General features: G+C 54.5%; 98 protein-coding genes and 1 pseudogene (1 of these 99 cut by a window edge). 45 read left to right on the top strand and 54 right to left on the bottom strand.

Going from position 1 to position 115,343, the window contains the following annotated elements:
- The 4 genes from hemF to MKJ04_RS02000 all read left to right on the top strand — a co-directional run.
- A protein-coding gene (gene hemF / locus MKJ04_RS01985; protein ID WP_241638777.1) for an oxygen-dependent coproporphyrinogen oxidase crosses the window boundary here: on the top strand, positions 1–91 show its 3' end. 809 nt of this gene lie to the left of the window's left edge; the window shows 91 of its 900 coding nt (coding positions 810–900); its start codon lies off the left edge, out of view; it ends in the stop codon at positions 89–91.
- 5 nt (positions 92–96) lie between these two features.
- Positions 97–669 carry a phosphatase PAP2 family protein gene (locus MKJ04_RS01990; RefSeq protein WP_241638779.1) on the top strand — a complete coding sequence of 191 codons (573 nt, stop codon included), beginning with the start codon at positions 97–99 and terminating at the stop codon, positions 667–669.
- Between the two features lie 114 nt (positions 670–783).
- Positions 784–3,096, top strand: a complete 2,313-nt coding sequence (locus tag MKJ04_RS01995; RefSeq protein ID WP_241638781.1) for a TonB-dependent receptor — start codon at positions 784–786, stop codon at positions 3,094–3,096.
- A gap of 2 nt (positions 3,097–3,098) precedes the next feature.
- Positions 3,099–4,028, top strand: coding sequence for a DUF4249 family protein (locus MKJ04_RS02000; RefSeq protein WP_241638784.1), 930 nt, complete (start codon positions 3,099–3,101; stop codon positions 4,026–4,028).
- A 78-nt stretch (positions 4,029–4,106) separates the two neighbouring features.
- On the opposite strand, the gene MKJ04_RS02005 is transcribed toward MKJ04_RS02000, so the two are convergent.
- Positions 4,107–4,694 carry a riboflavin synthase gene (locus MKJ04_RS02005; RefSeq protein WP_241638787.1) on the bottom strand — a complete coding sequence of 196 codons (588 nt, stop codon included), beginning with the start codon at positions 4,692–4,694 and terminating at the stop codon, positions 4,107–4,109.
- 225 nt (positions 4,695–4,919) lie between these two features.
- Here MKJ04_RS02005 and MKJ04_RS02010 point away from each other — a divergent pair, with 225 nt between their 5' ends.
- From MKJ04_RS02010 to MKJ04_RS02020, 3 genes are all read left to right on the top strand, one after another.
- The gene (locus tag MKJ04_RS02010; protein ID WP_241638790.1) at positions 4,920–5,579 is read left to right on the top strand and encodes a protein-L-isoaspartate(D-aspartate) O-methyltransferase; all 660 of its coding nucleotides are present in this window, start codon (positions 4,920–4,922) and stop codon (positions 5,577–5,579) included.
- A gap of 122 nt (positions 5,580–5,701) precedes the next feature.
- Positions 5,702–6,241 (top strand): acyl-CoA thioesterase, encoded by a 540-nt coding sequence (locus tag MKJ04_RS02015; protein ID WP_241638793.1) that lies wholly within the window; start codon positions 5,702–5,704, stop codon positions 6,239–6,241.
- Between the two features lie 2 nt (positions 6,242–6,243).
- Positions 6,244–6,879 (top strand): hypothetical protein, encoded by a 636-nt coding sequence (locus tag MKJ04_RS02020; RefSeq protein ID WP_241638796.1) that lies wholly within the window; start codon positions 6,244–6,246, stop codon positions 6,877–6,879.
- 136 nt (positions 6,880–7,015) lie between these two features.
- Here the strand turns inward: MKJ04_RS02020 and MKJ04_RS02025 are convergent, their stop codons facing one another.
- Genes MKJ04_RS02025 through alaS form a run of 3 tightly spaced genes read right to left on the bottom strand, consistent with a single transcriptional unit; the run spans position 7,016 to position 12,253 of the window.
- The gene (locus MKJ04_RS02025) at positions 7,016–8,134 is read right to left on the bottom strand and encodes a TlpA disulfide reductase family protein (protein ID WP_241638797.1); all 1,119 of its coding nucleotides are present in this window, start codon (positions 8,132–8,134) and stop codon (positions 7,016–7,018) included.
- A 10-nt stretch (positions 8,135–8,144) separates the two neighbouring features.
- Positions 8,145–9,602: an Asp-tRNA(Asn)/Glu-tRNA(Gln) amidotransferase subunit GatB gene (gene gatB, locus MKJ04_RS02030; protein WP_241638799.1), complete on the bottom strand. Its 1,458-nt coding sequence runs from the start codon at positions 9,600–9,602 to the stop codon at positions 8,145–8,147.
- A 14-nt stretch (positions 9,603–9,616) separates the two neighbouring features.
- Positions 9,617–12,253: an alanine--tRNA ligase gene (gene alaS / locus MKJ04_RS02035; protein WP_241638801.1), complete on the bottom strand. Its 2,637-nt coding sequence runs from the start codon at positions 12,251–12,253 to the stop codon at positions 9,617–9,619.
- 202 nt (positions 12,254–12,455) lie between these two features.
- On the opposite strand from alaS, the gene MKJ04_RS02040 reads away from it, so the two are divergent.
- Together MKJ04_RS02040 and dprA are read left to right on the top strand one after the other, a co-directional pair.
- On the top strand, positions 12,456–12,803 hold the full coding sequence (locus tag MKJ04_RS02040) for a MerR family transcriptional regulator (RefSeq protein ID WP_241638803.1): 348 nt from the start codon (positions 12,456–12,458) through the stop codon (positions 12,801–12,803).
- Between the two features lie 20 nt (positions 12,804–12,823).
- Positions 12,824–13,948 (top strand): DNA-processing protein DprA, encoded by a 1,125-nt coding sequence (dprA, locus tag MKJ04_RS02045; RefSeq protein WP_241638805.1) that lies wholly within the window; start codon positions 12,824–12,826, stop codon positions 13,946–13,948.
- A 57-nt stretch (positions 13,949–14,005) separates the two neighbouring features.
- Here the strand turns inward: dprA and MKJ04_RS02050 are convergent, their stop codons facing one another.
- From MKJ04_RS02050 to MKJ04_RS02065, 4 genes are all read right to left on the bottom strand, one after another.
- A complete protein-coding gene (locus MKJ04_RS02050; protein ID WP_241638807.1) occupies positions 14,006–15,004 on the bottom strand; it encodes a cation diffusion facilitator family transporter in 999 nt (332 codons plus the stop codon).
- 227 nt (positions 15,005–15,231) lie between these two features.
- Positions 15,232–15,534 (bottom strand): excinuclease ABC subunit C, encoded by a 303-nt coding sequence (locus MKJ04_RS02055; RefSeq protein WP_241638809.1) that lies wholly within the window; start codon positions 15,532–15,534, stop codon positions 15,232–15,234.
- Positions 15,535–15,771: 237 nt separating this feature from the next.
- Positions 15,772–15,972, bottom strand: coding sequence for a hypothetical protein (locus MKJ04_RS02060; protein WP_241638811.1), 201 nt, complete (start codon positions 15,970–15,972; stop codon positions 15,772–15,774).
- Positions 15,973–16,103: 131 nt separating this feature from the next.
- On the bottom strand, positions 16,104–18,812 hold the full coding sequence (locus MKJ04_RS02065) for a hypothetical protein (protein WP_241638813.1): 2,709 nt from the start codon (positions 18,810–18,812) through the stop codon (positions 16,104–16,106).
- A 669-nt stretch (positions 18,813–19,481) separates the two neighbouring features.
- Here MKJ04_RS02065 and MKJ04_RS02070 point away from each other — a divergent pair.
- Positions 19,482–20,234 carry a pseudouridine synthase gene (locus MKJ04_RS02070; RefSeq protein ID WP_241638816.1) on the top strand — a complete coding sequence of 251 codons (753 nt, stop codon included), beginning with the start codon at positions 19,482–19,484 and terminating at the stop codon, positions 20,232–20,234.
- Here MKJ04_RS02070 and MKJ04_RS02075 read toward each other — a convergent pair.
- Both MKJ04_RS02075 and MKJ04_RS02080 read right to left on the bottom strand, forming a co-directional pair.
- Positions 20,223–20,576, bottom strand: coding sequence for a hypothetical protein (locus tag MKJ04_RS02075; RefSeq protein ID WP_241638819.1), 354 nt, complete (start codon positions 20,574–20,576; stop codon positions 20,223–20,225). The genes MKJ04_RS02070 and MKJ04_RS02075 overlap by 12 nt on opposite strands.
- 40 nt (positions 20,577–20,616) lie before the next feature.
- Complete coding sequence (locus tag MKJ04_RS02080) at positions 20,617–21,552, bottom strand: DnaJ C-terminal domain-containing protein (protein ID WP_241638823.1); 936 nt, start codon at positions 21,550–21,552, stop codon at positions 20,617–20,619.
- A 348-nt stretch (positions 21,553–21,900) separates the two neighbouring features.
- On the opposite strand from MKJ04_RS02080, the gene MKJ04_RS02085 reads away from it, so the two are divergent.
- From MKJ04_RS02085 to MKJ04_RS02160, 16 genes are all read left to right on the top strand, one after another.
- Positions 21,901–23,841, top strand: a complete 1,941-nt coding sequence (locus MKJ04_RS02085) for a PAS domain-containing hybrid sensor histidine kinase/response regulator (RefSeq protein WP_241638826.1) — start codon at positions 21,901–21,903, stop codon at positions 23,839–23,841.
- Between the two features lie 387 nt (positions 23,842–24,228).
- Entirely contained in the window at positions 24,229–25,965 is a 1,737-nt protein-coding gene (locus tag MKJ04_RS02090) for a response regulator (RefSeq protein ID WP_241638829.1), read from the top strand.
- Positions 25,966–26,513: 548 nt separating this feature from the next.
- Positions 26,514–26,891 (top strand): response regulator transcription factor, encoded by a 378-nt coding sequence (locus tag MKJ04_RS02095; protein WP_241638832.1) that lies wholly within the window; start codon positions 26,514–26,516, stop codon positions 26,889–26,891.
- 11 nt (positions 26,892–26,902) lie between these two features.
- Entirely contained in the window at positions 26,903–28,075 is a 1,173-nt protein-coding gene (locus tag MKJ04_RS22850; RefSeq protein ID WP_317246694.1) for a sugar transferase, read from the top strand.
- Positions 28,075–28,842, top strand: coding sequence for a TolC family protein (locus MKJ04_RS02105; RefSeq protein ID WP_241638834.1), 768 nt, complete (start codon positions 28,075–28,077; stop codon positions 28,840–28,842). Before MKJ04_RS22850 ends, MKJ04_RS02105 begins: the two co-directional genes overlap by 1 nt.
- Positions 28,839–31,130 (top strand): GumC family protein, encoded by a 2,292-nt coding sequence (locus tag MKJ04_RS02110; protein WP_241638836.1) that lies wholly within the window; start codon positions 28,839–28,841, stop codon positions 31,128–31,130. Before MKJ04_RS02105 ends, MKJ04_RS02110 begins: the two co-directional genes overlap by 4 nt.
- 26 nt (positions 31,131–31,156) lie before the next feature.
- The gene (locus MKJ04_RS02115; RefSeq protein ID WP_241638838.1) at positions 31,157–32,608 is read left to right on the top strand and encodes an O-antigen ligase family protein; all 1,452 of its coding nucleotides are present in this window, start codon (positions 31,157–31,159) and stop codon (positions 32,606–32,608) included.
- Positions 32,601–33,497 (top strand): glycosyltransferase family 2 protein, encoded by an 897-nt coding sequence (locus MKJ04_RS02120; protein WP_241638839.1) that lies wholly within the window; start codon positions 32,601–32,603, stop codon positions 33,495–33,497. Before MKJ04_RS02115 ends, MKJ04_RS02120 begins: the two co-directional genes overlap by 8 nt.
- A 43-nt stretch (positions 33,498–33,540) precedes the next feature.
- Complete coding sequence (locus tag MKJ04_RS02125) at positions 33,541–34,725, top strand: glycosyltransferase (protein ID WP_241638840.1); 1,185 nt, start codon at positions 33,541–33,543, stop codon at positions 34,723–34,725.
- A gap of 235 nt (positions 34,726–34,960) precedes the next feature.
- Complete coding sequence (locus MKJ04_RS02130; protein ID WP_241638841.1) at positions 34,961–36,166, top strand: glycosyltransferase family 2 protein; 1,206 nt, start codon at positions 34,961–34,963, stop codon at positions 36,164–36,166.
- Positions 36,141–37,457 carry a glycosyltransferase gene (locus tag MKJ04_RS02135; RefSeq protein WP_241638842.1) on the top strand — a complete coding sequence of 439 codons (1,317 nt, stop codon included), beginning with the start codon at positions 36,141–36,143 and terminating at the stop codon, positions 37,455–37,457. Before MKJ04_RS02130 ends, MKJ04_RS02135 begins: the two co-directional genes overlap by 26 nt.
- A gap of 93 nt (positions 37,458–37,550) precedes the next feature.
- A complete protein-coding gene (locus tag MKJ04_RS02140; RefSeq protein ID WP_241638843.1) occupies positions 37,551–38,876 on the top strand; it encodes a lipopolysaccharide biosynthesis protein in 1,326 nt (441 codons plus the stop codon).
- A 4-nt stretch (positions 38,877–38,880) separates the two neighbouring features.
- Positions 38,881–40,005, top strand: coding sequence for a glycosyltransferase family 4 protein (locus tag MKJ04_RS02145; RefSeq protein ID WP_241638844.1), 1,125 nt, complete (start codon positions 38,881–38,883; stop codon positions 40,003–40,005).
- 113 nt (positions 40,006–40,118) lie between these two features.
- Complete coding sequence (locus MKJ04_RS02150; protein ID WP_241638846.1) at positions 40,119–41,219, top strand: acyltransferase family protein; 1,101 nt, start codon at positions 40,119–40,121, stop codon at positions 41,217–41,219.
- A gap of 409 nt (positions 41,220–41,628) precedes the next feature.
- On the top strand, positions 41,629–42,282 hold the full coding sequence (locus tag MKJ04_RS02155; RefSeq protein ID WP_241638848.1) for a T9SS type A sorting domain-containing protein: 654 nt from the start codon (positions 41,629–41,631) through the stop codon (positions 42,280–42,282).
- Positions 42,283–42,294: 12 nt separating this feature from the next.
- Entirely contained in the window at positions 42,295–44,760 is a 2,466-nt protein-coding gene (locus MKJ04_RS02160; RefSeq protein ID WP_241638850.1) for a fibronectin type III domain-containing protein, read from the top strand.
- A gap of 133 nt (positions 44,761–44,893) precedes the next feature.
- Here the strand turns inward: MKJ04_RS02160 and MKJ04_RS02165 are convergent, their stop codons facing one another.
- The 5 genes from MKJ04_RS02165 to MKJ04_RS02185 all read right to left on the bottom strand — a co-directional run bounded on the left by MKJ04_RS02165 (position 44,894) and on the right by MKJ04_RS02185 (position 49,829).
- On the bottom strand, positions 44,894–45,505 hold the full coding sequence (locus MKJ04_RS02165; RefSeq protein WP_241638852.1) for a YqaE/Pmp3 family membrane protein: 612 nt from the start codon (positions 45,503–45,505) through the stop codon (positions 44,894–44,896).
- A gap of 155 nt (positions 45,506–45,660) precedes the next feature.
- Positions 45,661–46,386 carry an N-formylglutamate amidohydrolase gene (locus MKJ04_RS02170; protein ID WP_241638854.1) on the bottom strand — a complete coding sequence of 242 codons (726 nt, stop codon included), beginning with the start codon at positions 46,384–46,386 and terminating at the stop codon, positions 45,661–45,663.
- Between the two features lie 7 nt (positions 46,387–46,393).
- A complete protein-coding gene (locus tag MKJ04_RS02175; RefSeq protein WP_241638855.1) occupies positions 46,394–47,635 on the bottom strand; it encodes a glutamate-cysteine ligase family protein in 1,242 nt (413 codons plus the stop codon).
- Complete coding sequence (locus MKJ04_RS02180; RefSeq protein ID WP_241638861.1) at positions 47,628–49,100, bottom strand: RimK family protein; 1,473 nt, start codon at positions 49,098–49,100, stop codon at positions 47,628–47,630. Before MKJ04_RS02180 ends, MKJ04_RS02175 begins: the two co-directional genes overlap by 8 nt.
- A gap of 9 nt (positions 49,101–49,109) precedes the next feature.
- Entirely contained in the window at positions 49,110–49,829 is a 720-nt protein-coding gene (locus MKJ04_RS02185) for a peptidase-C39 like family protein (protein WP_241638863.1), read from the bottom strand.
- Between the two features lie 184 nt (positions 49,830–50,013).
- Between MKJ04_RS02185 and MKJ04_RS02190 the strand changes: the two genes are divergently transcribed.
- Complete coding sequence (locus MKJ04_RS02190) at positions 50,014–50,700, top strand: MCP four helix bundle domain-containing protein (protein ID WP_241638865.1); 687 nt, start codon at positions 50,014–50,016, stop codon at positions 50,698–50,700.
- Between the two features lie 65 nt (positions 50,701–50,765).
- Here MKJ04_RS02190 and argH read toward each other — a convergent pair whose 3' ends face one another.
- From argH to MKJ04_RS02235, 9 genes are all read right to left on the bottom strand, one after another.
- Positions 50,766–52,097: an argininosuccinate lyase gene (gene argH, locus MKJ04_RS02195; protein ID WP_241638868.1), complete on the bottom strand. Its 1,332-nt coding sequence runs from the start codon at positions 52,095–52,097 to the stop codon at positions 50,766–50,768.
- A gap of 317 nt (positions 52,098–52,414) precedes the next feature.
- Positions 52,415–53,476: a M20 family metallo-hydrolase gene (locus tag MKJ04_RS02200; protein WP_241638870.1), complete on the bottom strand. Its 1,062-nt coding sequence runs from the start codon at positions 53,474–53,476 to the stop codon at positions 52,415–52,417.
- Positions 53,477–53,486: 10 nt separating this feature from the next.
- Entirely contained in the window at positions 53,487–54,308 is an 822-nt protein-coding gene (gene proC / locus MKJ04_RS02205) for a pyrroline-5-carboxylate reductase (RefSeq protein WP_241638873.1), read from the bottom strand.
- 82 nt (positions 54,309–54,390) lie between these two features.
- The gene (gene argB, locus MKJ04_RS02210) at positions 54,391–55,185 is read right to left on the bottom strand and encodes an acetylglutamate kinase (RefSeq protein ID WP_241638876.1); all 795 of its coding nucleotides are present in this window, start codon (positions 55,183–55,185) and stop codon (positions 54,391–54,393) included.
- 81 nt (positions 55,186–55,266) lie between these two features.
- Positions 55,267–56,223, bottom strand: a complete 957-nt coding sequence (locus MKJ04_RS02215) for an acetylornithine carbamoyltransferase (protein ID WP_241638879.1) — start codon at positions 56,221–56,223, stop codon at positions 55,267–55,269.
- An 8-nt stretch (positions 56,224–56,231) separates the two neighbouring features.
- Positions 56,232–57,377: an aspartate aminotransferase family protein gene (locus MKJ04_RS02220; protein WP_241638881.1), complete on the bottom strand. Its 1,146-nt coding sequence runs from the start codon at positions 57,375–57,377 to the stop codon at positions 56,232–56,234.
- 101 nt (positions 57,378–57,478) lie between these two features.
- Entirely contained in the window at positions 57,479–58,486 is a 1,008-nt protein-coding gene (gene argC / locus MKJ04_RS02225; protein ID WP_241638882.1) for an N-acetyl-gamma-glutamyl-phosphate reductase, read from the bottom strand.
- The gene (gene argG, locus MKJ04_RS02230; protein ID WP_241638884.1) at positions 58,471–59,676 is read right to left on the bottom strand and encodes an argininosuccinate synthase; all 1,206 of its coding nucleotides are present in this window, start codon (positions 59,674–59,676) and stop codon (positions 58,471–58,473) included. The genes argC and argG overlap by 16 nt, the downstream gene beginning before the upstream one ends.
- Before the next feature lie 31 nt (positions 59,677–59,707).
- A complete protein-coding gene (locus tag MKJ04_RS02235; RefSeq protein WP_241638885.1) occupies positions 59,708–60,391 on the bottom strand; it encodes a GNAT family N-acetyltransferase in 684 nt (227 codons plus the stop codon).
- Positions 60,392–60,918: 527 nt separating this feature from the next.
- Here MKJ04_RS02235 and MKJ04_RS02240 point away from each other — a divergent pair.
- Positions 60,919–61,227 (top strand): hypothetical protein, encoded by a 309-nt coding sequence (locus MKJ04_RS02240; RefSeq protein ID WP_241638887.1) that lies wholly within the window; start codon positions 60,919–60,921, stop codon positions 61,225–61,227.
- 28 nt (positions 61,228–61,255) lie between these two features.
- Here the strand turns inward: MKJ04_RS02240 and MKJ04_RS02245 are convergent, their stop codons facing one another.
- Entirely contained in the window at positions 61,256–62,512 is a 1,257-nt protein-coding gene (locus tag MKJ04_RS02245; protein ID WP_241638889.1) for an aspartyl protease family protein, read from the bottom strand.
- Positions 62,513–62,667: 155 nt separating this feature from the next.
- On the bottom strand, positions 62,668–64,005 hold the full coding sequence (locus MKJ04_RS02250) for a voltage-gated chloride channel family protein (protein WP_410896805.1): 1,338 nt from the start codon (positions 64,003–64,005) through the stop codon (positions 62,668–62,670).
- A 36-nt stretch (positions 64,006–64,041) separates the two neighbouring features.
- On the opposite strand from MKJ04_RS02250, the gene MKJ04_RS02255 reads away from it, so the two are divergent.
- The 5 genes from MKJ04_RS02255 to nhaA all read left to right on the top strand — a co-directional run bounded on the left by MKJ04_RS02255 (position 64,042) and on the right by nhaA (position 69,142).
- Positions 64,042–64,296, top strand: a complete 255-nt coding sequence (locus tag MKJ04_RS02255) for a hypothetical protein (RefSeq protein WP_241638891.1) — start codon at positions 64,042–64,044, stop codon at positions 64,294–64,296.
- Positions 64,297–64,409: 113 nt separating this feature from the next.
- Positions 64,410–66,152 (top strand): sodium:solute symporter, encoded by a 1,743-nt coding sequence (locus tag MKJ04_RS02260; RefSeq protein WP_241638894.1) that lies wholly within the window; start codon positions 64,410–64,412, stop codon positions 66,150–66,152.
- Positions 66,092–66,544: a GNAT family N-acetyltransferase gene (locus MKJ04_RS02265; protein WP_241638896.1), complete on the top strand. Its 453-nt coding sequence runs from the start codon at positions 66,092–66,094 to the stop codon at positions 66,542–66,544. Before MKJ04_RS02260 ends, MKJ04_RS02265 begins: the two co-directional genes overlap by 61 nt.
- A gap of 3 nt (positions 66,545–66,547) precedes the next feature.
- Positions 66,548–67,621: an alanine racemase gene (locus tag MKJ04_RS02270; protein WP_241638897.1), complete on the top strand. Its 1,074-nt coding sequence runs from the start codon at positions 66,548–66,550 to the stop codon at positions 67,619–67,621.
- 174 nt (positions 67,622–67,795) lie between these two features.
- Positions 67,796–69,142: a Na+/H+ antiporter NhaA gene (nhaA, locus tag MKJ04_RS02275; RefSeq protein ID WP_241638898.1), complete on the top strand. Its 1,347-nt coding sequence runs from the start codon at positions 67,796–67,798 to the stop codon at positions 69,140–69,142.
- Positions 69,143–69,197: 55 nt separating this feature from the next.
- On the opposite strand, the gene MKJ04_RS02280 is transcribed toward nhaA, so the two are convergent.
- Positions 69,198–70,118, bottom strand: coding sequence for a universal stress protein (locus MKJ04_RS02280; RefSeq protein WP_241638899.1), 921 nt, complete (start codon positions 70,116–70,118; stop codon positions 69,198–69,200).
- Positions 70,119–70,255: 137 nt separating this feature from the next.
- Between MKJ04_RS02280 and mbhE the strand changes: the two genes are divergently transcribed.
- From mbhE to mnhG, 7 genes are read left to right on the top strand one after another with little or no spacing between them, the layout of a single operon-like run.
- Complete coding sequence (gene mbhE, locus MKJ04_RS02285) at positions 70,256–72,559, top strand: hydrogen gas-evolving membrane-bound hydrogenase subunit E (RefSeq protein WP_241638900.1); 2,304 nt, start codon at positions 70,256–70,258, stop codon at positions 72,557–72,559.
- The gene (locus tag MKJ04_RS02290) at positions 72,556–73,098 is read left to right on the top strand and encodes an MnhB domain-containing protein (protein WP_241638901.1); all 543 of its coding nucleotides are present in this window, start codon (positions 72,556–72,558) and stop codon (positions 73,096–73,098) included. Before mbhE ends, MKJ04_RS02290 begins: the two co-directional genes overlap by 4 nt.
- Positions 73,099–73,102: 4 nt before the next feature.
- A complete protein-coding gene (locus MKJ04_RS02295; protein WP_241638904.1) occupies positions 73,103–73,447 on the top strand; it encodes an NADH-quinone oxidoreductase subunit K in 345 nt (114 codons plus the stop codon).
- A gap of 59 nt (positions 73,448–73,506) precedes the next feature.
- A complete protein-coding gene (locus MKJ04_RS02300; RefSeq protein ID WP_241638906.1) occupies positions 73,507–75,024 on the top strand; it encodes a proton-conducting transporter membrane subunit in 1,518 nt (505 codons plus the stop codon).
- A gap of 37 nt (positions 75,025–75,061) precedes the next feature.
- Positions 75,062–75,547, top strand: a complete 486-nt coding sequence (locus tag MKJ04_RS02305; RefSeq protein ID WP_241638909.1) for a Na+/H+ antiporter subunit E — start codon at positions 75,062–75,064, stop codon at positions 75,545–75,547.
- Entirely contained in the window at positions 75,544–75,819 is a 276-nt protein-coding gene (locus MKJ04_RS02310) for a monovalent cation/H+ antiporter complex subunit F (RefSeq protein WP_241638912.1), read from the top strand. The genes MKJ04_RS02305 and MKJ04_RS02310 overlap by 4 nt, the downstream gene beginning before the upstream one ends.
- Positions 75,816–76,274, top strand: a complete 459-nt coding sequence (gene mnhG / locus MKJ04_RS02315) for a monovalent cation/H(+) antiporter subunit G (protein ID WP_241638914.1) — start codon at positions 75,816–75,818, stop codon at positions 76,272–76,274. Before MKJ04_RS02310 ends, mnhG begins: the two co-directional genes overlap by 4 nt.
- Here mnhG and MKJ04_RS02320 read toward each other — a convergent pair.
- Positions 76,237–77,055: a metallophosphoesterase gene (locus MKJ04_RS02320; protein ID WP_241638917.1), complete on the bottom strand. Its 819-nt coding sequence runs from the start codon at positions 77,053–77,055 to the stop codon at positions 76,237–76,239. The two genes, mnhG and MKJ04_RS02320, sit on opposite strands and share 38 nt — an antisense overlap.
- Before the next feature lie 206 nt (positions 77,056–77,261).
- Here MKJ04_RS02320 and MKJ04_RS02325 point away from each other — a divergent pair, with 206 nt between their 5' ends.
- Complete coding sequence (locus tag MKJ04_RS02325) at positions 77,262–79,040, top strand: chloride channel protein (protein WP_241638920.1); 1,779 nt, start codon at positions 77,262–77,264, stop codon at positions 79,038–79,040.
- Positions 79,041–79,067: 27 nt separating this feature from the next.
- On the opposite strand, the gene MKJ04_RS02330 is transcribed toward MKJ04_RS02325, so the two are convergent.
- Positions 79,068–80,747 carry a hypothetical protein gene (locus tag MKJ04_RS02330; RefSeq protein ID WP_241638923.1) on the bottom strand — a complete coding sequence of 560 codons (1,680 nt, stop codon included), beginning with the start codon at positions 80,745–80,747 and terminating at the stop codon, positions 79,068–79,070.
- A 285-nt stretch (positions 80,748–81,032) separates the two neighbouring features.
- On the opposite strand from MKJ04_RS02330, the gene MKJ04_RS02335 reads away from it, so the two are divergent.
- Entirely contained in the window at positions 81,033–81,893 is an 861-nt protein-coding gene (locus tag MKJ04_RS02335) for an alpha/beta fold hydrolase (protein WP_241638925.1), read from the top strand.
- Positions 81,894–81,989: 96 nt separating this feature from the next.
- Here MKJ04_RS02335 and hisIE read toward each other — a convergent pair whose 3' ends face one another.
- The 14 genes from hisIE to MKJ04_RS02405 form a co-directional block, all read right to left on the bottom strand.
- Positions 81,990–82,598, bottom strand: coding sequence for a bifunctional phosphoribosyl-AMP cyclohydrolase/phosphoribosyl-ATP diphosphatase HisIE (gene hisIE / locus MKJ04_RS02340; RefSeq protein WP_241638927.1), 609 nt, complete (start codon positions 82,596–82,598; stop codon positions 81,990–81,992).
- 92 nt (positions 82,599–82,690) lie between these two features.
- A complete protein-coding gene (gene hisF / locus MKJ04_RS02345; protein WP_241638929.1) occupies positions 82,691–83,449 on the bottom strand; it encodes an imidazole glycerol phosphate synthase subunit HisF in 759 nt (252 codons plus the stop codon).
- Entirely contained in the window at positions 83,439–84,167 is a 729-nt protein-coding gene (gene hisA / locus MKJ04_RS02350) for a 1-(5-phosphoribosyl)-5-[(5-phosphoribosylamino)methylideneamino]imidazole-4-carboxamide isomerase (RefSeq protein WP_241638931.1), read from the bottom strand. Before hisA ends, hisF begins: the two co-directional genes overlap by 11 nt.
- Complete coding sequence (gene hisH, locus MKJ04_RS02355) at positions 84,164–84,745, bottom strand: imidazole glycerol phosphate synthase subunit HisH (RefSeq protein ID WP_241638933.1); 582 nt, start codon at positions 84,743–84,745, stop codon at positions 84,164–84,166. The genes hisA and hisH overlap by 4 nt, the downstream gene beginning before the upstream one ends.
- A 305-nt stretch (positions 84,746–85,050) precedes the next feature.
- Positions 85,051–86,406, bottom strand: coding sequence for a magnesium transporter (gene mgtE, locus MKJ04_RS02360; RefSeq protein ID WP_241638935.1), 1,356 nt, complete (start codon positions 86,404–86,406; stop codon positions 85,051–85,053).
- A 139-nt stretch (positions 86,407–86,545) separates the two neighbouring features.
- The gene (locus MKJ04_RS02365; RefSeq protein WP_241638937.1) at positions 86,546–87,556 is read right to left on the bottom strand and encodes a bifunctional 3-deoxy-7-phosphoheptulonate synthase/chorismate mutase; all 1,011 of its coding nucleotides are present in this window, start codon (positions 87,554–87,556) and stop codon (positions 86,546–86,548) included.
- A gap of 1 nt (position 87,557) precedes the next feature.
- Positions 87,558–88,334 (bottom strand): tryptophan synthase subunit alpha, encoded by a 777-nt coding sequence (gene trpA, locus MKJ04_RS02370; RefSeq protein WP_241638939.1) that lies wholly within the window; start codon positions 88,332–88,334, stop codon positions 87,558–87,560.
- Entirely contained in the window at positions 88,327–89,514 is a 1,188-nt protein-coding gene (gene trpB, locus MKJ04_RS02375) for a tryptophan synthase subunit beta (RefSeq protein ID WP_241638942.1), read from the bottom strand. Before trpB ends, trpA begins: the two co-directional genes overlap by 8 nt.
- Positions 89,515–89,627: 113 nt before the next feature.
- Positions 89,628–90,254 carry a phosphoribosylanthranilate isomerase gene (locus MKJ04_RS02380; protein WP_241638944.1) on the bottom strand — a complete coding sequence of 209 codons (627 nt, stop codon included), beginning with the start codon at positions 90,252–90,254 and terminating at the stop codon, positions 89,628–89,630.
- Positions 90,251–91,069: an indole-3-glycerol phosphate synthase TrpC gene (trpC, locus tag MKJ04_RS02385; protein ID WP_241638946.1), complete on the bottom strand. Its 819-nt coding sequence runs from the start codon at positions 91,067–91,069 to the stop codon at positions 90,251–90,253. The genes MKJ04_RS02380 and trpC overlap by 4 nt, the downstream gene beginning before the upstream one ends.
- Positions 91,070–91,098: 29 nt before the next feature.
- Positions 91,099–92,109, bottom strand: coding sequence for an anthranilate phosphoribosyltransferase (gene trpD / locus MKJ04_RS02390; RefSeq protein WP_241638949.1), 1,011 nt, complete (start codon positions 92,107–92,109; stop codon positions 91,099–91,101).
- Between the two features lie 88 nt (positions 92,110–92,197).
- Positions 92,198–92,761: an anthranilate synthase component II gene (locus MKJ04_RS02395; RefSeq protein WP_241638951.1), complete on the bottom strand. Its 564-nt coding sequence runs from the start codon at positions 92,759–92,761 to the stop codon at positions 92,198–92,200.
- 1 nt (position 92,762) lies between these two features.
- Entirely contained in the window at positions 92,763–94,175 is a 1,413-nt protein-coding gene (locus MKJ04_RS02400; protein ID WP_241638954.1) for an anthranilate synthase component I family protein, read from the bottom strand.
- Positions 94,176–94,439: 264 nt separating this feature from the next.
- Entirely contained in the window at positions 94,440–95,942 is a 1,503-nt protein-coding gene (locus tag MKJ04_RS02405) for a M20/M25/M40 family metallo-hydrolase (protein ID WP_241638956.1), read from the bottom strand.
- Between the two features lie 398 nt (positions 95,943–96,340).
- Between MKJ04_RS02405 and MKJ04_RS02410 the strand changes: the two genes are divergently transcribed.
- The gene (locus MKJ04_RS02410; protein WP_241638959.1) at positions 96,341–96,748 is read left to right on the top strand and encodes a hypothetical protein; all 408 of its coding nucleotides are present in this window, start codon (positions 96,341–96,343) and stop codon (positions 96,746–96,748) included.
- 387 nt (positions 96,749–97,135) lie between these two features.
- Here MKJ04_RS02410 and hisB read toward each other — a convergent pair whose 3' ends face one another.
- The 6 genes and pseudogenes from hisB to MKJ04_RS22925 form a co-directional block, all read right to left on the bottom strand.
- Complete coding sequence (gene hisB / locus MKJ04_RS02415; protein ID WP_241638961.1) at positions 97,136–98,236, bottom strand: bifunctional histidinol-phosphatase/imidazoleglycerol-phosphate dehydratase HisB; 1,101 nt, start codon at positions 98,234–98,236, stop codon at positions 97,136–97,138.
- Positions 98,237–98,318: 82 nt separating this feature from the next.
- Positions 98,319–99,362: a histidinol-phosphate transaminase gene (gene hisC / locus MKJ04_RS02420; RefSeq protein ID WP_241638962.1), complete on the bottom strand. Its 1,044-nt coding sequence runs from the start codon at positions 99,360–99,362 to the stop codon at positions 98,319–98,321.
- Complete coding sequence (hisD, locus tag MKJ04_RS02425) at positions 99,355–100,644, bottom strand: histidinol dehydrogenase (RefSeq protein ID WP_241638963.1); 1,290 nt, start codon at positions 100,642–100,644, stop codon at positions 99,355–99,357. The genes hisC and hisD overlap by 8 nt, the downstream gene beginning before the upstream one ends.
- A gap of 3 nt (positions 100,645–100,647) precedes the next feature.
- Complete coding sequence (hisG, locus tag MKJ04_RS02430) at positions 100,648–101,499, bottom strand: ATP phosphoribosyltransferase (protein WP_241638964.1); 852 nt, start codon at positions 101,497–101,499, stop codon at positions 100,648–100,650.
- Between the two features lie 772 nt (positions 101,500–102,271).
- The gene (locus MKJ04_RS02435; protein WP_241638965.1) at positions 102,272–104,896 is read right to left on the bottom strand and encodes an MBG domain-containing protein; all 2,625 of its coding nucleotides are present in this window, start codon (positions 104,894–104,896) and stop codon (positions 102,272–102,274) included.
- 681 nt (positions 104,897–105,577) lie between these two features.
- A pseudogene (locus MKJ04_RS22925) lies at positions 105,578–106,276 on the bottom strand (IPT/TIG domain-containing protein); the annotation flags it as partial.
- A gap of 515 nt (positions 106,277–106,791) precedes the next feature.
- Here MKJ04_RS22925 and MKJ04_RS02440 point away from each other — a divergent pair.
- Positions 106,792–107,652 carry a DUF2911 domain-containing protein gene (locus MKJ04_RS02440; RefSeq protein ID WP_241638966.1) on the top strand — a complete coding sequence of 287 codons (861 nt, stop codon included), beginning with the start codon at positions 106,792–106,794 and terminating at the stop codon, positions 107,650–107,652.
- A gap of 76 nt (positions 107,653–107,728) precedes the next feature.
- Here the strand turns inward: MKJ04_RS02440 and MKJ04_RS02445 are convergent, their stop codons facing one another.
- From MKJ04_RS02445 to mnmA, 5 genes are read right to left on the bottom strand one after another with little or no spacing between them, the layout of a single operon-like run.
- Entirely contained in the window at positions 107,729–110,164 is a 2,436-nt protein-coding gene (locus MKJ04_RS02445; RefSeq protein ID WP_241638967.1) for a TonB-dependent receptor, read from the bottom strand.
- Between the two features lie 8 nt (positions 110,165–110,172).
- Positions 110,173–110,829 (bottom strand): ribulose-phosphate 3-epimerase, encoded by a 657-nt coding sequence (gene rpe, locus MKJ04_RS02450; RefSeq protein ID WP_241638969.1) that lies wholly within the window; start codon positions 110,827–110,829, stop codon positions 110,173–110,175.
- Positions 110,830–110,889: 60 nt separating this feature from the next.
- Positions 110,890–112,551 carry a S8 family serine peptidase gene (locus MKJ04_RS02455; RefSeq protein ID WP_241638971.1) on the bottom strand — a complete coding sequence of 554 codons (1,662 nt, stop codon included), beginning with the start codon at positions 112,549–112,551 and terminating at the stop codon, positions 110,890–110,892.
- Between the two features lie 2 nt (positions 112,552–112,553).
- On the bottom strand, positions 112,554–113,276 hold the full coding sequence (locus MKJ04_RS02460) for a hypothetical protein (protein ID WP_241638973.1): 723 nt from the start codon (positions 113,274–113,276) through the stop codon (positions 112,554–112,556).
- Positions 113,276–114,406: a tRNA 2-thiouridine(34) synthase MnmA gene (gene mnmA / locus MKJ04_RS02465; RefSeq protein ID WP_241638975.1), complete on the bottom strand. Its 1,131-nt coding sequence runs from the start codon at positions 114,404–114,406 to the stop codon at positions 113,276–113,278. Before mnmA ends, MKJ04_RS02460 begins: the two co-directional genes overlap by 1 nt.
- A 240-nt stretch (positions 114,407–114,646) precedes the next feature.
- Here mnmA and MKJ04_RS02470 point away from each other — a divergent pair, with 240 nt between their 5' ends.
- A complete protein-coding gene (locus MKJ04_RS02470) occupies positions 114,647–115,270 on the top strand; it encodes a hypothetical protein (RefSeq protein WP_241638978.1) in 624 nt (207 codons plus the stop codon).
- Positions 115,271–115,343: the final 73 nt, after the last annotated feature.

The following is a 115,343-nucleotide window of genomic DNA, read 5'->3' on the forward strand; positions in this document are numbered from 1 at the left end:
GCTGTATAACTTCACGCCGGAGCCCGACAGTCCGGAAGAGCGCACGCAGGCCGCTCTCAAAAAAGACATCGACTGGCTAAACGCGCAGTAAAGGGTATGGAAGAACTGGCACAACTGGATCAGGAGGCGTTTGTATACCTCAACGGCATGCACAGCCCTTTTTGGGACGGGGTGATGGTGCTGGTGTCGAATAAGTTTTTCTGGATTCCGTTTTACCTCGCGCTCGTGATTTACCTCGTTTGGCGCTATCACCGGCAAAGCTTCCTAATGATAGCAATGGCGCTTGTGGCCATTGGACTTGCCGATTTTGTGGCGTCGGGCGTATTCAAACCGTACTTTGCCCGCCTCCGCCCCTGCCACGACCCTGAGCTGTCGGCGGTCATCAACATTGTGAAGGGCTGTGGGGGCAGGTTTGGCTTCATGTCGTCGCACGCGGCCACAGGCTTTGCCCTGGCGGTTTTCTTCAACCTCATCCTCTCCGACCGCTACCTGATCTTCAAGGTCGTGCTGGTGACGTGGGCTGTGGTGGTGTCGTACAGCCGCATTTACCTGGGCGTGCATTACCCCGGCGACACGCTGGCGGGTGCGTTGCTGGGTTCATTTCTGGCCTACTGCTCCTCTATCGGCTATACCCGGCTGTTGAACAAATACCCATCGCTGGTGCGTTAAACCTTTGCAGCAAAGCGCTGTTCTCTCAGAACAATCACAACAGCAACCCGAGTGCGCGGCTATAGCTATACTATTTTCCTTCTGATCTTTTTGCTTTGCGCGGCTGCGTCGGCCGTGGCACAAGGAACCTATACCGTTTCGGGCCGGGTGGTGGATGCCGCCTCCGGCGAGGGACTGGCAGGTGCTGCCGTGGCCCTGAAAGAGCGCATTCGGATCGGCGCGACCACTGATGCCTCCGGGAATTTCTCGTTTGCAGCCCCGGCGGGCTATTATACCCTCCTCACCAAGTACATCGGTTACAGCACCAGCGAGCAGCCGCTGCAACTCGAGCAGAACCAGCAGGTAACCGTCCGTTTGGCCACAGCGCCTTACGCCATCCGGGAGGTGGAGGTGCAGGTCGAGCGGAAAACGCCGCTGCAGGAGTCGGCTGCGATGGGAAAAATTGAGCTCCCCATGGAGATGATCAAAACGCTTCCGGTGCTGTTTGGCGAGGTGGATATCCTAAAGACCATACAACTGCTGCCGGGTGTGCTGTCGGGCGGCGAGGGCAACACCGGTTTTTACGTGCGGGGCGGCGGCGCAGACCAGAACCTCGTGCTGCTCGACAAGTCGACCATCTACAACCCCGGCCATCTGTTCAACTTCTTCTCCGTTTTCAACAGCGACGCGATCGAGAACACCACGCTGCTGAAAGGCAGCATGCCCGCCCGGTATGGCGGACGCCTCTCCTCGGTGCTGGATATCGAGAGCAAGGACGGGGACATGCAGTCGTTTCGGGCGGATGGCGGCATTGGCCTGATCTCCTCGCGGCTGACTGTGCAGGGCCCGCTTGTCAAAGAGAAGGCCTCGTTTATCTTCTCGGGCCGCCGCACCTACGTCGATGCGCTGTTCAACCCCTTTCTGAAAAACACGGAGCAGGGCGGCGTGCCCTACCGTTTCTACGACCTCAACGGAAAGCTGCGGTATACGGTGTCGCCCAAGGACGAAGTGTCGCTGAGCGGCTACTATGGCCGCGACATCGGCAACCTGAAACTCTCCGACGGCCGCTTCACCTCCGACTTTTTCTGGGGCAACGCCAGCGCCACCGCCCGCTGGAAGCATCGCTACAACGACCGGCTGTCGATGGACGTGAGCGGCGTGCTGAGCAATTACACCTTTCAGTTTAGCTGGGATTACGGCGGCTTTGAGACCATCCTGCAAACCGGTGTCCGGGATTACGCCGCCAATGTCGACTTCGACTATACCCCCAACGTGCGCCACCACCTCCAATACGGCGTGCAGTATACCTACCATACCCTCCGGCCCCGGACCGGCGAGGCCATTGGCGAAACGGGCGAGAACTTCGGGACCACGCGGGTACTGCCCAAGTATGCCCACGAGACAGCCCTATACCTGTCTGATGACTGGAACGTGACTGACAAACTGCTGCTCAGTGTCGGGCTCCGCAACAGCTTCTTCACGCAGACGGGCCCTTTCAACTATTACCGCTTCGACGCCAACCAGGCCGTGACCGACTCCACGGTGTATGGCAGCGGAGAAGCCGTGAAGACATACAGCGCCCTGGAGCCGCGCGCCTCGCTGCGGTTGCTGCTGCCGGGCAGCGCTTCTATAAAGGCGGGCTTCACGCAGTCTGCGCAGTACCTGCATTTGGTCTCGAATGCCTATACCACCCTGCCGCTGGATGTATGGGTGCCCAGCTCCGCGATCGTGAAGCCCCAGCGGGCCACCCAGTATGCACTGGGCTACTTTAGGAGTTTGGCTGAGAATCAGTATGAGGGTTCGGTGGAGGTATACTACAAGGATTTGAAAAACCAGCTTGAGTACCGCGAGGGGTTTGCGCCCGGCCCCAGCAACCGCGATCTGGAGTATGAGTTTGTGCGCGGCAACGGCAAGTCGTACGGTGCGGAGTTCTTTCTCCGCAAGAATTACGGCGACCTGCAAGGCTGGGTCGGGTATACCTGGTCCAAAACCACGCGCCAGTTCCCCAATTTAAACGACGGCAAAACATTCCCCGCCCGGTATGACCGGCGCCATGACCTTTCGGTGGTGGGCAGCTACCGCTACAACCCCCGCTGGACGTTTGCCGGCACGTTTGTGTATGGCACCGGACAGGCCACCACCCTGCCTGTGCGGCGCTATTTCCTGGAAGGCACCGTGAATTACCAGTACGGGGACCGCAACAGCTTCCGGATGCAGCCCACGCACCGCCTTGACCTGTCTGCCACGCTGGAGGCCAAATCCCGGGCCCATGTCGCCTCCAGCTGGACGTTCTCCATATATAATGTGTATGGCCGCCGCAACCCGTTTCTGTACTACGTGGATAACGAGGGCAGCTCAACCAGCCAGAACGTGAAGCTCCAGGCCAAGAAAGTATCTATCATCCCGTTCCCGCTGCCGTCTGTCACCTGGAACTTTAGCTGGAAATAAGCATGAGAAAATCTCGCATTTTATACCTACTCGCCGTGCTTCTGCTCCTGGCAGGCTGCGAACAGGACCTGACGATCGACTTACCGGAAGGGCAGGAAAAATTGGTGGTGGAAGGACACATTGAACAGGGCGCTCCGCCCGTGGTGGTGTTGACACGCTCGGTGCCAGTGTTTTCAGAGATCTCGCTGGCGACGCTGGAGAAAAGCTTTGTGCACGGGGCGGCGGTCACCGTGACGGCGGGGGGACGAAGCTATCCGCTGGAGGAGGTGCCCTCGGCCGCTTTCTCTGAAAAACTGAAAGAGGTGGTGAGCGTGCAACTGGGTATACCGGCCGCGCAGCTCGGAGGCAACAGCGGGTTTCTATTTTATGTGTATACCACCGATGCGCTGGAAGGGGCGCTCGGGGAGCGCTATGGGTTAGAGATCCGCTTTGAGGGGCAAACCCTGACCGCCTCCACCACTATTCCGCAGCTCAACCCGCTCGACTCGCTCTGGATTGTGCCGCACCCGACCCAGGACAGCCTCAAAACGCTCTATTACCGCTACACCGACCCCGACACACTTGGCAACAGTGTGCGCTACTTTACCAAACGCAACAGCGAGTCTTTCTTCCCGGGGCTGTTTTCCTCGGTATTTAACGATGAGTTGGTGAACGGGAAGTCGATCAGCTTTCCGCTGGACCGTGGCGAGCCCAAAGGGCAAGCGGAAGTAGACCTCGACCTGTATAGCTATTTTGGGCTGGGCGACACCGTGACAATCCGGTGGGCTGCCCTTGACCTGCCGCACTACCGCTTCTGGTATAGCCTGGAGAACGAGCAGAACAGCAACGGAAGCCCCATCGGCACGCCCAACATCACGCAGTCCAACATCCAGGGCGGGCTAGGCGTTTGGGGAGGCTACGGAGTCACCTACCACAAGATATTTATTGAATAAATTTTGAATAACTGAATTTTGAATAACTGAATATGCTTGAGATCCATATTCAAAATTCAGTTATTCAATTATTCAAAATTAACCCCTCCCCAGCAGGCGGGCAACGTATTTTCCGATGATGTCGAATTCCAGATTCACGCTGTCGCCCGGCTTTACGTGCTGCAGGTTGGTGTGCTGGTAAGTATACGGGATGATGGCCACCGAGAAAGCGTCTTCCTTCGCGTTCACCACTGTCAGGCTGATGCCGTTCACGCAGATGGAGCCCTTCTCCACGGTCACATTTCCCTTACTGGCGTCATACCGGAAGGTGAATACCCAACTGCCGTCCACGTCCTCCACCGACGCGCACACCGCCGTCTGGTCTACATGCCCCTGCACCACGTGCCCGTCGAAGCGGCCATTGGCCAGCATGCAGCGCTCCAGATTCACGACGTCCCCCGGTTTCAGGCTGCTGAGGTTGGTCTTTTGCAGGGTTTCATCAATAGCAGTCACGGTATAGGCATCTCCGTTTATACTCACCACCGTCAGGCAAACGCCATTGTGGGCCACGCTCTGGTCAATTTTCAGTTCGTTGGTAAAGCTAGAGACAATCGTGAAATGCCTGTTCGTGTTCTCTTCCTGAATGGTGGCGACGTGGCCCAGCGTTTCGATAATTCCAGTGAACATGGTGTGCTTGTTAGGTATAAATGGCCGTGTGTGTTGCGCCGTTTCCGGCGGCTGCGCACACGGTTTGTGGCTTTTTGATGCGCAAAGGTAACAGCTTTCGCTGGCTTATGTTTATCCTGCCTGTTTGAAAAGTTTATGTGCCCCGAACGGGGAATATTGAGCAGGTATGCTTATTTTCGCAAAGCTGGGGTATACAGAAACGATTTAGCAACTTTAACGGAATACATGGACACTGACTCGTACAGACACAAGGGCATGCGCCGCGCACTGGTTAATGTGCTGCAGGATAAAGGCATCCGCGACCCGCGCGTTCTCGCCGCCATTCAGGCTGTACCCCGGCACTACTTCTTCGAAAAGGCTTTTCTGGAGCAGGCGTACCAGGACAAGGCGTTTCCCATTGGCGAGGGCCAGACGATTTCACAACCCTATACCGTGGCCTTCCAGACGGAGCTGCTCGAACTCAAGCCCACAGACAAGGTACTGGAGATTGGCACCGGCTCCGGTTACCAGTGCACCGTGCTGCTGCAGCTCACACCAAACGTGTATACCATCGAGTATAACCGCCCGCTTTACGAGAAAGCGGTGATGTACTTTAAAAGGCATGGCCTCAAACCGCATACATTTCATGGAGATGGCTCTGAAGGCTTGCCAGCGAAAGCCCCCTACGACAAGATCATCGTCACGGCCGGAGCGCCAGGTATACCCAAAACGCTGGTGCGGCAGTTGAATGTGGGCGGCATCCTGATCATACCCGTCGGGGATGCGAAAACGCAGAAAATGCTCCGCATCAGGCGCCTGGCCGAGAATGAGTATACCCGGGAGGAATTCCACGATTTCAAGTTCGTGCCGCTTCTGGGCAAATCCGGCTGGGACACCATGGCGTAAGCCCCTCTTTAGCAGTCTTTCACTTCGCTATCGCCTTGGACCTGGTGCCGCTCCGGGCCAAGTATATTTCCTCCTTTGCAGAATGAGGCGTATCTTTGTGGCATCAAACAAGCATTACATACATGCGCAAAGCAAAAAAAGTACAGGAATCTTACGTGATCATGACGGAACTGGTGCTGCCCAACGACACCAACACACTGCATAACCTGATGGGAGGGCGCATGATGCACTGGATGGATATTGTGTCGGCCATTTCCGCCCAAAAGCACTCCAACCGCATCGTGGTAACCGCCTCTGTCGATAACGTTTCGTTTGCGGAGAGCATTAAGCTGGGCAACGTGGTGACCCTGGAGGCCAAAGTGACCCGTGCTTTCAACTCTTCTATGGAGGTTCATATCGTGGTTTACGCCGAGGACATCCCGAGTGGCAAGAAGGTCATGTCGAACCAGGCATTTTTCACGTTTGTGGCGGTAGACCAACTGGGCAACCCGATTGACGTGCCCGCGGCCGAGCCTGAAACTGAAGACGAGGTGAAGCTGTATGATGGTGCCCTGCGCCGCCGCCAGTTGCGCCTTGTGCTTGCCGGACGCATGAAACCGAGTGAGGCCAACGAGCTGAAGTCGATATTCGAGATCAAGGAAGACGCCCAGGGCATCGCATAGGTATGGCAGGGCTGCAGGCAGAGGGTATAAATGAGGAGTTCCTGAAAAACCTCTTCCCGGAAACCATTTATCTGGTGGACAGTGACCTCACGTTGCCAGCGCAACCGGAACAGATAGCACCTGAATCACCCGCACCAGATGCCATACCTCCGGCTATGGAGCAGCCAGCCGCCCTCAAAAACCAGATCACGGAGCACAGTCCCGCCGCCACACCACACATTCCGCATTTGCCCATTCCCGCTGCGCCAGCAAAGTACAAGCTTGCCGGCACCAACGACCGGGGCGTCGTGCTACTGGTCACGTTGCCGGATGCGGAATTCAGTCAGCTCCCGCAACTCACTTTCCTTCAGAAAATACTGGAGGCCATCGGTTTGAAGCAGACGGATGTGGCCTACGTCAACAATGTGTCAGGGGAAATTGCCCGATTCGAGGATTTAGAGCAAGAACTGCAGATACGGTATATTATCAGCTTTGCCAGCCGCCTCGACACGGAACTGCCGCATGACAAATTCACGCTATACCACCCCGTGCTGCTGGGGGATGTGCCTGTGGTGTTCTCGCATGCCCTGGCAAAGCTGGAAAACGACGTGGAGCAAAAGAAACTGCTCTGGAACGCGCTGCAACAGGTTTTTCTGTAACGCTATACCTCATTTGCCGGCACCAAAGCGTGTTTCTGCAAATCTGTAAATTGATCTCCAGACGACATAAACCACAAGCGCCTTCTTTATTAAAAGAAGGCGCTTGTGGTTTATAGGACGATATAAATCCGAGAATTTAGTCGAGCAGGGAAGCCAGCTTTTGCTCTAGGTCCTGCCCTCTCAGGCCTTTAGCGATGATCTTGCCCTCGGGATCGATCAGCACTGTCTGCGGAATGGCGGTTACATTATATAGCTGCGCGGCGCTGCTCTGCCAACCCTGCAGGTCAGACACGTGCGGCCATACCAGTTTGTCTTTCTCGATGGCCTGCACCCACTTATCTTTCGATTGGTCCAGGGACACGCCAAAGATCTCGAATCCTTTGCCCTTGTCTTTGTAAGCATTATACATCTTCACCACATTCGGGTTTTCCTTGCGGCACGGGGCACACCAGCTCGCCCAGAAATCGATGAGCACGTATTTTCCGCGGAGCGATGATAGCTGCCGGGTAGCGCCATCTGGAGTGGGAAGCGAAATATCCGGGGCCGTTTGGCCGATAGCCGTGCTTTTGAACGGTTTGAGGCGCTCGTTCAGCATGGTGGTATATTTTGAGTTCGGCAGGTTCTTGTTGAACAGGGTCGCCATACTGTCGGCAAAAGCGAAATCGCTGCTTGGGTCGATCAGGCTGGCCGTGCCGAACGCTCCGACAACGGAGTTGGGATGCTGTGCGATAAAGTCTTTTACCTGATTCTGCATGGCCACATATTCCTGCCGCGCCTGCTCTGCCTCCTCAGTTTTGCCCTCGGCCATTGCCTGGCTGAAGCGCTGCTCCAGCTCACTTTGCCGCAGGCGGGTTTCGTTCACGAGCTTATTCAGCTCCAGGAACAGTTTGGAGTCCTCAGAGCCTTCAATCTTTGCCGTGCCGTTTATATCCTTTGCATCCGCCTCCAATTGTAGCTTTCCCTCGCTCAGCACCATCATCAGGCCGTTCTGCTGATCCAGTGTGATGCGGTAAAGGGTCGGCTCATGCACAGTACCTTCGAAGGTGAAGCTGCCATCCGCAGCGATCTGGGCCGTGTCGCGGGCGACAAACTGCGTCTCGCCCAGCTCGAAAAGGTAGATAGGCCCAGGCGTCGCGTTGGTCAGCTTGCCGCTTATCGTATAGTTATCGTCTCCGTTTGAGGTGGTTTTGTTGCCCTGGCAACCAGCCAGCAGCACGCTGGCGGTGGCCATCACGGCCAGATTTCTAAGTTTCATATGGTATAGTTTACGCATTCAGGCTTTCCCGTAGCAACTTGTTTGCCACTTTCGGGTCTGCTTTGCCTTTGGTTTTTTTCATGATCTCGCCCATGAACATACCTACCAGCGACTGCTTCCCAGCTTTATACTCCTCCACTTTGGCGGGGTTGTCGGCCAGCACGTCTCTGATGATCTGGCTCAGCTCATCGGCGTTCGATTCCTGAATCAGGTTGAGTTCCTCGGCCACTTGCTGCGCAGGCACCGTCGGATGCTCCAGCATGTATGGGAAAATCTTCTTGGCCGCCGCCGAGTGATTCACCTTGTTAGCATCTACTAAAGCGATTATAGCGGCAATTTGTTCCGGCTGAAGTGGGAAGTCCTTGATATGCAGCTGCAGCTCGTTGAGGTATGACTTCACCGGGCCCATCATCCAGTTGGAGGCGGCCTTGTAGTTGGTGGTGTGCTTGCAGAACTCCTCGAAGTACAAGGCGATCTCTTTAGCGTCTGTCAGTACGGCGGCGTCATACTCAGGCAAGCCATACTCCCCCACAAACCGGTTGTAGAGTTCCTGCGGCAAGCTTGGCATGCTTTGCCGGATGCCCTCCAGCCATTCCCGCTCAATCACAAGCGGCGGCAGGTCCGGCTCCGGGAAGTAACGGTAGTCGTTCAGGTTTTCCTTGGAGCGCTGCGAAGTCGTGTTGCCTGTGTTGGCGTCATACCCGCGGGTTTCCCCGTCTACTTTCCCGCCGTTTTCCAGGATCGTGATCTGGCGCTCTATTTCGTGCTCGATGGCACGCTGCACGTTCCGGAAGGAGTTCATGTTCTTTACCTCTACCTTGGTGCCGTAAATCTCAGAGCCTTTTAGCATCACCGACACGTTGGCATCGCAGCGCAGCGAGCCTTCCTCCATGTTACCGTCGCAAATCTCGAGGTAGCGCACCAGGCGGCGTATCTCGGTCAGGAAGTTGTAGGCCTCCACAGAGTCGCGGATATCCGGCTCCGAAACGATCTCGATCAGCGGCACGCCGGCCCGGTTCAGGTCCACAAGCGTCTCAATCTCGCCGGGCAAGTGCATCGACTTTCCGGCGTCTTCCTCCATATGGATCCGCGTGATGCCGATACGCTTCTCCTCGTTGTTTTCGTTCTTCACATCCAGGTGCCCATGCGTACACACCGGGGTTTTGTCCTGCGTGATTTGGTAGCCTTTCGGAAGGTCGGGATAGAAATAGTTTTTGCGGGCGTACAGGTTGTAGCGCGTAATGTCGCAGTTGGTGGCAATACCCATTTTCACGGCCATCTCCACTACCTTCTTGTTCACATAAGGCAAGGTGCCCGGGTGCCCGAGTGTGATGACGCTGATGTTGGTGTTGGGCATCATGCCATATTCGGTAGAGTCAGCGGCATAGGCCTTACTTTCCGTCAGCATCTGGGCATGTACCTCTAGGCCGATTACAGCCTGGTATTTATCTCTTATTTCTTTATCCATCTGTATAGTATGAACTAAGCGTTCAAGGATTTCTTTAGTAATTCCAGGGCTTTGGCAGTCACTGCCGGCAAGCCTGCAGTGTCTTTGCCTCCGGCCGTGGCGTAAAATGGCTGACCGCCGCCGCCGCCTTTTATTTCTTTGGCAAGCTCACGCACCAGCTGGCTGGCATTCAGGTTTTTGTCGGCCACCACATTATCGGAGAGCATCACCGCGATCTGGGGCTTTCCGTCGATCTCGGCGGCCAGCACCAGCACCAGGTTGTCGACCACCTGCCGGAGGTCGAAAGCCAGTTTCTTCAGGTGTTCGGCGTTGCTGACGTCTACTTTCTGCGCCACAAAGTTCACGCCGTTCAGCGGCTGTACCTGCTGTGCCAGCGTGTCTTTCAGTACGCCCAACTGCTTCAGCTCATACTGCTCCAGTTGCTTTTGCAGCACCCTGTAATCCTCCTGCAGCTTCTGCACTGCCCCCGACAGGTTGCTCTGTGTGCCGATGGTTTCGCGCACCGCGTGCAGCTCGTTCAACTGCTGCTGCACATACTCCTCGGCCAACGTGGCGGTCACGGCCTCAATGCGGCGAACGCCTGCCGCCACCGAACTCTCGGATACTATTTTGAAGTAGCCGATCTGGCCGGTGTTATACACGTGCGTTCCGCCGCAAAGCTCCACAGAATGGTCGCGGTCGAAAGTGATGACGCGCACGAACTCCCCGTATTTCTCGCCAAACAGGGCCATGGCACCCATTTCCTTCGCTTCTGCAATTGGGGTGTTGCGCTGCTCATCCAGGGGTATGCTCTGGCGCACGCGCTCGTTCACGATATGCTCTACCTCGCGTAGCTGTGCCTCATCCACTTTGGCAAAGTGCGAAAAGTCGAAACGCAGCAGCTTCTCGTTTACCAGCGAGCCGCGCTGTTGCACGTGCTCTCCTAAAACTTTCCTTAAAGCGGCATGCAGCAAATGCGTGGCAGAGTGGTTTTTACGGATAAAGTTGCGGCGCTCCACATCAATCTGGCTCTGGAAGCCAACCTCCAGGTTTTGGGGCAGCTTTGTTGTGATGTGCAGGATCAAATCGTTTTCCTTCTTGGTGTCCAGCACCTCCACCTGCTCCGAGTCAGAGATCAGGTAGCCGGAGTCGCCCACCTGTCCGCCGCTTTCGGCATAAAACGGCGTCTGGTCCAGCACCAGGTGGAATTCGCTCTTGTTCTTGGTTTTGACCTGGCGGTAGCGCACGATATGGGAGTCGGCCACCTCGCAGTCATACCCCACAAACTCATTCACCACGTCGGGCTGCAAAATCACCCAGTCGGTTTGCTCGGTTGCCGAGGCATTGCGGGAGCGGTTTTTCTGCTGCTCCATCTCCGCGGTAAAGCCCGACTCGTCTATGGTAAACCCTTTCTCGCGGGCAATCAGGGCTGTCAAATCCAGCGGAAAACCGAAGGTGTCATACAGTTCGAAGGCCGTTTTGCCATCGATCACCTTGTCGCTTTCCCTGAACTTTTCCTCCAGCGCATCCAGCCGTTTCAGGCCATTGTCCAGGGTGCGCAGAAAGGCGTTTTCCTCTTCCTCGATTACGCGCTGCACAAAGCTCAGCTGCTGCTTCAGCTCCGGGAAAACGTGGGCCATCTGGTCGGCCAGCACAGCGGCAAGCTTATACAGAAACGGCTTTTTGAAGTCGAGGAAAGTGAAGCCATACCGTACCGCGCGGCGCAGGATACGGCGGATCACGTAGCCGGCCTTGTTGTTGGATGGCAGTTGCCCGTCGGTGATGGCAAAGGCGATGGCGCGGATATGGTCGGCCATCACGCGGATGGCAATGTCTATTTTCTCGCTCTCGCCATACACAACGCCAGCCTCTTTGGCGATATATTGAATCAGGGGTTGGAAAACATCGGTGTCGTAGTTCGAGCGCTTGCCCTGTATGGCCATGCACAAACGCTCGAAGCCCATACCGGTATCTACGTGCTGCGCAGGCAGTTTCACGAGCGAGCCGTCAGCCAGTCGGTTAAACTCCATGAACACGTTGTTCCAGATCTCCACCACCTGCGGGTGATCGTTGTTCACAAGGTCCTTGCCCGGCACCTGCGCGATCTCCTCCTCGGAGCGCAGGTCTATATGGATTTCAGAGCATGGCCCGCAGGGACCAGTGTCGCCCATTTCCCAGAAGTTGTCTTTCTTGGAGCCATACAGGATGCGGTCTTCCGGTACCATGGTTTTCCAGATAGCGAAAGCCTCCTCGTCTTTCTCAAGGTTGTCGGCCTTATCACCCTCAAAAACAGAAACATACAGCCTATCTTTCGGCAGTTGGTATACCTCTGTCAGCAGTTCCCAGGCCCAGTGCAGCGCCTCTTTCTTAAAATAATCGCCGAACGACCAGTTGCCCAGCATCTCAAACATGGTATGGTGGTAGGTATCGTAGCCCACTTCCTCCAGGTCGTTGTGCTTGCCACTCACGCGAAGGCATTTCTGCGTGTCGGCAATGCGCCTGTAGGGCGCAGGCTTGTTGCCCAGAAAATAGTCTTTGAAGGGTGCCATACCGGAGTTGATGAACATCAACGTCGGGTCGTCTTTCACCACAAGCGGGGCAGAAGGCACAACCTGGTGCTGTTTAGAAGCAAAGAAGTCGAAAAACTTCTGTCTGATTTCAGCTGAATTCATGTATGAGTATTAAGCCTTTAGATATTGCGTGCTGTACTTGTTGTTTAATAACAAAAAATGTGGAATTTTTGTCTGTCAGAACCCCGTTACCCGGAGCAGCCCAAAAACCCCAATAGGGGCAAAAGTAGCATTTTTTGAGCGTAATCAGTAGCATATGTTTCAAAATTAGTAACGGGGGGCACATAAATATAGCAGATTAATTATGCCTTATAAAGAAAGAGAAATCGAAAAGCAGTACTACACCATCGGCGAGGTGGCGGCCCAGTTCGACGTGGCCCCCTCCCTGATTCGCTTCTGGGAAACGGAGTTTGAGCAACTCAAGCCCAAGAAGAACAAGAAAGGCAACCGCCAGTATACCCCCAAAGACATTGAGACGCTGCGCACCGTGTACCACCTCGTGAAAGAGCGCGGCTATACCATACAGGGAGCACGCGAGGTGATGAAAAACAAATCGGTGCAGACCAAGGACAAAATCGAGATCCTCGAGTCGCTGGAGAAGGTGAAGGCCTTTCTGCACGGGATCAAGAGCCAGTTGAACACCAAAGGCTAAGTGCGCCGTAAGCAGCCAATATGGTAAACGAAGAGCAATTGTATGAGGTCGCGCTCACGCGGCTTCCGGGCGTGGGGCCGCAGCTCACACGGCAACTGGTCAGTTATTGCGGCTCCCCGAAAGGGGCCTTTGATGCGCCTCCCGGCAAGCTGCTCAAAATCCCGGGCATCGGAAACGGCGTCGCTAAAGCCGTGCGTGAGGGTGCCAAAGCGGCCCTGCTGCAGGCCGAAGAGGTGCTCAGGCAGGCGGAGGCCCAGGAGGTGAAGCTCCTGTTTTATACCTCCCCGGCGTACCCTGACCGCCTGAAGCAAATTGCTGACGCGCCCACCCTGCTCTACCTGCGCGGCAACGCCAACCTGAATCAGCGCCGCATTGTCAGTATCGTGGGCACGCGCCAGGCCTCTGCCTATGGGCAGACGGTGACGGAGCGTATCATAGAAGATCTCAAGCCGCACCATGTGATGATCGTCAGCGGTCTGGCCTATGGGATTGACATCCTGGCGCACCGGGCTGCCCTGCAGGCGGGACTCCCCACGGTGGGCGTGATGGCCAGTGGCCCGGATATCATTTACCCGGCGGTGCACCGCAAATACGCCGAGCGCATGCTCAGCCAGGGAGGGCTGCTGACAGAAAGCGTGTTCGGCACTAAACCGGACGCCCCGCGCTTTCCGGCGCGCAACCGGATCATAGCGGGCATGTCAGACTGCACCATCGTGGTGGAGGCTACCAAAAAAAGCGGCACGCTCATCACCGCCGACATCGCGCATGGGTATGACAAGGAGGTTATGGCTGTGCCCGGCAACATCAACTCGCCAGTTTCGGAGGGGCCAAATTACCTTATCAGGTCGCTAAAGGCAGCCGCCTATACCTCCGCCCAGGACTTAATCGAGCTTCTGAACTGGGATTTAGAGGATGCCTCGGACTCAAAAGCCCGAAAGGCTACGCTCACGTTTGACGCATCTGAGTTTAACCCCGACGAACTGCGGGTGTTGCACGTGTTGCAGCAGGCGCAGGAAGAGCAGATGGACAACATCAGTTGGAAGGCGCAGGTACCGGTAAGTCTCTTAGCTTCGGTGCTTTTGAGCCTTGAGTTTAAAGGGATAGTGAAAGCAATGCCAGGGAAAAGATTCCGGTTGCTGGTCTGAGTTTGCCGGCTCCAGATTAAGGGTCAGCTTTACTTGCTTCCGGAAATATAACTGTTGTTAAAGACTGTGTTTCCGGTCTGTAATCACCTGGTCGAACTCCCACTCTACACGCGCCTTAAAGGGCCGTTGTCTCACGTCGCAGGTATCAATTTTCGTACAGATGGTGCAGGAGCGCTCCAGGCAGGGGTCGGTATGGATGAAGAGCTCGATGCTCGGGTCAATCTTCTCACGCACCACTTTCGCTACCGCCTCCACCTCATCATGGGCCTCCAGCACGTTCAGATACCAGGGCACCGTCAGGTGGCAGTCGATGTGCAGCGTTGTGCCATACTTAATCACCCGGAGGTTGTGAATATCAATCCAGTTTTCGCGGCGGTTCTCGTTGAGCACCTGCACAATCTCCTTCAGCAGTTCATAGTCAGCCTCGTCCATGATGCCCGCCACAGATGCCCGCAGGATGCGCGCGCCCGTCACGCAAATGATCGCACCGAACAGAATTGCCACCACACTGTCGAGCCATACTAGCCCGGTCAGGTATATGAGTACGAGGCCTACCAGAATCCCCGCAGTAGAGTAAGCGTCCGAGATCAGGTGCTTCCCTCCGGCCTGCAGCACCATCGATTTGGATTGGCGGCCCCTGCTTACGGTAACATACCCCACCGCATAGTTGACAAGGCCCGCCACGGCAACCAGAATTATACCCGTGTCCAGCTGCTGCAGGGCCACGGGCTCGATAAGGTTATACACGGATTTGAAGATGATGATCGCCCCGGCCACCAGTATGAGGGAGCCCTCCAGGGTAGCGGCAATAAACTCGATCTTCCCGTGGCCGTACGGGTGGTTCTCGTCGCGGGGACGGGCGGAAAGGATGAGGCTGTAGAGGGAAAAGCCCCCTGCCACCACGTTGATGATGGATTCCAGGGCGTCGGTGAGGATGGCGTTGGAGTTGGTCAGGAAAAAAGCGATGAACTTCGCCAGGAGCAGCACTACGCCCACGGCCACCACCAGAATCTGGAGTTTTATGTTTTCACTCTTGTTTTGCTTCCCGAACACCATACAGCTACGCTAGAGATTTACCTGTCAGACCCTGACCCTATTTGGGGGCAACAAAGGTAACAGAATCATGCATCAATGGCTAACCATACATTGCAGGGGGTATGTTTTTTCCGGCTCTTATCCAATAGCGATTTCAATCAGAAGCCAATCGGTGTTGGTCGGGAAAGTTAAGAGGTTGCTATGAAAGGGAATAGCCAATACCAAATCAGCACTGTTGAGTAGTGCGGTTATGCTAACGTGTCGCTCAGGTCAAGCCAATTAGGGTTCATCGAGGCGATGAGCCGGTGCAGGGCGTCTTCTCCCCCTTTCAGGATTTCCTTTTCGCGGTTGCGGGCCACTTCCTCCGCATCATAATGCTCGTAGTATACCAGCCGGATCTGATTTTGGGGAGTGGTATCTGTTGCGTCCGGGGTGCTGTTCAACTCCTGAAGCTGCTGGCTTAAATTACCGGCAATGCCCACCTGTATGCCTTCGCGTGAGGGTTTGCCGAAGATATAAACATAAAAATGGCGTGGTTGGCTTGCTTGCATGGTCTAATTGGTTACGTAAGCGTTGCGTAAAAGGCCGTCGGCTTCTGTTTCACAGCCTCATACTTTTGTTACGTAACGCACTGACTTCAATGCTTATTGCCGCTTCGAAACACTATAACTTTGCGGTATAATCGTCAGCACGGAAGCTTCTGCATCAGTCCTTTCGTTCTTTAGACTGTCATCAACATCCACAGACTTTAAGGCTATATAGGAAGGGGTGTGTTCGCAGGCAAAGGCCTATAACTCTTCCAGGTCGAAATCTTTTCCCTTGCCATACTGCACAAGCTCGTGAAGGAGGTATAAATCCAGGGTAGTTAAGTCTTTCACGCGGTACTCGCCTTCCACGGGCATGTCCATTACCTGAAACTCAAACGACTCGCCGTAATTGGTAAGCTTGTATTTTTTCCCCTTCCGGAGGTTGTCCATCGATAGTGCCATCTCCCAGTATTATTAAGCAGTGTTGTTGCGTAGGCAAAGATACAGGGCCGCCCTTACAATTGGCTACCGTTAACCAGAAAAGCCTGCTTTATTCAGCAGGCTTTTCTGGTTGGTTGACTGGATACCGCCTTTTACCTAACTATTTTGGAGGAGCGCATGACGCTGCCGTTTAACACCTTCGCGACGAGCAAGCCATCCACAGCATCCGCTAACGGGATTTGCAAGGTGCCATTTTGCTGCTTCAGGGTAACCGCGCTGTCAAGTAGTATATGCCCCTGAAGGTCGTATAGCAGGACGTGCAATGGCTTTGTAAGGTCCAGGGACGTATATTTTATATCCAGAGTGCCCGTCTGGGGGTTCAGGTATATGAGATTGATGGTAGCGGGCTGGGTATGCTGCTCGAGGTAAATCACCTTGGAATATGCATGTGTGCCATCCACATCCACTTGTTTCAGCCGGTAATAGGACGCGTTGGCAGAAGCGTTGTTCGTGTCTGTGAAGGTATAGGTTCGGCCGGTGCTTGCGTTGCCGGCCCCAGTCCTTCGCCCTACTTTGTCCCAGGTCAGGCCGTTGTAGGAGCGCTCCACGTCGCAATAATCACTGCCCGTTTCAGAGGCCGTAGCCCAGGTCAGTACCGCTTCGCCAGAGGTGTTTCTCCGGGCCGAAAAACTTACCATTTCCACTGGGAGCACGCCGTTGGGTTCGTTGCGGGCTCCTGCCGTCCAGGTAGAGAACTGATCAATGCCTTGCAGCGTCACGGTCTGCGTGTTGGTGTTCACCATCGAGCCTTCCCGCTTCGTATAGGTGTTGCCGTCATCGGTGGAGCGATACAGCGACATTTCGCTTTCCTTTTCCTTCAGCATCTCCTTCAACTCGTGCTTCATGTATTTGAATTCCATGGTGGCGTTCAGGCCGGTTTTCTGCGTGGTGGTGATCTTCATCTCCCGGTTGATGACAATATCCTTCTCCTTGTCCGCCACATTGCCCGTGAAGCGGCGCAGCGCAGTAGTGCCGCCCGGCAGCCCTTTGTAGGTAAGTGTCAGGCCGATCCCGCTAAACGCGTATGGCACGTTGCTGCTCGGTGTCTTGTGACTTGTCTCCACCACACCCATCACGAACCCTTCGTCAAACTCTCCCTCATCCTCATATAAGGTGGCGGTGGGGAGCAGCGTAACTTTAGCGGCATTGGTATACAGGATGCCTTTATCCATTTTAAGCGTTGTATGGATCGTCAGATCACCCGAAAGGTCCACCCGGTCTTTCACTTTTATATCCAGAGTGGCCAGGGTCAACGTCGGAAGGGTGATCATCTTGCCCCCATCATTGGATATAACCAGGCCTGAGGCCGCGGTTCCGGAAATGGAGCCGTTCGTTTTAGAAAGTGTGTTGAGCAGGGTTAACGTCTTGTCATTCAGTTGGAGAGTGCCTTTTTTCAGGGTCAGTCCGACTTTTGCGGTGATATTTTTAGAGAGCGCCACGGTGCTGGCCGCATCGATGGTGAGTTGGTTTACAACAGCGGGTAATCCCTGGCCTGTTACCTGCGCGGTGGCACCAGTATACACATAAGTCGCTTTCTGGCTGAAGGTGCGCACGCTGGTCTGGATAGCGCCAGCTGCCCCTGTAGCTTCTATGCCTCCGGCGTGTCCTATACCCAACGTGGCTTCATCCTTCAGCACAAAACTTGTGGCGCTGGCATCTGCCGCGTTCCGTACCGCATAGCCCGCGGTATAAAACGCCGATTTACCGTCGACAGTGAGTGAGCCTTTCTTGCTGGAGGAGGCAGTGCCGCCAAGCTCCAGGTGCGAGCCAAGCGTGATGGTGCGGCCCTCCTTAATCAGGATCTCCCACATGGAGCTCGTGGCAGCCATACCTGTAGGCAGGCTGAACACCGAAGCCCTGTTCAGTTTCGAGTCGTTCTGGAACGTGATTTTGCACCAGCCCGCTGTGTTATAAAACCTCGAGCCAACCCCAGATTCCATACCTCCCTCTAGAATCAGCTCTTCCCCCACGGTCAATACACCTTTATTTAGAAGGTCCCCGCTTACAATCGTCTTGTTAGGGAGCATTACAATCGCGCCTGCCTCTACTATCAGGTTTTTACCGATATTAATATCGCCACAATCCCCAATCAGAAGCTTTTTGCCATTAGTGTTTTCTACGTACAAGTTGCCTTTAGCCATGATGCCACAGGAAAGGTGAATGTCTGTACCCTGTTTTGCCAAACACCAGGTGAAATTGTAGAACTCCTGATCGAGCCCAGTTGGCAGGTCATTTTGTCCCTGATACCAGTTATACCCGTAATAGGCCATGGTGGCACCCTCCAGCCAGGTAGCTTTAGGCACATCAATGCTTTTCCTTAAATTGAAACGGGAGCCGTGGCCGAAGATAAAGTTGGCATCCTTGCTGATGCTGATCGCTTTCGTGTTTGGAAGCACTTCAAGCGTTCCATCAACTGTCAAGGTGCCGTCATCAAGTACCTGTAGAGTGCCTTGGTTAACTTCAAGCGTTCCCGATGGTGCAATGCGCACCTCCCCTCCTTTGTTGACACGTAAGATGTTGCTATTCCAAAACCCTTTAAATGTGCCCTCCACTACAAATTCTCCGCCCGCTAAAACATCCAGAAGCCCATTGCCATTTTGAAGCATTTTGCCTTGCGGCACTGTAAAGGAGTTCGCTATCTCCAGGATACCGTCATTTCGAAAATCGCCACCTAACCAGGCGATACTACCGCCGCGCAAAAAACTTACTTTTTTATTGCCTCCGATGTTGAGCTCGCCTCCTGTTAAAATGAGCAGGTCAACGGCCAGGCTTGACTCTGTCCAGATATCAGCGTTATTCACAACAATTCGATTAGGAGTAGAATACTCTAATTTTTCGTTGCGCATATACACCAGGTAGGTATAGGAACCCTGTGGCAATTCCAATTCCCCGCCTCTTAGCATGTTGTTGCTCATTACCTGCCATCCGTTCAACAGCGTGTTTGGCAGATAAAGAATTTTGGATGATAATTTAGGTGTAGAAGTCACTATGCCGGGTGCTCGTAGCACCATGTAGCCCATTAAGTCTATTGCAGCAGATTCCGTAAAGGTAGTCACGAGCTTGCCGCTTTTATAAGCAGCTCTAAAATTTGTAGCTGGGCCTGGTGCTGCTCCAATTGCTACTACTGGCACTATCCAATTGCCTAAAACTATCAGGAAAATTAAATGTAGTAGATATCTTTTCATAATAAAACCAATTCTATATATCATTCAAACAATACTATATATTCATATATATTGTTGCACAGGATTTCGATAAATATAGATTGCGCTGGAATGTGTTGGAGTTTATTCTTGGCAGGGTGCAATACATAGAAGGTATTTCTGCTTTAAAAGTAGATAAGTTCAAAAGCTGTTTTTTTTACTTATTCCATTATACAACAGGATTTACGCTTTCTGGCGATGTTAAATGCCGTTGCAAACAACATCACCAGAAATTTTCTGACTACATTTGGGGAGGTATAAAACGGAATGATTCCCGTGCTGGAGCTAGTATATGAGGATGCGGATTACGTTGCGATAAACAAGCCGAGCGGCTTGCTGGTGCACCGCACACGCATTGCGGAAGAAAAAAAGGAGTTTGCGCTGCAACTGCTGCGCGACCAACTGGGATACCGGCTCTACCCTGTTCACCGCCTCGACCGCGGAACGTCGGGGGTGCTGCTCTTTGCCAAATCCCCGGAGTCGGCTGGCCCGATTGTGAAGGCTATTGTGGCCCGCGAACCAGACAAGACATACTATGCCATTGTGCGGGGCTATACCCCGGAAGCAGGCGTGATTGACAGCCCTATTCGCCCAGACAAGGACCATGCGCACAAGACGGCGCAGGAGGCGCTCACCCGCTACACCCGCATTGCCACCGTTGAGTTGCCCATACCTGTGGGTCCATACCAGACCGCGCGCTACAGCCTGGTGCGCGTTATACCCCAGACAGGCCGCATGCACCAGATACGGAAACACTTTGCGCACATCCGGCATTACATTGTCGGCGACAAAAGGCACGGCGACTGGCGGCATAACAGTATGTTTCTGGAGGAGTTCGGAAGTAAAACTTTGCTGCTGCATGCCGCCTCCCTCTCATTTGTGCATCCTTTTACCAATGAGGTTATTCAGATTAGGGCGCATTTGCCTGAAGACATGCACCGCCTGGGCATAGCTTTTAACTGGAAAGAAGAATTGTTGCTGGAACTCGGCTTGCTGAGGGATACGGCATCAGATGTTTAGGGCGCGGCGCACTAGCTCCACCTGCATGCGGGCCACCAGCTCATGGTGCGGGTCGGCGTTCAGGATCATGAGCATATAGGCCATCGGTGAAAGCCGCCAGTCCTGCACCACCTCCCCGTTTCGGGAACGAAACACAGATTTGAAGTTCTCCCGAAGGGGCAGGTGCATGCTGTTGCAAATTTCGGTGGCGCGCCTCACTGCCAGCTCTATTTCAATGATGCTGTCGCAGCCGCGTTCCTGTAGCAGGTCTGAGGCATAGAAAGTCAACTGGTTTTCAGCCATGCTGTTCACGAAATCGTCCAGGGGGCTGTTGGTGCGGGTTTGCTCGATGGTCACTAACATAGGTGCGTATTCTAAAACATACAATTCATCATTTAAGTCATCACACTGCCTTTGCCTGCCGCAGGTCACGGAGTTTCTCCAGTAGTTGCTGCTCCTCCGCAGACAGGTTCGTGGGCATGGTCACCTCTATTTTTACGTAAAGGTCCCCGAACTGGTCGGCTTTGCCATACACCGGCATTCCCTTGCCACGCAGCCTCAACGACTTGCCCGGGTTGGAGCCAGCCGGGATTTTAAGCTTGAGAAGTCCGCTCATCGTGTTTACCTGAGCCTCCCCACCCAAAATGGCGGTATAAAGGTCCAGGGTTAGGGTAGTGTACAGGTCATTCCCCTTGCGTTCGAATCGGGGATCAGGCAGCACGTGCACATTAACATACAAGTCGCCACTCACGCCTCCTCCCGTGGCGGGGCCTCCTTTTCCTTTGATGCGGAGCTGTTGTGCGTCGGCCACGCCCGGCTTGGTGGTAATGCGAAGTTGCTGGTTATGCAGGTTTATCAGCCGGGACGTACCGGTATAGGCCTCTTGCAGCGAAATTTCCAGCTCAGCCTGGTAGTCCTGGCCCTTGCGGGGCTGACTCCTCCCCCCGCTGGCTTGCCCGAAACCTCCGCCCCCACTGAAAAACTGCTGGAAGAAGTCGGAGAAGCCACCCCCGCCACCGCCACCGCCTCCGAACATGTCGTTAAAGTCTCCCTCGTAATAGGTGCCTCCCGGCTGCCCGTACCGTTGGCCGCCACCTGCGCCAGCATTCTGGAACTGCCGCCAGTTCGCACCCAACTGATCGTATTGCTGGCGTTTTTCCGCGTCACCGAGAACTTCATACGCCTCGCTGATGTCTTTGAATTTATCTTCAGCGGCTTTGTCGCCTTTGTTTTTGTCCGGGTGATATTTCTTGGCGAGGCCTCGGTAAGCTTTCTTAATCTCCGGCTGGGTAGCCGTTTTATTCACCCCTAGTATGCTGTAATAGTCCTTATATTCCATAGTAGCGTTAGGTTTTTCTGGCCTTGGCGCGTGCAAACAGGCAATCGCCGCAGGCCAGACGCATTATCTGATACTGTATACTTCAAATCCAGGTTATAGGATAAAGACGGTTTCTCTAAAGCTATGCGTAAACGATGTAGGGTATGATTTAGGTGGTAGTACAATCTGCAGCAGCGTACGTCAGGTTTTGCAAGAAACACAAACGTATACCCCATCAGTACGATTTAAAAGCATATTTTTTTGATTTAATAAAAAAATATCGTGCTGAATTTTTTAATCATGAACTAATATTTATAATTTATAGCATTATTGCCTTATACCTTGCTCCCACCCTTATATCCATCCTATATGAAAACATCTTTACTTAGCCCTACATTGACTGGCCAATTTAAAAAAAAGCCTCTTGAGCATGTGTTTACTTACAGGTTTATAAAAAGCTTCCACGGCGCCTTTAAATTCTTTAAGGTTGCCGCAGAAAAGATACCCGCTATCTCCGGTTCTGAGTTGCTTTCGCGAAATAAAAGGTGGTTTACCTACCGTCAATCGCTCGGGCTATCCACCAGCGTGTCATCCGGTACCAAAGCCCCTTTTTTGCAAGATTATACCGCTGACTTTTTTACTTCTGGCCATGCCTCCTCCTCTAACAAATCCGGGGAGAAAAGACTACTGAAGCCAGCTAAGGCCAATAAAAGCAAACTGCCGCTTGCGCCAAAGCAAACTGAAAAGGAGCAAAATCATACCCCCCGGCCTATCCCTTCGTGGCGGGCGGCGGAACAGATGGCAGGCATAGCCACCTGGGAATACCGTGTGGCAACGCGTGAATTCGAGAGCTCACCCCTTGTCTATACACTGCTCGGTATATCACTTGAAACTACGCTGGTTCACTTTTTTTCATTTCTGCCTTTTGTAAGGGCTGAGGACAGAAACCCCTTGATTAAATGCTGGAACCTGATTTTAACCGAAAATGTGGAGATTGACCGAACGGTGCGCTTGTCGGAGCCAAATCAGGAGGTATGGCTTAGGCTGCACCTTAAGCCGCTGTATCAGCAGGATTGCCTCACTTCGGTTATCGGAACGGTACAGGACGTGACAGAGGCGAAAAGGAAAGAAAACAAACTCATTGAGGATCAAATCGCGTTAGAAAAGGCCCTTCAGGCAAAGGCAGACTTCGTGTCCGTCCTGAGCCATGAAATCAGGACACCCCTCAATGCCATTCTTGGTTTTTCTAACCTTTTACTGGAACAGGGGCAACTCGACCCCGGTCAAAAAGAAAACCTGCAGTCGATCTTGTTTTCGTCACAGAACCTACTGATGCTGGTCAATAAAACGCTGGATATCTCCCGGATTGAGGCAGGAAAGATTGAGCTGGAGCATGTCGGTTTTCAACTTAAACCCCTCGTTCAAGGGCTCTTCAGATCTTTCAGCCTTGTGGCCGACGAAAAGAAGTTGGACTATAATCTCACGTTTGGAGCGCATTTGCCCGAAGTTGTATCTGGAGACCCTTTGCGGCTGACACAGATACTGAACAACTTGCTCAGCAACGCAATCAAGTTCACGCCCGCAGGAAGCGTTGCACTATCTGTGAATACGGTGTTTCAGTCTGAAACCGAGTGCGTGCTGGATTTTACTGTTGCGGATACTGGCCTTGGCATACCTGAAGAAAGGCAGAAGCTGATCTTTGAAAGTTATGTGCAGGCCAGCGCCTCCACGCATCGCCTGTTCGGTGGAAGTGGCCTGGGGCTTGCCATCACTAAAAAGCTGGTGCAGGTGCTAGGCGGGAAAATTCAACTCCATAGCAAACCTGGCACAGGCTCCAGTTTTAAAGTGCTGCTAAACTACAAAAAAACAGATGGCAAGCAAATGGATTGTGCCCATACCCATACCCATATCGATGACGCTTCCTGCCAGGCTTTGCGGGGGCGCAGAATTTTGCTGGTAGAAGACAACGGATTCAACAGCTTGCTGGCCTGCAAACTGTTGCAAACCTGGCATGCGGAGGTAACGGTGTCCGAAAACGGCCTCGACGCCTTCCAAAAAGTCCAGACCCAGAACTACGACATTGTTCTGATGGACTTGCACATGCCGCTGCTTGATGGCTTCGAGGCAATCGCCAAAATCAGACAACTAGGCATGGCCATACCCATTATCGCCTTTACCGCCAACTCCAGCGAGACAGAAAAGAAAAGAGTTCTTGAATTGGGGGCAAACGACTATCTGACCAAGCCGTTCGCGCCTCAGGAGCTTTATAGCAGGTTGGTGCACCAAATTAAAGTTGCCGATCCTGATTAAGCGCCGCTATCACTGGCTTCGTTCAGCTACCTGTCAATCCCCCTACTGCTGCCCCTGTTACATCTCAAGGTATAAGTTATAAGCAGTGGTGTGTCACTAGATTTTAGTGGGCATACCGAGTATACATGCCTTGGTCTTTGATGTCTCGCAATATTTTTTGTCCTTTGGCAGCCTTGCATCTATGCCTGAGGTAAGGATTTCGTAGGGATCGCATGCAACAAGATACTCCATCCGCGGGGTATTGTGCAAAGCTAATGACGCAGACAGCAAGTAAACCGCACCTGAAAAACGCTTCAAAATCCCCAGCCAACAAACGCATGTTTAGATTTTGCCCGTGGAAAATAAAGAGTGTGCATGCACCAGGGTATCGTACTCAAAACTGAAGACATGGAAAATCTAAAAAGCCTACTACATGCCTCGTCCTGCATCATGTATGTAAAAGACAGTATGGGTAAAATAGAATTGTATAACGAAGCCTTTGCTAACCTGCATGGCCTTCGCTATACAGAATCGCCCTGTCAAGAGCAGATTTTGATTGACTATAGCTTTGAGAAAGACTTTGAGGTGCTAACGGCTGCATGCGGGGTTAGCTTTGAGGAGTTTTTCTTAAAGAGCGACGGGCAATTGGCTTGGTTTCATACGTTTAAGCTGCCGTATACTGCTGCCGACGGCTCCACGAAACTGCTCTCCGCCTCCGTGGATATTACCGAAGCGAAAAACGCACCGCAGAATTTAACGGCGCCGGATGCCACCGCCTTACTAACCGATCCAGAAGATGACGTGAGCAACGATTCCGCGCTGCTTAGGGACCTTGGGACTCTCGTTGGGTATCTGGACCAGGCATCCAGCACTAAGGCAATGTTTGCAGTAGAGGAACATATACCGCTCGCTGCATTGGCTGAGCGCTTGCAGCCAACTGGCTTCGCATCACCGCGTTCCGCCAAAATTATATGGCAAGTGGAGGACCAGCATGCGGCGCTACGCATAGCCACTTCCCAGGTACAGGGACTTGTCCAGGCTGTGGAAGTAATTGTGCAAAGCCTTGCCTATATTGCAAAGCAAACTGCCATAACTATTAGCGCAGAAAATCTGCCTGAGCCAGGCAACGTGTTACAATTAAAACTTGAGTTTCGGAGCGAAATCGTAAGTAATACACAACAGACTTATACATTAGCGAACGGAGATTTTCTCGTGCACTGTCCCCCAGCGCTAACGATTTCCTTTTTATGCTGTGCTAGTCTTTTGCAGCAATTGCACGGCCAATTCGCCTATCGTGTTTCTGCTGAAAATGAGCTTCACGTAATAGTGCGCATCCCCGCCCGACTCTCAGAAGAAACGGTAGAAAGCAGGGCAATACAGCCTTCTGAACGGGGCAATCTGCGCGTGTTGCTACTCGAAGACAATCATGCTGAAGGAGGTCTAGCGCATTTGCTCAAGGGGTATGCCAGTCGAGTTGACAGCGTTTCTTCAGCTGAGGAGGCATGCGCAAAATTAGCCAGCCATACCTATGATTTCATCTTCATCGATACCGACTCAAGCACTACCCCCGGTATGGAAATTTGCGTGCGCCTTCGGGCGGCCTCAGCAATTAATCTGCATACCCCGATAATTGCCTGCACAGGAAACGACCTTGCGCTGGATACGGAGACATACCGCGCCCTTGGCATTGCGGACCGGCTGCTGAAGCCCTATAAGGAGCCAGCGCTTTTCGCTATCGTGACCGAAAGGACTGCTGATCCTTCGCAGACGGATCAGAGCGCCAGCCTTTTTACGCCACCAGAGAATGAGCCATTATACGACTTCAGCGGATTGGGCACGCTGGCTAGCGACAGGCTGTTTGTGCGGAAAATGCAGCGATACTTTGTCGACCATGTGCCGGAACAGCTGGATGCCCTGCACGAAGCCTTGGCGCAGCAAGATTGGGCTTCAGTTTCCCAAATCACGCACCGATTGAAAGCCACGTTGGGCAACATTCGCATTCGAGAGGCAGAAGCGATTATGAAAGAGATCGAGAAGAATGCGATTGGGGAGAAAGACGCAACAAATGCGGCCCGCCATTTTCAGAAAGCTAGCCAGATTACGCATCGCGTTATCCAGCTATTTAAGTTGGAGCTAGATTCTTAGTACAAGCCGTTTCGCGTACCACCCCGCTTCCGAATCTTTTCCATGCAGCTTGAGCCTACACCCCTAAATAAAATTATTTCAATAAACGACCTCCAGGCTCCCTATAGCCATACAAGAACATTATTTTCATACCATAGTTTAGCATGCTTTTACTTAAAATACTCATAAATAGGTATAATATTTATATTTACTTGTACTAAAAAATAAAGTAGATTTGTATAACATACTATCAAAATAGTAGTGTTCACTTCTATATATTAACAATTAACCATTATAATGCTTAATTTATTTGCTGGTTAATAATTTCAAGCGCATATTGTGACAACATTCACAACTGGCAATAACTACCGTAGTTACTTTATACTATCTTATTTGTTTTCGAGCAGTACAGGATTTTTTAGCCTGCAGCATACCATACCCAACCGACGTAAATCAAATAAATATAATTATTGCTTAATTAATTTAAAGTTAAGTAATGGTATATATGCTATGATGTTTAAACTCTGCATAGCATACTACTTGCATATTTCTAACTTATACTTCGCACCATGAAAAAGAAACTTTTGATAGTTGACGATGAACCTTCGATAGGTTTGATCCTGCAACATTATTTCTCAAGAGAATATGATGTGATGCTGAAGATGAACGGACAGGAGGCCATGACATGGCTCGAGGACGGAAACTTTACGGATGGGATTGTGGCCGACCTGGACATGCCGGTAATGGGCGGGCTTGATTTTGTGAAACAGCTGCGGGCCAGCAGCATACACAAGGATATCCCATTGATCATGCTTTCGGGTAAAGACCAGACCAGCAATAAAATCTTGTGTCTCCGGCACGGCGCTGATGACTATATGGTAAAGCCCTTTAACCCGGAAGAACTTGACCTTAGGCTTCGCAATGTGCTGAAGCGCATCAACATTTAGCATGATTTGCCATGAGAAACACCGTCGTCTATATCAGCCCCTATACCCAGAACGCTGAGGATTTTGAGAGGCAACACCGGGACGTGTTGGAAGTGCGTCACTTCGATAATTCCACGCGTTTTATGGCGTGGCTGTCTGCGGGAGGCTCCTGCAACGCCATCCTGAATGACGCCCACCCCAACTCGTCGCTCGGGCTCAACCTCATCCGGACACTGAGGAAGCGCAAGCTGATGCATGCGCCGGTGATCTGGCTCACGTCATCGGAGATGCCGGCCAAAGTCAAGTCGATCTACCAGGAAGCGGGTGTGTCCGATGTGTTCCGCACCACGCCGGAGGAAATGGACAGGTTGATGCTTCGCCTCGACTTTCTGGCGCGGCTGAGAGAAGCGGTGCCGCAGGAGCGCACAGCCCCCGGCTACTCGCTCAGCGTCCCGCGCACCAAGCGCATGTTTGATGTGGCGTTTGCCTTGGCTGCCCTGTTTCTTCTGGCTCCGCTGTTTGTGCTCGTCGCGTTTCTCATCAGGCTGGAGTCCAGGGGCCCTGCGTTCTATTATTCATACCGTGTGGGCACCGGCTACAGGATATTCAAGTTCTGGAAGTTCCGCTCCATGCGGCAGGACGCCGACCAGTTGCTCGCCTCCATGAAGGACCTTAACCAATACCAGGGCAGCAGCGCGGCAGGGGTACACGACGCCCAGCAGGCGCTGTGCGCAACCTGTACGGCGGCAGGTATACCCTGCCAGAACCAGCTGATCGACGGAAAGGGCAATGTGATCTGTGAAAGTCAGTTCCAGCTTGCCCGAAAAGGCGAGAACGGGGCTGCGTTTATAAAGATCGCTAAAGACCCACGGATTACCCGCATCGGCTCCTTCATCCGGAACACCAGTTTAGACGAGCTCCCCCAGTTTTACAACGTGCTCCGCGGAGACATGTCTGTGGTGGGCAACCGGCCTTTGCCGCTCTATGAGGCCGAGAGAATCACAACAGACGACTTTGCGGCGCGGTTTATCGCACCTGCGGGTATAACTGGCCTGTGGCAGGTGAGCAAGCGCGGCAAAGGGGAAATGTCTGAGGATGAGCGGAAAGCCCTGGACGTGACCTATGCCAATACCTTCTCATTCAAAACAGACCTGCACATCATACTCAAAACTTTCCCGGCTTTATTTCAAAAAGAAAACGTCTGATGAAACATACCCTAAAACATATCCTCTTGTATTGCCTGATTTGCCTGAACGCGCCTTTTGCCTCTGCACAAAACAAAGCTACAGAAGCCGATGACAACTGGCAGGCGAAGTTCTTTACCCCTGCCCTGGCCCTGCCCATCCTGATGGAGGCGGCAGTCAGCCACTCAGCGGCGGTAGCGGAAACAGCCACCGAAAAGCTGATTGCCGAGGAAGAGGTGAAGCTGACCAAGCTGAATGTGCTGAACTCCGTCTCGCTGGTGTCGGGGTATAACTACGGCACCCTCCCTTTCTTTGGCACGAACCAGGCGGAGCTCAACAAAGTGAACGCCTTTGCGCTGGATGCGCGCGCCCAGTACACGGTTGGCGTGAACATGAACCTGCCGCTGGACGTGCTGCTGGGCAGGCGCAGTGCCGGAGGTTCGGTGCACAAGCAGCAACTGGTGATGCAGCAGGCGAATGCGGCCCAGAAAGTGGAAGAGGAAAAAATCCGTCAGGAGGTGATTACGCTTTACCAGGAACTGCTGCTCGCCAAAACGGTGCTGAAGCATTTCCAGGATGCGCTGCAGTCTGCGGACATCACCAAAAACATGACCGACAAGCGCTTCAAGGACGGCAACACGAAATTTGAGGACCAGTTAACAGCGATCCGGTTTTACAACGAGGCTGCGCTGGACCACGAGAAGGCCAAAAACAGTTACCAGACCAAACTGCTGCTGCTCGAGGAGATGATCGGGATGACAGTGAGCGACTTAATGCGAAACAGATGAATGTAAAGGAATTTATACAGCTCTTGCGCCGCCATTGGTTGCTGCTACTGGCAATCCCGGTGATCACCGCGGCCTCCGTGTTTTTATTTGCCCGAAACAAGGACAAGAAATACTTCTCCGAGACGGTGATTTACACGGGTATCTCCACGGGGTATAAAATCGACGGCGACAACAACAGCGCCGGCGGGGGCTGGAACGAAACGTCCACAGCCTTCGACAACCTGAACGCGCTCATCAACTCCCGCGACACCAAAGTGGAAGTGGCGCTGCGCCTGCTGGCCTCCCATATCATGCACCGGAACATAGACCCCAACACCTGGAACTATGAACTCGCGGCGCCCGGCGTACCCCAAGTCACCCAACCGGGCAGCGACAAGGGGTTCCTGGGCAGTATCGGCACGTTTCTGAAAGTTAACGCCCTGTCTTCTGAAGCGCCAGCCCCAAAAGAGATCATTCCGGCTAGCCTGGAAAAGGAGCTGCGCGGAATGACGCTGGAGCAGACCACCGGTAACGTTCTGGCCTATTATGGCGCCAACAACACCAACGTCATTTACAAGCTGATCAACTCAGAGCATCCTGTTTATTCTGAAAAGGCGCTGGCTACGATCTCGTCGAACCGCATCAAAGACAGTGATCTGCTGAAGATAGAGTATGTCACGATAGACCCGGCCGTCTGCCGGCAGACACTCGAAATCCTGACCGACGTTTTCATCCGGAAGCACAAAGAGCTGTTTGCCGGGCAAAACGAGACGGTGATCGGCTATTTCGATGAGGCCACGCAAAAGGCGTACGACAAACTGCAGGCCGCCGAGCAGACGCTTCTGGAGTTCCACAAAGCGAACAACATCGTGGACTATGACAAACAGATCGTGTCCAGCACCGAGGAAAAACAGTTTGCCCTGGAGAAATTCAACGATCTGGAGATGCGCTACGCGGGTGCTTCCTCGGCGTTGAAAACTGTGGAGTCGCGCCTGAACAGCCGGGGGGCCACCAACCTGAAGAGTCAGGAAATTCTTCAGCTCCGCAGCACCCTGGCCGCCCTGACCACGCAGATAACCGAGTTGGAACTGTTGAACGAGAGCAAGCCAAGCGCAGACAACACCTCCAGGCTGGCCGGTATGAAGCGCGAAGCCGCGCAGGTGTCTGAAGAGATCAAGGCCACCATCGATGCCTACTATTCCAATGCCAACAACATGAAGGGGGCCTCAAGCGCCAGCCTTTTGGACGACTATGTAAAGAACATGGTGCTGGCCGAAGAACTGCGCGGGCAACTGCAGGTGATGCGCCGCCAGAAGGACAGTTACCTGGGCCAGTATAACAAGCTGGTGCCGCTAGGGGCTGAGATCCGGAAAATAAAGCGCGATGTTGAAATTGCAGAGCAGGAGTATCTCTCGCAGGTAGAGGGGGCGAAACAAAGCAGGCTCTCCAAACAGAACACCGAGATGGCCTCGCTGCTGAAAGTGGTGGACCCGCCCTACCTGCCAAGCAAACCTGTAAGCGCCAAGCTGCTGCTGCTGATGATAGGCGGGATTGTCGGCTCGTTCCTGCTGACGGCAGGAGGCGTGGTGGCGGCAGACATGCTGAACACTTCCCTGAAAAAACCCTCTGTTGCCTCCCGGATAACGCGCTACCCCATCCTGGGTATCCTGCCGAAGGTAGATGGCCTGAACGACAGGCAACTAAAGGAGGTGAAACGCGCGGAAGCCCAGTTAACGCGGCAGCTTCTGTTGAAGTCGCAGCAGAAGAAGGAAGACGGGCCGTTTGTGGTGGGCGTGCTGAGCAGTTTGAGCGGCGAGGGAAAGAGCACCGTGTGCAGCACCCTGGCCACCAGCCTGCATGCGCTGGGGGTTCAGTCGCACCTGCTTTTCCCTGACGACCATGAGTACCAGATCGAAGGGAAAAACAGAAACGTCTCGTTTTACTCCCCCCTCGCAGGTGTGTCAAAGGACCTGACCATACCGGACCTGATTGGCAGGCATCTTTCCAGCAAGGCGGTCGTGATCGTGGAGTTTCCGGCGGTGCTGGAGAACGCCTATCCGGTGTCTTTGCTGCAGTACCTCGATCTGGCGCTGGTGACAGCGGACGCGAACCGCACCTGGGAACTGGCAGACCGCACCATCTTCCGGAACCTGCAGAAGGTGATGACCGCTCCCATTGAGGTTGTGCTCAACTCTGTGTTGCCAGAGTATGTGGCCGAGTTTATCGGGACGCGCGTGAAGGGGGCAGATAAGAAACGGGAGTTGCTGCACCTGCCGCCTCACCCGGAGCAAGCCCTCCTGAACCCCTAGCCCATTGCCATACCCCCAAACCAGCCATGAAATCACTCACCAACACCTCCTACTCACCGCTCCATACCCTTTACCTGCTGGCAGGTATAGGGGCTGCGGTATGCGTGGGCTGGCTCACGGCGAACATGGGCATTTTGGTGCCGGCCTTTTTGATACTGGCCGCCATTACCCTGCCCTCCTTCATCGCTGTATTTCATCAGCCCAGAGTCGGCCTTGTGGTGCTTGTCGTGTATACCTTTCTGGTCTTCGTGCTGTCGCGGGAGCTGGGCGGTTTCCCCTTTGGGCTAGGGATGGATGCCATCCTGATGGTCACGTGGATAGCCGTTATCTTCAACCATCGTCGATATGACTGGGGCAAGGTGAAAAATGACTTATGCTACCTGGCGTATGCGTGGTTTATCCTCAATATTCTGGAACTGGGTAACCCGGCAGGTGCCAGTGTGCAAGGCTGGCTTCAGGAAATCCGGAGCAGCGCACTGTACTGGGTCATGCTCGTGCCGCTGTGTTTCCTGCTCTTCGACCAAAAGCGATACCTCAACCTGTTTTTATACCTCATCATCGCGCTGTCGGTGCTGGGCACGCTCAACGGTTTCAAGCAGCTGTATATCGGTCTTTCTCCGGGGGAACAGGCTTTTCTGGACGAGGGCTCGGCGAAGACGCACATTATCTGGGGCAAGCTGCGGGCGTTCTCCTTTTACAGCGATGCCGCCCAGTTTGGCGCTTCGCAGGCCCACCTTGCCCTTATCGCGCTGGTGCTGGCGTTTGGCCCCTTCAGGTGGTGGCACAGACTGACGCTGGCGGCAGCCTCCGGGGTGCTGCTCTCGGGTATGCTGATTTCGGGCACCCGCGGCGCGCTGTTTGTCGTCCTGACGGGCGTTGTGGTGGCACTGCTCCTGAGTAGAAACCTCAAGGTGCTGCTGCTCGGTTTTGCCATGGCCTTCTCCGGCTTTTATGTCCTAAAGTATACCACGATTGGCAACAGCAACTACAACATCATGCGGATGCGCACCGCCCTCGACCCGAAAGACGCCTCGCTGAACGTGCGCCTGAGCAACCAGCTTATCCTGAGAGACTACCTGCGCGATCGCCCATTTGGCGGCGGCGTGGGGGTAATCGGTAACTGGGGAGTGAAGTATAACAGCGACAAGTTCCTGTCCTCCATCCCGCCCGACAGCTATTGGGTGAAGGTATGGGCCATGTATGGCATTGTGGGCTTCGTGATCTGGTTTGGTATGATGATGTTCATTCTGGGCAAATGCTGCGGTATTGTCTGGAACATCCAGAACAAAGCCCTCAAAGTGAAGCTGATTGCCCTGACCGCCGGTGCCGCCGGGGTGCTGTTCAGCAGCTACGGCAACGAGATCATCAACGGCACCCCTACCGCCATCATCGTGTACATTTCGTGGGCTTTCGTGTTTATGGCCCCGCAATTCGACTCATACAGACTTTCCACTAAAGCGCTCGTGCCTTATGCATAGCCCCCTTGTATCCATCATCTCGATCAACTACAACCAGACGGTTGTCACCTGCGAGATGCTCTATTCGCTGCGCCGGGTAACATACCCTGCCCTGGAGATTATTATCGTAGACAATGCCTCCCCGACCGACGACCTGCACCTGATCTCGGACAATTTCCCGGAGGTCCGGCTTGTGCGGTCTGCCCGGAATCTGGGGTATGCCGGGGGCAACAACCTGGGGGTGCAACACGCCCGCGGCCGCTACCTGCTCTTCCTGAACAACGACACCGAGGTGGAGCCTAACTTTCTGCAGCCTTTGGTCCGGTTGTTTGAGCGGGATTGCAGGGCCGGCATCGCCTCCCCGAAAATTATCTTCCACGGCACAGACGGGCTCATTCAGTATGCTGGCTCCACAGGTATAAATCCCTGGACGGGAAGAAGCAGCGGCATCGGGAGTCTGGAGAAAGACCTCGGCCAGCACAATACGTCTTCCACCACAGCCCTCGCAGACGGCGCGGCCATGATGGTCCCGCGCCGCGTTGTGGATCAGGTTGGGCTGATGCCGGAGCTGTACTTCTTATACTATGAGGAGCTGGACTGGTGCGAGATGATCAAGCGCGCGGGATTTGTGTGCCATTACGTAGCGGAGTCCACGGTATACCACAAAGAGTCCATCTCGGTAGGCAAGTCGTCGGTACTGAAGACATACTATATGAACCGCAACAGGCTGCTCTATTTGCGCCGGAATGTGTATGGGTGGGCGTTTTGGAGCAGTACGTTGGTTTTTCTGATGGCTGCCATTCCCAAAAAGGCACTGGCTTTTTCGTTGCGCTTTGAGTGGGAGCACCTGAAAGCACTGGGGCGTGGCCTGCGCTGGCACTTGGGCAAACTGAGAATGACAAAAGAGTAATTCCCCGCTATTTCTTCCTGAACAAAACGAAACTGCACCCAACATGGAAATACTACTACACACGATCCTATATGCCACTGGGGTATATCTGTTCTTTAACTGCCTATACCTGCTGTTTTTTTCGCTGGCGGGCCACCGAAGCACTCGCCTGGAAACTGACGGAATCAGGTCAAGGCCGTTCCGGCGGTTTTGCATCCTGATGCCGGCGTACCGGGAGGACAGGGTGATTCTGGAGACAAGCCTGGCGGCCCTGAACCATGGCTACAAAGGCGACTTTCAGGTATACGTGATCGCCGATGGCCTGCAACCCAAAACGCTCCAGACGATTGCCGCTTCCGGGGCGGAAGTGATCGAGGTCGCGTTCGAGAAAAGCACGAAGGGCAAGGCGCTCCAAACCGCCCTGCAGGCCATTCCAGCGCACGCGTTTGACGTGGCTCTGGTGCTGGACGTGGATAATGTCATGGCGCCAGGCTTCCTCCACGAGGTAAACGATGCCTTTTCGGCGGGGTATCGGGTGGTGCAGGCGCACCGGACAGCAAAGAGCACAGATTCGGCATTTGCCCTGCTCGACGCCTGCAACGAGGAGATCAACAACCATATTTTCCGCAAGGGCCACTTTGCCTTGGGCATGTCCTCCTCCCTGATCGGATCGGGTATGGCGTTTGACTTTTCCTACCTGAAAAAGCTGCTCCACGGCATCGGGGAAACTGCTGGCGAAGACAAGGAGATTGACTTCCGCATCCTGAAAAACCAAGTGAAAATCGCCTACCTGCACAACACCCTGGTGTATGACGAGAAGATCGAAAATGCGGCGGTGTTTACCAAACAGCGTACCCGCTGGATCGCGACGCAGGTGGAGTTCTTACGGAAGTATGCTGCTGAAGGGCTGGTTCAGTTCTTCAAACAAGGCAATGTGGAGTTCTTAGACAAGCTGGTGCAAACCGCGTTACTGCCCAGAACCTTACTCATCGGCGTGCTCAGTGGCATGGGGGTGCTTTCCGTTTTTATACCCTACGGCCCCCGATGGGGCTTTTGGGCGGGCCTGTTCCTGCTGCTGAGCACTGCACTGCTGTTGGCTCTGCCCGCCCGTTTGTATACCCGTCAGCTGTGGCTTGCGGTGGTGCGCCTCCCCTATGCCATTTTCTGTATGTGCCTGGCCCTTTTCAGGATCAACAGTGCCAAGTCTTCTTTCCTCCCGACCCCGCACCGTGTGAAGGAGGCTTCGTAACCATACCTTTTTGAAACGCTAGACCAGCATCCCATGCCTTTCGAGATCATCATCTTTCCCGCAGTCTTGTTTCTGATTCTCGGGATCAGAAGCGGCCTGAAAACCCGCAGACCCAAAAGAAAGCAACCGGACATTCCCCTGGAGTAACCTCTCGGGGCACAGCCCTGGCGAAGTTCATCCCATGATAGATATGCAGTATCGCTGACCTTATTTACAACCTGAAAATCAAGGCTATATGACTATACTTTACTATGTTTTCTGGGCATCCGCCTGTATCATTTTCTATACCTATATAGGGTATGGACTGGTGATATGGGTATGGGCGAAATGCATCCGGCTTTTCAGAGACGAAAAGCCCTTAGGCGATTTTACGCCTGCTGTCACGCTGGTGGTGCCAGCCTATAACGAGGCGGCCATCCTGCGCAGCAAAATAGCGGACTGCCTCGCTCAGGATTACCCATCGGACAAGCTTCAGCTACTCTTTATCACAGACGGCTCCACCGACGACCCGGCCCGGATCCTGTCCGACTATCCCGGTATCCGGCACCTGCACGTTGCTGCCCGGGGGGGCAAGGCGATGGCCGAGAACAGAGCCATGACTTATGTCCGCACCCCCTATGTTGTGTTCACAGACTGCAACACGTTCCTGAACAGGCAGGCTGTCCGGGAAATGGTCAGGCACTACCAGGAACCGCGCGTGGGCGCTGTGTCTGGGGAGAAGAAAGTACTGCGCGAGGCTTCCGCGGCCGGAAACGGGGAAGGGCTTTACTGGACGTATGAATCGTTCCTAAAGCGATGTGACTCCCAAATTTACAGCCTGATGGGCGCTGCCGGCGAACTGGTTTCGTTCCGGACGGACCTCTTTCAGCCACTGGAGCCCGACACCATTCTGGACGACTTCGTGCAGTCGTTCCGGGTGATAGCGCAAGGCTACCGTGTGGTGTATGAGCCGCTTGCCTATGCCTCGGAGGTTCCTTCCGCCTCGCTGGCCGAGGAGATGGAACGGAAGACACGGATATGCGCGGGCGGCTGGCAGGCCATGGCCCGGCTCACGCCGCTGCTTAATCCTTTGCAGTTCCCGGTCGTGTCGTTCTTGTACGTGTCGCACCGGGTGCTGCGGTGGAGCCTGACCCCGGTCCTGCTCGCGACACTGCTTCTGGCCAGTCTGGCGGGGAGCGTGCTTTCGGGGGGGCTATATACCCTGGCGCTCGGGTTGCAGGTGCTTTTTTACCTGGCGGCGGGTGCCGGATGGCTGGCCGACAAGCGGGGCTATACCTTCGGGGCGCTGCTTATCCCCCTCTACTTCACCATGATGAACCTCGCCGTGTTTTCCGGCTTTAAACGCTATGTCCTTCGCACGCAGTCGGCGGCCTGGGCAAAAGCCCAACGTTATCAACCTCTCGAAACCCCTCGTTATGAACCAAACACTGAAAGCATCTGACACGGCTGCGCGACAGCAGCAAGCCGCTTCCGCTGCTGGCTCAACCCCGGCAAAGGATCTTTTGCAGAACCGCGATTTTATCATCGTAGGCCAGCAGCCCTGGGACACGTCGATCGGGAGCAACTGCAAGAACATCGCCGCTGAGCTGAGCAAGCACAACAGGGTATTGTACGTCAACGCCCCCCTCGACCGAATCACGGCAGTGCGGGATCGGCACGACAAAGGAACGAAAAAGAGGCTACAGGTCATCCGGGGAAAGCAGCAGGGTATGGAAAAAGTTGCCCCGAACCTGTGGGTGCTGTACCCTGACTGTATGCTCGAGTCAATCAACTGGCTGCCACGCTCGCCGCTTTATACGTTCTTCAACCGCAAGAACAACGGGCGTTTTGCCGCTTCCATCAAAGAGGCGGCGCGCATGCTGGGGTTTTCCGATTTTATACTCTTCAACGACAACGACATCCTCCGGAGCTTTTATCTGAAAGAGCTGCTTCAGCCTGCGCTGTCGGTGTACTACTCCCGCGACAACATGCAGGCGGTGGCGTACTGGAAAAAGCATGGGGCCAGGCACGAGCCGGCGCTGATGGCAAAAAGCGATCTCTGCCTGGCCAACTCCAGCTACCTGGCCGCATGCTGCAAAAGGTATAACCCTAACTCTTTCTATGTGGGGCAGGGCTGCGACCTGGACATCACCTCCTCCGCTTCAGATATAGAGATTCCGGCGGATGTGCAGATGCTCAAAAGTCCGCTGATTGGGTATGTGGGCGCTCTGGTCGACCTGCGCCTCGACATCGGCTTGTTGCAGTACATTAGTGAGCAGCGTCAAGACTGGAACCTAGTGCTGGTGGGGCCTGAGGACGAGGCTTTCCGGGCGAGCGCGTTGCACCACCAGCCAAACGTGCACTTTCTCGGGCAAAAGGAAACCGCGCAGCTGCCGGCCTATATCCATCAATTCGACGTGTGCCTCAACCCGCAGCGGGTCAACCTGATGACGATAGGGAACTACCCCCGCAAGATTGACGAGTACCTGGCATTGGGCAAACCTGTCGTGGCGACCCGAACCGAGGCAATGGATATTTTTGCGGATCATACCTATCTGGCAACTTCCAAAGAAGACTTTGTGCGCCTGATTGACAAGGCACTTGCGGAGGACTCCCCTGCCCGCCAACTGGCGCGGAGGCAATTGGCCGCAACGCATACCTGGGAAAATAGCGTCGCCGAAATCTACAAGGCCATTTTAAGCTGTAGCCCAAAAGAACCGGCCCAGTACAAAAACGAACCTGCTGAGGCTTAACTCTAAAAACGTGCTGCTGCATGAGCGGCACGCAGGAAAAAACAGACGTGTAACACAGCGGCGCGCTGCCGCCCTTTCTCTTCACAAACCGATATGTTCAAGAACAAGCATTTTTTATCGCTGGTCGGAAACGGTATGATGGCAGTATTCAGTGTGCTGTCGTACAGCCTGCTGTATCGGTTTCTGTCGGAGCACGACATGGGCAACTGGATCTTCTTTCAGTTTGCCTTTATCTTGCTCGACACCTTCCGCACCGGCCTGTTGCAAACGGCGCTGATTAAGTTTTACTCCGGTTCAGATGCTTCGAGGCGGGCCACCGTGGCGGGCTCTTCCTGGTACATCGGCATGCTGCTGACGGGCTGTTTTGTGCTCCTCAACATGCTGGTTTTTTATACCTCCGGCTGGGTTCTGGATGAGGGAGTAAGCCTGCTGATCAAGTGGTTCGGGATAAGCTTCCTGCTCACGCTGCCCTTTAACGTGAGCCTCTGGATTCTTCAGGCGGAGCAGCGCTTCGACCAGATTTTATACATCCGAATCATCAACCAGGGGTCTTTCCTGCTTTTTGCCTGTGCCTTATACATCTTCGAGACCATGACGATGCAGGGGGTGATGTATACCTTCCTGGCAAGCTCGTTTCTGACGAGCAGTGTTTGCCTGGCTACCGGCTGGGCGCGGCTGGGCACGCTGCGGCACAAAACAACGGCATGCGCCAAAGAGATTTACCATTTCGGCAAGTATAGCGTGGGCACCTTTTTGTGCTCTAACCTGCTCAAAAGCTCCGACACCTTCATCATCAAGTTTATGCTGGGGCCTGCGGCGCTGGCCGTTTATAACCTGCCGCAGCGCCTGATGGAAATCATCGAAATCCCGCTCCGGAGCATTCTGTACACGGCAATGCCTGACATGTCGGCTGCCATAAACCAGAACAAAAAGCAGGAGGTTGTCACGATCATGAAACGGTACTCCGGGCTCCTGACCCTGTTATTTATACCTATCACGCTCGGGGTGGTCCTGCTGGCCGATGTGCTGGTACTCTTGATTGGCGGGCAAAAATACCTGGACTCTGAGGCTGCAAACGTGCTGCGCATCTTCATGGTCTTTTCGCTGCTTTTCCCTGTAGAGCGCTTTCTGGGCGTCACGCTGGACATCATCAACAAGCCGCACCTGAACCTGATCAAAGTCGTGTTGGCTCTTGGGGTGAACGTGGTGGCCGACCTGATCGGGATAAAGCTTCTGGGCAACGTGTATGGGGTTGCCATCAGCTCGATCTTCACCTTCACTACCAGCCTTTTGTATGGCTATTTTGCCCTGAACCGGTTTATACCTCTGTCGTTTGCTGGGTTTCTGCACCTGGCCTTCGCTGAGCTTAAAAGCTATGCCCTCCTTTTTTCCAGAAAAATAAACCTGCTGAAAACCTAAACGCATGATTCCTTTAAAAAAAATAAGAGTGTTAGAGACCATCCGGCAAGGCAAGGTGGGAGGCGGTGAAACGCATGTGCTGGACCTGGTGGAAGAGCTGGACAAAGAGCGCTATGAGCCCGTTGTGCTTTCTTTCACCGATGGCCCGATGGTGGACAGGCTGGCGCGCATGGGCGTCCGGACACACGTCATCCCGACGGAGCGGCCGTTTGACTATACCAAATGGAAAGAAGTGAAAACACTGCTGCAGGACGAGAAAATAGATGTGGTGCACGCGCACGGCACCCGGGCAAACTCCAATGTTTTCTGGCCGTCAAAATCCCTGCGCCTCCCCCTTATTTACACGGTGCACGGGTGGTCGTTCCACGCAGACCAGGCCCCGCTCATAAAGCTGTACAGAACGTTGGGTGAGAAATTCCTGCTCCGCAACGCCACGCAAGCGGTGTGTGTGTCCTTAAACAACTACAAGGATGGGGCCGACAGGTTTAACATGCAGCATGCCTGCATCATCCGCAACGGTATAAACCTCAGCAGGTTTAACCCCGAGGTATGCCAGCCTGACGTCAGGAAAGAACTGGGGATTGGAAAAGAGACGGTGCTGGTGGGCTTTGTGGCACGCATGACCATCCAGAAAGACCCCTGCACGCTGCTGCGCGCGCTAGCCAGAATCCCGAAGGAAATTGACCTCAGGCTGCTGCTGATCGGTGAAGGAGACCTGCAAGACGAAACCGTGCGGTTGGCCCATGAGCTGGAAATCGAGGACAGAGTTATTTTCAGCGGCTTCCGGCAGGATGTGCCCGCCGTGCTGCAAGCGCTGGACATTTACTGCCTCCCGTCGCTTTGGGAAGGCCTTCCGATCGGTTTGCTGGAAGCCATGGCAATGGAAAACGCTGTTATCGCCACCGCCATAGACGGCACCAAAGAGGTGATTGAGCACAGGGTAGACGGCTTGCTCCTGCCTCCCCAGCACCCGGAGTTGCTGGCCGATGCCATCCATACCCTGGCGATGGATAAAGCGCTCCGGCTTACGCTCGCCAGAAACGCCCGCCAAAAGGTAGTGAACCACTACAACGTGCAGAAAATGACCCGAAAGGTAGAGACGCTATACCAAAAAGTGCTGCTGGAATGAGCACAAGTTTCGTGAAGTGGCGGCCCGCTCTGGTGCTGCCCAAAGCCATGTGCCCCTGCACCTGACCCATACATACAGCAACTCGCGCTGGTGCCTAACCTTGATTGCTACCCATGAAAACTACGCTACAAACCCGCTCAGAAAGAAACTCCTTCATCACAGTGGCGAAGGGGGTATCCATTGTAACCATCGTGCTCTATCATTACCTGCCGTACGTGTCTTCCGCCGGGCTTTTATCCAGGGCCTATTACATTGGAGGGGCCGGTATCTACATCTTCCTATTTGCCTCAGGGTATGGCCTATACCACTCCAGAGTGACTACGTGGGCCAGCTACTGTAAAAAGAGGTTTGCGCGGGTGCTGGTGCCCTATTATATCGGCATCACGGTGATATTCCTGCTAAACGCACACCTGCACATTTACCCGGACGGCTGGAAGGAGTATCTGAGCCATATGCTGCTTTTCAAGATGTTCTATGAGCCCTATGCCTCCAGCTTCGGGAACCATTTTTGGTTTATCGCCACCATCGTACAGTTTTACATGCTTTGGCCAGTCTTGCTGGCTGGGATCAACAGGTTTTCCGCTGCTCAGGTAATTAGCGCGTCCATCCTTATTTCCGTCGGGTATAGCGTGGTTATCACGCTGCTTGGAGTTTCCGGGGTAACTATCTGGTTTAGATTTGTGCTGCAGTATATATGGGTGCTGGTGTTGGGGGCAGTAGTGGCGAAACATGGCTGGCTGCCTGCACTGCTCAATTACTCCTACCGGGTATACGTCGGTGTCGTGCTGCTGTGCTTGGGCATTGTGCTCGTCATTGCTGGTTTCGCCGGTGAGGGAGGTATGCTGTTCAACGACTATTTTATGTTTCTGGGCTTTTCAGCAGGATGCGCCGTGGTATATTTTATCAGCCTGCGGATAACCTTATTCAAAAGGCTCGCAATCTGGGTTGAGTCGTTTTCGTATTCGCTTTACATCCTGCACATGTTTGTGCTGCTGGCGTATCTATCCTTCCGGAAGCAGGAGCATATTGGCTTGGCAGAGCTCCCGGTGGTGGTGGCCGCCGCGTTACTCACGGCGCTTCTCTTCCATAAATTGACCCTGCAACTTACTAGCCACAGCGTTTTCAGGCGCAAATCCACCGATCCGGCCACACAGGTAGAGGCTGCAGAATCCGAGGAAAAAGTATACAACAAATTGTCCCAAAAAAGCCTCTGAAAACTGCGTTGTTCGACCTGAAATCATCGCTTACTTCATGTGCTTTGTCATCTAAACTGCTGTATTGGCTAATTAAAACACCGGGTTTGCCACATATTGCTGCGAAAACATTCTGGCTACTTTTTATTTCATTAATTTTGTGCAACTAAAATACATTTTAACTTTTTGATGCTTATCAAAACATAAAGCATCCACCCACACCATAATCCTCTGCGATGGTGTGACATAGCCTGACAAAGCAAAGTCCTTATGCTACCGGAACGGCAAGATACCCCCGTCACATTTAATTGATAAATCATATTCCGGCTAGTTTACTGCTGATGCTCTCCGTTTTGGTCTGACCTAGACCACAGGCCTTCCCTTTCATTTTACAGCTCTTCCTTTTATGAAGCTTTTAATTATACTCGCATTGCCTTGCATATTATTTCTGGGTTTCAACCAGGCGAACAGCGATGCGCCCGCATGGCACGGGAACGACCATTTTACCTTTGCCCGGCATGCCGCTTACCTGCGTGTTTCGATGCGCAAGCTACCCTGGGAATCTTTCTCGATTGATTTACTGCAGGCAAACACGGCCAAAGGCGTTTTCTCCATGGCCCTCAAAACACCTGTTCCTATTCAGCTGCGTGTGGACGGGTTGACAGCCGCCCATAAACAGGTAAAATTGTACGACCGGCTCCTTCTGCCCGGCGAATTCAACCAACTGCTCATCGATCTGGCAGAAGCCCCGGAGCCATTGAGCCATCTGGTGTTCTATGTCAATCCGGGCGAGCAATTTACGGGAGAGATACTTGTGAAAGAAGGCAAGGTTATACCCTATCTGGAGGAATCGGAGGTGTTTTCGGTATACCCAAACCCGACAGCAGAGTATTTAAACGTGGAGCTCCCCGATGCGGGCATAAACCGCCTGCAGGTGTTCGACAGCACCGGAAAACTTGTCCAGACCATAAAGCCGCCGCGCTGCCACTTTACGCTGGACCTGGCGGGTTTCAGGCCCGGAACTTACATCGTGAATGCGACCGGCCCCAATCTTTCGCTTACAAAGAAATTTGTCGTGCGCTAAACTCAGGACACTATGAAACACACATTACGCATATGGGCGGTGCTCCTGCTGTGCGCAGGCATCACGATTTGCTCCGGAATGCCCGGTGGCAATAACACGGAGGCGGTTCGCACTTCTGACACCGGCAGCTTCAGCTTTCCGGCCACTTTGGTGCAGCCAGCGGCAGTGGCGCAAAATGGCATGTTGCCTGGCTTCACTCCGGCAGCTTATACGCGCGCCTGCATCCCGGCTAAACTTAGCATCACTCCCGCCATGCTCACAAACGAAAGCGGAAAAGGAGATGCGGCCATGCTGCTGGACGAGCAGTCGCTGGCAGGGTTTCCGGATAAGGGCCAGGGAGGGGCTCCGGCCACCGCATGGTTTCCGGGCTGGAACGCGGCCGATTACCCCGCAAGCGTATACCTCGATCTTGGGGAGGTTGCCACCATCACCGCCATTTTCATCAGGGACATCAACGATACAGGAATCTTCACGGTGGAAGCCGGATCTCCGGGGAACTGGGTGCCGCTGCTTGCCGATAACCTGACGGGCTACCAAAGCTGGAACCAGCACAACGTGAACGTGGATACCCGCTATCTGCGTTTTACCCGCCAGTCTCAGGGATCCAACGTGTCAGAAATTGTGCTGTATGGCTGCGTCGGCACTGCCACACCAGACACCATGCCCCCGGCCCGCATCACTTCGATTCGCGCCGTTGACAAAAGCAGCAGCTCGGTAGACCTCAGCTGGATTGCAACCGGCAACGACGGCAAAACGGGCACCGCGGCGGGGTATGACCTGCGCATGAGCACCTCGCCACTTACCAGCAACACGGCCTTAAGCAATGCTGTCAAGCTGAATGGTATACCGACCCCCGCTGTCTCCGGCACAACCCAAGGGCACAGGGTAACCGGATTAAGTCCGGCAACAACGTATTATTTCGCCCTGAAGGCAAGCGATTCCGCCGGAAACAGCTCCCTGCTATCCAATAGCGTTGCCGTCACGACGGATGTGCAGACGACGCCAACCCAGTCCAGAATAACAGTGGACCAGTTTATCGGCATCAACGCTTTTGTAGACGACCCGCTGGATAAGCTTCAGGTTGCCGGATTCGTCAGAGAATACCACAACTGGAACTGGGACGAGGGGAACATCTGGAGCGGCGGCGGGAACACAAACTACCCGCGCTACCCAAACAACCAGATGAAATGGTCACCCAGCGAGCCGGGTTTTGATTTCGACGCGTTTTATACCCGCCTGGGAAAAGCGAACATAGGGATATCCCCAGTCATTCAGGGGTCCGTGGCGTGGCTGCACGGCGGCAGAGATTTTCCGTTTGCAAACAAGCCGGTGGACGAGCCCGGTGCCAGCACCACAAACCCCAACTCCTACGAGAAGAAGGCGCACCACATGTTTCAGTTCGCTGCCCGGTATGGCAACACGCGCGTGGCAGATAGCAAACTGACGCTGGCTCCGGGCCAGTCCAGAGAAACAGGTATGGGACTGGTTCATTACATGGAGGACTGGAACGAGCAGGACAACAACTGGAACGGCCCGGATGCCCACTTCTCGCCGGAGGAGTATGCCGCCATGGCCAGCGCCGACTACGACGGGCATGGCGGAACCATGAAGCAGGGAAGCGGCACGTTTGGCGTGAAAAATGCCGACCCGACGATGAAATTAGTGATGGGAGGCATCTTTGAACTGAACCTGGAGTATGTGAAACGCATGAAAAGCTGGTTTGAGACAAACAGGGCCGATAAAAAATTTGCCGCAGACGTGATCAACGTGCATACCTACGCCTGGCGCACCGCTAACGGGCCGGGGGGCGGCGGACCGGCTAAAAGCCCTGAGGAGGATAAATTCAGGGAAAAACTCCAGGCTTTTGTAGCGTATCGGAACCACAATCTGCCAAACGTGGAGGTATGGATTTCGGAATTCGGCTGGGACACCCACCCTGCCTCTTCTTTGCGCGTGCCGGAAGTGGGCCCGTTTGACCGGCAGGAGGTGCAAGGGCAGTGGCTGGTGCGGGCCTACCTCGCCTTTGCCGCAGCGGGCGTAGACAGAGCCATGATGTATATGCTGCGGGACGTAAACCCGAATGACCCAACGCATTTCTCCACCTCCGGGCTGGTTGGGCCCAAGGGTAGCTGGGAACCCAAAAAATCGTGGTACTATGTCTATACCCTAAAGAACACGCTCCAGCACATGGCCTTCGTGGGCGAGCAAGCCTCCGGTGACCCGAACGTGCTCATCTATAAATTCAAAAACACCAGCGGCTCGAATGGCGCCTATGTGGTATGGGCAAAAACAAAGCGCAACTATACCGTGCAGGGGTATGCCCTCTCCCTCGCAGGCAGCCCTTCGTCAGCCACAAAAGTGCAGATGGTGCCCGGCGACACGGATGGGGTCAGCAGTGTGCTGCCAATCAGCGGGAACAAGGTAAAACTGGATGTGAGCGAGAGACCCGTGTTTATCAAGGTTGACAAAATGAACTAGCCTCTTTACCAGGTTTGGTGGAAACGGGTGCGGCGCGAAGGCAATCAAGCGGGTATGCAGAGCAGTAGCACCCAAAACAAAAGAAGCACCGCCTGTGGGGCGGTGCTTCTGCTTTTTAAAAGCCAGATGGGCTTTAGATGGTGTCTGTTACGATCAGTAATGCATAGATGATACCTGGCAAGTAGAATAACAGCGTCAGGATGATGCTGATCCAGAAAGTGGTGCCGATGCCATCGTGCAGGAAAACAGCCAGTGGCGGCAACAGCACAGCCAGGATGATTTCGACGATGGACGTGCGGCCCCCGCTTTGGCGATACGCTTCTCTCAGGTCGCTTTTTAGTTCTTTTTTCTCCAGCCTGTTCATACTAGCCAAACGCTCTTTGGCCATTGCCAGGGCCTCGGCCTCTGCCAGGGTCATGTCGCGCTTCTCTAGCGTAACGGCTTCTTCGGCTTTCGGGGCGTCAGCTTTCGCAACGGCTTTCTTTTGCAATGCGGCCGGTGCAGGGGCTGCAACCGATGCCTCTAAAGCAGGCGCGGGCGGCGTAGCCTTTTCTGAAGTGGCAAGCAGTGCTGGGGCCTCCTCGGCTTGCAACGCCACTGCGGCGGGTGCAGGCTTTTCCTTTACCGTGTTATAGGCTTCCATTTTGGCTGGAGCTGTACGGTAGTATTCTGCTGAACTACAGGAGAACATCATTTGTCCCGTAACAAATACAACAGCCACGTGCAGTAAATTTTTTAATCTCATAGTTTTGAAGTTTAATTAAACGGATAGTGCATTTGGTGAAACAGCGCGCTGCACCCCTCCGCTAAACGGTTCAGTTTAACGGCAGGCCAGCATCGCTCCTGTACAATACTTTGTAAAGCCTATTTTTGTTATGCCATTCACAATATTGTCAGCCGCTAGGCATACTCTTGCTGCTCGTTCTCCCAGTATGGCTCCAGCATCTGCTGTAAACTCAACCTGATTATTTGCTGCACTTGCTGCCATTGTTTTGGGTCTCCCAGGGCAAACTTCTGGTTTACTTCCAACTCAATGCCCATATACTCTGCATCCGTGAACTTCCGGCGAAGGTACGTCGGGAATCCATCCGAAATGCCCAGGTAGGGGTAGTTAAACCGAACGAGCAGCGAGGGGTCTACCGCCTGCAGGCGCTCTTTCCAGGCACGGCAGAAACGCTGCTCCTCCCCTCTTTTGGAATCGTAGAGCAGGCCGATATCTCCTTGCCGCACTTCCCCCTTAAATATCGGGGTGAAGGTGTGCACCGCTATGTGCAGCACCTGCCTCCCGGCCATCACGAAATCATGCACAAGGCCTTCCACGCGCGAGCGGTACGGGTGGTAATATGCCTGCAAAATCTGCTCTTTCTCCTTTGCAGGAAGTGGCCTTGTTACAGACGAGAAAAGCTTTTTATGGTGCAGTGACCTATTTAGCTCTACCAGCAGGCGGGTCGTCTCGGCGCAAAAAGACTTGTGGGCCATGCCCTCAAGCTGCTGAAAAAGCTCCTTTGCGCCAATGTCGTAGCCCTCATGTGAGTTGAGCAGGTCGCGGTGATCTTCAAATAATGGGGTGTAAGCGGCGGGAACGTTGTTTCCGCCATGTTCGCAGGTCACTAGTAGTCGTAGCATGGTTCATCTAAAGAAATATCTTGCCTTCTTGCAGGCATACCGCAAGTCGCCGGTACACTTCCCGGATTCTCTCTTCGGTTGGGTGCGGGCCCGTGGCCGCCAGAATGCGCGTTGCCAGATTCCCCTGTGTGGTGAGGGTATGCAGCGTGGCATCCAGCTCCGGGTCACTCCCGGATGTCACAGTCGAAGTGATCAGGTGACGCCATACCTCCCCGGCAGTTTTGGGGCCGGAGCCCTGCAGGCCGAAGCATGCCAGGTAACCGGGGTCTTGGAGGGTTGCTTCCTGCCCGTCCCGTATCACCCGAAGGAGTACCTCTGCCAGCAGATCCTCGCCAAAAACTTTCAGGTGGTCTGTGGCTACCCACTGTCCCCGCACCAAAGCCTTCAAAACACCGACCACCGCCTGAAGCACTGCCAGGTCTGCCGCAGGGCATTCCTGAATATCGATCAGGCGGATTTCGATGGTATTTCGGGAGAAACGGGCAATCGCACCGCGCGAATTCAGAAACTCGTCTTGCAGTATGCCTTCATTGTCATACGCAGCTACATCTATATAGATACGCTTTAATATAGAATCCTCGTAATTTTTTTGCGTGAAAACAGCTTCCGGAATCACCTTGCCCGCGATGGAGGGGATTTTGTCCTGGTTGTGGCGGTATACCTCCAGGCGGGTGTCCTGAAAGCCAGTCACCTTTCCGTCCAGTATCGGGGAGGAGGCGCTGAGAGCCGGAATAAGCGGCAGCAGCACGCGGATGGCAGCGTGTAGCCGCCCAAACTCATCGTCGTTGGCGAAAGGCAGGTTGAGGTGCGTGCTTTGCAGGTTTGCCCAGCCATGCCCACGGCAGTCAAAGATCCGGTTGTAGGCATCGTACACGGCGTTGTACTCGTGGGGCCAGATCCGGGTGTCGGTGTAGGGGTCCATCAGGGGGTGCGCCCCGGTGGGCAGCAACATGGCATCATACTTCTCCAGCATGCCGTTTATCTTCCGGACGTGCCGCTGAAACGCACCGGCCAGGGCATGCAGGCTTTTTGCGGGGCCATCTGTTTTCATTTCCACTACATGCAGCACCAGCTCGTTGCTCCAGGCAATGTCTCCGAAGGAAACATCAGAGAGGTATGCGCCCACGGCATCATAAATCAGCTTGTCCGTGATCGGGAGCACCTGCAGGTCAGTGCGCCGCACGATCATGTACTCCAACTCCACGCCATACCCCTCGAAAAGGTGCAGCGGCTTTATCTGGTCAGTCATTGTTCCGAATGTTTTTATTGGTCTCGATGCGCCGCTTCAAAGACTTGATGATGGCACCATACAGGTCTTTTTTGAGGATTTTGTCTTCCACGCCGGCGTCGATGCTGGGGTTGTCGTTCACCTCGATCACGTAGGCTTTGCCGTTTATCTCCTTTACGTCCACGCCATACAGCCCATCGCCGATCAGGTTGGCCGCCTTTAGGGCCGTGTGCAACACATTGAAGGGCACCTGCTCAAAGGGCACCACCTCGCCGTCGCCCTCCTCGTCCTGTTTCCGCTTGCCATTCCAGTTGTATATCTGCCAATGGCCCTTTGCCATAAAGTACTTGCAGGCGTACAGCGGCTGCTTGTCCAGCACCCCGATGCGCCAGTCAAAATCGGTGGGGGTATACTCCTGCCCGATGATCAGCTCCGAGTCGGCCAGCATCTGATCCAGTTCCTGCTGCAGGCTCTCGCGGTCCTTGGCTTTCACCACGCCCTGCGAGAAAGAGCTGTCGGGCTTCTTGAGCACGCAAGGCAGGCCAAGCTGGGCCTCCACCTGCGCCCGGTTGTCTTTATGGATGATCATGGTTTTGGGAACGGGCACCTTCGCCTTGGCCAGCAACTCCGCCAGGTATACCTTGTTGGTGCAGCGCAGTATGGAAACCGGGTCGTCGATCACCACCATCCCTTCGGCGTGCGCCTTCCGCGCGAAGCGGTAGGTATGGTGGTTCACGGCGGTCGTCTCCCGGATGAACAGCGCGTCGAACTCGGAAAGGCGGCGGTAATCGTCTTTGGTGATCAGCTCGGTATAAAAGCCCTGGCTCTCGGCCGCCTCCACAAAGTGCTGAATCGCCTTTTCGTTGGAGGGCGGCGCTTTCTCGTGCGGGTCCACCAGGATGGCAAGGTCGTAGATTTTGCGGGAGACCCGGGCTCCGGAAAAACGATGGCGCGCAAAGTACGTCCTTGCAAAGCGCTTCAGGTCTGGGGTATGGCTCTCGGGCACCTCATTTACCGGTATGGGCGAGATACTCTGCAGCACCCATTCCTCTTTCCGCACAAACTGGGCCCGCAGCAGCGGTGCCTGAAACAGGTCGTGCAGCTGCTTGCAGAGTTTCTCGTATTTGAAGGCCACGTTGTGCCCGAAGTAAATGCTGAGGGTGAAGGATTTGGACCGCAGCCCGGCAAGGCTCTTCTGGATGAGGTCGTTCAGCTCCACAGTTATTGCCCGGACGATAGTCGGGCTTTTCAGATCCTGCATGGTCGTCACGCTGGGGATAGCCTTGTGGCCGCGCGCCTCCGCCAGCAACGACACGTAGTATCCCGCGCTTTGGTAGCGGTACGAGCGGCTGAGGTTAAACACGCGGGCATTTTTAATATCGGTATACCTGGCGTCGGTCAGATACGCTTGCGTATCAATCACTTCGGTGTCTTCCGTTGCATCATCCCAATCCCTGGGATAATCCACAACTACAATTTTTCGCATGGGTAGGTTTTACTCGGTTTCTTCCTGGGCGGCTGGCTGAATGGCCAGCAGGTTGGCATCGAAGGTGGCCATACCCAGCATGATGGAGTTGATCAGGTGTGAGGCCTTCACCTCATAATAATTGTCTTTGAAAGAGGGGTTTTCACGGTAAGGGTCCGCCACCACGATATACTTCGGGTCGTCGGCAAAGCCGCAGAGCACCACAAAGTGCCCCGTCGGGAAGCCATACACGTCGTCGTAGATGGAGTTGTCATGCTCGTCCACTATCTCGCGGGCGCTTTGGTACAAGTGCGTGGCGCTGAGTCCGGTCAGGAGCGGGATATCCCTTTCAAAATACTCGCGGAGCATGGTTTTGGTCAGGTCACGGCAGCGCAACTCACCACCAAGCCCCAGAAAATCGATGTACGCGCGCGAGGCCCGCTGCAGCTTGCTTCCCTTTTTCCCGTCCATCTGTTGCTCCAGCTTCAGGATGATTTCCGCGTTGCTTAGCTTAAACCAGGTCGGGTCAAAGATATGGAGGTTGTAGGTATAAATGCGGGCGCGGTAGCCCCGCTGCAGGGCATGGCAGGCCAGCAGCACTTCCAGAGTGCCTCCCTCATCGAGGTAGGGCACCTCCTTAATCACCTCGCTCAGGGATATTGGGTCTTTGAAATAACGGTACACGGCGTGCAGGCTCGTGGGCCCACAGGTGGAGTCGTCGGGTTGCGTATGGATTTTGATTGGTATCACGGTATAAAAGCGACGTTTTGGGTGTCTGCAATGTGCCTTTATACGCGGGAGAGAAAGATTATGTGTGCCTGATCGGAATATAAAAGACCGCCGGATTTAGGGACCGGGGCCGACGGCAGCCAAGGGTGATAGTTAAACCAGACTATTTTGCTTATATTAAAACACTTAGGCAAATTGGATGAGCATGAACAAGACCATAAGCAACCGGCAACGGTATAAAATAGCCCTTGCCCTGTGTGCTATATTTGTGATAATCGTGCTGGCAAACTGGTGGGTCAGCTATAGCATGACGCGGGTTAGCAGGCAGTTCGCATCCGTGTATCACGACAGGCTGGTGCCCGCCCTGGATTTGGCCGCGATGCAGGAGCATTACTACCAGGGCATGACGCTGCTTGAGCGGCACCTGCAAGCACCTGATCCTGGGCAGCAGCGCCAGCTTGAGGCACAACTGCGACAGCACCACACCGATATTGACTCGATTGCGGCCAAGTATGAGGCAACCTACCTCACTCCCCGTGAGACAACGGTGCTACAGCAGTATAAAGCCGCTGCAAACCGCCTGATGGAGGTGCAGCTGAAAACCGTACGCCTAAGTAGTGCCGCGGAAACGTCCGCAGCCGTAAAGCTGCGGGAGCAAAAGGTAGATCCTGCCTTCATGGCTGTGCTCAATCCGCTGCATGCACTGCGCCAGTTGCAGCAAGAGGTTGGCCACGACCTGTATGCCTCCGCCGGGCAGCAACTGAACACGTTGAAAATGCTCTCGTACCTCGTGATCGCGCTGGCCGTGGTGCTGGCCCTGCTCGTCGGTGTGTTGCTGCAAAACAACCGACGCGGCATCCTGATCAAGCCGCAGAAATTTAACCTGAATTAAGCGATAAGCAAACTGTTTCTGAAGGCCAGCCCCCGCAGCACAGAAAAGAAGCTTATACAGCTGCGTCAGGCCAAAAGCCTGGCATACGCCTTTTCCACTCGCTCGAAGTTAAACTCTGCCAGGGCCTTTTGCATCAGCACCTTGATTTGATCGTTGCACAGATTGCCAATGCTGCCCTCATGCGTGTGTGTTACAGCGGCCGCCGGTGCAAAATTACCGGACTCTATCGCTGCGCCCACCTTCTTGTACGCATCCCGGAAAGGCATCCCTTGCAGCACCAGCTCGTTCACGGCATCCACGCTGAAGAGGTATTGGTACTTTGGATCGTCGAGAATGTTATCCCGAACCTCCAGCTGCCCCAGCATATATCCCATCATGTCCAGGCAGCTGTGCAACTCCCCGAAGGCAGGAAAGAGGTTTTCTTTCAGCAACTGCAAATCGCGGTGGTAGCCGGAGGGCAGGTTGATGAGCAGCATCGAGATTTCGGTGGGCAAGGCCTGCAGCTTGTTGCACTTGCCGCGCAACAGCTCAAACACGTCCGGGTTTTTTTTGTGCGGCATAATGCTGGATCCGGTGGTCAGGCTGTCGGGCAGCGTGATGAAGCCGAAGTTCTGGTTCATGTACAGGCACAGGTCCATCGCCATCTTGGCCACGGTGGCTGCCACGGAGGCCAGCGCGGTAGCCACCACCCGCTCCGACTTGCCACGGCCCATTTGGGCATACACCACATTGTAATTCATCGCCTCAAAACCAAGCAGGTCAGTGGTCATCTGGCGGTCCAGCGGAAAGGACGAGCCATACCCTGCGGCGGACCCAAGCGGGTTTTTATCCGATATCCTGTAGGCCGCCTGCAGCAGGTGCATGTCATCGACGAGGCTCTCTGCATAAGCGCCAAACCACAGGCCGAAGGAAGACGGCATGGCGATCTGCAGGTGGGTATAGCCTGGCAACAACACGTCTTTGTAGCGTTCGCTCTGGCGCTGCAGCACCTCAAACAAAGCCGAAACCCCCTCTACCGTTGCCTGCAGCTGGTGCCGGAAAAATAGCTTGAGGTCGAGCAGCACCTGATCGTTGCGGGAGCGGCCACTGTGGATCTTCTTGCCCGCATCGCCCACGCGGCGCGTCAGCTCCAGCTCCACCTGCGAGTGAATGTCCTCCACGCCCGGCTCGATGGCAAAGTCACCAGCTTCGATGGACGCGTAGATTGCCTTCAGGTTTTCCTGCACTACCTCCAGCTCGTCAGCCGTCAGCAAGCCGATGCTTTGGAGCATGCGCGTGTGCGCCAGGGAGCCCAACACATCAAACGGGGCCAGTTGCATATCCAGTTCTGCGTCTTTGCCTACAGTAAAGGTTTCTATTTCGGCGGCTGTGCCGGAGGATTTTTGCCAGAGTTTCATATATAAAATCAGGTATGGGTGATATGGGATTGGGTATTGTCATAAACAAAACTTTCCGTGACAGTATACCCTAAAATCCATTAAACAATTAAACTGAAGAACACTTTCACGTTACTTCACGGCTCCACGGCTCTTCCGGACTTCCCAGTCCGGAAGCCACCTGTCGGGGATTTCCTAATCCCCGTGGTCCTGCTAACGCGGATTAGGAAATCCGCTTCAGGAAAAGTTTCGGATTAGGAAATCCGAAACAGCAGGGCGGGTATGTCCAACATGCTCAAACTTTCCATTAAATAATGGAGCAATCAAACACTTTTACGCTATACCACCTGCTCGAGCAACTTGATGTATAGAGAGATGCCTTCCTCTAACTCGTGCAGGTAGATAAACTCATCGGCCATGTGCGAGCGGCCCGAGAAGCCGGGGCCAAGCTTGAGCGACGGAACAGGCAATAGCGCCTGGTCCGACATGGTGGGCGAGCCATAGGTTTCTCGCCCCAGCTTTACGCCCGCCTGCACCAGCGGATGCTCCATAGGTATGGCAGAGGGCTTTAGTCGGGTGGAGCGTGGTACCACTGTGGCCTTCACGTGCTTCCGGATCACTTCCAGCACTTCGTCCATACTGTATTTCTCGGTCAGGCGCAGGTCCACGGTAAACTGGCAGCGATCGGGCACCACGTTGTGCTGCGTGCCCGCCTGCACCATCGTCACGCTCATTTTCACCGGTCCCAGAAAAGCCGACTCCTCTGGAAAGCGGTACTGCTGGAACCACTGCATATCCGGCAGCGCCTCGTAGATGGCATTCAGGCCTTCTTCGCGCGCCGCGTGCCCGGCCTTGCCGGTTGCAGTGCAGTCCAGCACGAGCAGGCCTTTTTCAGCGACGGCCAGGTGCATCTCCGTGGGCTCTCCCACAATGGCAGCTTCCAGGCGTCCGAGCTTCGGTAAAATCAGCTCGATTCCGTTTCGGCCAGAGATTTCCTCTTCGGCCGTGGCAGCCAGCACCAGGTTATAGGCCATGTCCTCCCGCGCATGAAAATGCAGGAACGTGGCGATCAGCGACACCAGGCAACCGCCCGCGTCATTGCTACCGAGGCCGTACAGCTTGCCTTCTTCCACGGTGGGCGTAAACGGGTCACGCGTCCAGCTGGGATTTGGTTTCACGGTGTCGTGGTGCGAGTTCAGCAGCAGCGTGGGCCTGGATGCATCATACTGCTTGTTAAATGCCCAGACATTGTTCAACTCCCGGTGTGCGGCAATGCCGTGCTCTTCCAGAAACGCCTCGATCAGATCCGCTGTTCTGCCCTCCTCCTTGCTGAAGGAGGGTGTATGGATCAGGTTTTTCAGTAGTTTCAGCGCGTGTGCGTACAAGTTCCGGTCACTCATGAAGTCTTTGCTATTTATCTTTATGGTAGAGCTGCTCTGCCTTGCTGGACGATGTTTTGATGCCTTTGATCAGCGCAGAGCTGAAGCCGTGGTGTTCCATCTCGTTCAGGCCGGCGATGGTGCAGCCTTTTGGGGAAGTCACCTTGTCGATTTCATTTTCTGGATGGCTTTGGAAGTGGAGCAACAGCGAAGCGGCGCCTTTGGCCGTTTGGGCAGCCATCCGCAGGGCGTCTGCGGCATGAAACCCGATCTCGGTTCCTCCCTGCGTCGCGGCCCGGATAGAGCGCAGGAAAAAAGCGATGCCGCAGGCACAGAGCGCCGTAGCCGACGTCATGAGTTCCTCCTCAATCTCCACTGTCTCCCCTACTGCGTCAAAAATCTTGCACACAAGCGCCCGGTTTTCGTCGGAGGCCTCGCTGCCGGCAATGCAGGTCATGGACTCCCGGATGGCGATGGCCGTGTTGGGCATCGCACGGATAACCTCTACCGGCTTGCCCAGGCGGCTGATGATGTCAGAAACGTATACCCCGGTCACGATAGACACGAAGAGGTGCCGGTGCGCATCCACGCTGACCGCAATGGTGTCCAGCACGCTGTCCAGTTGCTGCGGCAGGATGCTCAGGATGATGATGTCGGCCTCGGCAACGGCTTTGGCATTGTCGCTTGTGGCCCGGAAACCCAGCTGCACCATCTCGTCCAGGGAGCGCAGGTTGCGGCGGGTCAGGGTGATGTCTGCTGGCTGGTATTTGCCCGAGGCCACCATGCCGTTGGCAAGCGCCACGCCCATGTTCCCCCCGCCCAGTATGGCTACTTTTTTCTTTTCTGAACTCATAAATTTAGGTAGCAGCTTTTTATACTGCCTGTAATTAGCTCTTTAGGAGGAATTTGAATTACGTAAAATGGGTTTACACAAACTACAGCGTGATCAGCGTGCCGGCTTTTCTTCCTGCGGCCATCTGGCCGATAGCCACGGCATCCCCTATCTGCACGGCCCTCACTCCCTGGTCCAGGGCGGAAAAAGCGTTGTCAAGTTTCGGGATCATCCCCTCCGACACGATGCCGGCTTCCCTGAGGGTCGCATATTTTGCTTTGTTTATCTCCGGAATAACAGAGTCGTTGTCTGTGGCGTCCTGCAGCACACCCTTTTTCTCGAAGCAGTAAATCAGCGTCACGTGATACTGCGGGGCGAGCGCTGTGGCCAGCACCGAGGCAATGGTATCGGCATTGGTGTTGAGCATGCTTCCCTGGCCGTCGTGTGTCAGGGGGGCGAACACGGGCGTGAGGCCCAGCGAAAGCATGCCCTGCAACGCCGTCGCGTTAATGTTTTTTGGGCCCGCCACATCGCCCGCAAAGCCATAGTCCACCTCCCGCACAGGTCGCATTTGCGCCCGTATGGCATTGGCGTCGGCCCCGGTCATGCCGATGGCATTGCACTCCAGTGCCTGCAGTTTCGCCACCACCTGCTTGTTGATCAGACCACCGTATACCATCGTGACCAGTTCCAGCGTCTCAGCGTCTGTGATGCGCCTTCCCTCCACCATCCGGGGGGTGATGCCGAGGCGCTGCCCTAAAAAGGAGGCGATTTTACCGCCCCCGTGCACCAGTATCTTGGCGCCCTCCAGCGAAGAGAAGTCGCTCAGAAAGCGGTGCAACTGCGTGCTGTTGTCCAGAATGTTTCCGCCTATCTTTATGATATGAAGCTTTTCCATGGTTTTTCTTCCGGCCCTCTCAGGCGGTTTTTCTTGTAAGCGCATCCCAGGGTACAGGATAGGTATGGGCGCGCTTTTTTTCTATTTCTCTAATCCTTCCAGCATCCGCTTGAGCACGGCCTGGGCGGCATAGGTCCGGTTGTTGGCTTGCGCCAGCACGAGCGCATTCGGTCCGTCCAGTATTTCATCGCTGAGCTCCACGTTGCGGCGCACGGGCAGGCAGTGCATCACTTTGGCGTTGTTCGTTGCGGCCAGGTGCTCGTTTGTCAGCATCCAGCCAGCGCCATCCGTCAGCACCTTGCCGTAGTCGGTATAGCTCGACCAGTTTTTGACGTACACGAAATCCGCGCCGGCCAGCGCTTCCTGCTGGTTTGTGGTTACCTGGGCATGCTGGGTAAACTCATCGGCCAATTCATACCCTTCCGGGTGCGTGATCACCAGGTCCACATCAGCCTGCCCCATCCACTCGGCAAAGGAGTTGGCCACGCACTGCGGTATCGCTTTCACGTGGGGGGCCCAGGTCAGCACCACCTTCGGCCGCTTTCCAGTGGGGGCGTTTTCTGTGATGGTGAGCAGGTCGGCGAGGCTCTGCAGCGGGTGCCGGGTGGCAGACTCCAGGCTCACCACGGGCACCTTGCAATAGGAGATGAATTTCTGCAGCAGATCCTCGCTGTAGTCCTCTTCGCGGTTTTGCAGCTTCGGGAACGACCGGATGCCGATGATGTCGCAATACTGCCCCATCACGGCGGCGGCCTCTTTGATGTGCTCCACGGTGGAGCCATTCATCACGGCCCCATCCTGCATTTCCAGGGCCCAGCCCTCCTTGTCGAGGTTCATCACCATCACGTGCATGCCCAGGCTGGCGGCTGCCTTCTGGGTGCTCATGCGGGTGCGCAGGCTCGGGTTCAGGAACAGAAGGCCCAACGTCTTGTTCTTGCCGAGCGTTTTATACTGGTATGGGTTCTGTTTCAGGTGCAGCGCCTCGTTCACAAGCTCTTTGAGGTTGGCAACATCCTTTACAGTGGTGAATTTGTTCATCTGAGGGGTTAAATGGAGATGGTATAAAGTATGGATTCGAAAGCAGTCAGGAACGTCTCTGCCTCGCGCGCGCCGATGCACAAGGGAGGCAACAGGCGCAGGGTGTTTTTATCAGAGGAGGAACCGGTGAAGATGCCGTACTCCGTCAGCAGCTGCTTCCGGATAGCGGCACAAGGCTCCTCCAACTCCACCCCGATCATCAGCCCCTCGCCGCGCACTTCGCGCACACCGGGCAGCTGCCGCAATTCCTGCAGCAGTCGGTCGCCTATCTGTTGCGCGTTGCGCATTAGCTGCTCCTCTTCCATCACTTCCAACACCGCCAACGCAGCCACACAAGCCAGGTAGTTTCCGCCAAAGGTTGTGCCCAGCAGGCCGTGCTTCGCCTCAATTTTAGGGTTGATCAAAACACCCCCAATCGGGAAGCCGTTGCCCATACCCTTCGCAATTGTGATCAGGTCGGGTTGGATGCCAGCGTGTTGGTGGGCGAAAAACTTGCCGGTGCGCCCGTAGCCCGACTGCACTTCGTCCAGGATCAGCAGTGCGCCTACCTGCTCGCACCCCACGGCAATCGCCTCCAGAAACGTTTTATCCGGAACCTGTACGCCACTCACGCCCTGCATACCCTCCACAATCACAGCGGCCAGCTCTGAACCGTGTGTATGGAGCGCTTCCCGGAAAGCATTTATATCATTAAAAGGAAGGAAAACGACGTTGTCTGTCTCGTTGATAGGCGCCTGAATGGCGGGATTGTCTGTCACGGCAACGGCAGCGGAAGTGCGGCCATGGAATGCGCCCTTAAAGGCAATCACCTTTTTGCGGCCGGTATGGAACGAGGCCAGCTTGAGGGCATTTTCGTTCGCCTCGGCACCCGAGTTGCACAGGAACAGCTCATAGTCCGGGTAACCGCTCAGTTGGCCCAGCTTGTCGGCCAGTTCCTGTTGGAGCGGCATCTGCACCGAATTTGAGTAAAACCCGATATCATACAGCTGGCGGGCGATGCGCTTTACATAGTGCGGGTGGCTGTGGCCGATGGAAATAACGGCATGGCCCCCATACAGGTCGAGGTAGCGCCGTCCGTTCTCATCCCAGAGGTATGCCCCTTGTGCTTTTACAGGTGCTATATCAAACAGCGGATAAACGTCGAAGAGATTCATTTCGCTTTATAATTTAGATGTAAGAGGTTAAACAGTAGATAAAATATGTCACGTACATATCTGTGCTAGCTATATGGTGGATTACAAAATTGTAGCTGAAACTAAAAAGCCGAGGCCTTTAAGTGCAGGCCTGCCTTCTCGTCGAAACCGAACAGCAGGTTCATGTTCTGCACGGCTTGTCCCGAGGCGCCTTTCACCAAGTTGTCGATCATGCTGGTGATTACCAAATTATCTCCCTGCTTCTCTATATAAAGAAGGCATTTGTTGGTGTTCACTACCTGCTTCAGGTCCGGGGTTGCGCTACTGACTGTTACGAAGGGGTGCGCCGCATAGTAGGTTTTATACATGGCCTCGGCTTCCTCCTGACTCAGGTTACTGCGCAGGTAGGCCGTACACAGAATTCCCCGCGTAAACGGACCGCGATACGGCACGAAATTGATGGCGGGCAACGCTGCCCCCTGCATGCCTTTCAGGGTGCGGCCGATCTCGCGCAGGTGCTGATGGTTCAGCACTTTATAGTTCGAGATATTGCTGCTGCGCCAGCTGTAATGAGACGTCGCGCTCAGGCTCTGCCCCGCCCCTGTGCTTCCGGTTATACCGCTCACGTGCACTTCCTCGGTCAGGAGGTTTTCTGCGGCAAGGGGCAGCAGCGCCAATTGAATCGCGGTGGCGAAACAGCCCGGGTTGGCAATGTTCTGTGCTTCCCGGATCGCTTCGCGCTGCAGTTCCGGCAACCCGTAGACAAAAGTGCGCCCCGCGGCCGTTACGGCAGCGGCATCGGTGCCTTCGTTCCAGCGGAAATCCTGGCTCAGGTCGATTACCTTCACGTGCTGCGGGATGTCGTTGGCCTCCACGAAACGCTTTGCCTCCCCATGCCCTACGCACAGAAAGAGGACATCGGCATCTGTTCCCAGCTCTCCGGAAAAAGCCAACTCAGTGTCGCCCAGCAGGTCGCGGTGCACTTCATACACCGGCTTGCCCGCCTGGCTGTTGCTGCTCACAAACGCGATGTCAACGTGGGGATGGTTTAAGAGCAGGCGCAGCATCTCGCCGCCGGTATACCCTGCGCCGCCAACAATGCCTGCTTTTATCTTTACTTCGTTCCCCATGCCTCGTCGCTGTTAATGCTGTGGTACATCTTGGTCTGGTTGCCGAAAATCTTGGCGAACCCCTTCACGTCATCTGAAGTCCAGGCGCGGTTCATCTCGCCGTAGCTGCCGAATTTGTCGCTCATCAGGTCGTGCGCGCTCTCGATGCCCTCCACCTGGAAGCGGTATGGCGCGAGCAGCACGTGCACATCGCCGGTCACGTTTTTCTGGGTGCTCTCCAGAAAGGCCTCGATGTCGCGCATCGTCGGGTCCAGCAGCTGCCCCTCGTGCAGCCAGTTGCCATACCATGCCGACAGCTGGTCTTTCCAGTAGAGCTGCCACTTGGTCAGGACGTGTTTTTCGAGGGTATGGTGCGCTTTGATGATCACCATCGGGGCGGCAGCCTCAAAGCCCACGCGCCCTTTAATGCCGATAATGGTATCTCCCACGTGAATGTCGCGGCCAATGGCAAAAGGCGCGGCCAGCTCCTGAAGGTGCTGGATAGCCTGCACTGGATGCGCAAACGTCTCCCCGTTTATACCTGTCAGCTCGCCTTTATCGAAATGCAGCGTAACGCGCTCCGGCTCCTGCTTGCTCAGTTGTGTGGGGTATGCTGCCTCCGGCAGGGGCAGATTTGAGGTCAGGGTTTCCTTACCGCCCACCGAAGTGCCCCAGATGCCCTTGTTGATGGAGTACTGGGCTTTTTTGAAGTCCATCTCCACGCCGTGCTCCTTTAAGTACTCGATCTCCTGCTCCCGCGACAGCTTTTTGTCGCGGATCGGGGTGATGATCTCCACCTCCGGGATGATGGCCTGAAAAATCATGTCGAAGCGCACCTGGTCGTTGCCGGCACCTGTGCTGCCGTGCGCCACGGCATCCGCACCGATTGATTTGGCGTAGTTCGCGATGGCCAGCGCCTGTGTCACGCGCTCAGCGCTCACCGACAGCGGGTACACATTGTTCTTCAGCACATTGCCATACACCAGGTAGCGGATGCAGGTGTTGTAGAAATTCTCGGTCTCGTCGAGGTGCGTGTGCTGCTTGGCACCCATCGCGTAGGCACGGCGCTCCACATCCTTCAGCTCCTCTTCCGAGAAACCGCCGGTGTCCACAATGGCGGTATAAATCTCGAGCCCAAGCTCCTGGGCAAGGTAAATGGCACAGTACGAAGTATCCAATCCGCCGCTAAAGGCTAAAACTACTTTTTTCATGTATCTTTTGTTTTTGCTGATCTGGTATGTGTTAGGCCGCCGTCATGTTCGACGTCTGGCTTTGGGTGGGTCGCTGGCGGTGGCGTGCCCAACGGTCCTGCACGCTGTTGGCTTTCTGAGGCTGCGCCTGCTTCTCCACTTTCTCCACCACTGGCAGGGCCACGAAGCTTTCTTCTTTTGCTGGATCGTAGAGCATGGCAGTGCAAAGGCAGTTGCTGCGGCCCTTGCTCTGCAGGATCTCGAAGTTCACGCAGCTGCGGCAGCCTTTCCAGAACTCTTCATCGTCTGTCAGCTCCGAATAGGTTACCGGGGTATAGCCCAGGCTCGAGTTGATGCGCATCACCGCCAACGCGGTGGTCAGGCCGAAGATTTTGGCATCCGGGTACTTGTGGCGCGACAGCTCGAATATCTTTTTCTTGATCTGGCGCGCCAGGCCGCTCTTGCGCAGGTCCGGCGACACGATGAGCCCGGAGTTGGCCACGTACTTGCCGTGCCCCCAGGTTTCGATGTAGCAGAACCCGGCCCAGCGGCCGTCGGCGTGCAGGGCAATCACCGCCTTGCCTTCCATCATCTTCTGGGTGATGTACTCCGGGGAACGCTTGGCTATACCGGTGCCTCGGGCTTTGGCCGATGATTCCATTTCCGCGCAGATCTGAGCGGAATGAATAACATGTTGCTCTTCAGCAATTATGACAATAAAATCAGATTGATTCATTTTATTGAAAATATTTATCCCTTCTGTGCCGGGGCACATGCTAAAAAATAAAGGAGTAAAAAGATGCAGCTAACGCAGGCAAGGCAGGGGCCGTACCGGTTAAATTTTGCTAGCGAGAAAATGAGTTGGATTTACGACGGCCACATAGGCAGTCAATAAGTACGCCGGCCTAGGGCCTGTAGCGGACTACAAGGGAGGGTACGCGGAAAACTACCCCCATGGGGAGGATAGAAAAAGTCGCACGCTTCTGGAGAGAAGTGTGATTTATCATGGATGATGATAAAAACGCCTTTTTTTGCATTATGTTAGTGAGTTGTTAAGAAACAGGCACGTTCGTTATACCTGCTTGAACAGCACAAATGTTTCACAATATTTTTTTTAAAAACAAATTCTGCACCACTTATTTTCAAAATACAGTGCAAATCTGTCTGGATAGTGCGTTCAAAAACGCATGCCGAAGCCGGAATGCAGATATTGGACCAAAAAACGTAACTTGCCGCCTCATCAACCACATTCAGGAAGTATTCATGCAAAAGTTCTCGTTCAGGGTAATCATCGGACTGATTTTCTCGGCCATCGGTATGGTTACGCTCCTCCTCTTAAAGCAGCCCTTAACCGCTGCCATATGGCTGAGCTTTGGCAATGGCCTTATTTTATCCGATCTGAAATTCACGGGGACAGACGCTAAGGGTATAACCTATACGAAACCGATTCCGCCCGCAAGGTTTTTCACGGCCCTCTTTCTGATAGTAATGGCTGTGGTGATGCTTGCCTTGCAAATCTACCTCGACTTTCAGGAAAGCGCTGCCGCAGCGGCACCTGCCGGTATAAACTAAGACGAAGGGTATAAAGTGGCAGGCTTTGCTAGATTCTGCTCTGGAGCACCAGGTCCACGTCCAGAATCTCAGACTCCCGCTTGAGGCGCAGGCGCAATTTGCGTCCGGGCTTGCTCTCCAGCAGCTCCAACAATTCGGTGAGCACAATCTCGGTACACTTTCGCCCATTCACATCCAGCAGCTGGTCGCCCGGCTCCAGCCCCACTAGCTTGGCCGGCGAATCGTCTATCACATTCGAGACGATGTAAAAATTGGTGCCGGGCAAGGGCGTAGTCACTTCAAACCCTGACATGTTGCATTGGAAAGGCTCCCTGAAGCGTCTGTTCGGCGACAGCAGCAGCCGGTTGTGGGGATAGTCGAAAATAGCGGTAAAGCGGGAGAGAATGTCCGAGCCCAGGTTTCCGTTACGGTCGGCAAGGTTTAGCGCCAGTTTGATGGATTCCTCGTCGGGGTATGAGGCTGTCAGGTCTTCCATTTCATACTTACCCAGCGAGAAACCATCCAGCCGGCCTATCTGGCCGTGAATATCGCCACTTAGCCCCCGGCCCAAATATGCTTTCATGGCTTTTGGGGGTATGGAAAGGCGGTCATTGGTTGGGAGATAGAGCGAGAGGCTGTTGCTGGCGCCCGTGTCCACCACTAGTTTCACCTTGATGGTGTCTCCGTTATGCTGCCGCACGTCCCCGTACACATAGGCTTTGGTGCCTTCGATGTACAACGGAAACTCCTCTGCCCTCTTTTTCTTCGCTACTTTGGTGTCCGGCGGGTAAAGCGTGATCATCCTGTTGCTGTAGTTTATCTTCACGATGAAATTTTTGAAGATATCATACCCAATGATTCCGTGTACCGGCATTCCCATCCGGAGCGAGAGGTTAAAGACATCCTCCGTCAGCACATACAACTCATGGTTCACTCCTTTTATACCGGGCAGGAACATTTCGTTGCCAACCGAGTGAAATGCCTCGATGGAGTTGCCCTCGCCCAGCCCCCTGATGGTGATTTTGTCTGCGTTAACCAAATCCAGCGAGTCTGAATGGAACAGCCTGGTGATGATGGTATTCTTTACGCCGGAGTCCAGAATAAGGCTAAGTGGCTGCGAGCCGTTAATTCTGACCTGAATGATGACCAGGTTATGGACAAATTTGAACGGAATATTAACGCGCTTTCGGGAAGAGGTGAAAAAAGCCGTGTCGCTGGCATATACGGGCTGCTCCTGCGCCTGTGCCAGGGGAGGCAGCATGCACAGCGAGAAGAATAAAACGGACAGTAAACAGGCTCGAATCATACCCTAAAACTTTTAAGGGTGAGTGTATAGCTACATATAGCTTTCTATACGTAGTCAGAGCCAGAATCGAGCCAATAAATGCCTGATTTTCTTATGTTTTACACAAGTTTATCCTATGTTATCACATTGGGTGAGTGAACAATCACTTATAGGCGCTATTTCTTCTTCCTGCGGGCCGTGTTTATAGCTGTCAGGTTCTGCCCTTTCTCGCGGCCATAGAAGATAAACTTGGGGCTGCCGATGATCTGAGAGCCGTAAATGCCAGAGTGGCCGGAAAAGAGATAGGCCGTGATGCAAGCCAGCGCCATGAAGACGCTGCTCTCCGCCCCAAAGAGCTCGATGGCCATGATGGTGCAGGTCAGGGGGGTGTTGGTGGCACCCGAGAACACCGCCACAAAACCCATACCCGCCAGCAAGGCCATCGGCAACGGCACTGCCTCCGAAAGGGCGCTGCCCAGTGTGGCCCCGGTATAAAAAAGCGGGGTTACCTCGCCCCCTTTAAAGCCAGCCCCGAGCGTAAAGGCCGTGAGCAGTATTTTCACAAATGCCGTGTACCAGGGTTGCGCCTGCTCAAACGATTGCAGGATGGTGGGGATGCCGAGGCCTATGTACTTCGTGGTGCCCATAAGCCAGACACTGATCGCCACCACCGCCCCCCCGAGCAAAGGCCGAAACGGCGGGAAGCCGATGCGCTGCCTGAACTGAGCACCAAAAAACAGGGTTGCTTTCGCGAAAGCCATACCTGTCAGTCCGAACAGGGCGCCTACCCCGAGGGTATAGCCGATGCCCGAAAGCGTAAGTTCCGGCACAAAGGGTATGGCGTAATGGGTATGGTCTATCCCCCAGGCAAGGCTGGTATAGTCGGCGATCACGGCGGCCAGAAAGCTGGGCAACAGTGCCTCGTAGCGCAGGCGACCGAGTATAAAAACCTCCAGCCCAAACACGGCACCGGCCAGCGGCGTGCCAAACAGCGAGGCGAAACCTGCGCTTATACCCGAAATAATCAGCACTTTCCGGTCGCGGGGCCGCAAGCGGAAAACATGCGTGAACTGGTCTGCTATGGTGCCGCCCATTTGCACGGCCGTGCCCTCGCGCCCCGCCGAGCCGCCGAACAGGTGCGTGGCCAGCGTGCCGAGCAGCACCAGCGGCGCCATCCGGAAAGGCACCACCTCGCGCGGCCGCTGTATCTCCTCCAGCAGCAGGTTGTTACCCAGGGCGGCGCGCTTCCCGAAGTAATGATACAGCAGCCCCACGGCCAGCCCGCCCAGCGGCAGCAGCCAGATAATGGAGGTATGCGCTTCCCGGTAATTCGTCACCCAATCGAGGGCCACGAGGAAGAAAGCGGACGCACTGCCCGCCAACACGCCTACCAGCACACAGATCACCAGCCACTTCAGGAGGTATAGCGCAGCCATCGCCTGCTCCCCCAACGAGAGCGCCTTGCTCAGAAATCTCTTTAAGATGGACGGTTGGGGTGTGGGGCGGTTTTTCATATATACGGCAGGCAAATATACAAGAAAGGCAAGCCAATGCCAGTCTTATACTTAGGCTTCCTTTCGGATGCGGGTTATCCCTTCTTTCATAATGCCTACCTGATGGCTACCTCGGGCTGGACAGGAGGCATTTCCCGGAGCGGCATTTACAAACTGGCGGGTATGTATAAGATGCTGTGGGTATACCGGGTAGGAGAAATGTATGGCAAACATCAACCGGCTACCTGCCTGCCGTTCAAAAGGATACACAGTGTCGATTTGGATTTATACCGCTTTAGCGCAATACTCTGATTGGTTTGGGAGGAGGTTAACGGACGCAAAATGGCCTTCCTTTGAGCATTTTTTATTAACTTTAAGAGAAGTGGCATTTTACGCTTATCTCTGAATTTATACTTTTCCGATACATGCACATCATCGACCTTCTCATCTTCGTGATTTACATGCTGGCCATGCTGGGTGTAGGCTTCTATTTCCTGAAAAAAAATGAGGGCGCGGATGATTACTATGTGGGTGGCCGCAGCATGGGCAGCGGACATATTGGCCTGTCGGTGGTGGCCACCGACGTGGGCGGCGGCTTCTCGATCGGCCTGGGCGGACTCGGTTTCGCGATGGGCCTTTCCGGGGCCTGGATGCTCTTCACGGGGCTGCTGGGCGCCTGGCTGGCGGCAGTCTTTCTCATACCCAAGGTTAAGAACAATCCGGCCTTCGCCAAATTCCTGACTTTTCCGCAGATTTTCGGCTATTACTTTAACGGGCGCGTGGCGCTGCTGGCTGGCGTGATCTCGGCCATCGGGTATACCGGTTTCACCAGCTCCCAGATTCTGGCGGGCGCCAAGCTGGCCAGTGGAACTTTCGTGGGCCTCGATCTGAACACTGCACTGCTGATTATGGGTGTGATTGCGGTGGTGTATACCGTGATGGGCGGCATGAAAGCCGTTATTTATACCGACACCGTGCAATGGGCCATCCTGATGAGCGGACTGGTATTCATCGGCGTGCCGGTATCCTTTCTGGCGGTGGGCGGCGGCGTGGAGCAGCTCAGCTTCGCGCAGCTTTTTAACCTCAACTGGATTATGGAGCAGAGCGGCAGGAGTATGACCGCGATCCGGACCACCCTGCCCCCTGAGTTTCTGACGTTGACGAACGTGACCTGGCAGCAGCTCGTGAACTGGGCCATCACCATCATCCCGATCTGGTTTGTGGGCATGACGCTGTACCAGCGCATTTATGCCTGCCGCGACGAGAAAACGGCCAAAAAAGCCTGGTATATTGCCGGGCTGTTCGAGTGGCCGGTGATGGCGTTTATGGGCGTGAGCCTGGGTATACTGGCCCGCGTGGCCGCCGAGCAGGGTATGTTTGACGCCCTGGGTGCCGGCGCCGTGGTGGACCCGGAGACCGGGCTCCCGATGCTGCTGCGCACCGTCTTGCCTGTCGGGCTGATGGGGCTGATGCTTTCGGCCTACTTCTCCGCCATCCTGTCTACCGCCGACAGTTGCCTGATGGCCTCTTCCGGCAACATCGTCACGGACGTGATCAGCCACTTCCGCAAAATCGATCCCGAGGCACCGTCCACGCTGCGCCTCTCGCAACTCGTGACGCTGGCCGTGGGCGCATTTGCCCTTTGGCTGGCTACCACCATGACGAACGTGCTGGACATGATGCTCTACTCCTACGCCTTCATGGTGTCGGGGCTGTTTATACCTATTCTGGGGGCCCTGTTCTGGAAACGGCGCAGCAGCGTGGCGGCATTCTGGGCCATGCTTGGCGGCGGTGCTGTCACGGTGCTACTCCAGCTCTATGCGCTTTCGGCACCCGTTCCGGGCACCGACCTGCTCGGCCTGGCCGACACGCTCCACCCCTATTTTCCGGCTGAGGTGAGCAGCGCATGGGGCAGCCTAAGCGATGTAGAGCTGCAGGCGCTTGTGCAGCGCACACTCGCCACACACAGCCTTATCCATGTGCCAGGGCTCGGGCTAACCTTCCGGCTGCCCTTTGCGCTGGACCCGAATCTGTACGGCCTCACCGCATCATTGCTCCTTTATATCTCCTTGACGTATATATACCCTGACAAAAAACAAAACAAAACATGGCAGAAAGCAACACCCTCACCTACAGCATCTACACACCCTCAGACCAGCAAGGTCTAAACAAAGAAGAAGTGATCGATTTCCTTTTCCACCACCTCGATGAGTATGGCGATGCCCGCAAAGACATTGCCGCCTGTATGGAGTATGCCCTCTCTGAGGCCGAGGGAAAGGGAGGTGCCGTGCTGGCGGCCCGGGAAGGCGACACCGTGGTGGGCGCGCTCATTCTGAACAATACGGGCATGAGCGGCTTTATACCGGAGAACATCCTGGTATACGTGGCGGTGCACGGCAGCCAGCGCGGCAAAGGCGTGGGCAAGCAGCTGGTGCAGATGGCCGCCGACAATACCACGGGCAGTATCGCCCTGCACGTGGAGCCCCAAAACCCCGCCCGGCACCTCTATGAGAAGATGGGCTTCACAAACAAGTATTTGGAGTATAGATTACTGAGATAAGAAATGGCAGTCCTGAAACTGTACCGCGACAAGTTAAAGCACAACTATGACCACCTGAATAGAGTCTTTCAGGAGCATGGCATCGACTGGGGCATCGTCACGAAGCTGCTCTGCGGGAATGAGCTGTTGTTGAAGGAGGTGCTGGCCCTGGGCGTGCGCGAGATACATGACTCGCGCGTCACGAACCTGAAGGCCATCAAGAAAGTGGCCCCGGGCGTGCAGACAGTCTACATTAAGCCCTCGCCCAAAAAGAGCATCCCGGAGATCGTGAAGTACGCCGACGTAAGCTTCGAAACCGAGCTGGACACGATCCGGATGCTTTCGGAAGAATCGCTTCGGCAGCAGAAAGTCCACAAAATCATCATCATGATCGAGATGGGCGACCTGCGCGAGGGCGTGATGGGCGACGAGCTTGTTTCGTTTTATGAGAAAGTGTTTGAGCTGCCGGGGATCACGGTGATCGGTCTGGGGGCCAACTTCAACTGCCTGCACGGCGTGATGCCCACCAAGGACAAACTGGTGCAGCTGAGCCTCTACAAGCAGCTGATCGACGCGACGTTCAACAAAAAGATTCCCTGGGTGTCCGGGGGAACCTCCGTGACGATCCCGCTTCTTTTCAGCCATCAGCTGCCCAAGAGCATCAACCACTTCCGGGTGGGCGAGGCGCTTTTCTTTGGCCTGAACCTCTTTACCGGCGAAACTTTTGAAGGCATGTATGACGACGTGTTCGAGTTGAGCACCGAAATAATAGAGCTGACCGAGAAGCCCATGATGCCCTCGGGCCTGCTGGCCGAGAACCCCAGCGGCGATAGTTTCGAGATAGACGAGAGCCTGTTCGGCAAAACCTCGCACCGCGCCATCCTGGACGTCGGGCTGCTGGACATCAACCCCAAGTTTCTGCTTCCGAAAGACACAGCATTGAGCGTGATCGGGGCCAGCTCCGACATGCTGGTAGTAGAGCTGGGCGAAAACGAGAACAACTACAAGCTGGGCGACACGCTGCAGTTTAACCTCCGCTATATGGGCGCCCTCAGCCTGCTGAACTCCCGCTACGTTACCAAAGAAGTGGTCCATTAGCCTACTGCCGCCAAATTTATACCTGCTGCGCCCCCTCTGAACCAGAATGGGTGCAGCAGTTTTTTTTTGTGTGCGTCGCGTGCCAGGGGGTATGGGCGGAAAGTCTTAACAACATTTAGGGCAGGTGCGCGTCTAGTTAGGAGATATATCTCTAAACCAGCATAAAACACAGCCATGCCCGAGCTAAAGTTGCTTCGCCGAATCATATACCCATTGCAGGAATTTGTGAAGGCAGAGTCCTTCAGCGGCATTCTGCTGATGCTGGTAACGCTGGTGGCGCTTGCCTGGGCAAACTCTCCCTGGGCCCATACCTACGACGCCGTCTGGAACACCCCGCTCACCATTGCCATCGGCGAATTCGGGCTCACCAAAGCCGCGATCCTCTGGATAAACGACGGGTTGATGGCCATTTTCTTTTTCGTGGTGGGCCTCGAGATCAAGCGCGAGATGCTGATGGGCGAGCTGGCCTCGCTGCGGAGTGCCGCTTTTCCGGTGGTGGCCGCGCTGGGGGGTATGCTGGTGCCGGCCGGTGTCTATGTGGCGTTTAACTATACCACGCCCGACCAACTGACGGGCTGGGGAATCCCGATGGCGACCGACATCGCCTTTGCCCTGGGTATACTCACGCTGCTGGGCAACCGCGTGCCGCTCCCGCTCAAGCTCTTTCTGGTGGCCTTCGCCATCGTGGATGACATTGGCGCGGTGCTGGTGATCGCCCTATTTTATACCGCCCAGGTTGATTATTTAATGCTGTGGGTGGCCCTGCTCCTGTTTGGGATCCTGCTGGTGCTGAGTGCGCTGCGCGTGCGGCATATCTGGCTATACATCCTGCTGGGCGTGGTGATGTGGGTCGCTTTCCTGAAGTCCGGGGTGCATGCCACGGTAGCTGGCATCCTACTGGCGACGGCCATCCCGGCCCGCTCCAAAATAACCGACAATGCGTTTATATCCTCCACCGACACTATTTTGGGAGAGCTGCAGGCAACGCACTATAACCGCACGGGAGACGAGGACGAAACGCCCGAAGAGGAGGACTTTCAGGCAGCTGTGCATACCCTTGAGAGCAATTGCGAGGAGGCCTTGTCGCCGCTGCATCGGCTGGAGCATGCGCTGCACCCGTACGTGGCCTATTTTATCATGCCCGTTTTTGCGCTGGCCAACGCCGGCCTGTACATCGACGCGAACCTGACAAGCGGTTTCCTCAACTCCGTGTCGTGGGGAATTATCCTTGGGTTGGTTTTGGGCAAGCCGATAGGCATTCTGGTGTTTACAGGGCTGGCAGCCGCTACAGGGCTTATCGCGAAACCCGACTCCTTCAGCTGGGGGCAACTCATCGGGGCCGGGCTGTTGGGGGGCATTGGGTTCACGATGTCCATATTCATCGCCAACCTGGCTTTTGCGTCCTCCCCTTTTCTGGCGCAGGCCAAACTGGCTATTCTGCTCGCGTCTGTAGTGGCGGGTATTCTGGCCTATGTCCTGTTGCGGCTTGTATCGCGCGAGCAGCCAGAAGACAGGCCCTAGTCTTTACGGAAGCCCAGTTATACCCTGTCTGTAGCAACAGCAGGGCCATACCCCGTCAGCCGATTATTGCATCCAGGAAGCCGATCGTCTCATCCTTGTTTTTGAACACCAGCAACGGGATGTCCATGTCGTGGCGCAGTATTTTCTCGGTTACGCTGCCAATCACGAAAAGGGCCGCCGCCGACATGCCCTTCGCCCCGATCACCAGCATGTCGGCGTGCGCGCGCTTGGCCTCCATCACCACCAGGGCTCCCACATCATCCTGTTCGTTTTTGCGCACCAGCACAAACTCAGCCCTCTCCTCCAGCTCCGGAAAGCGCCCGAGCAGCTTTTCGTACTTCTCGCGGGCAAAACCGCGCATGCGGTCGTCAAACTCCTCGTAGCTCATACCCAGCGTGATATACCCCGGCGGCACCTCGTACACGTGCAGGCAAACAACCTGCACATCCGGTTTGGACAGGGCAGAGTGCAGCACGCGGTCCAGGGCCATCTCACTGTATTTGGAGAAATCAACGCTGACCACAATCCGCCGCAGCCTTGGCTCAAAGGCCTCCGGCACGAACAGGACACTGTTACGCCCCGACCGCAAAAGCTTTTGGGCCAGCACCCCGCTGCCGTGCAGGCGCAGCTTCCTTCCCGCCAGGATCAGGTCTATCTGTTTTACGTTGGTCCAGTGCAGCAGCTGCTTCAACGGAGAGCCCTCGTCTATCTGCACCTCTACCTCCACCTGGGGCAAGCGCGCAAACACGGTCTGGACCTTGGCCGCTATCATCTGCCGGAAACTCTCTTCGGGGGTGAGCGTCTCCCGCCGCAGGTTGGGCAGCAGCTCCACGGGCACCTCAAGTTTTTTCTCAACATGGATAAAGCAGACATAATTTACCTGCAATTCAGCACACAGGTAAGCAGTGTATTCTATCAGGGTATCGTCAGCGGGCGTAAGGTCGAGTCCTACCAACAGTCTGTTCAGCGTGATCATGTTTGGTTGTGTTAGGCTGTTAAATGCGTCATGCCGCCACCCTTAGATTGGATGCTTTGCAACTAATTAAGCCGAGGCGGGTAAGTAATTCATACGTACGTTATTGTACAAAAAGATATACGGAATTTTATTTTTTGATGGTTTACCTGCTCCTCACCGGCTTCCTCGTTGCCTTTGCGGCCCCGCTGCTGCACCATTGGCTGGGGAGGCGTGTGTTCGTGCCGCTGACCCTGCTCCCCCTCATTTTTTCAGCGTATTTTATTTGGCAGGTCCCGGGCGTGCTGGCCGGCGAAACCGTTACGCAGTCCATCTCCTGGGTCCCGTCGCTCGGGGTGCAGCTCCAGTTTCGGCTCGACGGGCTCAGCCTGCTCTTTGCACTGCTTGTCTCTGTTTTTGGGGTACTGATCATGCTGTATTCCCGCGGGTATATGGGTGAAACGCCACTTTTGGGGAGGTTTTACATGTACCTCACGCTGTTTATGGTGGCCATGCTCGGCATCGTGATTTCGGATAATTTCTTCTGCCTCTTTCTTTTCTGGGAGCTTACCAGCATCACATCCTACCTGCTGATTGGCTTCCACCAGCACAAATCCGAAAGCCGAACCGCCGCGTGGCAGGCCCTGCTCGTGACGGGAGCCGGCGGACTGGCCTTGTTTGCGGGGCTGCTGCTGTTGGGCCAGGCCAGCGGGGAGATCACGTTCAGCGGTATGATGCAGAGTGGTATGGATATCCGGGGCAGTTCGCTTTACCTGCCCGCAATGGTGCTGGTCATGCTTGGCTGCTTCACTAAATCGGCACAGTTCCCGTTTCATTTCTGGCTGCCAAACGCCATGGCCGCCCCAACGCCCGTCAGCGCATACCTGCACTCCGCCACCATGGTGAAGGCGGGGATTTACCTTCTGGCCCGCCTTAGCCCTGTATTTAACTCGGCAGAAATCTGGCAATTCACCTTGCCGCTGGTAGGCGGTATCACGGCGGTGATGGGGGCGGCACTGGCGCTGAAGCACACCGACCTCAAGGCGGTGCTGGCCTATACCACAATCAGCGCCCTCGGCCTGCTCGTCATGCTCCTGGGGATCGGGACCGATGAGGCCACCAAGGCCGCACTGGTGTTTCTGGTGGCTCATGCCTTGTACAAGGGCACCCTGTTTATGGTGGCCGGCACCTTAGACCATTGCACCGGCACGCGGCAGCTGCCCCTGCTGAAAGGACTGGGCAGGCGCCTGCCCTGGGTTGGGGCGGCTGCCACGCTGGCGGCATACTCGATGGCAGGGGTATACCCGTCGCTCGGGTTTGTGGGCAAAGAGCTGTTGTATGAATCCGCGCTGCACAACAACGGCACCCTCGGCCTGGTGCTGGGCGTGGCCCTGCTGGCGGGGATGGTGTTCGTGGCCATCGCCCTAGTGCTCAGCTTCCGGATATTCTGGCGGAAGTCCTCGCACCCGATCGCGCTGCAGCATGCAGCCTCCCCCTACCTGTTTCTCCCGCCGCTGCTGCTGGGCTTGGCTAGCCTGGCGGGCGTCTCGGCAACCACGCCGCTGCTTCTGCAGGCCTCGTTGAGCATCGCACCGGAGCTGCACACAAGCGGGAAACTGGTGGAAAGCCAAGGGTTCTCGCTGGTGGTGCAGCTGAGCGCACTGACCACGCTCCTGGGGTTGATTTTATACCTGTTCACGCCGCGCCTCCACCTGCGGCCATTTACCACTCAGGACTTCCCCTTCGGCCCTGACAGCCTGTATCACCTGCTTTTTTCTAACTTCCTGAGCGGCTCAAAGCGCTTCATCCATACCCTGCAAGACGGCTATTTGCGCCACTACCTGGTCTACCTGCTGCTTTTTTTCTGCGGGCTCAGCTGCTATGTGCTATGGCGCGACGCGCTGGTGTTGCACCTGGGAGACAGGTTTTATATGCTGCAGTCGCTCAGGCTGTATGAGGTTGTGTTGTTCATACTGGTTGTGTCGGCGCTTCTGCTTTTGCTGAACACACGCTCGCGCCTTACCTCCATCGTGGTGATGGGGCTGGTGGGGTATTCGGCGGCCTTGTTCTACATTCTGTTCGGGGCGCCGGACGTGGCGGCTACCCAGTTGCTTATAGAGACGCTTACCGTTGTCATCTTCGTGCTGCTGCTGCACAAGCTCCCGGCCTTTAGCTACCTGTCGCATCAGGTGTTTAAGCTGTGGTATGTTTTTGTGGCAGTACTCTTCGGGTCCGTCATGACCTATGTACTGCTGCTGGTGCAGGAAAATGCCGTGTCATCAGACCTGAAAGACTTTTACGGAGAGGCCAGTTACCTGCAGGCTCACGGCAGGAACATGGTGAACGTGATACTGGTGGATTTCCGTGGCCTCGATACCCTGGGGGAAATAACCGTGCTGGCCGTTGCGGCGGTGGGCGTGTACGCCCTCCTGCGCCTCAAACCACAGAAAGGAGGCAAGCCATGAAAACGATTATCTTCTCGACGGCCATCCGGCTGCTGACGCCGGTTTTTCTGCTGTTCTCGGTTTATATCCTCTTCAGAGGGCACAACCATCCGGGCGGAGGGTTCATCGGCGGCCTGATCTGTTCGATTGCTTTTGTGTTTCATGTGCTGGCCCATGGCCCGGGGGTCACCTCGCGGGTTTTCTTCAGCGTGGTGCTGTACTACTACAGCCGTCCGAAGAGCCATAGCTATACCCGGTATGCCCTGCGGGTGCTGCGGGCCAACTTCCGTAACAAGCGCGACACCGACGAGCCCCACAAGTGGAGTTTCGTGTTCCTCAGGATCCGGCCGCTATACCTGGTAGCGACCGGTTTGCTCCTGGCCGCGTCAAGCGGCATTGTGTCGCTGCTCGGCCAGAAACCCTTCATGACGTCCTACTGGCTGAAGTTTGAACTCCCCGTTATCGGCTCTATCGGCACACCCTCGCTGTTTGACCTGGGGGTATACCTCCTGGTGTTGGGCGTTGTACTGCAGTTTATTTTCATCATGTCTAAAGAATAAGCCTATGGAACTGCTTTTGCCTTTTCTGATCGGGATCCTGTTTTCCGTAAGCATCTACTTCATACTGCACCGCCACCTGTTTAAGCTGATCATGGGGCTGATCCTGTTCGGGCTGGCCACCAATATCTTCCTGTTTGTGGTAGGGGGGCTTACCAATGGCGATGTCGCTATCATCAAGAAAACCCATGAGGTGGCAGTGGTGCCCTATGCGGACCCGGTGCCCCAGGCCCTGCTGCTCACAGCTATTGTCATTGGGTTTGGGCTGCAGGCCTTCGCCATCGTGCTTATCCGCAAGGTCTACCAATCCTTCAAATCCAACAACCTGGACGATCTGCACAAAGCCGAATAAGCCTTCGCTGGTATCGCTGCACTGGCGGCGTTACCATACCCCAAAACAATCCCTAGCCCATGAGCCATAACCTACTGTTAGTGCTGCCTTTGCTGTTGCCCCTGCTCGGAGCCGTGGCCTGCCTGCTGGTAGGGCAGCGGGCAAAGGTGCAGGCCATACTGGCGGGGGTGGTGCAAGCAGCGTGGCTGGCATCCGCCTCGGTTATATTGTATGAGGTATCCCAAAACGGTATTTTCGCGACACGCATCGGCAACTGGCCAGCCCCCTTTGGCATTACCTTCGTGGCAGACCTGTTTGGTGCGCTCATCCTGACCAGCGCGGCCGTAGTGGGCCTGGCGGTATGGCTTTTCTCGCTGCAGGGGCTGGACTTCGAAAGGAAGCGGATCGGGTACTACCCGCTGCTGCTGCTGTTGCAGATGGGGGTGTCCGGGGCCTGCCTCACCGGCGATATCTTTAACCTGTACGTTTGGTTTGAGGTGCTGCTGATCTGCTGTTTTGCGCTGCTCTCGTTGGGTGGCACGCGGGCACAGCTGGAGGGCACGCTGAAGTACGTGACCATCAACCTTATCGCCTCGGGGCTGCTGCTCACCGGAATTGGGGTGATTTACAGCCTGTTCGGCTCCCTCAATATGGCCGTGCTGGCCCAGCAGGTGCGCCAGCACGGTCACCAGAGCATGCCACTCCTTTCTCTCACCAGCATATTCTTCCTGACGGGCTTCGGGATCAAGTCGGCTATCTTCCCGCTGTTCTTCTGGCTGCCCGCTTCGTACCATACCCCTCCCATTGCGATCTCTGCCTTTATCGCCGGGTTGATCTCGAAAGTGGGCATTTATACCCTGATCCGGCTGTTCACACTGCTCTTTGTGTCGGACCTCGACTTTATGCTTCCGCTGCTGCTCGTGCTCTCGGGCTTGACCATGGTCGTGGGCGTCGTCGGGGCCGCGGCCCAGACAGATTTCCGGAAGATACTCTCCTTCCATATAATCAGCCAGATAGGGTATATGCTGATGGGGCTCGCTATTTATACCCCCTTGGCACTGGCGGGCAGTGTCTTTTTTATCGTGCACAACATCCTCGTGAAAACGAACCTGTTTCTGGTGAGTGGCGTGGTGGCGCGGCTGCACCATTCGTTCTCCCTCAAAAAGCTGGGCGAGGTATATTGCAGGCAACCGATGCTGGCGCTGCTGTTTTTGGTGTCGGCACTGGCGCTGGCCGGTATGCCCCCGCTCTCTGGCTTTTGGGGAAAGTTTATGCTGGCCAAAGGCGGCTTTGAGGCCGGGAATTATACCATTGTTGGAGTTTCGCTCTTTGTCAGCCTCGCCACGCTTTTCTCCATGACGAAAATTTGGAATGAGGTTTTCTGGAAGAACAAGCCAGCCAGTGAGCTTCCTATCCCAGAGAGTGCACCCAAGGCCACTGTTCCGACTGTCTGGCTGCTTTATACCCCCGTGGTACTGCTGTTTATAGCCATCCTGTTCATCAGTGTGTATGCGGAGCCACTCATCGGGTTAGCGCAGCAGGCCGCCAACCAACTGCTATACACCAAAGCCTATACCGATGCCGTATTAAACCAATAGGGAGTTAACGATCAACTTATACCTGATGCGAATATTCATGATACATTGTGTGCTGGCATTTGCCCTTGTTTTCATGGCCCTGCGGGAGGATCATTTAGCGATCCCCTACAATGCCCTGAGCGCCTCGCTTGTGTTTGCCCTGGTGTTCACGCTGCTCTGGATGAGTACGCTGTTTTACCGGAAATCCTATTTCCGCAAGCTTCCGAAGGCGCTCGGGCTGTCGCTCTTTTTCCTGAAGGAGATGATATACGCCAACCTCAAGATCGCATACGACATCCTCACCCCCCACTACTACATGCGCCCCACCGTGATTGCGCTGCCGCTTGCCGTCCAAACCAACCTGGAGATTATGCTGCTGGCCAACATGATCTCCCTCACCCCCGGCACCCTGAGCCTGGACGTGAGCAAAGACCGGCAGACACTTTACGTGCATGCCCTCTACGTGAAGCAGAACGATGTAGAGAAAGTGAAACGCCACATCAAGGACGGATTTGAGCGAAGACTACTAGAACTGACGACATGAGTATGAATATCTTTGAGATCACCTTGATTATCGCCATGATTGTGCTCAGCTTCTGCCTGTTGCTGACGGCTATTCGCTTTGCCCTCGGGCCCAGCTTGCCCGACCGGGTCACCGCCTTCGACCTGATCGTGGCCAACGTTATCGGCATCATTGCCATATATACCGAGCTGACGGATAATGAGGATTTTATCGACGTGGCGATCATACTGTCGCTCTTCGGGTTTCTGGGCTCTGTCTCATTTGCCTACTACCTTATGCGCATCACAAAATGATACTGACCGCAAACATAGACATGGGGCAGCTGAAAGAGATCATCAGCTGTGTTTTTATACTGCTAGGGGTGTTTTTTATGCTGGTTGCCACGATTGGGCTGCTGCGCCTCCCGGATTTTTACATTCGTATGTCGGCCATCACCAAGGGGGCCACGCTGGGCGTGGGGTTAATCTTGCTGGGTTTGGCCGTCCACTTCAACAAACCCAGCATGCTCGTCAAAATACTGGCTATCATCACGTTTGTATTCATCACGGCACCCGTGGCGGCCCACGTGATTGCGCGCACGGCCGTGCAAAACAAAATCCCTTTCTGGGATCGAACCAACCTGACCGAATTCAGAACATACCTTCACCGGGAGCACCTGGACGGTGAGGTGAACGGGGACAAGTATAAAGAGGAAAAGGAAGGGGAAAAAGCTAAGATGAATGAGGAGCGTGCTGAGGATACAGGATAAACGGCCGCACGGACTCCGCGTATTTTTTCAGGGCCGGGACTTCGGTCAGGGCATATTCCGGGTAAGTCAGGGCGGTGAGAGTTCCTCCAAACACGCAGCCGGTATCAATATTGATGGTATTGTTGCGCCAGCTGGGCACATGCACGGGGGTATGGCCATACACCACCACAGCCTTTCCGCAATATTCTGCGGCCCAGTCCAGGCGCACCGCCAGCCCTCGCTCGTCTTTGCCGCCTGTGGTCGGGCCGTAGAGGCACAGCGCCCGCACTCCCTTGGAGTTGCGTTTGTGCAGGTGCTCCTCCAAGCCCGCGTGCGCCACAACCAGCCGTTCGTCGTCCAGCACCAGATGATGCGGCAGCGACCCCAGAAAGTCAATTAGGCGTTGCCGGAAAGCCTGGTCGTAGGGTTCCAGTTGCGCCGCGGTCAGTTCCAGCCCGTGCCGGATTTGTACATCGTGCCCCAGCAGCATGCGGTATAGTTTGTCGTCGTGGTTTCCGCTCACACAATAGGCCACCCCCTGCTCCATCATGTCCATGACCAGGCGCAGCACCTCGGGCGAGTTCGGGCCACGGTCTACCAGATCACCCACAAAAATAACCTTATAGCTGCCCGGCACCGTGGTTACATACCGTTGCACCTGTTCGTCGAAGGCAACGGTATAGCCCAGCTGCTTCAGGAGCAGCTGCAGTTCATCAAAACAACCGTGCACATCGCCAATGATATGGAATGGGCCGTGCTCTTCCGATAGTGTTCTGAAGTGGTGTTGCTGCTGTGCTGCCATGCTGTGCGCGTACTGAATTAATTGCTATTTGAACTGCTTTGGTCTCTTTTATTCTGGAGGCTACCGCAAAGTTTGTGCAAAGTACCCAATGTATGGTTGATTATTTTTATATATCTGAATAACAACTTCATTTTGGGTTGAGGTTGGTGTCAGTTCTTTCTAATTTTACGGCCTTACATAAATGCTCTACGGGGAGAACGCTTGCAATGCCACATTACAAAAAATACAAAATTCCACTCCTCTGGCTCCGCCGCCACACCTCCGATCGTGAATTCATGCTACTCTCCAGTGTGCTGGTGGGCTTAACCGCGGGTTTGTCGGCTGTTGTGCTCAAGTCTCTGGTGCACTATATTCATCTGCTGCTGGCTTATGGCAACCGGCTCCTCGACCAGCCCTACTGGCTCGTCATTTTCCCGATCATAGGCATCCTGCTCACCGTGCTGGTGGTGCGCACATTCTTCAAAGGGAGCATCGGGCGGGGCACGGCCAATATCCTGTATAACATCAGCCAGAAATCAAGTATCGTGGAGCGCCACAAAATGTACTCCCATGTGGTGACAAGCGCAATCACAGCCGGTTTTGGCGGCTCCGCAGGATTGGAGTCCCCTATCGTGGTCACTGGTTCGGCCATCGGCTCGAACTACGGCCGCGACTACCACCTGAATTACCGGGACCGCACCCTCCTGCTGGCCTGTGGCGCAGCGGCGGGCATTGCGGCGGTATTCAACGCGCCCATTGCCGGCGTGCTCTTTGCCATCGAGGTGCTCCTGACCGACATCAGCATTGCCGCCTTCATCCCGCTGATCATCTCCGCCGTGGTGGGCACCCTCTGCTCCAAAATCATCCTCGAGGAGGAAATCCTGTTTAACATCGGGCAGCGCGAGTACTTTGAGGCGTCGCATGTGCCGTTTTATGTGCTGCTCGGCGTTCTGGCCGGTATGATGTCTGTTTATTATACGCGAATGGCCCTGCGCGTGGAGGAAGTTTTTGAGTCCTATCAGCAAAAGGTATACATCAGGGCTCTGGTGGGCGGCATGCTGCTGGGACTGCTTATCATGCTTTTTCCCCCGCTTTTCGGGGAAGGGTACAACAGCATCATGGTGCTGGAGCGCAACAATGCCGAAAAGCTTTTACAGGATAGCTGGCTTGCCTTTTTCGGCACGAACGAATGGCTGGTACTGGGTTTTGTTGGGGCGCTGTCGCTGGTAAAGGTGTTTGCCTCCACCATCACGATCGCCTCGGGGGGCAACGGGGGCAACTTTGCGCCGTCCATGTTTGTGGGGGCCAGCACGGGGTATTTCTTCGCGCGACTCATTAACATGCTCAACATCAGCAACCTGCCGGTCAGCAGCTTTTCGATGGTGGGTATGGCGGGTATCCTGAGCGGGGTGATGCATGCGCCGCTGACGGCGGTGTTCCTGATCGCGGAGATCACCGGGGGGTATACCCTGATGATCCCGCTCATGCTGGTGGCTGCCTCGTCGTACGCTATGGTCAAATACTTTGAGCCCTACTCGCTCGATACGAAAAAACTGGCGCAGAAAGGCCAGCTGCTCACCGGCAACAAAGACCGCACGATCCTGCACATCATGAAAATCCGCCACCTGATAGAGAGTGAGTTTCAGCCAATTTCACCGGATGCCACGCTCGGGGAACTGGTGCAGGTAATCGCCCATTCGCGCCGCAACCTTTTTCCGGTAGTGAATGCAGAGAATAAACTGGAGGGCGTCATTTTCCTGGAGAACGTCCGGGAGATCATGTTCAAGACGGATAAGTATGACCTTGTGCACGTGAAGGAACTGATGGTGAAGCCGCCTGCCGTGGTGCAATACGACGACAGCATGGCCGATGTGATGAAAAAGTTTGATGAGTCGGGCGCCTGGAACCTGCCCGTCCTCCGCCAGGAAAGATACATGGGCTTCGTGTCCAAGTCCAGCATCTTCACCAAATACAGAAAGCTCCTGATTAAAACCACGAACGCGTAACCGACGCCCAGGCCGGGAAGGTATACCCTACAGTTTCTCCGCTTTCCCGCCTAAACCGGCGGACGACATAAAGCCGTCCATCAGGCAGTCTACCCAATAGCTAAACACCGAGTTCTCAGGGTTTCGGGTGACATTGATCTTGCCGATTCTGGGCTTCTCTCCTTTGTCGCCGGGATTGCTCTCTTTGATCACGGCCAGGTTCGCGAGCGCTGTCAGCACTTTTTTCCCGAAAGACTGTTCACCGCCCGTGCCTTTCGACAGGATGTCTATTTTAAGGTTCTGGTAGAGCAAACGCAAACTCCCGACGGCCTGCTTATTGGTCAGCTCCACCTCAAATCTCCCGCTGTTTACATACCCCTTCTCGAACCTGACAAATGCAGTCGGGGCCAGGATCGGGTTGAGAATTTCAGGGTTGCCGGATTTAATCTCGCCCTCAATCCGATGATAGCCATTTTTATTGAGCAGGGGCATGTATACCGTCATCTGCATCTGCACTTTCCCCATCACTTTGCCGGTTGCCTTGATGACTGCAGGCTTTTTATCGGAAGTATAGCGGGGCATGTTGCTTACGTTCCGCAGGGTCATGTGCAAGTTTTGTAAGTTGATATGTCCTCTTTTAATCGCTTTGGGCACCAGTTCCGCATACCGGATGAAGCCATTCTCAATTTCCACTGAGTCCAGGCAAAACTTGGCCTTCATGTGCTGCGCCAACTCGTGAGGCAGCGGCTGCGCACCTTTATTCTTGAAATTTTGCTTGTCTTTAAATACCCGCAACGCGGGCTCCCTGACAGCAACATGCCGCACCTCAAAGCTGTTCTCGCGCGAGTGGGCCGGATAATCCAAACCAGTTAGCCTAATTTCGGGTACATCCAGCTGCATATAGGAAACAGCCTTGCCTTTAGAACGGGCAAGTTCGGCAGGAGCCTTAGTTGGGGTGAGCATGAGTTGCTGTAGGCGGAGGTTTCGTTGCGCGGTGCTGAGTCGCAAGGTGTCGGAGGTGAGTTGGTAAGCGCCATCGGGAAACAAATACTGTATGCCGGTGCCCTGAAGCGTGATGTTTTGCGCATAGTAGGCTCGGTTGGATGCCGCAAAGGATTGGCTGTCGAGCTGAAAGTCATTCACGGCAAAGTCGAAGCGCTGCATGGAAAATAGATTTACCGAGGTAACCGCGTATTTGCGGTAACGCAACCGGGCACTGTTGATGTCCATCGCCCCTACCCGCATCCCCTTAAGCATACCCCGAACGGTTTGGTGAAGCGGCTTGTGCTGTTGGGTGGTATCTTCCTGCATGAGTGTCAGCAGCAGGTCGGGCCGCTCCACCGCCAGCCTGTCCAGCGAGACGCCTTTTCCAAGCAGCATTTTCAGGAAATTCAGTCCAGTCAGGTCAACGGTTCCGGTGCTCAAATCCAGAAGGGTGCGGGATACCTCTTTCTTTTGGCTGCGGAGTTCTTCCCAGCGCGCATAGTCAGGCACTAGCGAAAGGCTGTCTGCGGAGACAGCCCCGGCAAACGGTGAAACCTGAAAGCCATAGAGTTGCAGGCTGTATACCCCGTTAGATTGTTGCGCGACGGTATGCTCCAGCTTCCGCTCCAGCCAATCGGTGAAAAAAATCAGCCCTGCGAACAGCAGCAAGGCAACCCCTACAATCCAGGCACCGATTTTAAGCCAATGCTTCGCCTTGTTTCCCGTGTTCTTTTGCTTTCTCAATTCAATTTTTGTTCGTGTGCTTTTCCTTACGTGTATTCAGGGTATAACTCCGTTTTTTGCTTGAAAGACGCTTGTTTATCCGCCCGGTTAAGTGGATATTTGATCAAGGGCAACCCTGTAAAAGCACGATCCGCCACCTGTGATATGTGAGGCACCCGCCGTGGCGCAGTATTTCTGCCAGAGCTGCTTATTGGTGGTATAAAATCATACAGCTGGCCTGTTCTCGCCGAACTGAGTTGGTGGCCGGTTTCCTGAATCCCTTTTTTGTACTTAGCAATGATGTGCATGAAAACTCCCACGTGGCTCGACACCATCTTCTATCCTTTTCAGCACCATACGCTACAGCTACCTGCGGGGAGGCTCCATTATGTAGACGAGGGCGAGGGAGCACCCATCGTTTTTGTGCACGGCACCCCCACTTGGTCGTTTTTATGGCGGCAACAGATCAAGTCGCTGCGCCGCGACTACCGCTGCATCGCCCCCGACCACCTCGGCTTCGGCCTTTCGGACAACCCCGGTAGTTTTGCCTATACCCCGGAAGCACATGCAGACAATCTGGAGGCTCTAATACACGAATTAAAGTTAAAGGATATTACCCTGGTGGTGCATGATTTTGGAGGACCTATCGGGCTAAGGTATGCATTGCGCCATCCTGAAAATGTTAAAAATATCATCATCCTGAACACCTGGATGTGGCCTTTGGACGAAGAAAAGCAGCTGACGCAGGTAAGTAAATTTTTGAGCGGGGGCATCGGCAAGTTTTTATACCTGCGCCTAAATTTTTCTGCACGCATGCTGCTGCCGAGAGGCTACCATGAGCGGAAGTTTCTAACCAAGGACATTCACCGTCATTATCTCAAGCCCTTCTCTTCCGCCGCCAGCCGATTGGGCACTTGGCACTTGGCAAAGGCGCTGCACGAAGCAAACCCCTATTTCAGGGAGTTGTGGGAGCAACGGGAAAAGATGAAAAATATACGGAAGCTGATCCTATGGGGCGAGAAAGACAGCCTGCTCCCCCTGCACTTCCTCGGGAAGTGGGAGGATGCGTTTCCGGAGGCAAAGGTGATAAAATTCAAGGCCGGGCATTTCCTTCAGGAGGAAAAAGGTGGGGAGGTAACCGATGCGATCCGGGCTTTTCTGGGATAAGAAAGGCGTTCATACCTTTCTTCATACCTGCTTATACCCATAAAAAAAAGGCGGGGCGGCAGGATCAAAACCCGTCGCCCCGCCAGGTATAAAAAGCTATTTTTTGTGGCGTTCCTCCAGCACGGCCACCACGTCCTTTAACTCCATGCCTGAGGCGGAAAGGAGTACCAGCAGGTGGTAGAGCAGGTCGGCGGCTTCGCCCTTCATCGTTTCGTGCTTTCCGGCCACCGCATCGATCACCGTTTCCACAGCTTCCTCCCCCACTTTCTGCGCGATCTTGTTCACGCCTTTGTCAAAGAGAAAGTTGGTATAAGAGCCTTCCACGGGATTGGCTTTGCGTTTCCGGATGACTCCCTCCAGGTCTGCGATAAAGCGTATGGCCGCCGCGCGGTTTGCGCCTTCTTCCTCGCCAAAACAACTGGTGGTGCCGGTATGGCAGGTTGGGCCGTTCGGCTTCACTTTAATCAGCAGCGTGTCGGCGTCGCAGTCCCGGGTAATACTCTTCACTTCCAGGGTATTGCCCGAGGTTTCCCCTTTGGTCCAGAGGCGGTTTTTGGTACGCGAGAAAAAAGTCACGACTCCCTCCTCGCGCGTCTTGTCCAGCGCCTCCTGATTCATATACCCCAGCATCAGCACCTGTGCCGTCAATTCGTCCTGTATCACGGCAGGCACCAGGCCGCCGGATTTATCAAAGTCAAGTTCCACTTTTTGATAATTACAAATTAGAAATTACGAATTACGAATTTGGCCATATGCACAAAGGCCTCGTCCAAACTTGTAGTCCGTTTATATATAACTTAAAGCCGTATGGATATACCCTCCTGTTTCAGGTACTGCTTCAGATCGGGCACACCCATCTCACGAAAGTGAAAAAGGCTGGCTGCCAAGGCGGCATCGGCATGGGCATGCTGAAAAACGTCCGAAAAGTGCTGCAGATTGCCTGCGCCCCCAGAAGCAATCACTGGCACGGAGACCGCTTTGGCTACTTCGCCTGTTATATCCAGCGCAAAACCGGCCTTCGTGCCGTCGTTGTTCATGCTGGTCAGCAGGATTTCGCCGGCCCCTAAATCCGTCACGTGCCTGCACCAATCCACGGTGGAGTGCTCGGTTTCCACGGTGCCGGCGCGGGCGTACACTTTCCAGCCGGTTGCCTCGGTATACTTGGTGTCTACGGCAACGGTCACGCATTGGCTTCCGAAGCGCTTGGCCAGTTCCTCCACCAGTTGTGGGTTCCGGATGGCCGCCGAGTTGACAGACACCTTGTCGGCGCCCGCCTGCAGCAGCACTTCCACATCGGCCACTGCGCCTATACCCCCTCCAACCGTGAAGGGTATGTCGATGTGCCGGGCGATGTCGCGCACCAGCTCGGCAAAGGTCTTGCGCTCTTCGTTAGTGGCCGTGATGTCCAGGAACACCAGCTCGTCGGCACCCTGTTCGGCATACCATTTGGCCAGCTCCACCGGGTCGCCGGCATCGCGGATGTTCTCGAAGCGCACACCCTTTACGGTGCGCCCGTTCTTGATGTCGAGGCAGGGAATGATACGTTTAGTCAGCATATATAAATCGCTCTAAGTCTTTTAACTGGATGGTGCCTTCGTATATGGCTTTGCCGATGATGGCCCCCGTAACCCCGATTTCCTGGAGCACTTCAACGTCCTGCATCGTGGTGACGCCGCCGCTGGCGATGATACCAGCCGCTGGCTGCGTTTCTTTCAGCTGGCGGTAAGTGTCGAGGGAAGGGCCCTGCAGTTTGCCGTCCTTGCTCACATCGGTACAGATAAACAGCTTGGCGCCGTAGTTCACATAATCCGAGATAAAAGTCTCCAGGGCATAATCGCTTTCCTCGGTCCAGGCGCTAATGGCAATGTTTTTGCCCTTGAAGTCCGCCCCGATGATGATGCGCTTCGGACCATACTGCTCCAGCCAGCCCTTTACTTTCTCTGGCTCGCGCACGGCGATACTGCCCGCCGTGATCTGAGACGCTCCGGCGTCAAAGGCCTGCTGCACCGCCTCGTCCGACTGCAAGCCGCCGCCGAAGTCAATGGTGAGATTGGTGTTGGCGGCAATTCTCTCCAGCACGTCCAGGTTCACCGGCTTTTTGGCGCGGGCCCCGTCCAGATCAACCAGGTGCAGGCGTTTGATGCCGTGAGCCTCAAAGCGCTTGGCCACTTCCAGCGGGTTGCTGTCGTAGGTGGTTTGCTGAGCAAAGTCGCCCTCGGTCAGGCGCACGCACTGGCCGCCGATCAGGTCTATGGCAGGTATAATCTCCATCATAACGCTAAGAAATTTTTCAGGATTCGGGCGCCGGCAGGTCCGCTTTTCTCCGGGTGAAACTGCGCTGCGTAAAAATTTTTATACTGTACGGCAGCCGAAAACGGCTCCGGGTACGAGGTCTGGGCAATGGTATAATCGCTCATGGGTACGTAGTAGCTGTGCACATAGTATACATGCTCCTGCTCCTGCAGTCCATCAAACAGCGGCGAAGCTAGCCGTTCCAACTGGTTCCAGCCCATGTGCGGCACCTTCAGGTCCGTCTGGAAGCGCTTTACCTGCAGCGGGATGATGCCCAACAGGTCGGTATCGCCCTCCTCGGAGTGCTGGCAGAGCAGTTGCATGCCCAGGCATACCCCAAAAAAAGGCTGCTCCAGGGTTGGCAGCAACTGGTCGAGGTTGCGGCTTTTGAGCTGCGCCATGGCCGAAGAGGCCTCGCCCACGCCCGGGAAGATCACTTTGTCGGCCGCCTTGATGGTCTCAAAATCAGCGCTCAGGGTTGCCTGCACGCCCAGCCGCTCCAGGGCGAACAGCACCGACTGCACATTGCCCGCCTTATAATCAACGATAACTAAATTCATCTCTGTTGTATGTATACATGTAGCTTCGAGCAGGTATAAAATTCATCTTTTGGAAGCGCATTTTAAGCATGCTCTGAGAAATCAGCCGGGAACAATACCCAGACGCTGGTTTCAAAAAAAAAGCCCGACCCATTACGGAGTCAGGCTTTTGGATATGTGTTTATCTTGTTTAGCAAATCCATAGGCAGACGGCTCCGAAACTGTTGCTTCGTGGGTGGTGGTGATGCACATGTGCCCTTGCTGCTGCCATAATGAGTACAAATATAAAACAAGTGCGCTAGTTTAGGGTATGATTTCTTAAAAATTTACAGCAAGGTGCCTCTCAGCAGCGTGGCCGCGATGGAAAAATAGATCACCAGCCCTGTTACGTCTACCAGCGTGGCGACAAACGGTGCGGAGGATGTTGCAGGATCCAGGCCCAGCAAACGCAATAAAAACGGGATCATGGAACCCGAGAGCGTGCCCCACAGCACAATGCCGATCAGCGAGAGCCCCACGGTCATCCCGATCAAAACGGAGTATGCGCCATAGTCATAAAACCCAGCCTGCTGCCACACAATGATCCGGAGGAAGCCGACCGTGCCCAGGATCAGCCCGAGCATCAGCCCCGACAGGACCTCCTTGCGCATCACATACCACCAGTCGCGCAAGCCGAGCTCTTTGATGGCCATCGCCCTGACAATGAGGGTGGCGGCCTGCGAGCCGGAGTTACCGCCACTCGAAATGATGAGGGGTATAAACAGGGCCAGCACCACGGCCTTTTCAATCTCCACCTCAAAAAAACCCATGGCAGAGGCAGTGAGCATCTCCCCCAGAAACAGGATCAGGAGCACGCTGGCGCGCTTTCTTACTAAGGTGAGCAGCGGGGTTTCGGTATAGGATAGCTCCAGGGCCTCCAGACCACCGAACTTTTGAATGTCCTCGGTATCGCGCCGCTCAATTTCGTCAAAGATGTCGTCGAACGTTACGATGCCCACCAGCACGCCGTTCTCCGACACTACCGGCATCACGGCCCTGTCATACTTGTCGAACTGCTCGATGGCCTCCTCGCGGCTCATGGTGGTGATCAGGCTCACGAACTGGTAATCCATCAGCGACTCAATGGTCTGCTCCTCCTCGGCCATCAGCAGTTTCCCGATCCGGATATCGTCGATCAGCTTGTTCTCCTTGTCCACGATGTAGACGTGGTTCAGCGTCTCGGCTTTTTTGCCGTAGCGCTTGATGTTGGCGATGGCCTGCCGCACGGTCCAGCTTTTCTTCGACTGGATATAATAGGGCGTCATGAGGCGGGCGATGCTTTTCTCGGGGTAGCCCAGCAGGTTGAGCGCGATGCTCTTCTCCTCGTCGGAGAGCAGGTTGATGGACTCTTTGATGAGCAGGTCGGGGAAGTTCTCAAACACCTCCGTCCGGTCGTCGGGGGCCATGTTCTCCAGCATCTCGGCCGTGTCGCGCGAGCCCAGTTCCTTCAGGATGTCCTCCTGTATCTTGTGGGTAAAGTAGGTGAGCACCTCGGCCTTCAGCTCGCCGGGCAACAGCAGGAACGCCAGGATGCGTTCTTTGGCGCTGAGCTTGCTGATCACCTCTGCGATGTCGTTAGGGTGCTTGCTGCGCAAGTCCTCAAGATTTAAATCACTCCGGAAAGTGTCCAGTGCTTTTGCCATGATAAGTGTACTCCGCGCATCTGTTTGCAAGATGCTTTACTCCGTTTGTGGTAAACTGTTGCCTGCGCATCCAACGCCAAAGCCTGACTTATACATAAATCAGGCTTTGGCAGACTGTCGTGTAGTTGGCTAAATGTGTTTAAAAACTTTCGCGCAGGGCATAGGCCTGCCGCATTCGCCCGATCAGGCGCGACGATTCGGCAAAGTTCAGGGTCTGCTGTCCGTCTGAGAAGGCTTCTTCCGGCTTCTGGTGTGTTTCGTAGATGATGCCGTCTGCCCCGGCCATCACGGCAGCCAGTGCCATGTCGGCCACGTAGTCGCGCAGGCCAATGCCGTGCGACGGGTCCACGATCACGGGCAGGTGCGTTTTCTCCTTCAACACGGGCACGGCGTTCAGGTCCAGGATGTTGCGATAGGCTTTTTCATACCCCCGGATGCCGCGCTCGCACAGCATGATGTTCTCGTTTCCGTTCGAGAAAATGTACTCCGCCGCCTGCAGCAGCTCCTCGATGGTGCCGGAGATACCGCGCTTCAGCAGTACGGGCTTCTGCGCCTCGCCAAGCGCGTCGAGCAGGTTGAAGTTCTGGCTGTTGCGCGCGCCCACCTGAAACACGTCCACGTAGTCGATCATCTCCTCGATCTGCGATACCTGCATCACCTCCGTGATGATCTTAATGCCGTTTTCGCGGCAGATGCGGTAAAACATCTGCAGTCCGTCAATGCCCATACCCCGGAAGGCGTATGGCGAGCTGCGCGGCTTGAACACCCCACCCCGCATGATCTGCACGTTATTTTCCTTGAGGTGCTCCACCACCAGCTCAATCTGCTTCTCGCTCTCGATAGAGCACGGACCGGCCATGATGCTGAAGTTGCCCTCGCCCACCGTCACGCCGTCGCCCAGGTCGATGCGGGTGGGCTCCACGCGCCACTTGCGCGAGATCAGCTTATACTCCTCCGACACCCGGTGAATGTCCGCCACGCCCGGCAGCTGGCCAATCGTGCGGATGTCAAACTCTTTTTTGCCAATGGCCACCAGGTAATCGCCGCGCTGGGTTTTCACCTCGCTGGCCTGGTAGCCGATTTTGTGTACCTGCTGGAGTATGTTCTCTTTTATATCGTCAGGGATGCCCTGTTGCAGCTGTATGATCATGTCAGTTTCGAATGCTTTGGATGAAATTCTGGATGTTTTCTGCCACTGTACCCTCCTGGCCCAATGCCTTGATAAAGGCGCTGCCGATGATCGCCCCCTTTGCGTGGTTGCAGGCCTGCGCGAAGGTGTCGCGGTTGTGGATGCCGAAACCGATGATGCCCGGGTTTTTCAGGGTCATCTTCCCTACCCTGTCAAAATAGTCGGTGTTGACCACGGCCTGCCCGTTGGTGCTGCCCGTGGTAGAGGCCGACGACACCATGTACACGAAGCCATTGGTATGGCTGTCGATCTCGCGGATGCGCTGCTCCGGTGTCTGCGGGGTAATCAGGAAGATTTTGCTGAGGTTGTTCTGCTCAAAAATCGCCTTATACTCCCGCACATAGTCGGCCAGCGGCAGGTCCGGCAGGATGATGCCGTCGATGCCCACTTCGCGGGCCTTCTGGCAGAAGCGCTCCACGCCATACTGCATCACCGGGTTCAGGTAGCCCATCAGCACCAGCGGAATCTGGGTATGTTTCCGGATCTCCTGCAATTGCTCGAAGAGTTTTGGTATGGTCATGCCGTTTTTCAGGGCAATTCCGCTGCTCTGCTGGATGGTCGGGCCATCGGCCAGCGGGTCGGAGAAGGGCATACCCACCTCTATCAGGTCCACGCCGTTTTTCTCCAGTTCCAGTATAATCGGCACCGTGTCTTCTAAACTCGGGTAGCCTGCCGTGAAATAAACCGACAGCAGTCCCTGCGGCTTCTGTGCGAATAGCTTTTTTATTCTGTTATCCATTGAGTTGGAATCGATCTAGGTAGGTTGACAAATCTTTATCGCCGCGGCCCGAGAGGTTCACGACCACCACATCATCCGGCTTCGCCCCGATCCGGTCGAGGGCAGCCAAGGCATGTGCGCTTTCGAGGGCAGGTATGATGCCTTCCAAACGGGTCAGTTCCAGCACCGCCTGCAGCGCCTCTTCATCCGTTATGTTCTCGAAAATCGCCCTCTTGGAGTCGAACAAATGCGCGTGCAGCGGTCCCACGCCCGGATAGTCGAGGCCCGCCGAGATGGAGTATGGCTCGGTTACCTGCCCGTCCTCGGTTTGCATCAGCAGCGTGCGGCTTCCGTGTATGATGCCCTCTTTACCCAGCACCGACGTGGCAGCCGACTCACCGGAGTCCACGCCCATACCGGCGGCCTCTACGGCCACCAGTTTTACTTCGGGCGTGTCGAGATAGTGATAAAAGGCACCGGCCGCATTGCTGCCGCCGCCCACACAGGCCACAACAAAGTCCGGGTTCTCCCGCCCAGTCTTCTCCTTCAACTGCCATTTCATCTCTTCCGAAATAACTGCCTGGAACCGGGTCACCATGTCAGGGTATGGGTGCGGGCCCACCACCGAGCCAATGATGTAATAGGTATCCTCGGGGTTATTAATCCAGTCGCGGATGGCCTCGTTGGTGGCGTCTTTCAGGGTGCGGCTGCCGCTGATGGCGGGCACCACGGTGGCACCCAGCATCTTCATGCGGGCCACGTTCGGGGCCTGCCGCTCAATGTCGACCTCGCCCATGTATACGATGCACTCCAGCCCCATCAGGGCGCATACGGTTGCAGTGGCCACGCCGTGTTGTCCGGCACCGGTCTCCGCAATAATGCGATGCTTGCCCAGCCGCTTGGCCATCAGCACCTGCCCCACGGTGTTGTTGATCTTGTGGGCCCCGGTATGGTTCAGGTCCTCACGCTTGAGGTAGATGTTGGTGTTGTGCTTTTCGGACAGGCGCTTGGCGTAGTATAGCGGCGTGGGTCGCCCCACATAATCCTTCAGCAGGAGTTGCAGCTCTTCCTGAAACGCAGGCTCCTGCATAATCTTCAGGTAATTCTGCCGAAGCTCCTCCACATTGGGATAAAGCATCTCGGGTATATAAGCTCCACCGAATTTTCCGTAGAAGCCGTTTTCGTCGACTGCGTATTTCATGTTAAGTCGTTAAATGTTAGACGATCGGCAACAGCCGTTTTCAGGAGCCGATTGCCTTATCCAGTATTTTAGTAATCAGCTACAAGCGCTGAGTCATTGTTGAAATGCTGAAGTCAGGCTTTAAAAAGCTCCAGCATTTGTTTGAGCTCCCCTACTTTCTTCAGGCCGGGTTCCAGTTCGAAGCCGCTATTTACGTCTACAGCAAACGGCTTGGGCCGAATCTTAGCAAACTCGTCCTGCTGCAGCAGGGCTAGGGTTAAGCCGCCGCTTAGGAAATATGGTTTTTCGGCTATGTTATTTTTCAGCAACTCCCAGTCGAAAACCACGCCGTTGCCGCCATAGTGCTTGCCTCTGGTGTCGAAGAGAAAGTAATCGCAGCAACGCTCGTAAAGAAGCGTACTCTCAAAAGAAAAAGCATCGCCCACGGAAAAAGCTTTTATAATGTGGACTCCTGCCTGCTGTAACTCCTGACACTGACGCGGCGTCTCGCGGCCATGCAGCTGCACCAGGTCCAGGCCATACTCCTTTACGGTCTTCAGAATCTGCTCCTTGCTTTCATTCACGAATACCCCGACTTTCTGGACAGAAGCTGGGAGCGATGCCAGCAACTCAGGCGTGATATGCTCCCCTGCAAACCGCCTGGAGTCCCCGTAAAAGATAAAGCCCATGAAATCGGGATGCAGCGCCGCCACCTGCCGGATGTTTTCCGGGTCGCGCATGCCGCACACTTTCACCTTCATGCCACGGCCTCCTTCTTTTTGGCCTGCAAAGCGCGCAGCTCTTTGATGAATTTAGCGGCCGCCTGCTCCGGCCTGCTGCTCGTCATAAAGCTCTCCCCGATCAGGAAGCCGTTGTAGCCCGCCTCCTGCAGGTCCACCAGTGTTTGTGGCTGGCTCAGTCCGCTCTCCGAGATTTTAGTGATGCCGACTGGAATGTGGTTTGCCAGTTCAAACGACAGCCCCACATCCGTCTTAAAGGTTTTCAGGTTTCGGTTGTTCACGCCCACCACGGTCACAAATTCGTTCATGCTGGTTTGCAGCTCGTTCAGGTCGTGCACCTCCAGCAATACTTCCATACCCAGGGAGCGGGCAAAAGCCGCGAGTTCCTTCAGGCGGGCAGGCTCCAGGGCCGCCGCAATTAGCAGAATCACATCGGCACCGATAGACTTCGCCTCCACAACCTGATACTCATCCACCATAAAGTCTTTCCGCAGAATCGGGCAATAGTTGAACTTGCGCGCCGTGAGCAGGTCCTCGTTCTTGCCGCCAAAGTAGTTCGTGTCGGTCAGGATCGACAGGGCCGAGGCCCCCGCCTGCATGTAGCCGATCGAGGTGCGCTCGACGGACACGTAGGGGTTGATGGCGCCTTTAGAGGGTGACCTGCGCTTGATCTCCGCAATGATGCCGCTCTTGTCTGGGCGCAGCAGGTACTGCTCCAGCGAGAGGCATTTGGTTTCGAAATAAAGGCTTTTCTCCAGCAGTTTCACTGGGTATAGCTCCCTCCGCTCCGCCACTTCTTTGTGCTTCTGGGTGATAATTTCGTCAAGTATGTTCATGTGTTTATCTTAGTAATGCCAGCGGGACCTTAGGCCACCACGGCAGCTTTATCGTTTATCAACTTGTAAAACAGGCTGTATGCCTTCCCGGACGCAAGCGTTTCTTTTGCCAGGGCCACCGCGTCCTGCGGGGCAAGCTCCGGCCGGGCCGTGTGCAGGGCCATGCCCGCGTTTGCAGACACCACAGCGGTTTGGGCCTCGGTGCAATTGCCCTGCAAAACGTCCATAAAAAGTTTGGCAGAGGCCGCCACATCATCCCCGCCCTTGATCTGCTCGTGCTTTAGGTGGGGCAAGCCCAGCGTGTCCGCGTCATACTGGGCTTCGCGGTTATCGGAGATGATCTTGAAGGGGCTGGTCAGAGACACCTCATCGTAGCCGTCCATGGTATGTATGATGCTGTACTGCACCTCCGGCTGTTGCTGGTACAGGTAGCCATACATGCGCGCCAGCTCCAGGCTGAACACACCCACCATCTGCCGCTTCGGAAAGGCGGGGTTCACCATCGGCCCGAGCATATTGAAAAACGTCTTCACGCCCAGATCCCGGCGGATAGGCCCCACGCTCTTCATGGCCGGGTGAAACAGCGGCGCGTGCAGAAAGCAGATGTTGTACTTGTCCATGCTCCGCGTCAGGGCATCGGTGTCGGTGGTGAACTTTATACCCAAGGCCTCCAGCACGTTTGAGGACCCGCACGAAGATGACACGCCATAGTTGCCGTGCTTGGCCACCGGAACCCCCGCCGCGGCTACAACCACCGAAGACAGCGTGCTGATATTAAACGTGTCCTTTCCGTCACCTCCCGTACCGCACAGATCCATAGGGTTGTATGCATCCAGGTCTACGCGGTGGCACAAATCGAGTAGCGCGTTCCGGAAGCCCTCCAGTTCAGCAACGGTGATGCTGCGCATCATATATACCGTCAGGAAGCTGGAAATCTGGCTTTGGTTGTAGTGTCCTGCGGCCACATTCACCAATACCTCCCGTGCCTGGTCCTTTGACAGCGTTTTATGTTCAAATAAATGATTCAGTATCTCTTTCATTTCTCTAGCTTATGTACTGGATGCCTGATAAAAGTAAATCCCATACATCCTGACGGATGGGTGAAGTCTCGGATTAACCGGCCACGGTTTAGTTTTCCAGCCAGTTTTTGATGATCTGTTTTCCATGCTCGGTCAGCACCGACTCCGGGTGGAACTGCACGCCCCGCACGTCATGCTCGCGGTGGCGCAGCGCCATGATGTGGCCCTCGGCATCCACGGCGGTGGGCACGAGGCAATCCGGCATCTCCTCTTCTACTAACCAGGAGTGATAGCGACCTGTTCCAAACTCCTGCGGTATGTTCCGGAAAAGTAGCTCATCGTCGCTCACAACCCGAACGGGCATGGCTACCCCGTGCCATACCGCATTGCTGTTAAACAACTTGCCGCCGTATACCTCCCCAATGGCTTGATGCCCGAGGCATACGCCGAAAAGGCTTTTTTCGGCCCCATACCTCCGGATCACGTCTTTGAGGATGCCTGCCTCATCGGGTATGCCCGGGCCTGGCGAAAGCATGATCTTCTGGAAAGCGCCTACTTCCTCCAGCGTGATTTTATCGTTCCGGCGGACGGTGACCTCCGCCCCCAGCTCCTGCAGCAGGTGCACGAGGTTGTAGGTAAACGAATCGTAATTATCTATAACAAGGACTTTCATATCAGTTTATCTCTTGGGCTAGCTGAAGGGCACGGCGCAGCGCCATTAATTTATTGTCTACCTCCTGCAGCTCGCTCTCCGGTTCGGAGGCGGCCACGATGCCTGCGCCGGCCTGGTAGTATAGCTTGTAGTCTTTGCTTAGGAAAGACCGGATCATGATGGCGCTGTTGAAGTTGCCGTTGAAGTCGAGAAACCCGATGCAGCCGCCATAAAATGCGCGGTTTGTGTTTTCATACCTGTCGATGAGCTGCATGGCCATGTGCTTGGGGGCACCGGAAAGCGTGCCCGCCGGAAACGTGCTGGCCACCATTTTCAGCGAGTCTTCCTGCTGATGCAGCTGCCCCGACACTTTGGATACCAGGTGAATGACGTGGGAATAGAACTGGATCTCGCGGAAGGTCTCCACTTTCACGCTGTGCCCGTTGCGGCTGATGTCGTTGCGGGCAAGGTCCACCAGCATCACGTGCTCGGCGTTTTCCTTGGGGTCTGCCAGCAGCTTCTCGGCCAGCGCGGCATCCGCCGCATCGTCGCCGGTTCTCCGGAAGGTGCCCGCAATCGGGAAGATGCTGGCTTTTTTGTCCTTGATCACCAGCTGCGCCTCCGGGGAGGAGCCGAAGATCTTGAAGCTGCCGTAATCGAAGTAAAACAGGTATGGCGAGGGGTTTACGGAACGAAGCGCACGGTATACATTAAACTCGTCTCCCTGAAAGGCCTGCGCGAAACGGCGCGACAGCACCAGCTGGAACACATCGCCCCGAAAACAGTGCTGCTTGGCCTTGGCTATGTTCTTGAGGTAGTCGTGGCTGCTGATGTTCTCCTCTTCCTCGCCGTGCACCCGGAAGGTATAGCTCGGGATGTTGAGGCTGTTCAACAATACCTCCAGCTGCGTGATGCCATCATCGATGTCCTTCTGGTAGTTATGGGCAAAGATAAAGGCTTCGTTTGTAAAATGGTTAATGGCGATGATGTGCCGGTATACCGCGTAGTACAGGTCCGGGATTTGCTGTCGGTCGGGGCGCAGGTTCAGGTCAATATCCTCGAAATAGCGAACCGCATCGTAATTTATATAGCCAAACAGGCCGTTGTGGATGAAGTTGAAGCTGTTGTGCTCCTCGATGTCGAAGCTCCCGGCAAAGGCCGCTAGTTTGGCTGGCACGCTCAGGTCGCGGGTAATGTCGGTGCGGCGCTCACTCCCGTCCGGGAAAGTCTCCGTCAGGACCTCGTTCTCCGCCTTGATGGTGGCCAGGGGGCTGCAGCAGATATAGGAGAAGCTGTTTTCCGCGCCGTGGTAATCCGAGCTTTCCAGCAAAATACTGTTCGGGAAGCGGTCGCGCAGCTTCAGATACACGCTCACGGGCGTAAGCGTATCCGCCAACAGGCGTTTGTAAGTGGTACTGATTTTGAACTTTTCCATTGCTTTGTACAGGGTCATAAATAAAAAGCCCGCTATTCAGGTGAACAGCGGGCTTTAAACTTTTTATCGTGTGCTATAATATGTCTTCTGAACTATATAGCAGGGCTGTTCACGTTCGGATTTGAAACGTGCCACCACCATGCCATATGAAGATTGAGAGTCACTGTATATCTTGCTTTAAAGTAATCCTTCGGTTGAGTTAAATTTTACTATAGCGCAAATCTATTCCGTAAACTGAGAAATCCCAAATATATTTGCGTTTTTTTATTTGGCGCGTGTTGCCACTTGCCGGGAACCCTCCTCTTCCTGCAGGGCAATTTCCTGTGTCTCCGCGCCGCACGTGGCCCGGATCAGGTGCCCGTAAAAGGCGATGCACTTCCCAAACACCTCCACCGACAGCCGCTCGTTCACGTTATGCACCCGCTTCGCCTCCTGTCGGTCCACAACCTGAGGCGCAAAACGATAGATATTGGCGGTGAGGCCGGCATAGTGCCGGGCATCGGTGGCTCCCGGGAAAAGAGCCGGAACAACGGTTTGCACCTCTGGAAAGGTCTCTTCAATAGCGTGGGTCAATGCCTGGTAGGTCCAGCCATCGGTGGGGGTCACGGCCGAGGGCGGGGTATACTGCCCCTGCACCGAGACCAGCACGCGCTCATCTGCGATGGCTTTCGTCGCGTGGTCCAGCACACGCTGCTGGGTGTCGCCTTCCAGGAGGCGGACATTGATGACGGCGGAAGCCACGCGGGGCAGGATATTTGCCTTCAGGCCGCCCCCAATCACGGTGGGTGCCATCTGAGTGCGGACCAGTGCGGCCGTCACGCGGTCCTGGGCCAGCATTTTCAGCACCCGCCCTCTGAACACCCCGTAGTGCTGCATGGCAAATTTATACCTCCCACCCAGTTTTCCGGCCAGCCGCGCTACTGTCTCTTTCGTGACAGGCGTCATCCGGGCCGGAAAAGGGGTTTCGTGCAGCCGTTTTATAGCCGCGCTCAGGATATAAATGGGCGGCTCATCCACCGGGACAGAAGAATGCCCGCCCTCGCCCCTCACCTCCAACACCAGGTTCAGGTTTCCCTTGGCCGCAGTTCCAACAAAGGCGATCGGCTCCGTCAGGCCCGGCATAATGTTTTTGGCAACCGCCAGCCCTTCGTCAAAAACGGCTTCCAGCCGGATGCCCTGATCCTGTAGATATGCGGCGATCCCGCCCGCGCCCGCCTCACCCCCGGTCTCCTCATCGTGGCCAAAAGCAAGGTATAACGTGCGCTCTGGTTGATAACCTGCCAGCACCAACTGCTCGACAGCCTCCATCATTGCCACCACCCGGTACTTGTCGTCCATGGTGCCCCGGCCCCAGATATAGCCCTCCTGCACCAATCCCTGAAAGGGAGGAAATCTCCAGTCAGTCCTGGTGGCCTCCTCCACTGGCACCACGTCAAGATGGGCGCTCAGCAGGATGGGGTTCGCGTCGGGGTTGGTGCCGTGCCAGGTATACAACAGGCTATGCTGGTTTATCACGTCTTTCTGTAACCGCGCGTGCAGGGCCGGAAATGCGTCTTCCAGGTAATCGTGCAAGGCGGTAAAGGCTTCTGCGTCGGCTAATTGCCCGGGCTCCGGTGCCACGGTTTCAAACTGAATGACTCTGGAAAGTTTTTGAATGGCCGGGTAAGCAGGTATAGCCGTGGAAGTGGTGTCCGCGACGGCTACGGCCTGGCCCACGTTGAGCAGGAGGAGAATCAGGGGTATAAGGAGTTTTTGAAAATGCTCCATGAATGTTCGTTAAATCATAAAACCGGCAGACGGCAATGGCAGGAATGGATTATGCCGCCCGAAAGGCGATAATGCCTCTCTTTAGGTACGAACATATACGGGCGCGGTTAAGTTGCCAATCCATACATACTCCGCCATCCGTACATGGTAAAGCAACTAGGGAGAAGTCGGCTTAAATATATAGAAAGTTAATATTTGCTGGCTTCCTGCGTCATATCTTCTTAAATTTGCACCACAAAAGCAGGCCTTAAGCGCTTGCCATGATCGCACATCTCACTGGAATCGTGCCATCTGTGCCATTTGGCGGCCTGCAACTTAATTTTAGATTAGCTGCTTACAAATACTTTCTGACGCAACACGCAGGCGACAGGGTATGGCTTTTACTTTACTTGAATTAGATGGATTCAACAAGAACAGAGTTATTGTATCGGAATAACTTTATAGCGATTGAACTAAATCACTCAGACAACTGGATGTATGTGAACTGGCGCGGTAATGTGAGCCATCATGATGTGCGGGCAGGCTGCATGGAAATACTCCGCCTGGTGAAAGAATACAAAATATACGACATCCTTAACAACAACACCCAGGTACAGGGCATGTGGTCTGGGGCAGCTAAGTGGGGCGGCACGTATTGGTTTCCGGCGCTGCGGGAAGCGGGCTTGAGGCGCTTTGCCTGGATCTACTCACCCAGCGTGCTCAGCAGGCTGTCTACGGACAAAACCCTCGACAATACCGAAAACCCTCACTACATAAAGACCTTCGACGACATCGCGCTTGCCAAAGACTGGCTCCGGATGCCCTAGCGACAAGTAACTTCCTAAAGTGTCAGACTTTAACGAAGATAGCGATAATCCTACATGGTATATACAGCAAAAGGGTGGTCTCGCTACCCTTTTGCTGTATATACCATATATGGCTGGATTAACTTGAACTTGGGAATATAGCGGTTGTTTTAAACTCGAAACTCCTTCTTTTCATAGCCTGCTTTGCGCTCCACGCCCGCTGGGGCACGTTTTCCCGCTCGGCACTGTGTACATTTCCTGCCTAACGGCTGCCACTCACGTGGCACCGGAAATATACAAGGTGCCTCCCGGAAAAACTGGGAATCATTTTGTCCTGATCTAGCAAAACAAAACTTCTTCAAAGCAAAAACTTAATTGAAATACAATTATTCCCAAGTTTATGTTGGATTACAAAATCCCTTTGGTGCTCGGGATGGTGTTGTCTGTGAGATCCCGGGCCACGGCCATACGTATGGATCGCGCAAATGCCTTGAAGATCGCCTCAATCTTGTGGTGCTCGTTTTCGCCGCTCACCTTCACGTTGAGGTTTGCTTTGGAGGTGTCGCTGAAGGACTTGAAGAAATGGTAGAACATCTCGGTTGGCATGTCCCCCACTTTCTCGCGCCTGAACGCACCATCCCATACCGTCCAGGGGCGGCCGCTGAAGTCGATGGCGACCTGCGCCAGCACATCGTCCATGGGCAATAGGAAAAAGCCGTAGCGGCTGATGCCCCGCTTGTCGCCGAGCGCCTGCAAAAACGCCTCCCCCATCGCCAGGCCGGTATCCTCGATGGTATGGTGCTCGTCGATATGGAGGTCGCCTTTCACGTGTATGGTCAGGTCCAGCTTGGCGTGCTTGGCCACCTGCTCCAGCATGTGGTCGAAAAAGCCCAGCCCGGTATGGATGTCCATCTGGCCGGTGCCGTCCAGGTTCAGCTCGATCCGGATGTCGGTTTCGGAGGTGCTGCGCTGCACGGTGGCCCTACGCAGTGTGGGGCGGGTGAGGAAGGTATAAATCTCGTCCCAGCTCGTGGTGCTGAGCGCGGCACCACCCGGGTTTTCGTGCCCTATAAAAATGGCTTTGGCCCCCAGATTCTGCGCCAGTTTGATGTCTGTGGCGCGGTCCCCGATGACATAACTGTTGGCCAGGTCATACTCCCCGGCGAGGTAGCTTTTCATCATCCCGATGCCCGGCTTGCGCGTCTCCAGCCCCTCATGCTCAAAGCTGCGGTCGATCAGGATCTCGTCGAACTTGATGCCTTCGCTCTCCAGCACCTCCAGCATCTTGTTCTGATAGGGCCAGAACGTGTCTTCCGGGTATGAGTCCGTGCCCAGCCCGTCCTGATTGGTCACCATCACAAACTCGTAGTCCAGCTCATGGAAAATGCGGGCCATGTTGCTGATCGACTTTGGCACAAAGGCAAACTTCTCAAAAGAATCCACCTGAAAATCCGTTTTTGGCTCAATCAGAATGGTGCCGTCACGGTCAATAAACAATGCTTTTTTCATGTTCGGTTTTGATAGCCATACCTCGCCTACTGGCGCTCAATTGTATTTCTGCCACGGGGCGGGATATGGGGCGGATGATTCATTAAAAGGCGGCGATGGCCTGTAACAGCCTTTGGTTCTCCTCCAGCGTCCCGACGGAGATACGCAGGCAGCCTTCACAGCCTGGCAGGCTGGACCTGTTTCGGACCACGATGCCCTGCTCCAGCAGGTAACGGTATAAGCCGTTGGCATCGGTCACCTGTACCAGTATAAAATTCGCGTCTGAGGGGAACACTTTCTCTACGGCGGCCAAGGTCGGGAGCGTCTGCATCAGCAGGGTGCGCTCCTGCACAATCTCCTCCACCATATCCTTCAGGGCCTCGGTCTGCGTCAGGGCCTTTAAAGCAAGCTCCTGTGTTGCCTCGTTGATGTTGTAGGGCGGCTTGATCTTGTCCAACACACTGATGATCTCGGCAGAGGCAAATGCCAGCCCGAGACGCAGCCCGGCCATACCCCAGGCCTTGGAGAAGGTCTGCAGTACCACCAGGTTCGGGAAATCAGCCAGGCGCGTGGTCCAGCTTGGGCTGTCGCCAAAATCTACGTACGCCTCGTCCAGCACCACCAGCCCGCTGAAGTCTTGGAGCACTTGCTCAATGGCGCTGGCCTCGATGGTATTGCCTGTCGGGTTGTTGGGGGTGCAGATAAAGATGATTTTGGTGGTTGGCTTTACCTGCGCCAGCAACTCCTGCACTGGTATCTGGAAATCAGGCGTGAGCTGTACTGCTTCCAGCGCCACATCGTTCAGGTGCGCCGACACTTCATACATGCCATAGGTGGGCGGCAGGTGCAACATGGCATCTTGGCCCGGGCGGCATACCATCCTAAACAGCAGGTCGATAGCCTCGTCGCTCCCGTTTCCGAGAAATATCTGCTCGGGCGCCACGCCCTTTATCTCTGCAATGAGCGCCTTCAATTGCTTCTGGTGCGGGTCTGGGTAGCGGTTGTAGTTGCCTCCCGCCAGGCTGCCAAGGTTGTTCTCGTTGGCATCCAGGTAAACGCTGGCAGTACCCTTAAATTCATCGCGCGCCGAAGCGTAAGGCTTCATCTTCAGCACATTGGGTCGGATAATATCGTTCAGGTTAAACACGGTTCACCTCTTTTAAGCGTAATGTAACTGCATTTTTGTGCGCCTCCAGCCCTTCGGCCGCCGCCATAGTCTCGATCGTGCCGCCGATTTGCTGCAAACCTGCGGGTGTGATGTGCTGGAACGTGATTTTCTTCACGAAGCTGTCCAGCGATGCGCCGCTATACGCGCGGGCATACCCATTGGTGGGCAGGGTATGATTGGTGCCGGAAGCATAGTCGCCGGCCGACTCGGGGCTATAGTTCCCCAGAAAGACGGAGCCCGCGTTGATGATGCTGTCCAGCGCCTCCTCAAAGTTGAGGATAGAGAGAATAAGGTGCTCCGGAGCGTACAAATTCGAGAAGTCCATCATCTCGGCCACGCTTTCCAGCACAATGCCAACGCTGTTGTCGAGGGCCTTGGCGGCAAACGCTGCACGGGGCAGCACGGCCAGTTGCGCCTCAAGCTCCAATTCCACTTTAGAAAGCAAGCTTTCTGAGTTTGTGAGTAACACTACCTGCGAGTCTGGCCCGTGCTCTGCCTGCGAAAGCAGGTCGGCTGCCACGAAGGCAGGGTTTGCAGACTCGTCGGCCATCACCAACACCTCCGACGGACCGGCAGGCAGGTCGATGGCCACACCGGCTTTGCTCACCAGCTGCTTGGCCACCGTCACGTACTGGTTACCGGGGCCGAATATTTTATACACGGCGGGCACGCTCTCGGTGCCAAAGGCCATGGCCGCAATCGCCTGGGCCCCACCGGCTTTCACCACCCGGGTGATCTCCAGCAGCGAGGCGGTGTATAGGATGGCGGGATGCACCGACCCGTCTTTAGAGGGGGGCGTGCAAAGCACCAGCTCCCGGCAACCCGCAATGCGTGCGGGCACTCCCAGCATCAGCAGTGTCGAAAACAATGGCGCCGTGCCGCCCGGTATGTATAAGCCTACCTTCTCGATGGCCACGCTTTTGCGCCAGCACATAACGCCCGGCATCGTCTCCACCTGCTGGATGGGCTCGGCCTGCTGGGTATGAAACACCTGAATGTTGCTGAAAGCCTGCAAAATCGCCTCTTTCAGTACTAGGGGGAGCTTTGCCTCGGCGGCAGCAATCTCTTCAGGGCTCACTAAAAGTCTCTCAAGCGTCACGCCGTCAAACCTCTCTGCGAGTTGCAGCAGGGCGGCGTCGCCCTGCTCCTGCACCAGCTGGAAGGTTTGCTCAATGCCCGGCTCCAGTTCCGCCAGGTTTTTTGTGGGCCGCCTGGTTAGCGCGGGCCACTGCTCTTGCGGAGGGGTAATGATTCTGCGCATGGCTTAAACGATCATTTTTTCAATTGGAATCACCAGGATGCCCTGTGCCCCGGCGTCTTTTATTTTCTCGATAATCTCCCAGAAATCGTCCTCGTTCACAACGGAGTGGAGCGAGCTCCAGCCGCTTTCTGACAGGGGAAGTATGGTCGGGGATTTGATGCTCGGCAGCAGATCGCTGATTTCCTGCAATTTGTCGTTTGGCGCGTTCAGCAGGATGTATTTGGCTTTCTGGGCGCGCTGCACAGCCTGGATCCGAAACAAGAGCTTGTCTAGTATCTGGCGTTTCTCCTCACTCAGTTTATCATTGGCAATCAACACCGCCTCCGACTTAAACACGCGCTCTACCTCCTTCAGTCCGTTGCTGATCAGGGTGCTGCCCGAACTCACAATGTCGCAGATGGCTTCGGCCAGCCCGATGCTCGGTGCAATCTCCACGGAGCCACTGATGGTATGGATGTGCGCCTCCACGCCTTGCTCCTGCAGGTAAGCCTGCAACAGGTTGGGATATGACGTGGCGATGTTCTTCCCGTTCAGGTCCTGCACAGATTCATATCGGTCGCTCTTGGGCACGGCCAGCGACAGGCGGCATTTCGAAAAGCCCAGTTTCTCTACCGTGAGTGACTGCTTTCCTTCTTCCACGAGCACATTCTGCCCCACAATGCCGATATCTGCCACCCCGTCGGCCACATAGCCAGGGATGTCATCGTCGCGGAGGTACAGGATTTCGAGCGGGAAATTGGTTGATTCGGTTTTCAGCTTCAGCGAGCTGGTGATAAAAGAGATTCCACATTCGCGGATAAGCTTTAGCGAGTCTTCGCTAAGCCTGCCGGACTTCTGGATAGCTAATCGTAGCATATGGGGTGTCGTTATGTATATACAATGAAATGAAAGGTATGGCTTTGCTTTGGGCAAAGTCTGTAAACCGGGTCTGTACCCAAGGGGGCGGTATAATGACAGTATTCCTCTTACGAGGAATGATGGATGTGATGAAAATGCGCATGCGCTACCGGGGCAACGGAGATTGCCGGATTAGATGGGATGCTATGGGTGGTGGCTGCGATCATGTTCTGTACCACAAAGTAAAGCTGTTTTTTTAAAATATAAAACAAACTTGACTAAAAATAAAAATCCACGCGGAAATGGGGCGTGGGGTTATGAAATGAATAGTAATGAACCTGATATTATTCAGAGATGAATTCGAAAAGCTTCCTGAATATAATTCTGCAAACAACCATTACGCTAAGGATATTTAGAGATTAATGACATAATATTGAATTATGTCACGCTAATATCACCTATATACCCCCACACGCTTAAAAAGTTTTTCTAAAATTTATAATTACAAAATTGAAGTATAACATTTATACTACCCTGCTCCATATTAGGATTCAGAATTAGCTGACAATGAATCGGTTGTTATAACAAATAGTATCCCCCTCCTGCCCTTTCCTTTTTTAATTAGCCCATTATAGCAGAAAGGAAGATGAAAAACCGCTTTTCAAGGGGCATCTCTGACGCAACCCAAAACAAGTGATTCTGCTCCTTGCCCACAGAAAACCAAATGCCTGGCACGCCGACTTCACAAAAGAAATCGATGCACCAGGCATTTCCTGTCAATCAGATTACACTATTTTTTCAGCACCATCTTTAGTGTCTGCACATCCGATGCCGTGATCAGACGGGCAATGTATACCCCCTCGGGCAGGCTACGGCTATCAAAGTCGTAGGTATACACCTTCCCTGCCTCAGTCACGCCAGCGTCCATTTTTCTCACCAAAGCGCCTTTCACGTCATATACCTCCAACACAAAGCTTTCTTCTGCCTGTGTGGAGAACGTGATGGCTGTGCGGTCATGGTATGGGTTGGGGTAATTGAGTAATTGCCTGGAGTCAGGCAACAAACCACCAGGTGCAGCCGAAACAAGTGAGGCGGTTGAGGCGCCGGATAAAGTGGAAGTGCCGCGCACGCTTATTTTACCACCCGCAATGTCCTGTAGTGCAGAAGTGGTTCCGTTCCAGTTGCTGGCATACAAAAGGCCGCCAGCAGGATCGGTTAACTTCACGCTGAACATGTCCTTGTACCCCGCCACTGTGGCTTCGACAACTTCTACTGTCAGATTCATGTTTCCGCCCAGACTAGTCCCATCCAGCAAGTTCGTAAGGTTTGCTTTAGTATTGAACACTGCCTTCTTCCCGACCACTGTCGCACCGTTCTTGTAATCGCTCAAAACCAGAGAGTTGATGGCGTTGCTCTTGATTTGATAGTTCACGCCGCCCGCTGTCCGGAAGATGATATTCGCCTGGCCCATCAGGTTTTTACCGCTCTTGTTGTACTTCATGGTAAAGCCAAAGTTCACTTTCTTTACGCTCCCGTTCGCAAGCGTTCCCATAGGCGCTTTTGCCACCAGGCTTCCCCCACCAGTAATATTGTCCTGACCGGGTATGGCTATGGTAATCGTGGCCGCGTCTCCGACTCCGGTATAATAGGACCCGCCTGACACCTTGTTCACCATGGGGTAAAAGGTAATCGTGCTTCCGCCATTGTTTGCATCGCTGCCGCTTAGGGTATAGGAGAACGTCTCGGAAGTGGCCATGCCTTGGGTATCATCATTTGTCGAAATATACCCAATGGCTCTACTCAAAGCCGCACTGTTTACAGCGGGGGCGGATATAGTGTTACCGGTTCTAAAATCGATCACGGCATTGCTAACGATCTTTCCGCGGTTTGCATCCGCAATATCCTGCGCAACAGCCGACAGGGTTACTTTCGCGGTGTTGGAGCTTGCAGAGCCGGTAGAGAAATAGTCTAAGCCAGAGTAAGCGATCGTGGCATCTTCTTCTGTCACCGTAAAGCTCCCAGCCACAGCTTTGCAACTGTAGTTAGCTGCAGCCATCGCGCTTATATTGGGAACAATGTTATACGTGCCGGCAGGGCATTGCGCAGTTCTGGTGCTGGAAAGTGATGCGGTGGTGCTCAGCGTAGGTACCCCGGAAACAACATCGCTGTTATCCCCATTCACAAAACCTGTGATGGTATAACCGAAGGCCGGCAACATGTCACTGTATTGCGTCGGCGTCGTAATGTCGTTTGCCTTCACCGTCAGTTCTGCCTTGTTCACGGTTAGGGTGTTTTGGCCGGTGTTGCCTGTATAGTTGTTCGAATCATTTGGCGTGAACGTCACGTCTATCGCATAAGGCAAAGCCGCAGCGTTCAACATGGTGTACCTCGTCACGACGGTAGCACCTATCTTATAGTCAAAAGAGCCTGCAACAGCGTGCCCTCTAAAAGACGCGGTGGCATTCAGTTTACCATCCAGATCAGTGCCATAGGTAATCGCAGCCAAATCAGACCAGGCGATTTCAGGGGTAGCCTTGTGCACCACTATCGCTACCGTTTCAGAAGCGGCGTTATAATTTGTGGTAGCGGCGGCTGTCACGGACAAGGTATGACTGCCAGCACTGAGTTTAACGCCAGCCGACGGATTATAGGTCAGGGCACCCGGTGCAGAACCACCTGCAATACCGGCTACCTCAGCATTTAGCTGCGTGTCAGACAAGGCGGTGCCATACGTAATAGCCACTGGTACTGCCCAGGTAATCACCTGATCCGCTTTTCCGATCACCAGATCCCTGCTTACGCTTTCCGCTTCGTAGTTGGCGTTGTCAAGGGAAGCGGTTACTGTATACTTGCCCGCCTCTGTTTTACCATTGTTGCTAATGCTCACTCCTGCCAGGTTAGCCGGAACCGTGGAAGCAGTAGCTGATTTAGAGGTGCCGTCGTAGGTATGCGACAGGTTGGCAAGCGATAAGGTGGCGGCGGCCTTGTTCACCTCGAAACGGATTACTTTATCAACCGCAGCCTGGTAGTTATCATTCCCGGCCTGAGCCGCCGTGATGCTGGCAGGGCCTGCTCCTGTAATACTTACCAATCCACTCTGGGCATTGTAACTGACGCCACCTGAGGTGCTGATAACCACTTGAAGCCCGGATGAGGCACTTGGGGCGATTGCAAAAGGCGCATCGCCGAATGTCTTGGACGTGATGGCCTCAAAGCTGATGGTCTGTGCAGCTTTGCTGGCACTCACGGTTTCTGTAACTACTGTGGCTGCGTTGTAATTGGCGTTACCTTCCTGGCTGTAGCTTACGGTGCCGCTTCCGGTACCACTGTTCATGGTATAGGTAGTGCCAACGTGGCTGAGCACGCCGCTGCTGCCGTAGCTCACCGGAAGCCCGGAAGATGCCGTCGCAGCCACAGTAAAGGTGCTGTTATATACCGAACTTGCCGGCGCAGGTGAAGTTACGCTAATCGTCTGGTTTGCTTTGCTCACGGTTAGACTAGCCATGCCAGAACTGGCTGCGAAATTGGTTTCTGCTGCAAAACTCGCCCCAACCCCCGTAGCATAAGTACCTGCCCCAATCGTGCCTAAACTTCTGTCAGATAATGTGGCTACGCCATTTACGTCCGTTATGGCTGAACCAACCGATGTGCCATTCAGTGTAAATAAAACTGTCTTGCCATTTAAGTTGGTTGTTCCAGATTTTAAAGTAGCAGAGACCGTAGTAGAACCACCATAAGATCCAGTAGCAGCGTTAACCGTTAGGGATGTAGGGGCTTGCGCCGGATTGACTGTTAAGCTATTGGTGCCACTGCTTAACGTATAATCTGTATTTCCAGCGAAACTGGCACTTATACCAGTTGTGTAAGTGCCTGGTAATATAGCGCCTAAACTTACATTATTAAGTATTGCATGTCCATTTCCATCTGTGATTGCCGAAGGAGAAACTATTGTTCCATTTAGTCTAAAGGTTACAGTTTTTCCAATTATACCTGCACCATTTGATGTAAGCGTTGCCTTTAGAGTAACGGTGCTGCCTTGAGTTCCTGTGGCAGAGCTTACAGATAAGTTACTACTGGCAGCCTGATAGCTAAAAGCATTGTTCTTAAAATCAGAGTCATTGTCTGAACGAGTAACTGTAACTTTTGAATTTCCAATTGCTGAAGCTTGTATTGGAGCGTTTGTGGTTAGCATTGTACCATTCTGACCAACAGTTGAAGCTGATACAGTTATTTTATCAAAAGTAACTTGGTATGTATAGTTAACTCGGCTGCTCCCCGTAAGACCATTAGTAGGAAATAAGTTTGTACCGTTAATGGTAACAGATGTGGTGGCATTGAATGGTCCACTATTAGGTGATACTGATGAAATGGTTACACCCCCAGGCCCATCCGTAAAAATTGTAGTCCCGCTATAGTCACTTTGTTTTCCTTGAGCTGTCAACATGAATTTCACTCCTAAGTGCCTTACTTCTATCGGGTATTCAATTTTCCAGGTGCCATCCTCACTCACCTGAATATCATGGAAGTCGTGGTTATGCTCATATTCAGGATCTTCTTCCAGGTGCACATCCACATATTCATCTAAAGACCAGCCGGAGCCTGATATAATGGTTATTTCCCCGGGTGCGTAATCGTCTTTGTCAGACGTGACCGTAGGCACCGACAGGCCTGCATCGGTATAGGCATTTTGAGCTTTTGCCACAAAGGCGGTAAGCAGGAACAGCACCACAACCAGCCCCCGCTGGACATTCTGGTACTGCCTGCAGGCATGCTGCAGTAAAATTTTTGATTTCATCTTCACATAAAGATTAGATTGTTTAGCATGGTGGGATACAAGCACAGCAATAGCCTCCACCAAGTCACATTGCTGTGGCGTTCAACGCAGCCTTAATTGTCTCTAGGTCTTCCTGGAAGCCTTGACAGACTACTTACACGTATCTAAAAAAATCAGGAAAAAATTAAAAATTGTAATGACGCTATAACTTTAACTCTAATCATCAGACGTTCGTAGAGTTCAAAATTACACCATGATAATACTATTTATTTTTTTAAAAAGTTCTCTTCTTTTAAATAATATTTTTAATGTTTACACAATATCAAACTAGGTATAAACTACTGATAAGCAATGATATGATACATTTCCGAGGTAAGCACGATATTGGAAATATATAATTAATACAGCATATACCTCAATTTTAGTTTACAGCGAATGTTGAAATTTCGTATATTAGCGGCATTACTGAATCTAGGGCATACTTTTGGCATTATTTTTTCACTTAAATTAATAAGACTCCGCATTATCATTTTAACATGAAGAGATTAACTTTCCTATTTCTGTTTTTTTTCTGTCTAACAGCGTATGATGTCACGGCACAGCTCGTGCTCCCCCAGGCCAGTCCTGCCGCAGTGGTCAAGCAAACCATTGGCCTCACCGACATTACTGTAGAATATCATGCCCCGAGCGTAAAAGGGCGAAAAGTTTTCGGATCATTAGTACCCTATGGCTCCCTTTGGCGGGCGGGGGCCAACGAGGCCACGCTGATTACCTTTACCGACGAACTGTTCCTGAACCATGAGCGAGTGCCGGCCGGAACCTACTCCTTCTTCATTTTCCCACAAAGTGATTCGCTCTGGCAGGTGGTCCTGAACAAAGACACCGGCCTGTGGGGCTTGGAGGGGTATAACGAACTGGATGATGTGGCCTATCTGGAGGTGAAGCCTAAAAAAACTCCTTTTCAGGAGACCATGCAATTTTCATTTTCCGATATCGACACAAACAAAGGGAAGCTCAATCTTTCCTGGGAGAACAAGACGGTATCGCTGAGTATCGAAACAGAGATAGAGAAAAAAGCGCTTGCCAACATTAACGATGCCCTGACCAAGGCAAGCACGGATGATTGGTATATCTGGGCGCAGGCCGCCGAGTATATGCTTCCCCGCAAAGAGCACCATCAGAAAGCACTGGATTGGATCAACAAGTCCATTGCCATCAAAGACAACTTTTATAACAACTGGATAAAGGCCAAGCTGTACGCCTATAACAATGAGTACCAGATGGCATTCAACCTCACAGCCAAAGCTATGAAACTCGGCCCGTCGGAACCAGAGAGCTACAAAGAGTACGCCCGGCAAATAGAAACCGCGTACAACGATTGGAAAAAGAGAAAGTAGACTCACCATACGTAAAAAGCAGCAGCGGGAAGTATGATTTATACCTCCCGCTGCTGCTTTTTACGTAGATGCAGGGTTAAAACTTAGCCACAAAACGGAGGTTAAGGCGACGCCCCGTCAGGAAGTTTGGCACGGCGTAGGTCAGGTTGTTCACGTCGCTCACATAGGTATACGACACGCGGTTACGGGCATCGATCAGGTTGAGCACCTCAAGCCCAATCCAGAGGCTTTCCAGCGACGCCCGCTTGCGTTCCACCAGGTCGCTCTCCAGCACGATCAGTTTAGAGAAGCCGATGTCGATCCGCTTGTAGGACTTCCCGTCAAACGCGTTCCGGTATTCCGGACGGCGGGGCGGCCCAAAGGGAAGCCCGCTGCCATACACCAGGTTTAGGCTCATCCGGATGGTGGGGTTGTCGGGCAGGTGGTCCTGAAAGAAAACGCCGATGTTCAGCAACTGATCGGTTGGCCTTCGGATATAGCCCAACTCCTCCTTTCCAACCACTTCGCCCTGTGCACTGTACCGCGAAAGCGAATCCCCGACCAGGTTCTCCTTCGTGGTGAGCAGGCCCAGGCTCAACCACGACTCGGCACCAGGTATAAATTCCCCGTTCACGCGCACATCAAACCCTGCGGCATAGGCCTTGGCGTTGTTCAGGGCAAAGTAGCGCAGCCGCACATTGTCAATGTCATACGGCACCACGTTTGTCATCCACTTGTAATAGGCCTCTGCCGTCAGTTTGAAATCCCGGTCCCAGGCCTTGAACAGGTAATCGCTCCCGACGATGGCATGCACCGAGCGTTGCGCTTTCAGCTTGGCGTTCAGTTGCCCCTCGGGGTTGCGCAGCTCACGGTAAAATGGCGGCTGGTAGTATACCCCCAGCGCGGCCTTAAAAGACAGGTCCGGATTTTGGCGGGTGATGAACGAATACTGGACGCGCGGCGAAACATCGAGCTCACCGTTGAAATCCCAGTAGGTGGCGCGCAGCCCGTAGGTGATTGTCCGGAGCGAGTCCAGCTCGATGGTGTGCTGCACAAAACCACTGTAGCGCAGGGTGTTCAGGTTGAGCTTTGACTTCAGAAAATACGTTTGCGTCACGAAATCAGCAGAATCGGCAAAGCCATACTCCGACAGCTCATCCGCAATGTTCTCGGAGCCAAGCTTGGCCCCAAACTGCACCTTGCTGCGCTGTCCCGACTGCCAGGTGTTGCGTATCTCAGCCGTCCCGATGCGGGCTAAGAGCGTGTTGCGGGCATGGTCATACTGTGTTCCAAAACCCAGTTCCTGCTGACACTCGCCCACATTGTTTCCGGTGGTGCTCACATCGCAGAGCCGGTAAAACGCCTCCACCTCTCGGAACTCGCGCTCCCACGAATGCACCGCCGACAGAATGAGCTCTGAGGTATAGGATACCGAAAACCGATGCGATAGGTTCAGGCCGCCCTGGTAAGTGGAATATTCCATCAGTTCGCGCCCCTCAAACCCAATCGACAGCCGCAAGGGGGCCTGCCGCGTGCCAAACGTTGTCACCTGCGACTCCGGCTCCACGGCGTAATTGTTGCGCGCGTAACTCCCCAGCAGGTTAAGCATGGTGCGGCCCCGGCGCAGGCTGTCCTTGCTCAGGTCAATGGTGAGGTAGGCTTGCGCATCGGTATAGACAGGGTTATACATCCCATCCACGGGTAGGGCCTGCAGAAGGTATTTGCCGTTTTTGTGCCGCGCCCCCACCAAGTAAGTAACTCTCTTGTTTTTGGATGTGGCCTCCAGGTGGACAGTGCCACCTGTCAGGCTTCCGCTCACCGAGCCCGCAAATTCCTTGGGCTGTTTGTACTGGATGTTAAGCACCGACGAAAGCTTGTCGCCATACTTCGGTTGCCAGCCGCCAGAGGAGAAGGCGATGTCGCCCACCAGGTCGGGGTTCACGAAGCTGAGGCCCTCCTGCTGGGCCGCTGAGATCAGGAAAGGCCGGTAAATCTCAATGTTGTTGACGTAGACCAAGTTCTCGTCGTAGTTGCCGCCGCGCACCGAGTAGGTGCTGGAAAGCTCGTTGTTACTGCTCACCCCGGGCAAAGTAACGAGCACCTTGTTGAAATCGCCGAAGGCGGAAGGCAGGTTTTTGATGTCGCGTGGGTCTAGCTTAGTCATGCTGGCCTGCTCCCGGGTGTCTTGCCCGTTTTTTCCGCGCACATCCAGCGTGCCCAACTGCTGCGGGTCGGGTTGCAGGGTCAGTTCCAGCCTTAGCTCCTGGTTTGGCGTTAGCTGCACCTGCTTCTCCAGCCCGACGTAGCCCAAGTACTTCACACGCAGGATGAGCGCTTTCTGTGCCGGAACCCGCAACGTAAAGGTGCCGTCAACCTTTGTTTGCGTGGCCAGCGACGTTCCCTGTATGGCTACCGTGGCCAATTCAAGCGGCTGAAGCTCCGGGGTTAAGACTTTTCCGGTCAGAAGCGCATGCTGCGCTGAAACTGCTAACGGCAAAAGTAACAGAAACCACACCGGCAGAAATTTCAGCATGATATAGGTTATTTAGCGGACGACTTAAGCGAGGCGATGGTTTGGATCGGGTCTGGGGAAGAGAACACGTAGCTTCCGGCCACCAGCACATCCGCACCTTTCTCCAGCAATAGCGGGGCCGTCTCTTCGTTCACGCCCCCATCCACCTCGATCAGGGCGTGTGCGTTGCGGGAAATGATCAAGTCTTTTAAAGCCTCTACTTTTCGGTAGGTGTTGTGTATAAACTTCTGGCCGCCAAAACCTGGGTTCACCGACATGACCAGCACCAGGTCCAGGTCTGCGATCACATCTTCCAAAAGATGCACTGGGGTGTGCGGGTTCAGGGCTACCCCGGCCTTCGCACCCGTCGCCTGTATCTGCTGAATGGTGCGGTGCAGGTGATCGCAGGCTTCTATATGCACCGTAATCCAGTCTGCGCCAGCCGTCCTGAACCGCTCGATGTATAGCTCCGGCTCCACGATCATCAGGTGCACATCCAGCGGCTTCTGCGCATACCGCTTCACGGCTTCCATCACCGGAAATCCGAAGGAGATGTTCGGCACGAAACGGCCGTCCATGATATCGATGTGCAGCCAGTCGGCCTGGCTCTTGTTCAGCATCTCTACCTCAGCTTGCAGGTTTGCAAAGTCAGAGGCTAAAATAGAAGGGGCTATATATGGGGTCATACCAACAAAGGTAGTTTTTTAATTGATTTTTCCTTTAAAATAAGACGCTCCGGCAGGCACTTACAGTTTAACGAACCGCAGGGTCAGTACCCGGTTTCCAGAGCGCACCCGGCAAAAATACAGGCCAGCCTTCAGCTGATGCGGCGCCAGTTGCAGCACCTGTTCCCGCTGCGCCGAAGCGAAGCGTTGATGGGCAAGCTGCTTGCCGGTTACGTCCAGTATTTGCACTTCCATAGGCTGGCTCCAGAGTTCCTGACTCAGCGCCAGCACCAGAGGCTGGTCTCTGACAGGATTGGTGATGTAGGCGTGGCCAGGTAGAGGCGCTTCCGGTAAGGCATTGAGTGTTTTGCCATACGTAGGGAGGCCATACCCCACCGCACTGTCAGGCATGGCCGCATTGCTTCCGCTCTGCCGAATCTGGTCTATCAGCTGAATGTTGGTTCTGCCCAGGTTCGTTTGCCAGAGGCAGGCGGCAAAGCCCGCCATAATCGGCCCCGAAAAGGATGTGCCGTTGGACTTGATCACTTCACCGGCCGAAGAGAGCACATAGGCGTTTTTCCCGAGGGCCACCACGTCCGGCTTTAGCTGTCCGTCGGCAGACGGGCCGAATGAGCTGAACCCGGCCTTTATACCCAGGGAATCCACTGCACCCACCGTCAGCACGGAATCAGCATCTGCGGGGGAGGCGATATACTGCCAGGGCTTGTTGCCTTCGTTTCCGGCACTCACCACCACCAGCATCCCGGTGGAGGCGGCCATATCCGCTGCCCTGGCGACAAGCGTGGTATTTCCGTCCAGGTCCTGGTAGGTATAACTTACGGAGGGGCTATCGAAGGTGGTATAGCCGAGGGAGGAGTTGATGACATCAGCCCCGGCGCTATCGGCGTACTCGGCGGCAAGCAGCCAGTTGATCTCCTCGACATGATGCTCAGAGGCGGCGTCTTCGGTGCGCAGCAGCAGGTAATTTGCGGCGTAAGCCGTCCCGATCATCTGGCCGGGAGCGTAGGCGGCCATTGTTGAGAGCACTGCAGTGCCATGGGCATTTGCGCCATACACGTCCTGCCCTTTCTGCACGAAGTCGAACGTGCCTCTTATTTTTTTCTCCTGAAAGAGATGGGAAAAAGCAGCCAGGGTGTTCACCTCAGGAAAGCCTGCATCCAGGACGGCGATGGTCATCCCTTCGCCGGTATAGCCTGCCGCATGCAGCTCCGTGGCGCCCAGCATATTGGCCTGATGAAAGGCGAGGCCGTAATCCCCCTGCCCCAGCGCCACATTGGAGGTATAGGGCAAGGCTTCCATTTCCTGCAGGTATTTGCGCTTCAATTCCGTGGCCGGGGTGGCTATCCTGTTCAGGGTTCGCGTCTTTTTGACGAAAGGCAAGGCCTCAATTTCCTGAAGCTTTTGTGCTGAGCACTGCACTACGGCCGCATTAAACCAGCGGGAGGTATACAGAACCCGTACCCCTTCGTTCTGCACGGCAGTCACATAAGCCGGGTCCACCGGCAGGTCGCGGACCGAAAGCGGAATCTGTTGCCGCTGCCGGCGCTCCAGGGCTTTTGCCGACAGGAAATCCTGTGGCTGCGAAATTGAAAAAGGGGTGTTGGCCTTATCCGTGAAATAAACCAGTCGTTTCTGCTCCTCCGCTGCCTGGCTTCCCCCCTGCCCGAAAACAGAAAGTACTGTGCAATACAGCATGCCAAGGGAGAAGAGCAGCCGCCGCATTGCTATTTGCTTGAGTATGAAATAAGCTCCTCGTGCCGCTCATGCCCGTCGAGCTTGTAGTCCTCGCCAAACGGACAGGTATTGCTCCCCGTCGTTTCGTTGCAGTATACCACACGGTTGAAGATGCGGTATATCCTGCCCACGCCCTCAGCGTAAACCTCGCGGCGCTCGTCCAGCTGCACAAGGTTTTTGGTGGGGGTACCCTGAATCACGGTAACGGTGTTGCCGTAAGTCTGGTCGCTCACCGTGTAAGGCTCTCCGGCGGCGGCATAGGTATAGGTCTCTTTCTGATCTATATTCACAGTGTGGTTGTTATACGCATCGCCTTGCCAGGTCTTCCCGGTTCGCACCGGAAACACCAGTTTCACATACCGGGTGTTGTCCTGCGTCAGCAGGAGGCTTGAGACAGAACGCGAAACAACCAGTACGGAGTCCTCTTTCCAGGGACTCTCTGCATCTGGCCGTACCGAGCGTATAATCTTATAGTTCAGGGTGTTGGTCTGGTCGAGGAAAGTCGTGTCTACGCGCTCCTGCATCTGAAAGCGCAGGGTATCGCCTTCGTCGTTCTTGAACTGGATGTCTGTGACCTGATAGACACGGGTATCGCCGACGGCCAATGGATAATAGCCATAGCCCATCGCCTCCGGATCGGATTCTTTGTACTTTTCCTCACAGCCAGCGAAAAAGCCAGTCAGCGCGAGCACGAGCAGTAGCGCTTTTCTCATTATTGCAGCACCTCCAGTTTATAATATTCGTGGTTGTAGTTCGACTCGATCCAGCCGCCCCCCACCACGTCGTCGCCTTCGTAGAAGACAGCCGCCTGTCCGGGCGCAATGGCATGCACCCCCGTCAGGAAGTGAACCTTCATCTTATCGCCCACCTGCTCTATGATGGCCTCCGTGCCCCCGTCGTTATACCGTACTTTGGTTACCGTGGAGATGGGCCGGTCGATAAGGTCCTCATACTTGGAGAGGCTGAGCTTGCCAACTGTCATGGCGTTTTTGGCGAGGTCCTCGTAATTGCCGAGCACCACCTGGTTAGTGTCTTTATCGATCCGGGTCACATATACCGGAAAGCCCAGCGCAACGCCAAGGCCCTTGCGCTGCCCGATGGTATAAAACGGATAGCCTTCGTGCGTGCCGACGACGGTACCGTCTTCCAGCACAAACTTGCCACCTGCCACGCGCTCCTCCAGCCCTTCTACCCTTCGCTTCAGGAAACCGCGGTAGTCGTTGTCAGGGATAAAGCAGATTTCATACGATTCGGGCTTGTTCACCAACTCCGTAAACCCACGGTCGAGCGCCATCTGGCGTATTTCGGACTTGTGCAGCTTGCCCAGCGGGAAGATAGTGCGGCTCAGGCTCTTTTGCGAAATGCCCCACAGCGCATACGACTGGTCTTTGTGCTCGTCAAGCCCTTTAGAGATGATATAGCGGCCATTTTCCTCGCGCACGTTGGCATAGTGGCCCGTCGCGATAAAGTCACAGCCAAGCTGATCGGCACGGCGCAGCAGCGCGTCCCATTTGATGTGCGTGTTGCAAAGCACACACGGGTTTGGCGTGCGGCCCGCCAAATACTCATCGGTAAAATGGTTGATCACAAAATCCCCGAACTCATCGCGGATGTCGATGATATAATGCGGAAACCCGAGCTGAACGGCGATGTTCCGGGCATCGTTAATCGAGTCGAGGCTACAACAGCCCGTCTCTTTCTTGCTTGCGCCACTGGAGGCATAGTCCCAGGTTTTCATGGTCATCCCCACTACCTCGTAGCCCTGCTCATGCAGCATCACGGCGGCCACCGAACTATCGATGCCCCCGCTCATGGCTACCAATACCCTTCCTTTGTTACTCATCTATATAAAAAGTGTATTTCTGCTTAATAAATTTTTAATAATGCAAATATAGCAACAACTATAGAGTTATAAAGATTCAGGAATGCAAAAAAGGGCATGCCCGGGCGCGAATGCTGTGGCAAAATGGGCCTTTAGGAGAAAAATAAGGCAAAAAAGTGGCATCGTTCGGGAAATGGGATTTACTTTGAGTAACATTTCTGAAATTAAGCAATTCATCACCTTATATAATTCAACAGTACCATGGGCTTACGTACCTCTGTGATAGTGAATGGCATAAACAACCTGAGTGATGCACGCTACTGTGCGGGCATGGGGGTTGATATCATCGGTTTCAACCTGAAGCTGGACGACCCTGAGCGTATGCAACCCGAGGCCCTGAAAGAAATAACCGGCTGGATATCTGGTGTTAAGGTGGCTGGGGAGTTTACCCGTGCGCGGCCCGAGATGATCAATGACATGGCCGAAGATTTTGGGCTTGACTATATCCAGCTGGACACGCCTTACCTGATCGATGAGATCGAGGAGATCACCCGGCCTGTCATCCAGAAGATCTTCATCAACAAAGACACCGTTGAGAGCGAGCTGCTGGAGATGATGGAGTTATACAGTCCGGTGGTGCATGCGTTTATCGTGTACTCTGACGACTTCAAGACAGTGGACGAAACCAACATGAAATTCCTGAAAAGCATCTCCAGGGAGTTTACCGTATATATCGGGTTCGGTATCGACAAAACGAACATCAACGCCACGCTGAGCAAAATTAAACCTGCCGGGATTGGCCTGCACGGAGGCCATGAGATCAAGCCCGGACTGAAGGACTTTGATGAACTTCAGGATATTTTCGAGGAGATTGAGGAAGCCTAATGCAGATTCTCTGCTTTTAGTGGCGCTTTATTCAGTAAAACCTAAATTACTGTATAGCAACATATTGTATTGA

Source organism: Pontibacter sp. E15-1 (assembly GCF_022601975.1).
In the GTDB taxonomy this organism is placed as follows: Bacteria; Bacteroidota; Bacteroidia; order Cytophagales; family Hymenobacteraceae; genus Pontibacter.

What these genes read in the sequence shown, in the direction of transcription:
- MKJ04_RS01990 (WP_241638779.1), top strand. Translation starts at nt 97, where the DNA reads ATGGAAGAACTGGCACAACTGGATCAGGAGGCGTTTGTATACCTCAAC.
- MKJ04_RS02060 (WP_241638811.1), bottom strand. Translation starts at nt 15,972, where the DNA reads ATGGCACTATCGATGGACAACCTCCGGAAGGGGAAAAAATACAAGCTT.
- argC (WP_241638882.1), bottom strand. Translation starts at nt 58,486, where the DNA reads ATGGGGAACGAAGTAAAGATAAAAGCAGGCATTGTTGGCGGCGCAGGG.
- hisD (WP_241638963.1), bottom strand. Translation starts at nt 100,644, where the DNA reads ATGCGCAGAATCATTACCCCTCCGCAAGAGCAGTGGCCCGCGCTAACC.
- mnhG (WP_241638914.1), top strand. Translation starts at nt 75,816, where the DNA reads ATGATACTGACCGCAAACATAGACATGGGGCAGCTGAAAGAGATCATC.
- trpC (WP_241638946.1), bottom strand. Translation starts at nt 91,069, where the DNA reads ATGAACATACTTGACGAAATTATCACCCAGAAGCACAAAGAAGTGGCG.
- MKJ04_RS02175 (WP_241638855.1), bottom strand. Translation starts at nt 47,635, where the DNA reads ATGACTGACCAGATAAAGCCGCTGCACCTTTTCGAGGGGTATGGCGTG.
- MKJ04_RS02170 (WP_241638854.1), bottom strand. Translation starts at nt 46,386, where the DNA reads ATGCTACGACTACTAGTGACCTGCGAACATGGCGGAAACAACGTTCCC.
- MKJ04_RS02365 (WP_241638937.1), bottom strand. Translation starts at nt 87,556, where the DNA reads ATGATCATACAGCTGCAACAGGGCATCCCTGACGATATAAAAGAGAAC.
- MKJ04_RS02305 (WP_241638909.1), top strand. Translation starts at nt 75,062, where the DNA reads ATGATACATTGTGTGCTGGCATTTGCCCTTGTTTTCATGGCCCTGCGG.
- MKJ04_RS02320 (WP_241638917.1), bottom strand. Translation starts at nt 77,055, where the DNA reads ATGGCAGCACAGCAGCAACACCACTTCAGAACACTATCGGAAGAGCAC.
- MKJ04_RS02260 (WP_241638894.1), top strand. Translation starts at nt 64,410, where the DNA reads ATGCACATCATCGACCTTCTCATCTTCGTGATTTACATGCTGGCCATG.
- MKJ04_RS02310 (WP_241638912.1), top strand. Translation starts at nt 75,544, where the DNA reads ATGAGTATGAATATCTTTGAGATCACCTTGATTATCGCCATGATTGTG.
- MKJ04_RS02165 (WP_241638852.1), bottom strand. Translation starts at nt 45,505, where the DNA reads ATGAGATTAAAAAATTTACTGCACGTGGCTGTTGTATTTGTTACGGGA.
- MKJ04_RS02270 (WP_241638897.1), top strand. Translation starts at nt 66,548, where the DNA reads ATGGCAGTCCTGAAACTGTACCGCGACAAGTTAAAGCACAACTATGAC.
- MKJ04_RS02055 (WP_241638809.1), bottom strand. Translation starts at nt 15,534, where the DNA reads ATGCAAGCAAGCCAACCACGCCATTTTTATGTTTATATCTTCGGCAAA.
- MKJ04_RS02295 (WP_241638904.1), top strand. Translation starts at nt 73,103, where the DNA reads ATGGAACTGCTTTTGCCTTTTCTGATCGGGATCCTGTTTTCCGTAAGC.
- dprA (WP_241638805.1), top strand. Translation starts at nt 12,824, where the DNA reads ATGGTAAACGAAGAGCAATTGTATGAGGTCGCGCTCACGCGGCTTCCG.
- MKJ04_RS02455 (WP_241638971.1), bottom strand. Translation starts at nt 112,551, where the DNA reads ATGCGGCGGCTGCTCTTCTCCCTTGGCATGCTGTATTGCACAGTACTT.
- MKJ04_RS02110 (WP_241638836.1), top strand. Translation starts at nt 28,839, where the DNA reads ATGAATGTAAAGGAATTTATACAGCTCTTGCGCCGCCATTGGTTGCTG.
- MKJ04_RS02085 (WP_241638826.1), top strand. Translation starts at nt 21,901, where the DNA reads ATGAAAACATCTTTACTTAGCCCTACATTGACTGGCCAATTTAAAAAA.
- MKJ04_RS02250 (WP_410896805.1), bottom strand. Translation starts at nt 64,005, where the DNA reads ATGAAAAACCGCCCCACACCCCAACCGTCCATCTTAAAGAGATTTCTG.
- MKJ04_RS02115 (WP_241638838.1), top strand. Translation starts at nt 31,157, where the DNA reads ATGAAATCACTCACCAACACCTCCTACTCACCGCTCCATACCCTTTAC.
- mgtE (WP_241638935.1), bottom strand. Translation starts at nt 86,406, where the DNA reads ATGGCAAAAGCACTGGACACTTTCCGGAGTGATTTAAATCTTGAGGAC.
- MKJ04_RS02460 (WP_241638973.1), bottom strand. Translation starts at nt 113,276, where the DNA reads ATGAGAAAAGCGCTACTGCTCGTGCTCGCGCTGACTGGCTTTTTCGCT.
- MKJ04_RS02440 (WP_241638966.1), top strand. Translation starts at nt 106,792, where the DNA reads ATGAAGAGATTAACTTTCCTATTTCTGTTTTTTTTCTGTCTAACAGCG.
- MKJ04_RS02325 (WP_241638920.1), top strand. Translation starts at nt 77,262, where the DNA reads ATGCCACATTACAAAAAATACAAAATTCCACTCCTCTGGCTCCGCCGC.
- MKJ04_RS02160 (WP_241638850.1), top strand. Translation starts at nt 42,295, where the DNA reads ATGAAACACACATTACGCATATGGGCGGTGCTCCTGCTGTGCGCAGGC.
- hisH (WP_241638933.1), bottom strand. Translation starts at nt 84,745, where the DNA reads ATGAATTTAGTTATCGTTGATTATAAGGCGGGCAATGTGCAGTCGGTG.
- MKJ04_RS02190 (WP_241638865.1), top strand. Translation starts at nt 50,014, where the DNA reads ATGAACAAGACCATAAGCAACCGGCAACGGTATAAAATAGCCCTTGCC.
- MKJ04_RS02125 (WP_241638840.1), top strand. Translation starts at nt 33,541, where the DNA reads ATGGAAATACTACTACACACGATCCTATATGCCACTGGGGTATATCTG.
- MKJ04_RS02335 (WP_241638925.1), top strand. Translation starts at nt 81,033, where the DNA reads ATGAAAACTCCCACGTGGCTCGACACCATCTTCTATCCTTTTCAGCAC.
- MKJ04_RS02200 (WP_241638870.1), bottom strand. Translation starts at nt 53,476, where the DNA reads ATGAGTGACCGGAACTTGTACGCACACGCGCTGAAACTACTGAAAAAC.
- argH (WP_241638868.1), bottom strand. Translation starts at nt 52,097, where the DNA reads ATGAAACTCTGGCAAAAATCCTCCGGCACAGCCGCCGAAATAGAAACC.
- trpB (WP_241638942.1), bottom strand. Translation starts at nt 89,514, where the DNA reads ATGAAATACGCAGTCGACGAAAACGGCTTCTACGGAAAATTCGGTGGA.
- MKJ04_RS02095 (WP_241638832.1), top strand. Translation starts at nt 26,514, where the DNA reads ATGAAAAAGAAACTTTTGATAGTTGACGATGAACCTTCGATAGGTTTG.
- proC (WP_241638873.1), bottom strand. Translation starts at nt 54,308, where the DNA reads ATGAGTTCAGAAAAGAAAAAAGTAGCCATACTGGGCGGGGGGAACATG.
- MKJ04_RS02040 (WP_241638803.1), top strand. Translation starts at nt 12,456, where the DNA reads ATGCCTTATAAAGAAAGAGAAATCGAAAAGCAGTACTACACCATCGGC.
- MKJ04_RS02005 (WP_241638787.1), bottom strand. Translation starts at nt 4,694, where the DNA reads ATGTTCACTGGAATTATCGAAACGCTGGGCCACGTCGCCACCATTCAG.
- MKJ04_RS02380 (WP_241638944.1), bottom strand. Translation starts at nt 90,254, where the DNA reads ATGAAGGTGAAAGTGTGCGGCATGCGCGACCCGGAAAACATCCGGCAG.
- MKJ04_RS22850 (WP_317246694.1), top strand. Translation starts at nt 26,903, where the DNA reads ATGAGAAACACCGTCGTCTATATCAGCCCCTATACCCAGAACGCTGAG.
- MKJ04_RS02150 (WP_241638846.1), top strand. Translation starts at nt 40,119, where the DNA reads ATGAAAACTACGCTACAAACCCGCTCAGAAAGAAACTCCTTCATCACA.
- MKJ04_RS02265 (WP_241638896.1), top strand. Translation starts at nt 66,092, where the DNA reads ATGGCAGAAAGCAACACCCTCACCTACAGCATCTACACACCCTCAGAC.
- MKJ04_RS02410 (WP_241638959.1), top strand. Translation starts at nt 96,341, where the DNA reads ATGGATTCAACAAGAACAGAGTTATTGTATCGGAATAACTTTATAGCG.
- gatB (WP_241638799.1), bottom strand. Translation starts at nt 9,602, where the DNA reads ATGGATAAAGAAATAAGAGATAAATACCAGGCTGTAATCGGCCTAGAG.
- hisG (WP_241638964.1), bottom strand. Translation starts at nt 101,499, where the DNA reads ATGCTACGATTAGCTATCCAGAAGTCCGGCAGGCTTAGCGAAGACTCG.
- MKJ04_RS02220 (WP_241638881.1), bottom strand. Translation starts at nt 57,377, where the DNA reads ATGAATCTCTTCGACGTTTATCCGCTGTTTGATATAGCACCTGTAAAA.
- MKJ04_RS02130 (WP_241638841.1), top strand. Translation starts at nt 34,961, where the DNA reads ATGACTATACTTTACTATGTTTTCTGGGCATCCGCCTGTATCATTTTC.
- alaS (WP_241638801.1), bottom strand. Translation starts at nt 12,253, where the DNA reads ATGAATTCAGCTGAAATCAGACAGAAGTTTTTCGACTTCTTTGCTTCT.
- MKJ04_RS02395 (WP_241638951.1), bottom strand. Translation starts at nt 92,761, where the DNA reads ATGAAAGTCCTTGTTATAGATAATTACGATTCGTTTACCTACAACCTC.
- MKJ04_RS02140 (WP_241638843.1), top strand. Translation starts at nt 37,551, where the DNA reads ATGTTCAAGAACAAGCATTTTTTATCGCTGGTCGGAAACGGTATGATG.
- MKJ04_RS02215 (WP_241638879.1), bottom strand. Translation starts at nt 56,223, where the DNA reads ATGAACAAATTCACCACTGTAAAGGATGTTGCCAACCTCAAAGAGCTT.
- hisF (WP_241638929.1), bottom strand. Translation starts at nt 83,449, where the DNA reads ATGCTGACTAAACGTATCATTCCCTGCCTCGACATCAAGAACGGGCGC.
- MKJ04_RS02300 (WP_241638906.1), top strand. Translation starts at nt 73,507, where the DNA reads ATGAGCCATAACCTACTGTTAGTGCTGCCTTTGCTGTTGCCCCTGCTC.
- MKJ04_RS02070 (WP_241638816.1), top strand. Translation starts at nt 19,482, where the DNA reads ATGATTCCCGTGCTGGAGCTAGTATATGAGGATGCGGATTACGTTGCG.
- MKJ04_RS02105 (WP_241638834.1), top strand. Translation starts at nt 28,075, where the DNA reads ATGAAACATACCCTAAAACATATCCTCTTGTATTGCCTGATTTGCCTG.
- MKJ04_RS02080 (WP_241638823.1), bottom strand. Translation starts at nt 21,552, where the DNA reads ATGGAATATAAGGACTATTACAGCATACTAGGGGTGAATAAAACGGCT.
- MKJ04_RS02010 (WP_241638790.1), top strand. Translation starts at nt 4,920, where the DNA reads ATGGACACTGACTCGTACAGACACAAGGGCATGCGCCGCGCACTGGTT.
- MKJ04_RS02470 (WP_241638978.1), top strand. Translation starts at nt 114,647, where the DNA reads ATGGGCTTACGTACCTCTGTGATAGTGAATGGCATAAACAACCTGAGT.
- MKJ04_RS02405 (WP_241638956.1), bottom strand. Translation starts at nt 95,942, where the DNA reads ATGGAGCATTTTCAAAAACTCCTTATACCCCTGATTCTCCTCCTGCTC.
- MKJ04_RS02000 (WP_241638784.1), top strand. Translation starts at nt 3,099, where the DNA reads ATGAGAAAATCTCGCATTTTATACCTACTCGCCGTGCTTCTGCTCCTG.
- argB (WP_241638876.1), bottom strand. Translation starts at nt 55,185, where the DNA reads ATGGAAAAGCTTCATATCATAAAGATAGGCGGAAACATTCTGGACAAC.
- MKJ04_RS02280 (WP_241638899.1), bottom strand. Translation starts at nt 70,118, where the DNA reads ATGATCACGCTGAACAGACTGTTGGTAGGACTCGACCTTACGCCCGCT.
- hisB (WP_241638961.1), bottom strand. Translation starts at nt 98,236, where the DNA reads ATGAAAAAAGCATTGTTTATTGACCGTGACGGCACCATTCTGATTGAG.
- MKJ04_RS02245 (WP_241638889.1), bottom strand. Translation starts at nt 62,512, where the DNA reads ATGATTCGAGCCTGTTTACTGTCCGTTTTATTCTTCTCGCTGTGCATG.
- argG (WP_241638884.1), bottom strand. Translation starts at nt 59,676, where the DNA reads ATGAAAAAAGTAGTTTTAGCCTTTAGCGGCGGATTGGATACTTCGTAC.
- MKJ04_RS02290 (WP_241638901.1), top strand. Translation starts at nt 72,556, where the DNA reads ATGAAAACGATTATCTTCTCGACGGCCATCCGGCTGCTGACGCCGGTT.
- MKJ04_RS02255 (WP_241638891.1), top strand. Translation starts at nt 64,042, where the DNA reads ATGCCAGTCTTATACTTAGGCTTCCTTTCGGATGCGGGTTATCCCTTC.
- MKJ04_RS02075 (WP_241638819.1), bottom strand. Translation starts at nt 20,576, where the DNA reads ATGTTAGTGACCATCGAGCAAACCCGCACCAACAGCCCCCTGGACGAT.
- MKJ04_RS02235 (WP_241638885.1), bottom strand. Translation starts at nt 60,391, where the DNA reads ATGAATCAATCTGATTTTATTGTCATAATTGCTGAAGAGCAACATGTT.
- MKJ04_RS02135 (WP_241638842.1), top strand. Translation starts at nt 36,141, where the DNA reads ATGAACCAAACACTGAAAGCATCTGACACGGCTGCGCGACAGCAGCAA.
- mbhE (WP_241638900.1), top strand. Translation starts at nt 70,256, where the DNA reads ATGGTTTACCTGCTCCTCACCGGCTTCCTCGTTGCCTTTGCGGCCCCG.
- MKJ04_RS02445 (WP_241638967.1), bottom strand. Translation starts at nt 110,164, where the DNA reads ATGCTGAAATTTCTGCCGGTGTGGTTTCTGTTACTTTTGCCGTTAGCA.
- MKJ04_RS02015 (WP_241638793.1), top strand. Translation starts at nt 5,702, where the DNA reads ATGCGCAAAGCAAAAAAAGTACAGGAATCTTACGTGATCATGACGGAA.
- trpA (WP_241638939.1), bottom strand. Translation starts at nt 88,334, where the DNA reads ATGGATAACAGAATAAAAAAGCTATTCGCACAGAAGCCGCAGGGACTG.
- MKJ04_RS02180 (WP_241638861.1), bottom strand. Translation starts at nt 49,100, where the DNA reads ATGCGAAAAATTGTAGTTGTGGATTATCCCAGGGATTGGGATGATGCA.
- MKJ04_RS02145 (WP_241638844.1), top strand. Translation starts at nt 38,881, where the DNA reads ATGATTCCTTTAAAAAAAATAAGAGTGTTAGAGACCATCCGGCAAGGC.
- mnmA (WP_241638975.1), bottom strand. Translation starts at nt 114,406, where the DNA reads ATGAGTAACAAAGGAAGGGTATTGGTAGCCATGAGCGGGGGCATCGAT.
- MKJ04_RS02050 (WP_241638807.1), bottom strand. Translation starts at nt 15,004, where the DNA reads ATGGTGTTCGGGAAGCAAAACAAGAGTGAAAACATAAAACTCCAGATT.
- trpD (WP_241638949.1), bottom strand. Translation starts at nt 92,109, where the DNA reads ATGAAAGAGATACTGAATCATTTATTTGAACATAAAACGCTGTCAAAG.
- MKJ04_RS02090 (WP_241638829.1), top strand. Translation starts at nt 24,229, where the DNA reads ATGGAAAATCTAAAAAGCCTACTACATGCCTCGTCCTGCATCATGTAT.
- MKJ04_RS02020 (WP_241638796.1), top strand. Translation starts at nt 6,244, where the DNA reads ATGGCAGGGCTGCAGGCAGAGGGTATAAATGAGGAGTTCCTGAAAAAC.
- MKJ04_RS02025 (WP_241638797.1), bottom strand. Translation starts at nt 8,134, where the DNA reads ATGAAACTTAGAAATCTGGCCGTGATGGCCACCGCCAGCGTGCTGCTG.
- MKJ04_RS02120 (WP_241638839.1), top strand. Translation starts at nt 32,601, where the DNA reads ATGCATAGCCCCCTTGTATCCATCATCTCGATCAACTACAACCAGACG.
- rpe (WP_241638969.1), bottom strand. Translation starts at nt 110,829, where the DNA reads ATGACCCCATATATAGCCCCTTCTATTTTAGCCTCTGACTTTGCAAAC.
- MKJ04_RS02240 (WP_241638887.1), top strand. Translation starts at nt 60,919, where the DNA reads ATGCAAAAGTTCTCGTTCAGGGTAATCATCGGACTGATTTTCTCGGCC.
- MKJ04_RS02400 (WP_241638954.1), bottom strand. Translation starts at nt 94,175, where the DNA reads ATGGAAAAGTTCAAAATCAGTACCACTTACAAACGCCTGTTGGCGGAT.
- nhaA (WP_241638898.1), top strand. Translation starts at nt 67,796, where the DNA reads ATGCCCGAGCTAAAGTTGCTTCGCCGAATCATATACCCATTGCAGGAA.
- hisA (WP_241638931.1), bottom strand. Translation starts at nt 84,167, where the DNA reads ATGATGGAGATTATACCTGCCATAGACCTGATCGGCGGCCAGTGCGTG.